This window comes from Streptomyces sp. NBC_01013 (assembly GCF_045162765.1).
In the GTDB taxonomy this organism is placed as follows: domain Bacteria; phylum Actinomycetota; class Actinomycetes; order Streptomycetales; family Streptomycetaceae; genus Streptomyces.
Window position 1 is genome coordinate 6,481,778 of record NZ_CP108687.1, and the last position, 114,544, is coordinate 6,596,321.

104 protein-coding genes, 3 rRNA genes and 1 riboswitch (1 of these 108 only partly in view) are annotated in these 114,544 nt (G+C 70.7%); of the genes, 59 read left to right on the forward strand and 48 right to left on the reverse strand.

The genetic code is table 11. From position 1 onward, the window contains the following. Positions 1–824 carry the 3' portion of an arabinogalactan endo-beta-1,4-galactanase gene (locus OG538_RS28220; protein ID WP_406098232.1) on the forward strand. 745 nt of this gene lie to the left of the window's left edge, so only the last 824 of its 1,569 coding nucleotides appear in the window; its start codon lies beyond the left edge, outside the window; the stop codon is at positions 822–824. Positions 825–834: 10 nt separating this feature from the next. Here the strand turns inward: OG538_RS28220 and OG538_RS28225 are convergent, their stop codons facing one another. The 7 genes from OG538_RS28225 to OG538_RS28255 all read right to left on the reverse strand — a co-directional run bounded on the left by OG538_RS28225 (position 835) and on the right by OG538_RS28255 (position 7,768). Next, on the reverse strand, positions 835–1,860 hold the full coding sequence (locus OG538_RS28225; RefSeq protein ID WP_406098234.1) for a VOC family protein: 1,026 nt from the start codon (positions 1,858–1,860) through the stop codon (positions 835–837). A 181-nt stretch (positions 1,861–2,041) separates the two neighbouring features. Continuing rightward, the gene (locus OG538_RS28230) at positions 2,042–2,833 is read right to left on the reverse strand and encodes a hypothetical protein (RefSeq protein ID WP_406098235.1); all 792 of its coding nucleotides are present in this window, start codon (positions 2,831–2,833) and stop codon (positions 2,042–2,044) included. Between the two features lie 236 nt (positions 2,834–3,069). Beyond that, a complete protein-coding gene (gene thpD / locus OG538_RS28235; RefSeq protein WP_406098238.1) occupies positions 3,070–3,963 on the reverse strand; it encodes an ectoine hydroxylase in 894 nt (297 codons plus the stop codon). Between the two features lie 6 nt (positions 3,964–3,969). Then, positions 3,970–4,368, reverse strand: a complete 399-nt coding sequence (locus OG538_RS28240; RefSeq protein ID WP_351003160.1) for an ectoine synthase — start codon at positions 4,366–4,368, stop codon at positions 3,970–3,972. Positions 4,369–4,430: 62 nt separating this feature from the next. Continuing rightward, positions 4,431–5,687: a diaminobutyrate--2-oxoglutarate transaminase gene (ectB, locus tag OG538_RS28245; protein ID WP_406100344.1), complete on the reverse strand. Its 1,257-nt coding sequence runs from the start codon at positions 5,685–5,687 to the stop codon at positions 4,431–4,433. A gap of 124 nt (positions 5,688–5,811) precedes the next feature. Beyond that, complete coding sequence (gene ectA, locus OG538_RS28250; RefSeq protein ID WP_406098240.1) at positions 5,812–6,342, reverse strand: diaminobutyrate acetyltransferase; 531 nt, start codon at positions 6,340–6,342, stop codon at positions 5,812–5,814. A 319-nt stretch (positions 6,343–6,661) separates the two neighbouring features. Next, complete coding sequence (locus OG538_RS28255) at positions 6,662–7,768, reverse strand: pyridoxal-phosphate-dependent aminotransferase family protein (protein ID WP_406098242.1); 1,107 nt, start codon at positions 7,766–7,768, stop codon at positions 6,662–6,664. 158 nt (positions 7,769–7,926) lie between these two features. Here OG538_RS28255 and OG538_RS28260 point away from each other — a divergent pair, with 158 nt between their 5' ends. Both OG538_RS28260 and OG538_RS28265 read left to right on the forward strand, forming a co-directional pair. After that, the gene (locus OG538_RS28260; RefSeq protein WP_406098244.1) at positions 7,927–9,027 is read left to right on the forward strand and encodes an amidohydrolase family protein; all 1,101 of its coding nucleotides are present in this window, start codon (positions 7,927–7,929) and stop codon (positions 9,025–9,027) included. 352 nt (positions 9,028–9,379) lie between these two features. Further along, complete coding sequence (locus OG538_RS28265) at positions 9,380–10,609, forward strand: SCO1860 family LAETG-anchored protein (protein WP_406098246.1); 1,230 nt, start codon at positions 9,380–9,382, stop codon at positions 10,607–10,609. Between the two features lie 144 nt (positions 10,610–10,753). On the opposite strand, the gene cobC is transcribed toward OG538_RS28265, so the two are convergent. From cobC to cobM, 5 genes are read right to left on the reverse strand one after another with little or no spacing between them, the layout of a single operon-like run. Next, entirely contained in the window at positions 10,754–11,848 is a 1,095-nt protein-coding gene (gene cobC / locus OG538_RS28270; protein ID WP_406098248.1) for an Rv2231c family pyridoxal phosphate-dependent protein CobC, read from the reverse strand. After that, positions 11,832–12,743 (reverse strand): sirohydrochlorin chelatase, encoded by a 912-nt coding sequence (locus OG538_RS28275; protein ID WP_406098250.1) that lies wholly within the window; start codon positions 12,741–12,743, stop codon positions 11,832–11,834. The genes cobC and OG538_RS28275 overlap by 17 nt, the downstream gene beginning before the upstream one ends. Before the next feature lie 50 nt (positions 12,744–12,793). Continuing rightward, complete coding sequence (cobJ, locus tag OG538_RS28280) at positions 12,794–14,518, reverse strand: precorrin-3B C(17)-methyltransferase (RefSeq protein WP_406098252.1); 1,725 nt, start codon at positions 14,516–14,518, stop codon at positions 12,794–12,796. Continuing rightward, positions 14,515–15,771 carry a precorrin-6y C5,15-methyltransferase (decarboxylating) subunit CbiE gene (gene cbiE / locus OG538_RS28285; protein ID WP_406098254.1) on the reverse strand — a complete coding sequence of 419 codons (1,257 nt, stop codon included), beginning with the start codon at positions 15,769–15,771 and terminating at the stop codon, positions 14,515–14,517. Before cbiE ends, cobJ begins: the two co-directional genes overlap by 4 nt. Beyond that, positions 15,768–16,616: a precorrin-4 C(11)-methyltransferase gene (cobM, locus tag OG538_RS28290; RefSeq protein ID WP_406098256.1), complete on the reverse strand. Its 849-nt coding sequence runs from the start codon at positions 16,614–16,616 to the stop codon at positions 15,768–15,770. Before cobM ends, cbiE begins: the two co-directional genes overlap by 4 nt. A gap of 90 nt (positions 16,617–16,706) precedes the next feature. Here cobM and OG538_RS28295 point away from each other — a divergent pair, with 90 nt between their 5' ends. After that, complete coding sequence (locus OG538_RS28295; RefSeq protein WP_406098258.1) at positions 16,707–17,429, forward strand: ZIP family metal transporter; 723 nt, start codon at positions 16,707–16,709, stop codon at positions 17,427–17,429. A 5-nt stretch (positions 17,430–17,434) separates the two neighbouring features. On the opposite strand, the gene cobI is transcribed toward OG538_RS28295, so the two are convergent. The 9 genes from cobI to OG538_RS28340 form a co-directional block, all read right to left on the reverse strand. Further along, on the reverse strand, positions 17,435–18,163 hold the full coding sequence (cobI, locus tag OG538_RS28300) for a precorrin-2 C(20)-methyltransferase (RefSeq protein WP_406098260.1): 729 nt from the start codon (positions 18,161–18,163) through the stop codon (positions 17,435–17,437). Further along, positions 18,160–19,593 carry a cobyrinate a,c-diamide synthase gene (locus OG538_RS28305; RefSeq protein ID WP_406098262.1) on the reverse strand — a complete coding sequence of 478 codons (1,434 nt, stop codon included), beginning with the start codon at positions 19,591–19,593 and terminating at the stop codon, positions 18,160–18,162. Before OG538_RS28305 ends, cobI begins: the two co-directional genes overlap by 4 nt. After that, positions 19,587–20,186: a cob(I)yrinic acid a,c-diamide adenosyltransferase gene (gene cobO, locus OG538_RS28310; protein ID WP_389063604.1), complete on the reverse strand. Its 600-nt coding sequence runs from the start codon at positions 20,184–20,186 to the stop codon at positions 19,587–19,589. Before cobO ends, OG538_RS28305 begins: the two co-directional genes overlap by 7 nt. Next, positions 20,186–22,204, reverse strand: a complete 2,019-nt coding sequence (locus OG538_RS28315) for a putative cobaltochelatase (RefSeq protein WP_406098264.1) — start codon at positions 22,202–22,204, stop codon at positions 20,186–20,188. Before OG538_RS28315 ends, cobO begins: the two co-directional genes overlap by 1 nt. 106 nt (positions 22,205–22,310) lie before the next feature. After that, positions 22,311–25,961 carry a cobaltochelatase subunit CobN gene (cobN, locus tag OG538_RS28320; RefSeq protein ID WP_406100345.1) on the reverse strand — a complete coding sequence of 1,217 codons (3,651 nt, stop codon included), beginning with the start codon at positions 25,959–25,961 and terminating at the stop codon, positions 22,311–22,313. 20 nt (positions 25,962–25,981) lie between these two features. Continuing rightward, entirely contained in the window at positions 25,982–27,523 is a 1,542-nt protein-coding gene (locus OG538_RS28325) for a cobyric acid synthase (protein WP_406098266.1), read from the reverse strand. Beyond that, the gene (locus OG538_RS28330; protein WP_406098268.1) at positions 27,520–28,548 is read right to left on the reverse strand and encodes a cobalamin biosynthesis protein; all 1,029 of its coding nucleotides are present in this window, start codon (positions 28,546–28,548) and stop codon (positions 27,520–27,522) included. Before OG538_RS28330 ends, OG538_RS28325 begins: the two co-directional genes overlap by 4 nt. A gap of 143 nt (positions 28,549–28,691) precedes the next feature. Then, a riboswitch (cobalamin riboswitch) is annotated at positions 28,692–28,825 on the reverse strand. A gap of 315 nt (positions 28,826–29,140) precedes the next feature. Beyond that, positions 29,141–29,374, reverse strand: coding sequence for a hypothetical protein (locus tag OG538_RS28335; protein WP_406098270.1), 234 nt, complete (start codon positions 29,372–29,374; stop codon positions 29,141–29,143). A 25-nt stretch (positions 29,375–29,399) separates the two neighbouring features. Further along, entirely contained in the window at positions 29,400–30,662 is a 1,263-nt protein-coding gene (locus OG538_RS28340; protein ID WP_406098272.1) for an anion permease, read from the reverse strand. Positions 30,663–30,898: 236 nt separating this feature from the next. On the opposite strand from OG538_RS28340, the gene OG538_RS28345 reads away from it, so the two are divergent. The 3 genes from OG538_RS28345 to OG538_RS28355 all read left to right on the forward strand — a co-directional run bounded on the left by OG538_RS28345 (position 30,899) and on the right by OG538_RS28355 (position 34,517). After that, a complete protein-coding gene (locus OG538_RS28345; RefSeq protein WP_406098274.1) occupies positions 30,899–31,567 on the forward strand; it encodes a class II aldolase/adducin family protein in 669 nt (222 codons plus the stop codon). 326 nt (positions 31,568–31,893) lie between these two features. Beyond that, entirely contained in the window at positions 31,894–33,021 is a 1,128-nt protein-coding gene (locus tag OG538_RS28350) for an alpha/beta hydrolase (RefSeq protein WP_406098276.1), read from the forward strand. A 185-nt stretch (positions 33,022–33,206) separates the two neighbouring features. Beyond that, a complete protein-coding gene (locus OG538_RS28355) occupies positions 33,207–34,517 on the forward strand; it encodes a hypothetical protein (RefSeq protein ID WP_406100346.1) in 1,311 nt (436 codons plus the stop codon). 127 nt (positions 34,518–34,644) lie between these two features. On the opposite strand, the gene OG538_RS28360 is transcribed toward OG538_RS28355, so the two are convergent. Together OG538_RS28360 and OG538_RS28365 are read right to left on the reverse strand one after the other, a co-directional pair. After that, complete coding sequence (locus OG538_RS28360) at positions 34,645–35,058, reverse strand: VOC family protein (RefSeq protein WP_406098278.1); 414 nt, start codon at positions 35,056–35,058, stop codon at positions 34,645–34,647. 120 nt (positions 35,059–35,178) lie between these two features. After that, positions 35,179–36,069: a neutral zinc metallopeptidase gene (locus OG538_RS28365; protein ID WP_406098280.1), complete on the reverse strand. Its 891-nt coding sequence runs from the start codon at positions 36,067–36,069 to the stop codon at positions 35,179–35,181. 285 nt (positions 36,070–36,354) lie between these two features. Here OG538_RS28365 and OG538_RS28370 point away from each other — a divergent pair, with 285 nt between their 5' ends. The 3 genes from OG538_RS28370 (at position 36,355) to OG538_RS28380 (ending at position 39,679) form a co-directional block, all read left to right on the forward strand. Next, the gene (locus tag OG538_RS28370) at positions 36,355–37,953 is read left to right on the forward strand and encodes an ABC-F family ATP-binding cassette domain-containing protein (RefSeq protein WP_406098282.1); all 1,599 of its coding nucleotides are present in this window, start codon (positions 36,355–36,357) and stop codon (positions 37,951–37,953) included. Positions 37,954–38,354: 401 nt separating this feature from the next. Then, on the forward strand, positions 38,355–38,576 hold the full coding sequence (locus OG538_RS28375; RefSeq protein ID WP_018518904.1) for a helix-turn-helix domain-containing protein: 222 nt from the start codon (positions 38,355–38,357) through the stop codon (positions 38,574–38,576). Positions 38,577–38,887: 311 nt separating this feature from the next. Next, positions 38,888–39,679, forward strand: coding sequence for an enoyl-CoA hydratase/isomerase family protein (locus OG538_RS28380; RefSeq protein ID WP_406098284.1), 792 nt, complete (start codon positions 38,888–38,890; stop codon positions 39,677–39,679). A gap of 51 nt (positions 39,680–39,730) precedes the next feature. Here the strand turns inward: OG538_RS28380 and OG538_RS28385 are convergent, their stop codons facing one another. Beyond that, positions 39,731–40,459: a hypothetical protein gene (locus tag OG538_RS28385; protein WP_406098286.1), complete on the reverse strand. Its 729-nt coding sequence runs from the start codon at positions 40,457–40,459 to the stop codon at positions 39,731–39,733. Positions 40,460–40,551: 92 nt separating this feature from the next. Here OG538_RS28385 and OG538_RS28390 point away from each other — a divergent pair, with 92 nt between their 5' ends. The 5 genes from OG538_RS28390 to amaP are packed head-to-tail and all read left to right on the forward strand — an operon-like array spanning position 40,552 to position 42,894. Continuing rightward, positions 40,552–41,046, forward strand: a complete 495-nt coding sequence (locus OG538_RS28390) for an Asp23/Gls24 family envelope stress response protein (protein WP_406098288.1) — start codon at positions 40,552–40,554, stop codon at positions 41,044–41,046. A 30-nt stretch (positions 41,047–41,076) separates the two neighbouring features. Then, positions 41,077–41,268, forward strand: a complete 192-nt coding sequence (locus OG538_RS28395; RefSeq protein WP_136330255.1) for a hypothetical protein — start codon at positions 41,077–41,079, stop codon at positions 41,266–41,268. Continuing rightward, entirely contained in the window at positions 41,265–41,627 is a 363-nt protein-coding gene (locus OG538_RS28400) for an Asp23/Gls24 family envelope stress response protein (RefSeq protein WP_406098290.1), read from the forward strand. The genes OG538_RS28395 and OG538_RS28400 overlap by 4 nt, the downstream gene beginning before the upstream one ends. Beyond that, a complete protein-coding gene (locus OG538_RS28405; protein ID WP_406098292.1) occupies positions 41,624–42,310 on the forward strand; it encodes a DUF6286 domain-containing protein in 687 nt (228 codons plus the stop codon). The genes OG538_RS28400 and OG538_RS28405 overlap by 4 nt, the downstream gene beginning before the upstream one ends. Beyond that, positions 42,307–42,894, forward strand: coding sequence for an alkaline shock response membrane anchor protein AmaP (gene amaP, locus OG538_RS28410; RefSeq protein ID WP_406098294.1), 588 nt, complete (start codon positions 42,307–42,309; stop codon positions 42,892–42,894). The genes OG538_RS28405 and amaP overlap by 4 nt, the downstream gene beginning before the upstream one ends. A gap of 78 nt (positions 42,895–42,972) precedes the next feature. Here amaP and OG538_RS28415 read toward each other — a convergent pair whose 3' ends face one another. The 6 genes from OG538_RS28415 to OG538_RS28440 form a co-directional block, all read right to left on the reverse strand. Beyond that, on the reverse strand, positions 42,973–43,728 hold the full coding sequence (locus OG538_RS28415) for an SDR family oxidoreductase (RefSeq protein ID WP_406098296.1): 756 nt from the start codon (positions 43,726–43,728) through the stop codon (positions 42,973–42,975). A 5-nt stretch (positions 43,729–43,733) separates the two neighbouring features. Then, positions 43,734–45,545 (reverse strand): glycoside hydrolase family 15 protein, encoded by a 1,812-nt coding sequence (locus OG538_RS28420; protein WP_406098298.1) that lies wholly within the window; start codon positions 45,543–45,545, stop codon positions 43,734–43,736. Between the two features lie 94 nt (positions 45,546–45,639). Continuing rightward, positions 45,640–46,443 carry an SURF1 family protein gene (locus tag OG538_RS28425; protein ID WP_406100348.1) on the reverse strand — a complete coding sequence of 268 codons (804 nt, stop codon included), beginning with the start codon at positions 46,441–46,443 and terminating at the stop codon, positions 45,640–45,642. Positions 46,444–46,514: 71 nt separating this feature from the next. Beyond that, positions 46,515–46,748, reverse strand: a complete 234-nt coding sequence (locus OG538_RS28430; RefSeq protein WP_073735263.1) for a hypothetical protein — start codon at positions 46,746–46,748, stop codon at positions 46,515–46,517. A 64-nt stretch (positions 46,749–46,812) separates the two neighbouring features. After that, on the reverse strand, positions 46,813–47,817 hold the full coding sequence (locus OG538_RS28435; RefSeq protein ID WP_406098301.1) for a DEDDh family exonuclease: 1,005 nt from the start codon (positions 47,815–47,817) through the stop codon (positions 46,813–46,815). A 37-nt stretch (positions 47,818–47,854) separates the two neighbouring features. After that, positions 47,855–48,490, reverse strand: a complete 636-nt coding sequence (locus tag OG538_RS28440) for a TetR/AcrR family transcriptional regulator (RefSeq protein ID WP_406098303.1) — start codon at positions 48,488–48,490, stop codon at positions 47,855–47,857. Positions 48,491–48,601: 111 nt separating this feature from the next. Between OG538_RS28440 and OG538_RS28445 the strand changes: the two genes are divergently transcribed. From OG538_RS28445 to OG538_RS28480, 8 genes are all read left to right on the forward strand, one after another. After that, positions 48,602–49,402 (forward strand): acetoacetate decarboxylase family protein, encoded by an 801-nt coding sequence (locus OG538_RS28445; RefSeq protein WP_406098305.1) that lies wholly within the window; start codon positions 48,602–48,604, stop codon positions 49,400–49,402. Then, positions 49,399–50,283 (forward strand): SDR family NAD(P)-dependent oxidoreductase, encoded by an 885-nt coding sequence (locus OG538_RS28450; RefSeq protein WP_406098307.1) that lies wholly within the window; start codon positions 49,399–49,401, stop codon positions 50,281–50,283. Before OG538_RS28445 ends, OG538_RS28450 begins: the two co-directional genes overlap by 4 nt. Before the next feature lie 25 nt (positions 50,284–50,308). Further along, positions 50,309–51,586: an amidohydrolase family protein gene (locus OG538_RS28455; protein WP_406098309.1), complete on the forward strand. Its 1,278-nt coding sequence runs from the start codon at positions 50,309–50,311 to the stop codon at positions 51,584–51,586. After that, positions 51,586–52,809, forward strand: coding sequence for an amidohydrolase family protein (locus tag OG538_RS28460; protein WP_406098310.1), 1,224 nt, complete (start codon positions 51,586–51,588; stop codon positions 52,807–52,809). The genes OG538_RS28455 and OG538_RS28460 overlap by 1 nt, the downstream gene beginning before the upstream one ends. 25 nt (positions 52,810–52,834) lie before the next feature. After that, complete coding sequence (locus OG538_RS28465; RefSeq protein ID WP_406098311.1) at positions 52,835–53,548, forward strand: VIT family protein; 714 nt, start codon at positions 52,835–52,837, stop codon at positions 53,546–53,548. Positions 53,549–53,661: 113 nt separating this feature from the next. Beyond that, entirely contained in the window at positions 53,662–54,555 is an 894-nt protein-coding gene (locus OG538_RS28470; RefSeq protein WP_406098312.1) for a sterol desaturase family protein, read from the forward strand. Next, positions 54,552–55,241, forward strand: a complete 690-nt coding sequence (locus tag OG538_RS28475) for a lysoplasmalogenase (protein WP_406098313.1) — start codon at positions 54,552–54,554, stop codon at positions 55,239–55,241. Before OG538_RS28470 ends, OG538_RS28475 begins: the two co-directional genes overlap by 4 nt. A 21-nt stretch (positions 55,242–55,262) precedes the next feature. After that, positions 55,263–56,306, forward strand: a complete 1,044-nt coding sequence (locus OG538_RS28480; RefSeq protein WP_406098314.1) for a zinc-dependent alcohol dehydrogenase family protein — start codon at positions 55,263–55,265, stop codon at positions 56,304–56,306. On the opposite strand, the gene OG538_RS28485 is transcribed toward OG538_RS28480, so the two are convergent. Both OG538_RS28485 and OG538_RS28490 read right to left on the reverse strand, forming a co-directional pair. Next, on the reverse strand, positions 56,296–57,717 hold the full coding sequence (locus OG538_RS28485; protein ID WP_406098315.1) for a CoA transferase: 1,422 nt from the start codon (positions 57,715–57,717) through the stop codon (positions 56,296–56,298). The two genes, OG538_RS28480 and OG538_RS28485, sit on opposite strands and share 11 nt — an antisense overlap. A gap of 124 nt (positions 57,718–57,841) precedes the next feature. Continuing rightward, positions 57,842–59,377, reverse strand: a complete 1,536-nt coding sequence (locus OG538_RS28490; protein ID WP_406098316.1) for a S8 family peptidase — start codon at positions 59,375–59,377, stop codon at positions 57,842–57,844. Between the two features lie 291 nt (positions 59,378–59,668). Between OG538_RS28490 and OG538_RS28495 the strand changes: the two genes are divergently transcribed. From OG538_RS28495 to moaA, 3 genes are all read left to right on the forward strand, one after another. Then, positions 59,669–60,034 carry a DUF485 domain-containing protein gene (locus OG538_RS28495; protein ID WP_406098317.1) on the forward strand — a complete coding sequence of 122 codons (366 nt, stop codon included), beginning with the start codon at positions 59,669–59,671 and terminating at the stop codon, positions 60,032–60,034. Then, the gene (locus OG538_RS28500) at positions 60,031–61,671 is read left to right on the forward strand and encodes a cation acetate symporter (RefSeq protein WP_406098318.1); all 1,641 of its coding nucleotides are present in this window, start codon (positions 60,031–60,033) and stop codon (positions 61,669–61,671) included. Before OG538_RS28495 ends, OG538_RS28500 begins: the two co-directional genes overlap by 4 nt. Before the next feature lie 194 nt (positions 61,672–61,865). Next, positions 61,866–62,855: a GTP 3',8-cyclase MoaA gene (gene moaA, locus OG538_RS28505; protein ID WP_406098319.1), complete on the forward strand. Its 990-nt coding sequence runs from the start codon at positions 61,866–61,868 to the stop codon at positions 62,853–62,855. Positions 62,856–62,867: 12 nt separating this feature from the next. Here moaA and OG538_RS28510 read toward each other — a convergent pair whose 3' ends face one another. Beyond that, positions 62,868–63,128: a hypothetical protein gene (locus OG538_RS28510; RefSeq protein WP_406098320.1), complete on the reverse strand. Its 261-nt coding sequence runs from the start codon at positions 63,126–63,128 to the stop codon at positions 62,868–62,870. Between the two features lie 221 nt (positions 63,129–63,349). Beyond that, positions 63,350–63,727 carry a DUF3099 domain-containing protein gene (locus tag OG538_RS28515; RefSeq protein ID WP_406098321.1) on the reverse strand — a complete coding sequence of 126 codons (378 nt, stop codon included), beginning with the start codon at positions 63,725–63,727 and terminating at the stop codon, positions 63,350–63,352. Positions 63,728–63,968: 241 nt separating this feature from the next. On the opposite strand from OG538_RS28515, the gene OG538_RS28520 reads away from it, so the two are divergent. Further along, positions 63,969–64,244 (forward strand): GlsB/YeaQ/YmgE family stress response membrane protein, encoded by a 276-nt coding sequence (locus tag OG538_RS28520; protein ID WP_356322510.1) that lies wholly within the window; start codon positions 63,969–63,971, stop codon positions 64,242–64,244. 85 nt (positions 64,245–64,329) lie between these two features. Here the strand turns inward: OG538_RS28520 and tyrS are convergent, their stop codons facing one another. The 3 genes from tyrS to OG538_RS28535 form a co-directional block, all read right to left on the reverse strand. Next, positions 64,330–65,598: a tyrosine--tRNA ligase gene (tyrS, locus tag OG538_RS28525; protein WP_406098322.1), complete on the reverse strand. Its 1,269-nt coding sequence runs from the start codon at positions 65,596–65,598 to the stop codon at positions 64,330–64,332. 55 nt (positions 65,599–65,653) lie between these two features. Then, a complete protein-coding gene (locus tag OG538_RS28530) occupies positions 65,654–67,048 on the reverse strand; it encodes a metallopeptidase TldD-related protein (protein ID WP_406098323.1) in 1,395 nt (464 codons plus the stop codon). An 82-nt stretch (positions 67,049–67,130) separates the two neighbouring features. Beyond that, complete coding sequence (locus OG538_RS28535) at positions 67,131–68,654, reverse strand: TldD/PmbA family protein (protein ID WP_406098324.1); 1,524 nt, start codon at positions 68,652–68,654, stop codon at positions 67,131–67,133. 325 nt (positions 68,655–68,979) lie between these two features. On the opposite strand from OG538_RS28535, the gene fabG reads away from it, so the two are divergent. From fabG to OG538_RS28550, 3 genes are all read left to right on the forward strand, one after another. Continuing rightward, positions 68,980–69,699, forward strand: coding sequence for a 3-oxoacyl-[acyl-carrier-protein] reductase (gene fabG, locus OG538_RS28540; protein WP_406098325.1), 720 nt, complete (start codon positions 68,980–68,982; stop codon positions 69,697–69,699). A 5-nt stretch (positions 69,700–69,704) separates the two neighbouring features. Then, positions 69,705–70,472 carry an enoyl-ACP reductase FabI gene (fabI, locus tag OG538_RS28545; protein WP_406098326.1) on the forward strand — a complete coding sequence of 256 codons (768 nt, stop codon included), beginning with the start codon at positions 69,705–69,707 and terminating at the stop codon, positions 70,470–70,472. 326 nt (positions 70,473–70,798) lie between these two features. Further along, entirely contained in the window at positions 70,799–71,188 is a 390-nt protein-coding gene (locus OG538_RS28550) for a hypothetical protein (RefSeq protein ID WP_406098327.1), read from the forward strand. Positions 71,189–71,220: 32 nt separating this feature from the next. Here OG538_RS28550 and OG538_RS28555 read toward each other — a convergent pair whose 3' ends face one another. Next, positions 71,221–71,895 carry a FadR/GntR family transcriptional regulator gene (locus OG538_RS28555; RefSeq protein ID WP_406098328.1) on the reverse strand — a complete coding sequence of 225 codons (675 nt, stop codon included), beginning with the start codon at positions 71,893–71,895 and terminating at the stop codon, positions 71,221–71,223. Between the two features lie 121 nt (positions 71,896–72,016). Here OG538_RS28555 and OG538_RS28560 point away from each other — a divergent pair, with 121 nt between their 5' ends. From OG538_RS28560 to OG538_RS28575, 4 genes are all read left to right on the forward strand, one after another. Then, positions 72,017–73,303 (forward strand): CynX/NimT family MFS transporter, encoded by a 1,287-nt coding sequence (locus tag OG538_RS28560; protein ID WP_406098329.1) that lies wholly within the window; start codon positions 72,017–72,019, stop codon positions 73,301–73,303. 26 nt (positions 73,304–73,329) lie between these two features. Continuing rightward, positions 73,330–73,440: an SGM_5486 family transporter-associated protein gene (locus OG538_RS28565; RefSeq protein ID WP_326740547.1), complete on the forward strand. Its 111-nt coding sequence runs from the start codon at positions 73,330–73,332 to the stop codon at positions 73,438–73,440. A 148-nt stretch (positions 73,441–73,588) separates the two neighbouring features. After that, complete coding sequence (locus tag OG538_RS28570; RefSeq protein ID WP_406098330.1) at positions 73,589–73,786, forward strand: hypothetical protein; 198 nt, start codon at positions 73,589–73,591, stop codon at positions 73,784–73,786. Between the two features lie 74 nt (positions 73,787–73,860). Then, a complete protein-coding gene (locus OG538_RS28575) occupies positions 73,861–74,379 on the forward strand; it encodes a SixA phosphatase family protein (protein WP_406098331.1) in 519 nt (172 codons plus the stop codon). A gap of 84 nt (positions 74,380–74,463) precedes the next feature. Here OG538_RS28575 and serB read toward each other — a convergent pair whose 3' ends face one another. Then, on the reverse strand, positions 74,464–75,720 hold the full coding sequence (gene serB / locus OG538_RS28580) for a phosphoserine phosphatase SerB (RefSeq protein ID WP_406098332.1): 1,257 nt from the start codon (positions 75,718–75,720) through the stop codon (positions 74,464–74,466). Between the two features lie 284 nt (positions 75,721–76,004). Between serB and OG538_RS28585 the strand changes: the two genes are divergently transcribed. Beyond that, positions 76,005–78,554 carry an FHA domain-containing protein gene (locus OG538_RS28585; protein ID WP_406098333.1) on the forward strand — a complete coding sequence of 850 codons (2,550 nt, stop codon included), beginning with the start codon at positions 76,005–76,007 and terminating at the stop codon, positions 78,552–78,554. Positions 78,555–78,638: 84 nt separating this feature from the next. On the opposite strand, the gene OG538_RS28590 is transcribed toward OG538_RS28585, so the two are convergent. Further along, positions 78,639–79,394, reverse strand: a complete 756-nt coding sequence (locus tag OG538_RS28590) for a transglycosylase SLT domain-containing protein (RefSeq protein ID WP_406098334.1) — start codon at positions 79,392–79,394, stop codon at positions 78,639–78,641. A gap of 460 nt (positions 79,395–79,854) precedes the next feature. Here OG538_RS28590 and OG538_RS28595 point away from each other — a divergent pair, with 460 nt between their 5' ends. The 3 genes from OG538_RS28595 (at position 79,855) to OG538_RS28605 (ending at position 82,038) form a co-directional block, all read left to right on the forward strand. Continuing rightward, positions 79,855–81,000 carry a GAF domain-containing sensor histidine kinase gene (locus OG538_RS28595; protein ID WP_406098335.1) on the forward strand — a complete coding sequence of 382 codons (1,146 nt, stop codon included), beginning with the start codon at positions 79,855–79,857 and terminating at the stop codon, positions 80,998–81,000. Then, on the forward strand, positions 80,993–81,637 hold the full coding sequence (locus OG538_RS28600) for a response regulator (RefSeq protein WP_406098336.1): 645 nt from the start codon (positions 80,993–80,995) through the stop codon (positions 81,635–81,637). Before OG538_RS28595 ends, OG538_RS28600 begins: the two co-directional genes overlap by 8 nt. 149 nt (positions 81,638–81,786) lie before the next feature. Next, the gene (locus OG538_RS28605; protein ID WP_219572718.1) at positions 81,787–82,038 is read left to right on the forward strand and encodes a chaplin family protein; all 252 of its coding nucleotides are present in this window, start codon (positions 81,787–81,789) and stop codon (positions 82,036–82,038) included. Between the two features lie 80 nt (positions 82,039–82,118). Here the strand turns inward: OG538_RS28605 and OG538_RS28610 are convergent, their stop codons facing one another. Continuing rightward, positions 82,119–82,898, reverse strand: coding sequence for a hypothetical protein (locus OG538_RS28610; protein ID WP_406098337.1), 780 nt, complete (start codon positions 82,896–82,898; stop codon positions 82,119–82,121). Between the two features lie 360 nt (positions 82,899–83,258). On the opposite strand from OG538_RS28610, the gene OG538_RS28615 reads away from it, so the two are divergent. The 4 genes from OG538_RS28615 to OG538_RS28630 all read left to right on the forward strand — a co-directional run bounded on the left by OG538_RS28615 (position 83,259) and on the right by OG538_RS28630 (position 86,481). Beyond that, entirely contained in the window at positions 83,259–84,056 is a 798-nt protein-coding gene (locus OG538_RS28615) for an ABC transporter ATP-binding protein (protein ID WP_406098338.1), read from the forward strand. 79 nt (positions 84,057–84,135) lie between these two features. Next, positions 84,136–84,564 (forward strand): NfeD family protein, encoded by a 429-nt coding sequence (locus OG538_RS28620; RefSeq protein WP_326735417.1) that lies wholly within the window; start codon positions 84,136–84,138, stop codon positions 84,562–84,564. Between the two features lie 153 nt (positions 84,565–84,717). Further along, positions 84,718–85,650, forward strand: a complete 933-nt coding sequence (locus OG538_RS28625) for an SPFH domain-containing protein (RefSeq protein ID WP_359145277.1) — start codon at positions 84,718–84,720, stop codon at positions 85,648–85,650. A 63-nt stretch (positions 85,651–85,713) separates the two neighbouring features. Beyond that, positions 85,714–86,481 (forward strand): sulfite exporter TauE/SafE family protein, encoded by a 768-nt coding sequence (locus OG538_RS28630; protein ID WP_406098339.1) that lies wholly within the window; start codon positions 85,714–85,716, stop codon positions 86,479–86,481. 61 nt (positions 86,482–86,542) lie between these two features. Here OG538_RS28630 and OG538_RS28635 read toward each other — a convergent pair whose 3' ends face one another. The 3 genes from OG538_RS28635 to OG538_RS28645 all read right to left on the reverse strand — a co-directional run bounded on the left by OG538_RS28635 (position 86,543) and on the right by OG538_RS28645 (position 88,573). Beyond that, the gene (locus OG538_RS28635; RefSeq protein ID WP_148016021.1) at positions 86,543–87,049 is read right to left on the reverse strand and encodes an HNH endonuclease; all 507 of its coding nucleotides are present in this window, start codon (positions 87,047–87,049) and stop codon (positions 86,543–86,545) included. Between the two features lie 147 nt (positions 87,050–87,196). Next, entirely contained in the window at positions 87,197–87,736 is a 540-nt protein-coding gene (locus tag OG538_RS28640; protein ID WP_406098340.1) for a YbhB/YbcL family Raf kinase inhibitor-like protein, read from the reverse strand. A 54-nt stretch (positions 87,737–87,790) separates the two neighbouring features. Further along, positions 87,791–88,573 carry a sporulation protein gene (locus tag OG538_RS28645; protein ID WP_326663804.1) on the reverse strand — a complete coding sequence of 261 codons (783 nt, stop codon included), beginning with the start codon at positions 88,571–88,573 and terminating at the stop codon, positions 87,791–87,793. A 73-nt stretch (positions 88,574–88,646) separates the two neighbouring features. On the opposite strand from OG538_RS28645, the gene OG538_RS28650 reads away from it, so the two are divergent. The 7 genes from OG538_RS28650 to OG538_RS28680 all read left to right on the forward strand — a co-directional run bounded on the left by OG538_RS28650 (position 88,647) and on the right by OG538_RS28680 (position 98,141). Next, on the forward strand, positions 88,647–88,943 hold the full coding sequence (locus OG538_RS28650; RefSeq protein WP_406098341.1) for a hypothetical protein: 297 nt from the start codon (positions 88,647–88,649) through the stop codon (positions 88,941–88,943). Next, a complete protein-coding gene (locus OG538_RS28655) occupies positions 88,940–89,551 on the forward strand; it encodes a DNA-3-methyladenine glycosylase (protein ID WP_406098342.1) in 612 nt (203 codons plus the stop codon). Before OG538_RS28650 ends, OG538_RS28655 begins: the two co-directional genes overlap by 4 nt. Positions 89,552–90,522: 971 nt before the next feature. Further along, positions 90,523–92,047, forward strand: a 16S ribosomal RNA gene (locus OG538_RS28660). A gap of 309 nt (positions 92,048–92,356) precedes the next feature. After that, positions 92,357–95,481 (forward strand): 23S ribosomal RNA (locus OG538_RS28665). 112 nt (positions 95,482–95,593) lie between these two features. Further along, positions 95,594–95,710 (forward strand): 5S ribosomal RNA (gene rrf / locus OG538_RS28670). Together the 16S, 23S and 5S rRNA genes form the textbook arrangement of a ribosomal RNA operon. A gap of 359 nt (positions 95,711–96,069) precedes the next feature. Next, positions 96,070–97,413: a hypothetical protein gene (locus OG538_RS28675; protein WP_406098343.1), complete on the forward strand. Its 1,344-nt coding sequence runs from the start codon at positions 96,070–96,072 to the stop codon at positions 97,411–97,413. Then, a complete protein-coding gene (locus OG538_RS28680) occupies positions 97,413–98,141 on the forward strand; it encodes a tetratricopeptide repeat protein (RefSeq protein WP_406098344.1) in 729 nt (242 codons plus the stop codon). The genes OG538_RS28675 and OG538_RS28680 overlap by 1 nt, the downstream gene beginning before the upstream one ends. A gap of 57 nt (positions 98,142–98,198) precedes the next feature. Here the strand turns inward: OG538_RS28680 and OG538_RS28685 are convergent, their stop codons facing one another. After that, positions 98,199–99,476, reverse strand: coding sequence for a DUF1015 family protein (locus OG538_RS28685; protein ID WP_406098345.1), 1,278 nt, complete (start codon positions 99,474–99,476; stop codon positions 98,199–98,201). A gap of 71 nt (positions 99,477–99,547) precedes the next feature. On the opposite strand from OG538_RS28685, the gene OG538_RS28690 reads away from it, so the two are divergent. The 4 genes from OG538_RS28690 (at position 99,548) to OG538_RS28705 (ending at position 104,054) form a co-directional block, all read left to right on the forward strand. Continuing rightward, positions 99,548–100,576: an HAD-IIA family hydrolase gene (locus tag OG538_RS28690; RefSeq protein ID WP_406098346.1), complete on the forward strand. Its 1,029-nt coding sequence runs from the start codon at positions 99,548–99,550 to the stop codon at positions 100,574–100,576. Positions 100,577–101,107: 531 nt separating this feature from the next. After that, complete coding sequence (locus OG538_RS28695; protein WP_406100350.1) at positions 101,108–102,067, forward strand: FecCD family ABC transporter permease; 960 nt, start codon at positions 101,108–101,110, stop codon at positions 102,065–102,067. 89 nt (positions 102,068–102,156) lie between these two features. After that, a complete protein-coding gene (locus tag OG538_RS28700) occupies positions 102,157–103,146 on the forward strand; it encodes a FecCD family ABC transporter permease (RefSeq protein WP_406100352.1) in 990 nt (329 codons plus the stop codon). Between the two features lie 92 nt (positions 103,147–103,238). After that, on the forward strand, positions 103,239–104,054 hold the full coding sequence (locus tag OG538_RS28705; RefSeq protein WP_406098347.1) for an ABC transporter ATP-binding protein: 816 nt from the start codon (positions 103,239–103,241) through the stop codon (positions 104,052–104,054). Positions 104,055–104,143: 89 nt separating this feature from the next. Here OG538_RS28705 and OG538_RS28710 read toward each other — a convergent pair whose 3' ends face one another. Further along, positions 104,144–104,491 carry an SCP2 sterol-binding domain-containing protein gene (locus OG538_RS28710; protein ID WP_327711810.1) on the reverse strand — a complete coding sequence of 116 codons (348 nt, stop codon included), beginning with the start codon at positions 104,489–104,491 and terminating at the stop codon, positions 104,144–104,146. A 43-nt stretch (positions 104,492–104,534) separates the two neighbouring features. On the opposite strand from OG538_RS28710, the gene OG538_RS28715 reads away from it, so the two are divergent. The 5 genes from OG538_RS28715 (at position 104,535) to OG538_RS28735 (ending at position 109,725) form a co-directional block, all read left to right on the forward strand. Next, a complete protein-coding gene (locus OG538_RS28715; RefSeq protein ID WP_406098348.1) occupies positions 104,535–104,876 on the forward strand; it encodes a hypothetical protein in 342 nt (113 codons plus the stop codon). 7 nt (positions 104,877–104,883) lie between these two features. Then, complete coding sequence (locus tag OG538_RS28720; RefSeq protein ID WP_406098349.1) at positions 104,884–105,699, forward strand: TlyA family RNA methyltransferase; 816 nt, start codon at positions 104,884–104,886, stop codon at positions 105,697–105,699. Beyond that, positions 105,696–106,601 (forward strand): NAD kinase, encoded by a 906-nt coding sequence (locus OG538_RS28725; RefSeq protein WP_406098350.1) that lies wholly within the window; start codon positions 105,696–105,698, stop codon positions 106,599–106,601. The genes OG538_RS28720 and OG538_RS28725 overlap by 4 nt, the downstream gene beginning before the upstream one ends. Positions 106,602–106,684: 83 nt before the next feature. Continuing rightward, positions 106,685–108,430: a DNA repair protein RecN gene (gene recN / locus OG538_RS28730; RefSeq protein ID WP_406098351.1), complete on the forward strand. Its 1,746-nt coding sequence runs from the start codon at positions 106,685–106,687 to the stop codon at positions 108,428–108,430. 218 nt (positions 108,431–108,648) lie between these two features. Further along, on the forward strand, positions 108,649–109,725 hold the full coding sequence (locus tag OG538_RS28735) for a glycosyltransferase family 4 protein (protein WP_406098352.1): 1,077 nt from the start codon (positions 108,649–108,651) through the stop codon (positions 109,723–109,725). 63 nt (positions 109,726–109,788) lie between these two features. Here OG538_RS28735 and OG538_RS28740 read toward each other — a convergent pair whose 3' ends face one another. Beyond that, entirely contained in the window at positions 109,789–111,414 is a 1,626-nt protein-coding gene (locus tag OG538_RS28740; RefSeq protein WP_406098353.1) for a PucR family transcriptional regulator, read from the reverse strand. Between the two features lie 177 nt (positions 111,415–111,591). Here OG538_RS28740 and OG538_RS28745 point away from each other — a divergent pair, with 177 nt between their 5' ends. Further along, entirely contained in the window at positions 111,592–112,506 is a 915-nt protein-coding gene (locus OG538_RS28745; RefSeq protein ID WP_406098354.1) for a sulfurtransferase, read from the forward strand. 44 nt (positions 112,507–112,550) lie between these two features. On the opposite strand, the gene OG538_RS28750 is transcribed toward OG538_RS28745, so the two are convergent. After that, on the reverse strand, positions 112,551–114,353 hold the full coding sequence (locus OG538_RS28750; RefSeq protein ID WP_406100354.1) for a glycoside hydrolase family 15 protein: 1,803 nt from the start codon (positions 114,351–114,353) through the stop codon (positions 112,551–112,553). Positions 114,354–114,544 lie beyond the last annotated feature (191 nt).

The window sequence follows — 114,544 nt, forward strand, 5'->3', positions numbered from 1 at the left end:
CCAAGGGCCTCGGGATGAAGACCCTCATCGACTTCCACTACTCCGATGCCTGGGCGGACCCGGGCAAGCAGAACAAGCCCGCCGCCTGGGCCGGCCACGGCTACGCCCAGCTGAAGAGGGACGTCTACGACCACACGTACGACGTGCTCAACGCGCTGAAGGCACAGGGCACCACCGCCGACATGGTCCAGATAGGCAACGAGACCAACGCCGGAATGCTCTGGCCCGAAGGGTCGACCGACGACTGGCCCCAGCTCGCCGGACTGCTCACCTCCGGCGCGAACGCGGCGAAGGCCGTCTCCTCCGGTACGAGGGTGGCGCTGCACCTGGCCAAGGGCGGCGACAACGCCGGCACCCGCTGGTGGTTCGACAACGCCGTGGCGCACGGCGTGCCCTTCGACGTCATCGCGCTCTCGTACTACGGGTACTGGCACGGACCGCTCAACGACCTCCAGACCAACCTCGACGACGCCGCCTCCCGGTACGGAAAGCCGGTGATGATCGCCGAGACGGCCTACGCCCACACCCTGGCCGACGCCGACGGCCTGGAGAACAACATCGCCACCGCGGACCAGCTCGTCAGCGGCTACCCGGCCACCCCGGCAGGTCAGGCGGCCAACCTCCGCGACGTGATGAACGTCGTCGAGGCCGTCCCCGGCGGCCGGGGCCTCGGCGCCGTGTACTGGGAGCCGGCCTGGACCGCCGTCAACGGCAGCGGCTGGGACCCGGCCGACCCCGCCTCCGGCAACGCCTGGGAGAACCAGGCGCTGTTCGGATACGACACGAAGCTGCTCCCGGCGGCGTCCTGGTTCTCCCACCGGTAGTCGTCCGGGACTACGGCTGCGGGGTCTCCTCCAACGGGGCCCCGTGCCACTTCCACGACGTCACGCGCTCGCGGCCCGGCAGATCCGCGCGGCCGGTGGACCAGAGCAGGACGGTCCACCGGTCCTCGTCGGCCGGGGCGTCGGGGAAGAGCCGGGCCAGCACTCGGTCGCACAGGTCCCGGGGCGGGGACCAGGAGAGCGACAGACCGGCAGCGACGTCGTGCGTGTGCACGAGGGTCTCCACGATGCCCATCGCGGCGAAGCCCTCCGGGTCGGAGACTCCGTAGGAGTGGAAGGAGCGGACACCGGGTGAGGCCGTCCGCACCATCGCGGCCAGGAGGGCGCCGCTCGCCTCCAGGGTCTGGAGCAGCCCGGCGATTCCCGCCTCCGGGTCCGCGAAGATCGCGTTCCAGGGGCCGCCCTCGCGTTCGGGAGCCCAGCGATAGGGCACATCGTTCTCCAACGAGGGCTTGCGCGGGCCGAGTTGAACGGCGTAGGCGAAGAGGTCGTCGCTCAGGTGCTCCACGGTCTCCCAGCAGTCCCAGGTGAGCGTCCCCGCGGGGATGTGCCAGTCCTCGGCCGGTGACTCCGTGAGCGTGTCCACGGCCAGCCGTACCGCGGCCGTCACATCGTCCGCGGTGACCGGCATCCTCGTCCCGGTCAGCCGCGCCCGCTCGCGCGCACTGCACTCCACGCAGAACTCGTTGCCCTCCGGATCCGCGAGGGTCGCCCAGCCCCGCCCATTGGGTTTGCGGTGGTCGGCGACCAGGGTGGCGCCGAGTGCGAGCAGCCGCTCGACCTCCTCGTCGCGGGTGCGGTCGTCCGGCTGGATGTCGAAGTGGATGCGGTTCTTGACGCTCTTGGGCTCGGGCACGGTGATGAACAGCAGGGCGGCGCCGGGGCTCTCGACCAGCGCCTCGGGGTCGCCGGGGAAGTCGTCGTCGGCGAGGGAAACACCCAGCACCTCGGCCCAGAACGTGGCGAGTTCGTAGGCGTCTGCGCAGTCGACGGTGACGTGGTGTACGTGTGAAGTCATGTGGTCACTGTCTCCGCTGACCCGCCCGCAGGTCCAACGAGTTGAGACGTCGGGGCGCAGCCGCGTCGATCCGGAACCCGTTGCGCACCTGCTCGAAACGGGTCCGCCGTCGATCGCGTACTCAAGTGCCGTCAGCCCTGCCCGAGATCGGCCGGGAGCCGGCCCGCGGCCCGTGGCTCGGTCATTCCCTCTCCTCCCGGCTGTACAGCCGTCGCTTCCTCCCCTCCTTCGCCGGTCCCCAGTAGTCGGCATATTCCTTGTCGTCGACCATGCCGGAAACCCGGAAGATACCGACGCCCCGACTGGGATCATTCACTTCGAGAGAGCGTTGACTGCCCTTTTTGTCAAGGTAATCCACCTTCAGGTGGTATTCGACGTACTCTTTGCCCCGGAGTTTCGACTCCACCGCCATGACGAAACCCTCTCCCGCCTTGAGGACCTGTGACTGACGGGTGAAGTAGGGCTTTCCGTTCTGGGTGAACCGGGGGTACCGGTTGTCCAGGTTCAGCTGGACCGGGACGGTGTCCGACGCGATGCCGCCCAGGGGCTCGATCATCGTGGTGTCGATCGCGTCGGAGCGGCGCGTGACCACGGGGACGATGTCCACCACCCGGACCGGGGAGGCCGATACATTGGTGACGGCGACCTTGTACGCGGTTGTGCTGATCGAGGTGGCCTTGATCTTCCGGAGCAGGCGGTCCCAGGCCTCCGGCGACGTCGCTCCATGGATCAGCATGGCTTTGTCCGCGGCACTGGTCACGCGCTGCTCCGAAACCAGGAACGAGCCGCCCTCTTCCGGTATGACCACCACTTTGACCGGTACCGCAGGCTCCGTGTGCGGTGCTGCCGAAGCCGCAGGCTTCCTATCGTCCGACAGCACGTCGGCGACGATGCCCTGAATCGATGAGCCCAGGCCGGTGATGAAGCTCACGATCACGGCGGATACGCCGGCCAGGACCGATGCGGCGATCACCGTGCGTGCTGAATTCCGGTCGGCCTCCGGCCTTCCCTCGGCTCGACGCCGTTCGGATACCCGCCGAAGGTGTTCACGCTGACTGGTTCGTCGCACCATGCTGCCCCCGCCGTCGGAAAACTCTTGATCCTAACGCGGTTCGCGAGGGCGGCACCTGGATTCTGTGGAGGGCGGAGCCCATGGCGAAGGGGCGGGACACAGTGCTGCGTCCCGCCCCAACCAGCCTCCGTACGGGCCTACTTCACCGGGGTGAAGTCGCGCGCCCCGATGAACTCCGGGCGCCGGATCGGAGCCGCGAAGGGCTCCTGCGCCGTGTTCTCCACGCTGTTGAACACGATGAAGACGTTGCTGCGCGGGTACGGGGTGATGTTGTCGCCCGACCCGTGCATCGCGTTGCAGTCGAACCAGGTCGCCGAACCGGCCTTGCCCGTGAAGAGCTTGATGCCGTGCCGGTCGGCCATCTTCGTCAGCGCCTCGTCGGACGGGGTTCCGGCGTCCTGCATCTGCAGGGACTTCTTGTAGTTGTCCTTCGGCGTCTCGCCCGCACAACCGAGGAACGACTTGTGCGAACCGGGCATGATCATCAACCCGCCGTTGGTGTCGTAGTTCTCGGTCAGCGCGATCGAGACCGAAACGGTCCGCATGTTCGGCAGACCGTCCTCGGCGTGCCAGGTCTCGAAGTCCGAGTGCCAGTAGAAGCCCGAGGCCCCGAAGCCGGGCTTCACGTTGATCCGCGACTGGTGGACGTACACGTCCGAACCGAGGATCTGCCGGGCCCGGCCCACCACGCGCTCGTCGCTGACGAGCCGGGCGAAGACCTCGCTGATCCGGTGGACCTCGAAGACCGACCGTACGGAGTCCGACTGCGGCTCGATGATGGAGCGTTCGTCGGCGCGCACCGCCGGATCGGCGATCAGCCGCTCCAGCTCGGCGTGGTAGCCGGCCACCTCGTCCGGGGTGATCAGCTGGTCGACGGTGAGGAAGCCGTCGCGTTCGAAGCCCTGGAGCTCCTTGGCGGCGACCGGACCCGGTGCGCCCGGCGCGGACCAGATGACCGGGTCCTGGCGGGGAGTGGTCATCTCGGCGGCGCCGCGCGACGGATACAGGTCGGCGCGTACTTCAGTGGTCATGGTGGTTCAGCCCTCCTCGGTCAGCAGCGGGTAGACGCCGTTCTCGTCGTGCTCCTCCCGTCCGGTGACGGGCGGGTTGAAGACACAGACACAGCGGAAGTCCGTCTTCGGACGCATGGTGTGGTGCTCATGGCCGTTGAGCAGGTACATCGTGCCGGGAGTGATCCAGTGTTTCTCGCCGGTCTCGTCATTGGTGAGTTCGGCCTCGCCCTCGACGCACAGGACCGCCTCGATGTGGTTGGCGTACCACATCGACGTCTCGGTACCCGCGTACATCGTGGTCTCGTGGAGGGAGAAGCCCACCTTCTCCTGGGCGAGCAGGATGCGCTTGCTCTCCCAGGTGCCGGAGGCGGCCTTCACATGCCGGTCGGTGTTCTCGATGTCACTGAACGATCGGACGATCACGGTGGGGCAGTGCCTTTCTCTCTACGGTGCTTCTCATCGGGCCCGCCCGGGGCGGCCCCGGGTCAGGCGGTCTCGCGGACGCAGCGGGCCAGCGTGCGCAGGCCCTCGTCCAGCTCCTCGGGGGTGATGGTCAGCGGCGGAAGCAGCTTCACGACCTCGCTCTGCGGGCCGGAGGTCTCCAGCAGCAGCCCCAGCTCGAACGCGCGGGCGCAGACGGCCGACGCGCGAGCAGGGTCGTTGAACTCCAGGCCCCACACCAGTCCGCGGCCGCGGAACTGCGCGCTGTCGTGCTCGCCGCAGATGGCCAGCAGCGCGCTCTCGACCTGCTCGCCGCGGGCCAGCGTCTGCTTCTCCATCTGGCCGTCGGACCAGTAGGCGTCGAGCGCGGCGGCCGCGGTGACGAACGCCGGGTTGTTGCCCCGGAAGGTGCCGTTGTGCTCGCCCGGCTCCCAGATGTCCAGCTCGGGCTTGAACAGGCACAGGGCCATGGGCAGGCCGTAGCCGCTGATGGACTTCGACAGCGTCACGATGTCCGGCGTGACGCCGGACTCCTCGAAGGAGAAGAAGCCGCCGGTGCGGCCGCAGCCCATCTGGATGTCGTCGACGATCAGCAGCATGTCCTGGCGGTGGCACAGCTCCTGGAGCGCGCGCAGCCACTCGGCGCGGGCGACGTTGATGCCGCCCTCGCCCTGGACGGTCTCCACGATCACGGCGGCGGGCTTGTTGAGCCCGGAACCCTGATCCTCGAGGAGCCGCTCGAACCAGAGGAAGTCGGGGACCTGGCCGTCGAAGTAGTTGTCGAACGGCATCGGTGTGCCGTGTACCAGGGGAATGCCGGCCCCGGCCCGCTTGAACGCGTTGCCGGTGACGGCGAGCGAGCCGAGCGACATGCCGTGGAAGGCGTTGGTGAACGAGACCACCGACTCGCGGCCCTTGACCTTGCGGGCCAGTTTCAGCGCCGACTCGACCGCGTTGGTGCCGGTCGGGCCGGGGAACATCACCTTGTACGGCAGGTCGCGGGGCCTCAGGATCACGTCCCGGAACGTCTCGAGGAAGGCGCGTTTGGCGGTGGTCGCCATGTCGAGGCCGTGCGTGATGCCGTCGCGCTCGATGTAGTCGATCAGCGCGCGCTTCAGCACCGGGTTGTTGTGACCGTAGTTGAGCGAGCCGGCCCCGGCGAAGAAGTCGAGGTACGAGTGGCCGTCCTCATCGGTCAGCCGGGCGCCCTGCGCACGGTCGAAGACGGCGGGCCAGCCGCGGCAGTAGCTCCGGACCTCGGACTCCAGGGTCTCGAAGACGCTCAGATCAGGGGGAGTCATGCCGTAGGTCTGTCGGTTGAGGGCGGACGGAGTGATGGTCACAGCGGGTCTCCTGCGTGAGGGGGGTGTGACGAGCGGCGGTCAAGGTGACTACGACGGGCGGCACCCGCCGGAAAGGGCCTGCTCAGGCGTGGAACGGGCCGATGCTGTAGAGCACTTCCGGCAGATGGGTGTCCTCGGGGAACAGGCCGCCGTCGAAGAGCACCTCGCGCTCCAGTGCCACGTCGTGGCGCTGCGCGTAGGAGGTGAAGAGGCGGTCCGATGCCTTGTTGTCCGGGGTGATGGTCGTCTCGACCGAGGCCAGCCCCTGCTCGCCGGCGACGCGGGCGGTCAGGGCGTCCAGCAGCTTCGCTGCCAGGCCGGTGCCCCGATGGCCGTGGTCGACGGCCACCTGCCAGACGACGAGCGTCTCGGGGCGGTCGGGCCTGATGTACCCCGTCACGAAGGCGACCGGGGCGCCGGTCTCGTCGCGGGCGACCACGGAGGTCGCCGCGAAGTCACGGCACCACAGCAGGTAGCTGTACGAGGAGTTGAGGTCCAGGACCTCGGAGTCGCGGGCAATACGCCAGATCGCGGCTCCGTCCTCCACTCGCGGGGTGTCGATGGTGATGAATTCGCTTCGGGCACGTGCAAAATCTGCTGGTGCGGCGGTCATGCGAATTGAATTTACCCAGCAAATTTCTAAATTGCATCGGGCAAGGGGGTTGGGTGGAGCCATTCCCTGTGTTATCACGCGAGCGCGCGCACCGGCGCGAAATCGCTACGCTTTCTTCCGATTTGGGTGGCATTTATCCGGCATAACGCCCCCGCTGTGGAGTCGGTCACAAGGTCGTAACTCTCACGGGACGCAACCGAATTGTGGAGATCGCGCCCTCCGGAAACTGGGGTGTTTAGCCTTCGGGAAACCGGGCAGAAGAATGCGGGGAGCTGCTCTGGATAAGGCGGCTCCCCGCATTTATTGATTACGTCGGAATTCAGGCGCTGGGCCAGGTTTCCGAAACGGCCTTCCGGGCAGCCTCCAGATCGACCTGCCGGCCGGTATCGGCCAGCGCCGCCCCCAGAGCCGCGAGCGAGGACAGCACCGCGCCCCGCGTCGCATCCACCCCGTAGTGATTGACCCGGATCATCTCCTTGGACAGTGCCCCGCCCCCCGCGATCAACGGCAGCGACGGGTCGGCCGCCAACGCCTGTGCGACCAGCCCCGCGGCGTCCACGCCGTCCGGCGTCCGCAGCGTGGTCGCCACCGGGGCGGCGTCCCCTGCCGCGTGCACGTACGGCGCCAGGCCGCCGCCCAGGGCCACCGCGCCGGCCCGGGTGGCCGCGGCCGCGGCGGCGTGACGGGCCATCAGCGCGTCCAGACCCTCCGCCTCGATCCGCTCCACGCAGGCCTCCAGGGCCAGCATCTCCAGCTGGGCCGGGGCATGCAGCAGGGTCCGGCGGCCGCCGTCGATCCAGCGCTCCTTCCAGTCCAGCAGGGAGAGGTAGGACCGGCGCGGAGCCTGGGTGTTGGCGGCGATCCGCTCCCAGGCACGTGCGCTCACCGACACCGCGGACACTCCGGCCGGACCGCCCATCGCCTTCTGTGCCCCGATCACGCACAGGTCCACACCCCACGCGTCCGGCAGCAGCGGCTCGGCGCCCACCGAGGCGACGGCGTCCAGCATGAACAGTGCCCCGTGCGCCCGGACGACCTCGCCGATCTCCGCCACCGGGTTGGTGTTTCCCGTGGCGGCCTCCGCATGCACCAGGGACACGAAGTCGATCTCCGGGTGGGCGGCCAGCGCCTCGGCGACCTGGCCGGCGGTCACGGCCGTGTGGAACGGCACCGCCAGATCGATGACCTCGGCGCCGCAGTCGCGCAGCCAGTTGCCGAACGTCTGCCCGTACGGCCCCGTGACGACGTTCAGCGCCGTCGAACCGGGCCGGGCGCCGCCCCTGATGCAGCCTTCGAGGGGGAGCAGCGCCTCGCCCTGCATGATGACGACGTCCTGCTCGGTGGCGAGGAGACCCGCCACCCGCCGCTCGATCGCCGCGAAGTGCGCGGCGGTGAGAGGGGTCAGGTCGAGGAAGGGGTGCGTCACGGTGGTGCTCTCTTCGGGATCGGGTCGGTGTGCGGACCGGCCTGCGGGCCGGGCCTGCTCCGAGAGTACCGAGCCCCCCTCCGGCGGCCCGGACCCGTCCACCGGGCCGGGCCGGACAGGGCGCGGCGTCCGGCACGGCGCCTCGTACAGTGCTGTTCATGAGTGATCACGAGGCGTCGCGGGTGCTGCATGTGAAGGGGCGGGTGCTCGTTGGCCCCGACGAGGTCAGGGACGAGCTCTGGGCCGTGGGCGGACGGGTCACGTACGAGCGTCCCGCCGGCGCGGACGACGCGCTCGTCGTCACCGGCTGGGCCCTGCCGGGACTGGTCGACGCCCACTGCCACGTCGGGCTCGACCACCACGGCGCCGTCGACACGGCGACCACGGAGAAGCAGGCCCTCGACGACCGGGAGGCCGGCGCGCTGCTCCTGCGGGACGCGGGCTCGCCCGCCGACACGCGGTGGATCGACGACCGCGAGGACCTCCCGAAGATCATCAGGGCCGGCCGTCACATCGCCAGGACCCGGCGGTACACCAGGAACTACGCGTACGAGATCGAGCCGGACGAGCTGGTGGCGTACGTGGCGCAGGAGGCGCGCCGCGGGGACGGCTGGGTGAAGCTGGTCGGCGACTGGATCGACCGCGAGGTGGGCGACCTGACCGCCTGCTGGCCGCGCGATGCCGTCGCCGCGGCGATCGCCGAGGCCCACCGGCTGGGCGCCCGGGTCACCGCCCACTGCTTCGCCGAGGACTCGCTGCGCGACCTCGTCGAGTCCGGGATCGACTGCATCGAGCACGCGACGGGGCTGACCGAGGAGACCATCCCGCTCTTCGCCGAGCGCGGGGTGGCGATCGTCCCCACCCTGGTCAACATCGCGACCTTCCCCTCGCTCGCGCGGGGCGGCGACGCCAAGTACCCCCGCTGGTCCGCCCATATGCGCCGGCTGCACGAGCGCCGTTACGACACCGTGCGCGCCGCGTACGACGCGGGGGTGCCGGTGTTCGTCGGCACCGACGCCGGCGGGGTGCTCGCCCACGGTCTGGTGGCGGACGAGGTTGCGGAGCTCGTCAAGGCGGGCATCCCCGCCCTGGAGGCACTGTCCGCGACGACATGGGCCGCCCGTGCGTGGCTCGGCAGGCCGGGGCTGGAGGAGGGGGCGCCGGCCGACCTGGTCGTGTACGACGAGGACCCGCGGGCGGACGTGCGCGTGCTGGCGGCCCCGCGCCGGATCGTCCTGAACGGGCGCGTGATCGGCTGAGCCGGGTGTCCTCGGCCCGGCGGGCCTGTCCCCGTTCCGGATGCGCCGTGTTGACTGGCAGTTACCCGGAGCGAACCCCGCTCGTTGAATGACTTCCGCGCGCTACGGGTTGCGGCCCGGCCGTGCCCGCCGTTGCCGGTGAAACGGGGTGAACGGGTGAACTCGAGGAACGTACGTGCCGGAATAATCGAATACAAGCACGAAAACCCCCCTTTGGGGTGAACTCACGTCAGGTGTCTGCCAGTTCACCCTCTGTGCGTAAAGATTCACGGAGTCGAGGCCACCGGTGCCCGCGATGTCCCCCATTGGACGGCGCCGGCGGCTCCATGTCTCTTGTGGGGGTTCCACCATCTTGAACAGCAACACCTTCCGCCTCGCCGCCCTGGCGGTCGCTGCCGCTCCGGTCGCCCTGCTGGCCGCCGTCCCGGCGCAGGCCACCACCGCGACCGCCGCCACGACCACCGGCGGCGGGAAGGCGAGCGCGGTCGTCCTCCGCACCGCACTCGACGTCTCGCTTCTCAACAAGACGATCGATGTGCCGCTCAAGGCCACGCTCAACGAGGTGCAGGCGCCGCGGAGCGCCGAGAAGACCGCGCTCAGCGTGAAGCTCGACGGAGTGGAGGGCGGACATCCGGTCCGCGTGCTGCGCGCCGATGTGGCCACGGCGAAGGCGACCGTCCGCAAGCACCGTGCCGAGGGCTACACCAACGTGGTGAGGGCGCGGCTGCACCTGCCCGGTCTCCCGCTGCTCTCGCTGGTCGAGGTCGAGCAGGTCACCTCCAGGGCGGTCTGCGAGGTCGGGCACAAGCCGGTCGCCGAGTCGAACGTGCTGGGGCATGTGAAGGTCCTCGGCAAGCGCGTCACCCTCACCGCCGCAGGCACCACGCAGATCGAGGTGAAGGGGGTCGGCAAGGTGACGCTCGACCTGTCGAAGACGAGCACCACCTCGCGCACCGCGGCCGCGGTGGCGCTCCAGCTGAAGGTCTCGGTCAACCCGCTCGACCTGAACGTCGCCGACGTGAAGGGCGAGGTCACCCTCGCCGAAGCCACCTGTGAGACGCCGAGGGCGGGCGGCGGCGATCACAACGGCGGTGGTGACAACGGGGGTGGTCACAACGGCGGTGGTGACAACGGCGGTGGTGACAACGGCGGTGGTGACAACGGCGGTGGTGACTATGGTGGCGGTCACAACGGCGGTGGTGACAACGGCGGTGGTGACAACGGCGGTGGTGACAACGGTGGCGGTCACAACGGTGGCGGTCACAACGGGGGCTCGACGGACGGTGGGTCCACCGACGGCGGTTCGAGTGACGGCGGCTCCACGGACGGCGGATCCGGCACCGCGGGTTCCACAGGGGGTTCCACTGCCGGTTCCACAGGGGGTTCCACGGCCGGCTCCACCGGCGGCGACGTGAAGCCCCAGACGGGCACCGGTCACGCACCCCAGGCCACTGACACGGGCGCCGACCTCGCCGAGACGGGCAGCAGCTCCGCCACGCCGTACGTCGCCGGTGGTGCCGCCCTTCTGCTGGCGGTCGGTGCCGGTGCGACGGTCGTGGCCCGGCGGCGTGCGCAGGACTGACGCCCGGCGGGACGAGCCACAGCCCGAGGGGGCGGCCGGGGGGCCGTAGGGGGACGGGGGTGGGGAGCGGTGTTCCGTATGCGGAGCACCGCTCCCCGCTCGGTACGTGTTCTGCTTCGGCCCGTTGGCCGGGCCCGGCAGGGTTCAGCGGCTCACCGCGGACAGCGCCTGGAGGGCCTGGTCGAACGCCTGCAGGAAGCGGTTGGTCGTCGTGCGGTCCCGTACCGCCAGCCGCAGCCAGTCGTCGCCGAGCCCCGGAAACGTATCGCCGCGCCGGGCCGCGAAGCCCAGCATCCGCAACCGCTCACGTATCTCCGCCGCCCGCTCCAGCCGGACCAGCACGAACGGACCCTGCGCCGGCTCCACCACCCGTATCTCGGTGAACTCCCTCAGACCCGCAACCAGATGGCAGCGGTCCACCGCGATCCGGTCCGCTGCCGCGGCCGCCTCGGCCAGCGCCCGCGGCTCCACACACGCCTCGGCCGCCGCCAGAGCCGGGGACGACACCGGCCACAAGGGCTGCGCCTCCTCCAGCGCGCGAACGGTCTCCGGCGCCGCCGTCACATAACCGATCCGCAGTCCGGCGAGCCCCCACGTCTTGGTGAGACTGCGCAGGACCACGAGTCCCGGGATGTCCGTACGGCCGCACAACGCCTCGCGCTCGCCCGGCACCGCGTCCATGAACGCCTCGTCGACCACCAACGTCCGGCCGGGACGCGCCAGTCGCTCCAGCTCGGCCGCGGTGTGCAGCACGGACGTCGGGTTGGTCGGATTCCCGACCACCACCAGATCCGCGTCGGCCGGCACGGCAGCCGGGTCCAGGCGGAAATCGTCCCCCGCCCGCAGCAGCACCCGTCCCACGTCGTGCCCGGCCGCGCGCAGCGCCGCCTCCGGCTCGGTGAACTGCGGATGCACCACGACCGGCCGCCGGGCCGGCAGCGCGCGTGCGATCAGCACGAACGCCTCCGCCGCGCCCGCCGTCAACAGGAGCCGCTCCGGCGGCAACCCGTGCCGGGCGGCGACCGCGGCGCGCGCCGCGCGTCCGTCCGGGTAGGCGGCGAGCGTGCCCAGGGACGCGGCTATCCGCTCCTTCAACCAGACCGGTGGGGTCCCGGCCCGTACGTTGACGGCGAGATCGGTCAGATCCCGTCCCCGTCCCCGTACCTCCGCGTCACCGTGATGACGCAGGTCGTGCGCGCCCGCGCCTGTGGCGTCGGGACTCTCAATGGGAGTGTGCATGACCGCCATGGTGGGGGTGGTGGTGATGGCCGTCGTCGTCAGGGTGGAAGTGCGGCTGCTGCGGCAGTCCCACCTTGTCCTCGAAGCCCGGCAGTGCGATCCGGTACACGCAAGAGTCGCAGTTCATCCGCAGATCGCCCTTGACGGCCTCCCGGTAGCGCTCCATGACCAGATCGAGCAGTTCCTCCGCGGCACCGATCACTTCGGCCGGCCGGACGTCCAGCTCGGGGTGGGCGGCGGCCCACTCCGTGGTCTGATGACGCACACGGTCCGGCAGGATGCCGGTGAAGAGGAAGTACGGCAGAACGACTATGCGCCCCGCACCCAGCTTCACGCAACGGTCGAGACCGGACGGCACATCAGGGGCGGCCAGCGACACGAAAGCCGTCTCCACCCCCGCGTAGCCCCGGCCCTCCCAGAACAGCCGCGCCGCCTTGTACACCTCGGCGTTGGCGTCCGGGTCGGTCGAACCGCGCCCCACCAGAAGGATCGTCACCTCGGACCGGTCCGTGTCGCCCAGCACCTCCTCGACCCGCCGCTCCAGGACCTTGAGCAGCGCCGGGTGCGGGCCCAGCGGGCGCCCGTACGTGTACGAGATGCCCGGGTGGCGCTCCTTCTCGCGGGTCAGCGCCGCCGGAATGTCGCCCTTGGCGTGCCCGGCCGACACCAGCATCAGAGGCACGGCCGCGAAGTGCTTCACGCCCTGCTCGACGAGATCGGTCACCGCGTCGCCGAGCGGCGGCGGCGACAGTTCGATGAAGCCGCCCGCGACGGGCAACTGCGGGTTACGGGCGCCGAGTTCGGCAACGAACTCACGGAAGGCGGCGGCCCCGCCCTCGTCCCGGGTGCCGTGGCCGGCGATGAGCAGTGCGGGCTGGGCGGACGGGGTGTTCACAAGATCTCCTCGGTGTTCCTGGGGGGTGGGGTGCGGGGCGGCGGCCCGGTTCACGGCGCCGCGTCCGGTGCCGGTGCGGCCGTGGCGGACTGCCAGCGGTAGCCGCGTGGGGTGACCATGCGCCCCGCGATCTCACGGGTGGCCGTGTTGCCGACGGTGACGACGGTCATCATGTCGACGGTCGCCGGGTCCAGTGCCGTCAGCGACGTCACCCGGCTGGACTCGTCGGGCCGGGAGGCATTGCGTACGACGCCCACCGGAGTGGCCGGGTCCCGGTGTTCGGACAGGATCGACAGGGCCTTCGGGAGCTGCCAGTCGCGGCCCCGGCTGCGCGGGTTGTAGAACGTCACGATGATGTCGGCCTCGGCCGCGGCCCGTACCCGGCGCTCGATGACCTCCCACGGCGTGTGCAGGTCGGAGAGGCTGATCGAGACGTGGTCATGGCCCAGCGGGGCGCCCAGGATCGCGGCCGCCGCCAGTGCGGCCGTCACCCCCGGCACACCCACCACATCGATGTCGGCGCCCGCCTCCGCCAGCGCCGGGGAGGCCATCGCGTACACACCCGCGTCACCGCTGCCGATCAGCGCCACCGCATGGCCCTTGCGGGCCTCGGCGACCGCCGTGCGGGCCCGCTCCTCCTCGGCCCCGAGCCCCGACTCCAGAACCGTCGTACCCGGCCGCAGCAGATCCCGGATCTGGTCGACGTACTGATCGAGTCCGACCAGTACCGACGCCCGCCGCAGCTCGTCACGGGCCCGCGGCGTCAGCAGGTCGCGCGCCCCGGGCCCGAGCCCCACCACGGCGAGCCGCCCGCGCGGCGCCCGGCGCACCACCGCACAGGTGGCCATCGCCGCGCGTCCCTCGGGCGCCGACTTCCGCTTCGGTACGAGGAGTTCGCCGCCCTCCGCAAGCGCCGCGGCCTCCGCCACCGAGGGCGTGCCGACGGCGGCGAGCGGTGCGTCGGACGGATGGGGCACCTCGATCCGGGCCAGCTGCTCGGCGGGGTACGTCCGCAGCGGCACGCCCAACTCGGCGGCGGCCGCCACGATCCCCGGCTCCCCGGCCTTCGCGTCGACGGTCACCAGCTCCGCGACGCTCAGCGCCGAAAGCCCGGCCTGCGCCAGCGCGTCCCGGATCAGCCCGAGCACTTCGCCGACGGACGCGTCCCTGGACGCGCCGACCCCGACCACCAGCGAGGGCGGCCGCAACACGGCCTCCCGGGAACCGAGTTCCACGGCCCGGTCGCTGAGACGCAGCACCGCGGCACCCGTGCGTCGCGGACCCACGTTCGGCGGTAGCGCGGGCAACGGCCACACCGTGTCCGCCCGAAGCGCCACCGGCGCACCGTCCAGCATCGCCCGCGACACCCCCGCGACATCCCCCTCCACGGGGAGCCCCAGCATGTCGAGGCCGGGCACGCCCGCCGCGTCCGTCGCCGTCGTCACCACCGGCGCCGCACCCAGCACCTCACCGACCGCCACCGCAAGGGCGTTCGCCCCGCCGCCGTGCCCGCCGAGCAACGCCACCGCATGGCGTCCCGCCTCGTCGACACAGACGACACCGGGATCGGCCGACTTGTCCGCGAGCAGCGGGGCGACGAGGCGCACCACGGCCCCCGTCGCCAGGAAACAGACCAGCTGCTCGCACTCGGCGAACGCCCGCCGCACGGCCTCGCGCACCGGGCCGTCGTAGACCACGGCACGGCCGGGCCAGGCCGCGGCCAGCCGGTCACGGGCGACGGCGCCCGCCGCCGTCGCGGAGATCAGGCCGATCACTGGGTTGCTCCTTCACTTGCACCGGCCGTGGGGCGGACGCCCCACAGCAGAAAGACCGGATTGGCCGCAGCGAGCCGGGTCACGTCACCGGGCAGCGGTGCCAGTCGCGAGGACTGCAGCAGCACACCCTCGGGCACGAACCCGGCCGCGGCCAGCACCGACCGCACCGGGCCCACCCGGTCCAGGGCCGCCACCGCGACCACCACGGCACGCCGCGCCCGCCGGGCGCACGCCGTCACGATCGCCGGCAGCTCACGCCCGCCGCCCCCGATGAACACCGCGTCGGGGTCCGCCAGATCGGACAGCACCGTGGGCGCGGCACCGTGCACCGCTCGCACGTACACCCCGTGCGATGCCGCGTTCGCCCGGATCCGCTCGACCCCGTCCACCGTCTTCTCGACGGCCACGGCGGCAGCGCCGAGCCGTGCGCACTCCACCGCGACTGATCCGGAACCGGCACCGATGTCCCACACCAGATCACCCGTGCGCGGCCCGAGCCGGGCCAGTGCCAGCGCCCGCACCTCGAACTTGGTGATCATCGAGTCACGGTGCTCGAACTCCGCCTCGTCCAGGGCCCAGCCGGCCGGCCCGGCGGCCGGACCCGCCATCGTCCTCACCGGCGAGAGCGCCCGTGACTCGTCCAGGCACAGCACCACACTCACCGGATCCGGCCACTGGCGGCCCGCCGCCTCCGCGGGCGTCAGTCGCTCGACGCGTTCGTGCTCAGGGTCGCCGAGCGCCGTCGCGACGACGAGGGTCCGTTCCTGGCTCCCGTACAGCAGTCCTGCCGCCAGCTCCGCAGGCCCGGCCCCCGGCCCCGTCAGCACCGCGACCTTCGGGTGTGCCAAGCACACGTTCACCGCGGTCCGCGGATCCCGCCCGTGCGCGCTGACGACGACCGCGTCGTCCCACGGCAGGCCCAGCCGGGCGAACGCCACCGCGATCGACGGCGCCCCCGGCCGCACATCGAGCGCCGCGGGCCCGAACCGCTCCGCCAGCGCCCGCACGATCCCGAAGAACCCCGGATCACCGGAAGCCAGCACCACCACCCGCGTCCCGTCCTCGGCCAGGTGCTTGCCGATCCGGTCCAGAGCCGGAGCCAGCGGCCCCAGCACCACCCGGCCCGCACCCGCCGGCAGCGCGGCGCCGTCCAGGTGGCGCCGGGCCCCGACCACCAGAGTGGCCCCGGCCAGGGCCTCCACCGCCTCGGCGGCGAGCGGCGCCCCCGTCCCCGCACCGAAGACCCGGATCACGAGCCGGACCGCTGGGCGCGCAGCTCGGCCCGCGCGGCCCTGTCGGCCTTGCGGTATCCGTGGAAGTGCCCCGGGTGGTACAGGTGCGACCTGGTTCCCGACGCCGACAGGGCCGGCCCGACCAGGAACAGCGTGTGCTTCCAGAGCTTGTGCTCCTTGACCGTCGCCTCCAGCGTCTCGATCGTGCAGTGCAGGATGAGCTCCTCCGGCCACGTCGCCTGGTACGCGATCACCACCGGAGTCGAGGTCGGATAGCCGCCCTCCAGCAGCTCCTGCGTCAGCTGACCGGACCGGGCCGCCGACAGGAACAGCGCCATCGTCGTGCCGTGCCGGGCGAACTCCCGGACCTCCTCACCGGGCGGCATCGGCGTCTTGCCGCCGCCGAGCCGCGTCAGGATCACCGACTGAGCCACCTCGGGGATCGTCAGCTCGCGCTGCACGACCGCGGCGACCGCCGAGAACGACGACACGCCGGGCACGATCTCGACCGCGACCCCCAGCTCGCCGCACCGGTCGACCTGCTCCTGGGTGCCGCCCCACAGCGCCGGGTCACCGGAGTGGATCCGGGCCACCTTCAGGCCCTCGTCGGCCGCTCGCCCGTACACGGCGACCACCTCTTCGAGGGACATCTGCGCGGAGTCCAGGATCTCGGCACCCTCCCGGGCGTGGTCCAGGACCTCCGCCTGCACGAGGCTCGCCGCCCAGATCACGATGTCGGCGTCCGCGATGGCCCGCGCCGCCCGGAAGGTCAGCAGATCGGCGGCGCCGGGCCCGGCACCGACGAACGTCACGGTGCCGCGGGTGGGCGCGGCGACTGCGCCGGCTGCGTCGACTGCTTCGGACATGGGACGGTCCTTTCAGGACAGAGAACAACGGGACATGACGGGGGGCGCCCGAAGATGCGGGCACCGGGGTCAATCGGCTAGCAAGAGCCCATGGCGGTGTTCGTCGCGCTCGGCGCGTTCCTGATGACCCTGGTCGGCGGCTGGGTCGCCCAGCGCGTCACCGACCGCCGCCACCTGGTGCTCGGATTCGCCGGCGGACTGATGCTCGGAGTCGTCGGCCTCGACCTGCTGCCGGAGGCCGTCGAAGCCGCGGGCGGCCTCGTGTTCGGCGTACCGGCGGCCCTGCTGCTGTTCGTGGGCGGCTTCCTCTTCGCGCACCTGGTGGAGCGTCTGCTCGCGGTACGCCAGGCAGCACACGGCGCGAGCGAGGAACGGGTGCCCCAGGTCGGACTGACGGCGGCGGCCGCCATGATCCTGCACAGCCTGATGGACGGAGTGGCGCTCGGCGCGGCCTTCCAGGTCGGCGGCGGCATGGGAGCGGCCGTCGCCCTCGCCGTCATCACCCACGACTTCGCGGACGGCTTCAACACCTACACGATCACCAGCCTGTACGGGAACGCCCGCCGCAAGGCCCTGACGATGCTGTACGCGGACGCGGCCGCGCCCGTCGTCGGCGCGGCGACGACGCTCGTGTTCACCCTTCCGGAGGAACTCCTCGGCGGCTATCTCGGCTTCTTCGGCGGCGCGCTGCTCTACCTCGCGGCAGCCGAGATCCTGCCCGAGGCGCACCACGACCACCCGGCCCGCTCCACCCTGCTGTGCACGGTGGCCGGAGTGGGCTTCATCTGGCTGGTGGTGGGCCTCGCGCAGTGAGCGCCTCACAGCTTGCCGCCCCGCCCGCCGCCGCGCGGCGCGGGCGCGATCAGCGTGGAGAGGTACGGCAACGGGCCGTCGGCCAGCTCCGCCGCCGGCCGGATCGACTCCTCCGGCAGCCCGAGCGCCGAACCCCACACCGCGTCCTCGGTGCGACCCGTCTCGCGCAGCGCGGTGGCGACCTCCTCGGCCAGCCGTCCGAACTTGTACGCGACGACCGTCCCGGGCCCCTTCAGGGCCTCCCGCAGCACGCTCGCCCCGGCGGTCACCGGCACCAGTGTCAGCGGCTCGGTGCCTTCGGTCAGCACCGCCCCGCTGCGCGCGGCCAGATCCTGCATCGCCGTGATCCCCGGCACCGTCACCACGGCCGTGCCCGGCAGCAGCTCCCCGATCGTGTGCGCGAGATAGGTGAACGTCGAGTACACATTCGGATCACCGATGGTCGCGAACGCCACCGAACCGTGCGTACGCAGCAGCTCAGCGACCCGCGCGCCCGCCGCGTCCCAGGCAGCCTCCCGGCGCGCCCGGTCCGTTCGCTCGTTGAGCGCGAACACGACCCGCACGATCTTCTCGGACCCCACGTAGTGCAGCACGGTCGCTTCGGCGCGCCCCTGCTCGCCGGTGTCCATCACGGGCACCACGACGACGGCGGCGTCCCGCAGCGCGTTCACGCCCTTGACGGTCACCAGCTCCGGATCACCGGGCCCGACCCCGACCCCGACCAGTGTGTTCATCCCTTGCACCTCTCCACGAATCGGCGGGCAGCACCGGGTGCCGAAGCCCCGTGCGTATGCAGATAACTCGCGTGCACGCCCTGCTGCACGAACCCCTCCACCCGCCGCTCCGGCTGGTGCATGCCCCAGGCCGGCGCGTCCCCGGCGCCGGGCTCCAGCACCGTGCGGTGGAACTCGTGCCCGCGCATCCGCGTCCCCGTGGCGGCGAGGACACTGTCGGAGAGCGCTACGGCGTCCCGGTACCCGAGCGTCAGCCGCTCCGACATCCGCGCCTCGGCGTCCAGCACCCCGCACATCGGCAGCCCGTCCAGCGACCGCGACAGATACAACAGCCCCGCGCATTCGGCGGCCACCGGCGCCCCGGAGGCGGCCAGTTCGGCGACGGCCTTGCGCAACGGCTCGTTGGCCGACAGCTCGTGGCCGTACACCTCGGGGAACCCGCCCCCGATGACGAGGCCGCGTGTCCCCTCGGGCAGCGCCTCGTCCCCGAGCGGATCGAACGGCACGACGGTGGCCCCGGCAGCGGCGAGCAGCTCACCGTGCTCGGCGTAGGAGAAGGTGAAGGCTGCCCCGGAGGCGAGGGCGACGACGGGACCCCTCTTCTTCAGCCCCTCCGGTGTGGAAGCCGCGGAGTCCGGGGCGGGGCCCCGGTCGCGGGAAGCGGCGGGCAGGGGAAGAGACCCGCCGCAGGTCTCCACGGCCTCGGCCGCGCTCCACGCACCCGCACCCAGCTCCGGTGCGGACCGGGCCAACGCCAACAACCCCTCCAGATCACAGCCGGCCACGACCTGCGCCCTCATCGCCGCGACACCGGCCACCGCATCGCCCCGCCGCTCAGCCACCGGCACCAGCCCCAGATGCCGCGACGGGACCGCCACCTGCGCGGCCCGCCGCAGCACCCCGAGCACGGGCACCCCGGACTCGTCCAAGGCCTCCCGCAACAGGGCTTCGTGCCGGTCCGAGCCGACCTTGTTCAGGATCACGCCGCCGATCCGCACCTGTGTGTCCCACGAGGCGAAGCCGTGCACCAGCGCGGCCACGGACCGGGACTGCGACGACGCGTCCACGACCAGCACCACCGGCGCCCGCAACAACTTCGCCACCTGAGCGGTGGACGCGAGCTCGCCCTGCCCCGCCGCCCCGTCGTACAGCCCCATCACCCCCTCGACGACCGCGAGGCCGCATCCCCGCGCACCGTGCGCGAACAGCGGAGCGATCAGCTCCGGCCCGCACATGTACGCGTCGAGATTGCGCCCCGGCCGCCCGGTGGCGAGGGCGTGGTAGCCCGGATCGATGTAGTCGGGGCCCACCTTGTGCCCGGACACGGCGAGCCCCCGCCCGGCGAAGGCGGCCATCAGGCCCGTCGCGACGGTGGTCTTGCCGCTGCCGGACGACGGCGCGGCGATGACCAGGCGCGGCACGTTCACCACTCGATGCCCCTCTGGCCCTTCTGCCCGGCGTCCATCGGGTGCTTGACCTTCGACATGTCGGTCACCAGATCCGCCGCCTCCACGAGCGCGGCGGGCGCGTTGCGCCCGGTGATCACCACGTGCTGGTTGCCCGGCCGCTGACGCAGCACCTCGACCACCTCGTCGGTGTCGACCCACCCCCAGTGCATCGGATAGGCGAACTCGTCGAGGACGTACAGCCGGTACGTCTCGGCGGCCAGATCGCGCTTGACCTGCTCCCAGCCCTCGCGGGCCGCCGCCTCGTTGTCCAGCTGCTGATCGCGCTGGACCCAGGACCAGCCCTCGCCCATCTTGTGCCAGGCGACGGACCCGCCCTCGCCGCTCGCGCCGAGGACCTTCAGCGCGTTCTCCTCGCCGACCTTCCACTTCGCCGACTTCACGAACTGGAAGACCCCGATGGGCCACCCCTGATTCCAGGCGCGCAGGGCGAGCCCGAAGGCCGCCGTCGACTTTCCCTTGCCGATGCCGGTGTGCACCACCAGCAGCGGCCGGTTGCGCCGCTGGCGGGTGGTGAGCCCGTCGTCCGGCACGCTGACCGGCTGTCCCTGTGGCATTACGCGGCCCTCCCGCTGTAGCCCTGAACGTCCTTGACCAGCCCGGCGATCGAATCGGCCCGCAACTCGTCGAGGGTGACGGCGGTGCCGCCCAGCTCGCCGGCGAGGCTCACCGCGAGCCCGAGCCGTACCGGACCCGACTCGCAGTCCACGACGACGGACGCCGTGCCCTCGACCTCGTGCAGCCGCGCCGCTCGCGCGGCCAGCGCCACCGGCTCCGGCCCCCCGGTCGCCCGCCCGTCGGTCACCACGACGAGCAACGGCCGCCGTGAGGGATCGCGCAGCCGCTCCACCCGCAGCACGTCATGGGCCTTCAGCAGCCCGGCGGCCACCGGCGTGCGCCCACCGGTCGGCAGCATCTCCAGCCGGGCGGCGGCCGCGTCCACCGACGACGTCGGCGGCAGCACCACCTCGGCGTCCTTGCCCCGGAAGGTGATCAGCCCGACCTTGTCGCGTCGCTGGTAGGCATCCATCAGCAGCGACAGAACGGCCCCCTTCACAGCGGTCATCCGCTGCCGGGCGGCCATCGACCCCGACGCGTCCACGACGAACAGCACGAGGTTTCCCTCACGCCCCTCGCGCACCGCTTGCCGCAGATCGTCCCGGCGCACCACCAGACCCCGGCCCGACCGGCCCCGCGCACGCTGATGCGGAGCGGCGGCCTGCACGGTCGCCGCCAGATGCAGTTTGGTCAGCGCCCCCTGCGGCCGCCGCGCACCGGTCGTCCGCCCGTGCTCGGTACGGGCCCGGGACCGCCGCCCCGCCGCGCCCTCGCCCAGACCCGGCACGCTCAGCACCTTCGTACGAAACGGCTCACCCGCCCGTACGGGCTGCTGCTCGCCACCGCCGGAGGACTGTCCCTGGCCCGGCTCCCCGCCCTGCTCGGGCACGGACTGCGCGGGCGTGTCGTCGGCCCTGCCATCGGACGGCGGCGGTGTGCCGGGCCCGTCCCCCTGTGGCGGCAGGCCGCCGCCGTCCGGGCCGTCCGGGTCCGGATCGTCACCCTCGCCGCTGTTCTGCTCCAGCGTGTCGTCGAGCTTGTCCTCGTCGAGTCCCGGCGCGTCGAACGGATTGCGCCGACGCCGGTGGGGGAGCGCGAGCAGGGCAGCCTGACGCACGTCCTCGGCCAGCACGTCGGTACGCCCCGCCCAGGCGGCCAGCGCCGTGGCGGTCCTGGCCATCACGATGTCGGCCCGCATCCCGTCGACCTCGAAGGCAGCGCAGGTGGCGGCGATCTGGCGCAACGCGCCGTCGCCGAGGCGCACGTGGGGGAGCAGCTCGCGCGCGGCCACGATCCGGGCCCGCAAGGCGCCTTCCTCGCCGGCCCACTGGGCGGCGAAGCCCGAAGGATCGTCGTCGTAGGCGAGCCTGCGCCGCACCACCTCGACCCGCAGATCGGTCTCACGGGAGGCGGCGACCTCGACAGTCAGCCCGAACCGGTCGAGGAGCTGAGGCCGGAGCTCCCCCTCCTCGGGGTTCATCGTCCCGACGAGCAGGAAGCGGGCGGCATGCCGTACGGAGACGCCTTCGCGCTCCACGTACGAGGCACCCATGGCCGCGGCGTCCAGCAGCAGGTCCACGAGGTGGTCGTGGAGGAGATTGACCTCGTCGACGTACAGGATCCCGCGATGCGCGTCGGCGAGCAGCCCCGGCTCGAAGGCCTTCACTCCCTCGGCGAGCGCCCGCTCGATGTCGAGCGCCCCGACGAGCCGGTCCTCGGAGGCGCCGACGGGCAGCTCGACCGTCCGCGCCGCCCGCGACACGCCGGACCCCGCCTCGTGGGGCCCGTCCGGACACGCCGGATCGGGGGAGTCCGGGGCGCAGGAGAACCGGCAGCCGGGGACGACGGACACCTCGGGCATGAGCGCGGCCAGCGCGCGCACGGCGGTGGACTTGGCGGTGCCCTTCTCGCCGCGTACGAGGACGCCGCCCACGGCAGGGCTGACAGCGTTGAGCAGCAGCCCGAGCCGGAGGTCGTCCTGCCCGACGATGGCGGTGAAGGGGTACGGCGTACTCACGAGGCCTCCTTGGGGGTGGCGGGTTCCAGCAGCTCCGGCGGGCCTTGCGGACCCTGCGGCGACCGGGGAGCGGGGGATCGGGGGCGGAGGCCGCGGTCGGGTGCGCTCACGCGTCCCCCTCCAGTTCGCCCTCGAGCTCCAGATACGTCGCCCGCAGCCGCTCCAGCGTCCGCGCGTCCGGCTCCGCCCAGAGGCCCCGCTCGGCCGCCTCCAGCAGACGCTCCGAAATCCCGTGCAGAGCCCAGGGGTTGGACTTCTGCATGAACTCCCGGTTCTCCGGGTCGAAGACGTACTCCGCCGACAACTTCTCGTACATCCAGTCGTCGACCACGCCGGCCGTCGCGTCGTACCCGAACAGGTAGTCCACGGTCGCGGCCATCTCGAAGGCACCCTTGTATCCGTGCCGCCGCATGGCCGCCATCCAGCGCGGGTTCACGACCCGGGCGCGGAACACCCGGTGCGTCTCCTCGCCCAGCGTCCGCGTCTTCACCTGGTCCGGCGTCGCCGAATCCCCCACGTACGCCTCGGGCGACTCCCCGGTCAGATGCCGCACCATGGCGACCATGCCGCCGTGGTACTGGAAGTAGTCGTCGGCATCGACCAGGTCGTGTTCCCTGGTATCGACGTTCTTCGCCGCCACCGCGATGCGCCGGAACGCCGTCTCCATGTCCCCGCGCGCCGCCCGGCCCTCCAGCCCGCGTCCGTACGCGTAACCGCCCCAGACCGCGTACACCTCGGCCAGGTCCGCATCCGACCGCCAGTTGCGGGCGTCGATCAGCGGCAGCAGCCCTGCCCCGTACGCGCCCGGCTTCGAGCCGAAGATGCGTGCCGTGGCCCGGCGGCGGTCGCCGTGCTCCGCCGTGTCCTCGTCGGCGTGCGCCCGTACGTAGTTGGCGTCGGCCGGCTCGTCCAGCTCCGCCACCGCCCTGACCGCGTCGTCGATCAGGCCCACCACGTGCGGGAACGCGTCGCGGAAGAAGCCGGAGATCCGGACCGTCACGTCGATGCGCGGCCGGCCCAGCTCGCTGACCGGCACCACCTCGAAGCCGGTGACCCGGCGCGAGGCGTCGTCCCACACCGGGCGGCAGCCGAGCAGCGCAAGGATCTCGGCGATGTCGTCGCCCTGGGTGCGCATGGCGGACGTGCCCCACACGGTCAGCCCGACGGACTTCGGGTAGTCGCCCGTGTCGGCCAGGTACCGGGCGATGAGCGAGTCGGCGAGCGACTGGCCGACCTCCCACGACAGCCGGGACGGAATCGCCTTCGGGTCGACGGAGTAGAAGTTACGGCCGGTCGGCAGCACGTTGACGAGCCCGCGCGTCGGCGAACCGGAAGGCCCCGCCGGGACGAAGCCGCCCTCCAGCGCCAGCAGGATGTGATCGATCTCGTCCGTGGTCCGTGCCAGTCGCGGCACGACCTCCTCGCAGGCGAAGCCCAGGACGGCGACGGCGTCCGGGAGTTCGAAGCCCAGCACCTCCCGTACGAGACCGGCCGCGGCGCTCACGTCCCAGCCGCGCGCCTCCATGCCCTCCGCGAGCCGGCGGCACAACTGCTCCAGCAGATCGATCGCGTCCGCGCCCGTCCGGGCCGGGCCGTCCACCAGCTCGCTCAGCTCGGCCGGCACCTTCACGGCGGCCCCGGGCTCGCCCAGCAGCTCCTTCTCGCTGAGCCCGAAGTGCTCGGCGACGGCCGCCCGCAGACCCGGCAGCGCGTTTGCCGTACCACCCCACACCTGCGAGGCGCGCAGCACCGCCAGGACCAGGTTGACCCGCGCCTCGCCGGCCGGGCCACCGCCCAGGACGTGCAGACCGTCGCGGATCTGGACGTCCTTGATCTCGCAGAGGTAGCCGTCGATGTGCATGACGAACGAGTCGAAGTCGTCGTCGCCCGGCTGCTCGTCGACATGCAGGTCGTGGTGCAGCTCCGCGGCCTTGACCAGCGTCCAGATCTGCGCCCGCACCGTAGGTGCCTTCGTCGGGTCCAGATCGCTGACCAGCGCGTACTCGTCGAGCAGCTGCTCCAGCTTCGCCAGGTCGCCGTAGGTGTCGGCACGCGCCATGGGCGGCACCAGGTGGTCGACCACCGTGGCGTGACCGCGGCGCTTTGCCTGGGTGCCCTCGCCCGGGTCGTTGACGATGAACGGGTAGATCAGCGGCAGTTCGCCGAGTACCGCGTCCGGGCCGCAGCCGGCGGACAGGCCGAGGCCCTTGCCGGGCAGCCACTCCATCGTGCCGTGCTTGCCCATGTGGACGACGGCGTCCGCGCCGAACGTGTTCTCCAGCCAGCGGTACGTCGCCAGGTAGTGGTGCGAGGGCGGCATGTCAGGGTCGTGGTAGATCGCGATCGGGTTCTCGCCGAAGCCGCGCGGCGGCTGGATCAGCACCACCACGTTCCCGAACTGGAGCGAGGCGAGGACGATGTCGTCCCCGTCCACGTACAGCGAGCCCGGCGGCTCGCCCCAGTGCTCCAGCATCGAGTCGCGCAGCCCGGGCTCCAGCTTCGCGAACCACTCCCGGTAGTCGGCCAGCGGCACCCGCGCGGGCGCCGCGGCGAGCTGCTCCTCGGTCAGCCACTCCACGTCGTGGCCACCGGCGTTGATGAGGCGGTGGATCAGCTCGTCGCCGTTGTCCGGGTGTTCCGCGACCCCGTATCCGGCGTCGCGCAGGGCGTCCAGGACCCGTACCGCGGAGGCGGGCGTGTCCAGGCCGACCGCGTTGCCGACGCGGGAGTGCTTGGTGGGGTAGGCGGTGAAGACCAGGGCGAGCTTCTTCTCCGCGTTGGCCTTGTGCCTGAGGACGGCGTGGCGCACGGCGATCCCGGCGACGCGGGCGGCCCGCTCGGGGTCGGCGCGGTACACCGGAACCCCGTCCGGGCCCTGCTCCTTGAAGGAGAAAGGCACGGTGATCAGGCGGCCGTCGAATTCGGGGATGGCGACCTGCATCGCCGCGTCCATGGGGGCCAGCGCCGCGTCCGACGCCTCCCAGGCGGCGCGTGAGGAGGTGAGGCAGAGCCCTTGCAGGACCGGCACGTTCAGATCGGCGAGCGCGCCGATGTCCCAGGCCTCGTCGTCGCCCCCGGCGGACGCGTCCGACGCGCGGGTTCCGCCGGCCGCGAGCACCGTGGCGACCAGGGCGTCGGCCCGGCCGAGGAGCTCGTACAGCCCGGCGTCCGCGCCGCGCAGCGAACCGCAGTACACGGGAAGGGCGTTGGCGCCGCGCGCCTCGATCGCGTCGCACAGCACGTCGACGAACGAGGTGTTGCCGGAGAGATGGTGCGCCCGGTAGAAGAGCACGCCGACGGTCGGGCGGCCCTCGGTGAACGCACGGCTGCCGTGCAGGCCCCACTCGGGCATCTTCTGCGGTTCGGCGAAGCCGTGCCCGGTCAGCAGGACGGTGTCGGAGAGGAAGCGGGCCAGTTCGACGAGGTTTCCCGGGCCACCCTCCACCAGATAGCGCAGCGCCTCGGCGACGACGCCGGCCGGTGCGGACGATTCGGCCATCAGCTCCGCGTCCGGCACCGTCTCACCGCCGAGCAGCACGGTCGGGATACCGGACGTCCTCAGGACGGCGAGGCCGTCCTCCCAGGCGCGCTTGCCGCCCAGGAGGCGGACCACGGCGACCGAGGAGCCCTCGATCAGCGCGGGCAGTTCGTCCTGGGCGTCGATGCGGGCCGGGTTGCCGATCCGGTAGGGCGCGCCCGAGGCACGGGCGGCGAGGAGGTCGGTGTCGGCGGTGGACAGCAGCAGCACGGTGCTCAGCGGGGCGGTCAGTGAGGCGTTCATGCGCGTGCTCCAGGTGCTCCGGGGGCGATGAAGGGAAGTCCTGCCGGTGCGCCCGACTCGATGAGTCGCCACAGCGCATCGGTGTCCGCGTGTTCTTCGATCAGGTCGCCGAGGCGGTCGAGCTGTTCCTCCCGCAGCCCGGCGAAACAGGTGTCGGGGGCGGGCACGAAGCGGCGGCCGGCGGCCTTCGCGACCTCGGTCAGGAAGCGGCGGCGGAAGGTGTCGCTCTCCAGCGAGCCGTGCCAGTGGGTGCCCCACACGGCGCCGGACCGGCAGCCGTCCAGGTGCCCGCCCCGCCCGTCGGTGAGGAACGGCTCGCCGCCGCGCACATCCGCGACGCCGTGGTGGATCTCGTACCCCTCGACCGGGGCGCCGAGTGCCTCGCCGACCGGCCGGGCGAGGGTCTTCTCGCGGTCGAACCGGATGCGTACGGGCAGCAGTCCGAGCCCGTCGACCGTTCCCGCCCGCGATTCCACGTCGTCCTCGATGCGTTCGCCGAGGATCTGGTAGCCGCCGCAGACGCCGAGCACCGGGCGGCCCTCGGCGGCCCGCCGCAGCAGCGCGTCGGCGAGCCCGCGCTCGCGCAGCCAGGCGAGAGCCTTCACGGTGCCGCGGGTCCCGGGCACGATGACGAGGTCGGCGTCGGCGAGCTCCTCGGCGCGGTCCACGAAGCGCACGACGACGCCCGGCTCGGCTGCGAGCGCGTCCACGTCGGTGAAGTTGGACATCAGCGGCACGGCGCACACCGCGACGCGCAGGATGTCCTCGCCGTGCGGCGGTGCGAGCACCGACTCGCGCACGGTGCCGCGCAGCGATACCCGCAGACCGTCCTCCTCGTCGATGCCGAGGCCGTGGGCGAACGGCAGCACCCCGTACGTCGGACGTCCCGTCAGATCGCGCAGCATGTCCAGACCGGGCTCCAGCAGCGAGACGTCGCCACGGAACTTGTTGACCAGATAGCCGGCGATCAGCGCCTGGTCCTCCGCCGAGAGCAGCGCCGTCGTACCGAAGAAGGAGGCGAAGACCCCGCCGCGGTCGATGTCGCCGACGACCACCACCGGGAAGCGTGCCGCCCGCGCGATGCCCATGTTCACGATGTCCGTACGCCGCAGATTGATCTCGGCCGGACTGCCCGCCCCCTCACAGATCACTGCGTCATACGTGCCCCGAAGCTGCTCCAGGCAGTCCACGACGGTCGACAGGAGCGACTCCTGCCGGCCGCCGTGGTAGCCGCGGGCGCTCATCTCGCCGACCGGACGCCCCATCAGGACGACCTGGCTGGAGCGGTCGCTGCCGGGCTTGAGCAGTACCGGGTTCATCAGGGCGGTCGGCTCCACCCGGGCGGCCTGGGCCTGCATGGCCTGGGCGCGGCCGATCTCGGCGCCCTCGCGGGTGACGAAGGAGTTGAGCGACATGTTCTGCGCCTTGAACGGCGCCACCTTGACGCCGCGGCGCACCAGCCAGCGGCAGATACCCGCCGTGACGACGCTCTTGCCCGCGTCCGAGGTGGTCCCGGCGACCAGCAGTCCGCCGCTCATGTCGGTCTCCGTCCTGAGAGTCGAGGTGCTGCGGTGCGAGGTGATGCGGGCCGAGGGCCGGTGATCCCTCGCGCGGTGATCCGTCGTGCCACGGCCCCGGCGCCCAGCCGGGCCGCCACGCTCACGCCGAGGGCGAGTGCGCTCACCCGGCGCGACAGCCGTACGGCCCGTTCGATGTCCGCGGGCTCCACCGCGCGGCCCGTCTCCCCGTTGAGGACGGGGCGGTGTTCGACCCGGCCGCCGTAGGCGAGCGTTCCACCGAGCCGCACGCCGAGCGCGCCCGCGAACGAGGCCTCCACCGGGCCCGCGTTGGGGCTGGGGTGCTTGGCCGCGTCCGCTCGCCAGGCACGGACCGCTCGCCGTGGCCGCCCCCCGGCGGTCACGGCGAGCAGGGCCGTCAGCCGGGCACCCGGCCAGCCCGCGAGGTCGTCGAGGCGGGCCGAGGCCCAGCCGTAACGCCGGTAGCGGGGCGACTTGTGGCCGACCATCGCGTCGAGCGTGTTGGCGGCCCGGAACCCGACGAGCCCGGGGACCCCGCCCAGCGCACCCCACACCAGCGCGCCGACCACGGCGTCCGACGTGTTCTCGGCGACGGACTCCACGACGGCCCTGGCGATCTGAGGGCCGTCCAGGGACTGCGGGTCGCGGCCGCACAGATGCGGCAGCCGCTCCCGGGCCAGGTCGAGGTCCCCGGCGGTCAGGGCATCGCCGATGGACCGGGCCTCGCGGCCCAGTGACGTACCGCCGACGACGGACCAGGTGGTGGCGGCGGTCAGGGCGACGGACGCGGCGGGGTGGCGGCGCAGCCCATGGGCGGCCAGGGCAGCACCCGCGGCGGCGCCTCCGGCACAGACCAGGGTGTGGAGTGCGCCCCACCCGCGGTGGTCACGCCACAGACGGCGCTCGACGCCTGCCGCGGCCCGCCCGAAGGCGGCGACCGGGTGGCCCCTGCGGGGATCACCGAGCAGCAGATCGCCGATCAGACCGGCCGTGGCGCCGTACGCGAAGATGCGATCGGCACGCACGGTTCAGCCGGCCGTTGCGCCTCGAAGGACCTTCGTACAGGCAGGTGCTGGCAGGAGCAGCACGGATTCGGACGCACGGCAGCCGGGCATGGCGATATGTCCTCACTCAGGGTCCGCGCCCTGGTTCGACGTGACGGCGACGAGAGTCTCCTGGCTTCCGGATCCGCAGTTCCCCCGGGCCTTCCAGTCCACTTGCGTGGACCGTGACTTCCAGTGGTGGGGGACTGCTCCCCGGTGACAGTGGCGGGACCGCGCCGGATTCGCACCGGCTTCCTCTGCTGTCGCCGTAATGGCTCGGGCAGTCCACCACGCTCTGCGAACGCCCGTCAACTTGCCGTTGACCTGCGGCGGTGCAGTGTGCTGAGACGCACATCGGGCCGGACGCGCACGAGGTGCGTCCGGCCCGATACGGGTGGGAGTGGTGGGCTCAGAGGCGTCCGGGTGACCGCTTACCGGGCGGCCATGCCCCGAAACGCACGCTTCCGGCGTGGTCGTCGGTCACCGACGCTTCGCGTCGGCTCCCTCCTCAGCCTTGGAACAGCAACGAACCGGGCCGCGTCCGCCACCCGATCCGAAGCCGTCCGACAGCCTCTCAGGCGACGATCAGATAGATGCCGTAGGCCACGGCAGCTGCACACAGTCCGAAGCAGAGGTACGCGCCGGCGCGGGCCAGCACGAGCGACCCGCCCGCCGAGCCGCCCTGTGCGGCAGGCTCCGGCTGCTTGGAGAGACCGACGATGCCGAGGGTGAAGAGCCCCACGAGTGCGACGGTGGCGACGAGGGAGACGCCGAAGACGGTGCCGAGGGCTGCCCAGTCGATGTTCATGTGGATGTGTCCTTACCGGAGGCTCTTAGACCGTGGCGGGTCGGGCCGGGTCGGTGACCGGTCCGACCGGGGCCGGGATGGTGGCCATGAGGTCGTGGGTCTGGGCAGCAGCGGTGGGCGGCGGGCTGACGGCCGCGATGGCGGTGGTGACGACGCCCGCGGGCTCGGCGTCCTCACCGGCCGGGGCGACGTCGCCGTGCCCGACGGGCTTGCGGCGGGAGAGCACCCAGATCGCACCGGAGCCCGCGATCAGCAGCGCCGCGACGACCACGACACCCCAGGTGCCCTGCTTGGTGAGGAACTCCGCGCCCGCACCGACCAGCCCGGCGGCCGGGAGGGTCAGGCCCCAGGCGACGAACATCCGGGTGGCGGTGGACCAGCGGACCACACCCCCCTTGCGCCCCAGGCCCGCACCCATGACGGCACCTGAGCACGACTGGGTGGTGGAGAGGGAGAAGCCGAGGTGCGAGGAGGCCAGGATGACGGTGGCCGCACTGGTCTGGGCGGCGAAGCCCTGCGGCGGCTTCAGCTCCGTCAGGCCGCTGCCCATGGTGCGGATGATGCGCCAGCCGCCCAGGTAGGTGCCGAGTGCGATGGCGAGGCCGGCGCACACGATGACCCAGACCGGCGGGTTGGAGCCGGGGGAGAGGACGCCACCGGTGACCAGGGCGAGCGTGATGATGCCCATGGTCTTCTGCGCGTCGTTGGTGCCGTGGGCGAGCGATACGAGCCCGGCCGAGGCGATCTGGCCGGCGCGGTATCCCTTCGCCGTGGCCTTCTCCTGGGCGCCGCCCGTGGCCTTCCCGCCGATGCGGTACGTCAGCTTGGTGGCCAGGAGTGCGGCGACACCGGCGACGACCGGCGCGGCGACCGCGGGGAGCAGCACCTTGGTGACGACGGTGCCGCCGTCGACGGAGGACCAGCCCGCGGACATCACCGCGGCGCCGATCAGGCCGCCGAACAGTGCGTGGGAGGAGCTGGACGGCAGGCCGACCAGCCAGGTCAGGAGATTCCACAGGATGGCGCCGACGAGCGCCGCGAAGATGACCTCGGTTCTGAGCCCGTCTTCATTGATGATCCCGCCGGAGATCGTCTTGGCGACCTCCACCGACAGGAACGCGCCGACGAGGTTGAGAGCGGCGGACATGGCCACCGCTGTCTTGGGTTTGAGTGCGCCGGTCGAGATGGTGGTGGCCATCGCGTTGGCGGTGTCGTGGAAACCGTTCGTGAAATCGAACACTAGAGCTGTCACGATCACAATCGCGAGCAGCAGCGTGATGTGTTCCATTTACCCAGGCAATCGTTCGACGTCAGTGGCAAGTGGACCGTAGGCAATCTGGGTGAACGGAAGATGAACTGAGCAGGGCGTTGCGGTGACCCCAACCGGAGTGCCGTTGCCCTTTTCGTCCGCCGCGTGACGGCGGAGTTCAGGCACGGGCCGGTCTGGGCCCGGAATCCGGGGCCCGGGCGGACGTTCGCGGCAGGGGCGGCAAGGGGTCGCTCATCCGTTGAAAGGATCTTCGTATGAGCGACGAGTGGCGAGAATCGATCGAACGGGCCTGGGGCGGAGTCGTCTCCACTGCCCGCAGGACGGCCTCCGAAGGGCTGGTCGTGGGGACGTCGGGCAACGTCTCCGCCCGGGTCGGATCGACCGTGCTGGTCACCCCGAGCGGAGTGCCGTACGACCGGCTCCGCCCGGAGGACCTGACAGGCGTCGATCTGGAGGGCAACCAGGTCCTCGGCACGATGGCCCCCACCAGCGAACTGCCGCTCCATCTCGCGGTGTACCGGAACACCGACGCCGCCGCCGTCGTGCACACCCACGCGGTGCACGCCACGGCCGTCTCCACCCTGGTCGCCGAGGTGCCGTCGGTCCACTACGCCGCGGCGATGCTGGGCGGCCCCGTACGGGTCGCCGCCTATGCCCGCTACGGCACGGACGAACTGGCCGCGAACATGCTCACGGCTCTGCGCGACCGCACCGGCTGCCTGCTGGGCAACCACGGGACCGTCACCTACGGCGCCACGCTCGACGAGGCGTACGACCGCACCGCCCAGCTCGAATGGCTGTGCCGCCTCTGGCTCGCCGCGAGCTCCGTACCGGGCCGCACCCCGGCGCTGCTCACGCCGGAGCAGCTGGGTGACGTCGGGGAAGCACTGAAGGGGTACGGGCAGCCGCGCCAGGACCGGTGAGGGGCCGGCTGTGTGTCCGTGTCCCTCGCGGCCGGCGGTGAGGGGGTATGGGTCCTGCGCGGCTCGGCGGTGGGCCGGCTGTGTGTCCGTGTCCCCCGTGGCCCGGCGGTGAGGGGGCGCGGGTCCTGTGCGGCTCGGCGGTGGGCCGGCGCGGGTCCTGCGCGGCCCGGCCGCGGGCGGCCCGCCGTCCTCCGCGATCCGCCGTGAGCCGGTGGGAGTCCTCCGCGTCCCGGCCGGGACGCGTCAGACCCCTTCTGCCGTCCGGCCGGCTCACCGGACGGCCCCGCCCACTGGCCGTGGCCGGCGAAGCCCGTGACACTGAAGCGGTGCGCCCCGCTACAGCAACGGCAGCTGCCGTCACCACGATCCTCGGCGTCGGCGCGGCAGCGGTCGCGGCCGGCCGGTACGCAGGCGATGTCGCCCTCAAGGCGCCGCCCGGACGCCCTCTACCCGCCGACCGCCGACTGACCGTCCATGCGACGGCGGCCGGGCAGGTCGCTCTGACCCGGTCCTTCACCTCACTCCGTCCCGGGACCTACGGGCTGGTGGGCGATGACGTCCACGCGGTCGTGGGGCCCGTGATCGAGCAGGCCCACCAGGCCCCCGACACCGTCGTGCGCCGACTGGAACGCGTGAACCGCGGCACCCTGAGCCCCGGCGCCAAGGTGCGCATCACGCCGGAGCTCCACTGCGGCGACCCGGCCACATCCCTCGGCCTCGCCTTCCGGGATGTGGAGATCCCCGGCGAACTCGGCGGCCTGCCCGCCTGGTTCGTGCCGGGCCCGCGCGACACCTGGGTCATCGCCGCGCACGGCCTCGGCACCACCCGGGAACACGCGCTGAACGTGACGGGCTTCCTGCACGGGCAGCAGCTGCCCGTGCTCGACCTCGCCTACCGCGGCGACCCCGGAGCCCCCCGCTCTCCGGACGGCCTCGCCCACCTCGGTGAGTCCGAATGGCGGGACCTGGATGCGGCCATCCGCTTCGCCGTGCGCTACGGCGCCGAACAGGTCGTGCTGTACGGCTGGTCCACCGGCGCCTCGATGGCCCTCCACGCGTGCGTCAACTCCGCGCTGCGGGACCGGATCTGCGGTCTGGTCCTCGATTCGCCGGTGCTGGACTGGCAAGCCACCCTGCGCGCCCTGGCCGCTGCCCACGGTGTCCCCGCCGCCCTGCTGCCCCTCGCCGTACGGGCCGCGCAGGGAAAGACCGGGCTGCACGGAGCCCGGCTCCTGGACGCCTCGCTGCCCCGGACCCTGCACGTTCCGACGCTGATCTTCCACGGCCCCGACGACACCCTGGCCCCCTGGCGGCCGACCCGGGAGCTCGCCGCCCGCCGTCCCGACCTCATCGCCCTGCACGCCGTACCCCAGGCTCCGCATGCGGCGATGTGGAATGCCGACCCGGTCCGCTACGAAGAGACGTTGCGACGCTTCCTCACGCCCCTGATGTGAGCGGATGTGAGGCTTGGGAGGATTGGTCCCGGCCGAAGCCGGCCCGCCCCGAGACCGGTGATCCGGGTTCCGTTTGGGCTTTCGGGCCGTCAGGGGCAAGACTGCTCCCCGTGACGTCCCGTACCCCGCGCGACTCCAGGCTGCGACTTGTCCGCCCGCGACCCCTCGCCACCGCTCGCAAGGCCGTGACCACCCGGCGCACCAGGCCGGCTCCCCGCCCGCCCGAGGGCACCCCGCCCCGGGTGGAGCTGGCCCGCCAGGCCAGGACCGTTCTCGCCGACGCTGTACGGATCGCCCGCTGGGCGGCCGACGGCGCGAGCCCCGGTGCGCCTCCACTCGCCGTCCAGGCCCTTGAACGGGCTGCGACGGCGCTGGAGTTGTCCCCGGCTCAGGTGCGCTCCGGCTGGGACCGGGCCCGGCTCGCCGGACTCGTGGAGCTGCACGGCGAGACCGCACGGCCCGGCTGGCGGCTCCGCGCCTGGGACCGCGACGACTCCGCCGTGCTCCGCGGCTGGGTGGCGCTCTTCGACGCCTGGTCGCTCGTCCACCCCGCGCCCCAGGGCATCGAGTCCACCGCGGTCGCCGAGGCCGTCGAGGCCGTGCCCCAGGTGCTCTCCCTCCTTCAGCTCTCGGCGGGGCCGGTCACGGTGCCCGCCCTCCTGGACCTGCTCGGGCAGCGCGTGGCGGAACTGCACGAGGAACGCTGCGAGGTGCCCTACGGGCCCCAGCCGCTGCCCGCCCCCGCCGAGGCGGCCCCCACCGCCCACCCCGCGGACCTGGTCGCCCTCCTGCTCGACTGGGCCCTGGAGGGGCTGGCCGCCGTCGGCGCGCTCACCCTCGGGCCCGGGACCGCCACCCTGACCCCGCTCGGCAACTGGGCGGTCTGGGTCAAGCTGGAGCAGATCTGCGTCGCCGCCCAGAGCCCGGCCGGGAACATCGAGCAGTCCGCCGCCGACATGCTGCTCGGCTGCGCCCGCCTCACCCCCGGGCCGGCCCGTGCCGAATACCGCGCCTGGCTGGCCGCCCGCCCCGTCGTCAGCGCCGTCGCCGAACTGCTCGGTGTGGCCCGGGGCGAGGATGCGCTGCTGCGCGGGCTCGCCTTCGAGGCGCTCCGCGTCGTCGGCGCGCCCGCCGAGCCCGAGGTGCGCGCGGTCGTCTCCGACCCGTCACTGCGCCCCTACGCGCTGCTCTGGCTCGCGGAGTACGACGGAGCCGACCCCGAGGACGCGCAGGAAGTGCTCAGCCGCGAGGAGGCCACCTGGCTCTGGGTGGACACCGCGGCGGCCGTCGCGGATCACGGCGAGACGGGACTGCTGGTCCGCCACCTCGACTCGGCCGTGCAGGGCACCGTCCCTGCGCTGCTGGACGAGGTACGGGCCGTGGGCCACCCGCGCACCGTCCAGGTGCTGGTGGCCCTGGCTGCCGCGCACCCCGACCCGGCGCTCGCCAAGGCGGTCCGCAAGGCGGCGTTCCAGGTGCACACCGGCGGGTCCTGAACCGGCCCGGCCCGCCCCGCTGCCCGGCGGCCTCCTGCCCGGGTGGCGGGACGTCGGGCGGCCGGCGGGGCGTCGGGCCGGCGGGGCGCCCGCCCCGGTCCCGTCGTCGCCCGGCGCCGGCGGCCGCTCAGCCCGCCGATCCCGGGGCGTACGTCCCGAAGCTCCACACGTTGCCCTCCGCGTCCCGCGCCATGTAGTCCCGGGAGCCGTAGTCCTGGTCGGTGGGCGCCATGAGGATCTCCACCCCGTGTTCCACGGCCCGGGCATGGTGGGCGTCGACGTCGTCGACCACCACGTAGACGCCGGCCGGCCCCGCCCCCTGCATCGCTTTGGCGAAGAGGCCCTCGCGGCCCCTGGAACCGAGCATCACCCTGCCGTTACCGCAGGAGAGCTCGGCGTGCATCACCGTGCCGTCCTCGCCCTCGTACACCGCTTCCTCGGTGAAGCCCAGGCCCTGGGTCAGCGTCTTGATCGCGGCCTTCGCATCGTCGTACAGGATCGTCGGACAGACCGTCGGAACGCCTGCTGTCGCTTCTGCCATCGTGCTCATTCCCTTCGCACGCCCAACCGGGCCCCGGTGGCCCTTGTGTGATCTGCGTCTCAGTCTTGCACCCGGCACCGACAACGCCCTGCGCGAGCCGGGCCCTGCCGTACGCGCGGCTCAGCGGAAGGTGTCGCAGGCGGCCATGTCCCCGCTGCGGAAGCCGGTGCTGAACCACTGCCGGCGCTGTGCGGCCGAGCCGTGCGTCCAGGACTCCGGGGCCACCCGGCCCTGGAACTTCTCCTGGACGCGGTCGTCCCCGACCGAGGCGGCCGCGTCGAGTCCGTCCCGGATGTCCGCGCGGGTGAGCTCGGTGATCAGCGGCCGGCCGGTCGACCCGTCGGGCGTGGTCGTCGCGTGGTGCGCCCAGACCCCGGCGTAGCAGTCCGCCTGGAGTTCCACCTTCACCGCGTTGCTGTTCTCGCCGGTCCGTCCGTCCTGCGAGCGGGCCAGTGTTCCCATCTGGTCCTGCACGTGGTGTCCGTACTCGTGCGCGACGACGTAGGCCTCGGCGAACGGTCCGCCGCTCGACCCGAACGTGGTCCGCAGTTCGTCGAAGAAGCCCAGGTCCAGGTAGACCTGCCGGTCGCCCGGGCAGTAGAACGGCCCCACGGCCGAGGTCGCCGGCCCGCAGGCCGTGCCGACCCGGTCGGTGAACAGGACCGTGCGGGCGCTGCCGTACGTGGCGTCGCGCCGCTGGAACTCCTGGCCCCAGTAGTCCTGCACGCTGTTGACCACCGCGACCGTGCGGCAGTCGTCCTTGGTGTTGGCGTCCCGGCCGGTCCGGCAGTTCTGCTCGACCTGCGCGGCCGAGGAGGCGGTCGCGGTCGTGCCCGAGTCGCCGGAGGAGAGCCCGAGCTGATCGGGGCCGACCCCGAAGAGCAGCCCCAGGATCAGCGCGATGACCCCGGCGATCCCGCCGCCCACGGTGGCCCTGCCGCCCGGGATGCGGCTGCCGCGCGTGTCCCGGACCTCGGACGGGTCCAGATCGGCGTGGTCGTCGAACTGCATGGCACCTCCCCTGCTCCGCTTGCGGCTGCCCGACGACCACCGCCATGCGCCGAGTATCGGATAATTCACACCGCAATGCCCGTTTACGTGCACGTGGGGGAGTGGGCCGGGTGCGCTGGGCGAGCTCGGGGCAACTGCGGTGGGAGCGGGCGGAAGAGTGGTTGGACACCGCCAGTAGACTGGTTCTCATGGCAATTCTCCTTGTGCGTGTGCGTGAGTAACGGCGTCGAGTCGTGAATCGCTAGCCGTTCCTCCGCCGTCCATACCGCTCTGGAGTTTTTCCCCGTGATCACCGCTTCCGGCATCGAGCTGCGCGCCGGCGCCCGCATGCTTATCGAAAACGCCTCGTTCCGTATCGCCAAGGGCGACCGCATCGGCCTCGTCGGCCGCAACGGGGCGGGCAAGACGACCCTCACCAAGTGCCTCGCCGGCGAGGGAACCCCGGCGGCCGGCACCATCACCCGCTCCGGCGAGGTGGGCTACCTGCCGCAGGACCCGCGCACCGGCGACCTCGACGTGCTCGCCCGGGACCGCATCCTGTCCGCCCGTGGCCTCGACGAGATCCTGCGCAAGATGCGGGAGAACGAGGAGCGGATGGCGAACGGCAAGGGCGCCACCCGCGAGAAGGCCATGAAGAAGTACGAGCGCCTGGAGACGGAGTTCCTGACCAAGGGCGGCTACGCGGCCGAGGCCGAGGCGGCCACCATCGCCGCGGCCCTCAGCCTGCCCGACCGGGTGCTCGCCCAGCCGCTGCACACGCTCTCCGGTGGTCAGCGCCGCCGTGTCGAGCTGGCCCGGATCCTCTTCTCCGACGCCGACACCCTGCTCCTCGACGAGCCCACGAACCACCTGGACGCGGACTCGATCGTCTGGCTGCGCGACTACCTCAAGAGCTACCGCGGCGGCTTCATCGTGATCTCCCACGATGTCGAGCTGGTCGAGACGGTTGTCAACAAGGTCTTCTACCTGGACGCCAACCGCTCGCAGATCGACGTCTACAACATGGGCTGGAAGCTCTACCAGCAGCAGCGCGAGGCTGATGAGAAGCGCCGCAAGCGGGAGCGCCAGAACGCCGAGAAGAAGGCCGCGACCCTCAACGCCCAGGCCGACAAGATGCGCGCCAAGGCCACCAAGACCGTGGCCGCGCAGAACATGGCCAAGCGCGCCGACCGGCTGCTCTCCGGCCTGGAGGCCGTTCGGGTATCCGACAAGGTGGCCAAGCTGCGCTTCCCCGACCCCTCGCCGTGCGGCAAGACCCCGCTGATGGCGGAGGGCCTCTCCAAGTCCTACGGGTCGCTGGAGATCTTCACCGACGTCGACCTCGCGATCGACAAGGGCTCGCGGGTCGTCATCCTCGGCCTCAACGGTGCGGGCAAGACGACCCTGCTCCGGCTGCTCGGCGGCGCGGAGAAGCCGGACACCGGCGACATCATCGAGGGCCACGGGCTGAAGCTCGGCTACTACGCCCAGGAGCACGAGACCCTCGACCCGAACCGCACCGTCCTGGAGAACATGCGTTCCGCGGCGCCGGACCTCGACCTCGTCGCGGTCCGCAAGACGCTCGGTTCGTTCCTCTTCTCCGGGGACGACGTGGACAAGCCCGCCGGGGTGCTCTCCGGCGGTGAGAAGACCCGGCTAGCCCTGGCGACGCTGGTGGTCTCCTCGGCCAACGTGCTCCTGCTCGACGAGCCCACCAACAACCTCGACCCGGCCAGCCGCGAGGAGATCCTCGGCGCGCTGCGTACGTACAAGGGCGCCGTCGTCCTCGTCACCCACGACGAGGGCGCGGTCGAGGCGCTCCAGCCGGAGCGGATCATCCTGCTGCCCGACGGCGTCGAGGACCTGTGGGGTGCGGACTACCGGGACCTGGTCTCGCTGGCCTGACCGCCTCGGCCCGGGCGCCGGGGTGAACTCCGGCGCCCGGGCCTCGCGCGGCGGCCGCACTCGGGCCGCCGCGGCCCGCTGATCCACTCGCACTGGATCATTCGGCCTACGCGTGATCCATCATCTGCGTGAGGACGTCTCGTACCTCGGCGCGCCACCCGGCAACTACCTGCCGGGTGCACGCATGAGAGGCCTCGACCCCAGTGCGGCCCTGACCTGGCCGTTCCTTCGGCGCGACTCCCCTGCTGACTCCGCCAGCCTGCGGAATGTCTGATTCCGGTCGTGTCGGTGCCTTCCCTCGGTGCCGATCCGCTCGTACGGACCTTGCCGAATGGGTGGCCAGGACGGCCCCGAGGGGTGATCATGAGAGTCCAGAGCGCACTTCCCACGAGGAGGCACGGGTGGCCGAGACTCTGAAGAAGGGCAGCCGGGTAACCGGCGCCGCGCGCGACAAGCTCGCGGCAGACCTGAAGAAGAAGTACGACTCCGGTGCAAGCATCCGGGCGTTGGCCGAAGAAACCGGCCGCTCCTACGGATTCGTCCACCGGATGCTCAGCGAGTCCGGAGTGACGCTGCGGGGACGCGGCGGAGCGACACGAGGCAAGAAGGCCGCGACGGCCTAGAGGCGGTCGGTGAGCTCGGATCGGAGCGCGGACGCGTTCCGGTGCGTGCGATTCAAGGCGGAGGAGGGAACCAACGCGCAGCGTTGGCGACCTACGACAACGCCGGGAGCGTGCGTGCCGGGGTGCGGCCGCCGGTAAGAGGTCACCCGGCAGTCTCTGGGGCCGTCCGCGGGTCGGGGCAGATCGCTGGACCTGTCCCGGGGCTCACCGGTTTCGGCGGTGACCACCCGGTCGATCGTGCGGTCGACCGGGTGGTTACTGTTCAGTCACTTAGCTCCATGTGCTGACTGAACCCGATCCGGAGGCGCTCCATGACCTCGCTCGACACTGTGCTCGACAAGGACGGCGTACGACTCACCGTCGACGACGCGGTTGCCACGGTGACCCTCACCAATCCGGCCAAGCGCAACGCTCAGTCCCCCGCTCTGTGGCGGGCGTTGACAGAGGCCGGACGGGCCCTGCCCGGCAGTGTGCGGGTCGTCGTGCTGCGTGGCGAAGGTGTGTCCTTCTCCGCCGGACTCGACCGCCAGGCCTTCACCCCCGAGGGGTTCGACGGTGAGCCGTCGTTCCTGGACATGGGGCGCGGGCCGGAGGCCGAGCTCGACGCGGTCATCGCCGAGTACCAGGAGGCGTTCACCTGGTGGCGCCGCAACGACATCGTCTCGATCGCGGCTGTCCAGGGGCATGCCATCGGCGCGGGCTTCCAGCTCGCCCTCGCCTGCGACCTGCGGATCGTCGCCCAGGACGTTCAGTTCGCCATGCGCGAGACCAGCCTCGGACTGGTCCCCGACCTCACCGGCACGCACCCCCTGGTGCACCTGGTGGGGTACGCACGCGCGCTCGAAATCTGCGCCACCGGCCGCTTCGTGTACGCCGACGAGGCGGAGCGCACCGGCCTGGCCAACCTCGTGGTGCCCGCCGCGGAGCTCGAAGGCGCTGCCCGCGATCTGGCCGGCGCGCTGATCGCCGCCCCGCGCGACGCCGTCATCGAGACCAAGGCCCTGCTGAGCGGCGCCGTCTCGAGTACGTACGAGGAACAGCGCGCCGCCGAGCGTGCCGCGCAGGGCCGTCGGCTGCGTGACCTCTCGGGCACGGCCGACTGACCTCACCCCGAATCCGGGCCCCAGGTGCACCGCCCGGGGCCCGGAGCCGTCTCAGCCCGTCGGCGGGACCTGCGCCCCCGGCTCCTCCGTGACCGCCGTCACCAGTACCGCGACCGACGGATGCCCGTCCACCGCCTGTGTCACCGATGCCCGCACCGCGCGGACCACGTCCAGCGCCCGGTGACCGCCGTCCGTCGCCAACTCGATCCGTACGTGGTCCTCGTCCGTGTGCACGGACGGGCCCAGCGCGCGCGTCAGCGTCGCGACCCCCGTCACCCCGGCGGCCGCACGGCCCGCCGCACCTTCCGGCTCTGCCGGGAGCACCTCGGCGGAGGGGGGTCCGGTCCGGTCCGGCGCGGTGTCCGAGTGGAGCAACTGCGTCACCCGGACATCGACTTCGTCGACCACCAGGCCCAGCCGCTGAGCGGCGGCCGTCAGCAGTGCCGCCCGCAGTGCCGCGGCGGCGGCGGGCAGGGGCTGGTGCGTCGTTGCGGCCATGCTGGCCTCCATCCGCAGTGGGCCGGGTGGCAGAGCGCTCGGGGGTGGCGTCACCTGCGGGGCGGGTGCGGTCCCGGCATCGGCCACGTCGATCCGCAACTCCAGGAGCACGGGCCCGGGCCGCCCGCCCACGGCCCGGCGCAGCACGGTGACCGCGGCACGTTCCGAGATCCATGCGCCGTCCGCCGGGCCGCCCAGTGGGAGAAGCCGGCCCAGGCCGAGCCGTTGCCGAACCGCGGCCGTCCATCCTTGGGCCCTCTGTGAGCCGTCAGCCGTCGTCATTGCTCCACCCTGCCGCATCCACGGCGCGAGACCGGGCAAGCGCACTTAATGTGGGCAAGGAAGTCCAATCTGCCCCGAAGGGAAGAACGGCGATGACCGAGACCCCACAGCGGAACCGGCCCGAGAACCCCGACAAGGAATCGACGGGTGGCGACAGCAGGAGCAACTCGCTGACCAAGCGCGGCGGAGGAGACCCCGCCACCCGCGGCCGTACGACGATCGCCGACGGCGTGGTCGAGAAGATCGCCGGAATGGCGGCACGTGACGTGGTCGGCGTGCACGCGATGGGAAGCGGACTCTCGCGGACGTTCGGCGCGGTGCGCGACCGCGTGCCCGGCGGTTCCAAGTCCGTCACCCGGGGTGTGAAGGCCGAGGTCGGAGAGTCCCAGACGGCTCTGGACCTGGAGATCGTCGTGGACTACGGCGTGTCGATCGCCGATGTCGCCCGCGATGTACGGGAGAACGTTGTCGCGGCCGTTGAACGGATGACGGGACTCGAAGTCGTCGAGGTCAACATCGCGGTGAGCGATGTGAAGCTGCCCGACGAGGACGACGACACCGACCAGCCCGAGCCACGTCTCCAGTAGTCCTCCCGTCAAGGCAGTTGAGGAGCGCAGATGAGCATGGCTGTGGTCGGCATGGTGGCCGGCATGGCGCTCGGGTTCGCCGGGTACTTCGGCGGGTTCGGGGCCTTCCTGCTGGTGGCCGCACTGGGGGCGATCGGCTTCATCGCCGGTCGCTTCCTCGACGGTGACCTGGAGCCCGGCGACTTCTTCCGGAGTCGCGATCGCGGCGACCGACGGCGGTGACGGGGTTGCCGGGGGCGGGCGGCCGGGTCGCCGCCGCAGAGCGCGGGGAGACCCGGATCGCCGACCGGGTCGTCGCGAAGATCGCCGCGCAGGCGGCGAAGGAGGCGGTCGACGAGCCCGCCAAGGACGCCGCTTCGCCGCGGGCCACGGTCACGGTCCACCGTGACACCGCCCGCGTACGGGTGAGTCTGGAGCTCGGATATCCCAGTGACCTCGGGCGCCAGTGCGGTGCCGTGCGTCGCCGGGTCGCCGAGCGGGTAGAGGCGTTGGCGGGGATGGAGGTGCCCGAAGTGGCCGTACAGGTCGAGCGCCTGCACCCCTCAGGAGCGAGCCTCGCGGCGCAGGGGAGGATCCGATGACCGAGGAGCGGAACCCGGAACACGGTACGCAGCGTCCGCCCACCACCCGATCGGCCGAGCACGGGGACGTGCTCGCACTCGACCAGTCGGCGTCGTCCGCGGCGTACGACCCGGTCCCGGCCAAGGAACGGAGCGAGGGCGGAGCGAGCCGCTTCTGGTCCGCCCGCCGCATCCCCGCGGGCATCACCGCCGTGGTGATCCTGGGCGGCGCCGGGCTGCTCCTCTACGACGTCGCCGCGGTCCGCGCCGACCACCCGGCGATGCAGTGGCGCCGCTCCCTGGCCGACGAACTGGCCGAGCGCCGGCTGGACGACGTCTGGGTGCTGACGGGCGCCTCGATCGCGGCGGCGGTCGGCCTGTGGCTGATCGTCCTCGCGCTCACGCCGGGCCTGCGTGATCTGCTGCCGATGCACCGCGACCGTCCGGACGTGCGGGCGGCCCTCGACCGGACCGCGGCGGCCATGGTCCTGCGCGACCGGGCCGTGGAGGTCTCCGGGGTGCAGTCGGTCCGGGTCCGGATGGGCCGCCGCAAGGTGGGGGTGCGGGCCGTCTCACACTTCCGTGAACTCGACGACGTGCGGGCCGATCTGGACACCGCGCTGTCCACCGGCATCAGGGAACTCGGACTGGCCAGGCAACCGAGCCTGTCCGTCCATGTCCGCCGTCCGGCGAAGAAGGGGTGAGCGGCGTGCTCAGGACCGTGAACCGGGTACTGCTCGGCCTGGCCGGACTGGTGCTGGTCTGTGTGGGCGGCGGGGTGCTGGCCGCGGCGCTCGGCCTCTCCGTGCCGTCGTGGTGGCCCTGGTACGGCAAGCACGACGTACTGCTCAGTGACGCGGACCGGGACCGCTGGCGCTCCGAGGGCTGGTGGTGGCCGGTCGTGATCGCGGTCCTCGCGGTCCTGGTGGTGCTCGCCCTGTGGTGGCTGCTGGCCCAGCTGCGCCGCGCGCGCCTCGGCGAGGTGCTCGTGGACAGTGGTGACGGCGAGGGCGCGCTGCTGCGCGGCCGAGCCCTGGAGGGAGTGCTCGCGGAAGAGGCGGGCTCCCTGGACGGAGTGGCCCGCGCCCAGGTCGTCCTGACCGGCAGGCGCAGCGCGCCGCAGGCCAGGATCCGGCTGCTGATGGAGCCGCACGCCGCACCCCACGAGGCGCTGGGCCGGCTGACCGACGAGGCGCTGGCCCATGCCCGGGACTCGGCGGGGCTGGACCGGCTGCCGGCCGAGGTGCGGTTGAAGGCGGTCAAGCACCGGGCCGAGCGGGTGAGCTGACGGGCACCCACGACGGACCAGGGCCGGACGATCGGAATCGTCCGGCCTCCGGTTTGCGCGCTGCGGTGGGTGACCTGCTCAGAAGCTGCGCCGGGACCCGCCGTCGACCGGCACCATGATGCCCGTCAGATACGACGCGGCGGGCGAGAGCAGGAAGGCGGCCGTCCGGCCGAACTCCTCCGGAGTGCCGTAGCGGCGCAGCGGGATGGACGCCTCGTTGGCGGCGCGCGAGGCCGCCGCGTCACCGGACAGCGCGTCCAGTTCGCGTACCCGGTCGGTGTCGATCCGAGCCGGCAGCACGCCCACCACCCGGATGCCCCGCGGGCCGAGCTCGTCGGCCAGCGACTTGGCGAAGCCCGCCAGACCGGGTCGCAGTCCGTTGGAGATGGTCAGCCCGGAGATCGGCTCGTGGACGGAGCCGGAGAGCACGAAGCCGATGACCCCGCCCTTGCCGAGCGCCGCGGCCGCCGCCCGGGCCAGGCGCACCGCGCCCAGGAACACCGATTCGAAGGCCGACTGCCACTGGGCGTCGGTGTTGTCCGCGGCGGAGCCCGGCGCCGGGCCGCCGACGCTGATGAGGATGCCGTCGAGCCGGCCGAACCCTTCCTGCGCGGCCTCCACCAGCCGCTGTGCCGCGCTCGGGTCGGCGTTGTCGGCGGCGAGCCCGACCGCGTCCGGGCCCATCTCGTCGGCGGCCTCCCGGACGCTCTTCTCGTCGCGGCCGGTGATGATCACCTTCGCGCCGTCGGCGACCAGCGCGCGTGCCGTGGCGTTGCCCAGCCCCCGGGTCGCTCCGGTGACGATGTACACACGGTCCTTCAGTCCAAGATCCATGGCCCCTATCCTGCCGTGTCACCCCGAGCCGCGTCCTCGACGGTCTGTGCCTCGGCCAGGGCCACCGCCGTGCCGACCAGCCCGATGTGGCTGAAGGCCTGCGGGAAGTTGCCGAGCTGACGCATGCCGACGGTGTCGTACTCCTCGGCAAGCAGCCCCACGTCGTTGCGCAGCGCCAGCAGTTGTTCGAAGAGTTCGGTGGCCTCGTCGGTGCGGCCGGTCATCCGCAACGCGTCCGCCAGCCAGAACGAGCAGGCCAGGAACGCACCCTCGCTGCCCGGGAGCCCGTCGACCGTGGTGCCGTCGGTGCTGTAGCGGCGCACCAGCCCGTCGCTGCCCAGCTCGTCGCGGACGGCGTCCACCGTCCCGATCACGCGAGGGTCGTCCGGCGGCAGGAACCCGGTCCGGGGGATCAGCAGCGTCGCGGCGTCCAGCTCCCGCGACCCGTACGACTGGGTGAAGGTGTTGCGCACCGGGTCGTACCCCTTCTCGCACACCTCCCGGTGCACGGCGTCCCGCATCGCCCGCCAGCGGTCCGCGTCGCCCGGCAGCGAGGGGTTCTCCTCCAGACTGCGCACCGCGCGGTCGGCCGCCACCCAGGCCATCACCTTGGAGTGCACGAAGTGGCGGCGCCGGCCGCGGATCTCCCACAGCCCCTCGTCCGGTTCGCGCCAGGTGGACTCCAGGAAGCCGAGCAGGCTGAGCTGGAGGCTCCAGGCGTGCGGGGCGTCGTCCAGACCCGCCGCCCGGGCCAGCCGGAGCGAGTCGATGACCTCCCCGTACACATCGAGCTGGCGCTGGCGTACGGCGGCGTTGCCGATCCGGACGGGGGCGGAGTTCTCGTAGCCGCGCAGCCACGGCAACTCCGCCTCGGGCAGTCTGCGCTCGCCCGCGAGCCCGTACATGATCTGCAGGTCGGCCGGATCGCCGGCGACCGCGCGCAGCAGCCAGTCCCGCCACGCGGCGGCCTCCTCCAGATACCCGGCCGAGGTCAGCGCGCCGAGCGTGAGGGTGGAGTCGCGCAGCCAGCAGAAGCGGTAGTCCCAGTTCCGTACGCCGCCGATGTCCTCCGGCAACGAGGTGGTGGGGGCCGCCACGATGCCGCCGGTCGGACCGAAGGTAAGCGCCTTGAGGGTGATCAGCGAACGGATCACGGCTTCCCGGTACGGCCCCTCATACTTGCATCGGGCGGACCACTCGGCCCAGTCGGACAGGGTGTTCTCCAGCGCCTCGTACGGGTCGACGAGATCGGGGCGCGGCGAGTGCGAAGGATGCCAGGTCAGGACGAAGGCCACCTGTTCACCCGCGGAGACACTGAACGAGGAGCATGTGGAGAACTGCTGCCCCCAGGTCTTGACGGGCGGTTCGCTGCGCAGCCAGGCGGAGTCCGGGCCCGCGACCGCCACCCGGTGGCCCTGTGATCGGCGCATCCACGGCACGACGGAGCCGAAGTCGAAGCGCAGCCGGATCACCGACGCCATGTCGACGGTGCCGCTGATGCCTTCGACGATCCGCATCACATCGGGCTCGTGGTCGCGCTGAGGCATGAAGTCGATGACCTTGACGGTGCCGGTGCGGGTCTCCCAGAACGTCTCCAGGACGAGGGAGTCACCGGCGTAGGCACGGCGTGTGCAGGTGTCCGCGCCCTTCGGGGCGATGCGCCAGTGGCCGTTCTCCTCGTCGCCGAGCAGCGCGGCGAAGCAGGCGCCCGAGTCGAAGCGGGGCAGACAGAGCCAGTCGACAGAACCGTTCCTGCCGACGAGGGCGGCTGTCTGGAGATCGCCGATGAGGGCGTAGTCCTCGATGCGTGGGGTCACGTTCTGGCGTGTTCCCGAACCTCGCCCCCGTTAAGCAGCCAGGGCGGCAGGAGAGGCGGGAGTCACCCCCGCGGACGCCGATGCGGACGGACCGTCAGGCCTTCGCCGGCTCCGGCTCCGCCGCATCGGCCTGTGCGGTGGCCTCGGCCGCCGCCGCCACCCGGTCCCGCTTCTCCCGGCGGGCCAGCACCACGTAGCCGACCGGGACGCCCGCGGCGAACAGCCACCACTGCACGGCGTACGCCATGTGCGGGCCGATGGAGCTGTCGTCGGGAGCCTCGATCAGTTCGGGGCTGTCGCCCTTCGGCTCCGGCCCGGTCTGCTCGATGTAGCCGCCGAGCACCGGCCGGGAGAGGAGCTTCGCCTGCTGGGCGCTGTTGATCAGCATCACCTGGCGGTCCGGCAGATCCGAGATGTCCTTGATGCCGCTGCTGCCCGTCGTCTCGTCCGCCTTGAGCCGCCCGGTGACGGTCACCTCGCCCTTGGGCACGGCCGGTACGTCGGGGAAGGCGTGCTGGTCGGCGGCGGACGGGACCCAGCCGCGGTTGATCATGACCGTGCCGCCGCCCCTGAGGTCGAACGGGATCAGCACGTGGACGCCGATGCTGCCGTCGGTGGCGGTCCTGCGCCGGACGACGACCTCGTGCTCCTCGTCGTACGTCCCGGTGGCCGTCACCGCACGCCAGTAGTCGGAGCGCGGAACGATGTGCCCGGGGGAGGTGAGCCCGGCGACCGGCACGGGCTTCGCCTTGAGGTTGCGCGAGATCAGGGCGTTCTGCGCGACCTTGTGCTCATGCCGGTGAAGCTGCCAGAAGCCCAGCTCGACCATCGTCGGAATCAGGACGAGGGTGATGAGGGCGAGAATCAGCCACTGCCGGGTCAACAGGAAGCGGTACACCCCATGACGGTACAACTGCGTCATGGGGTGCATTGCGGAGGGGGTGGGGGCAGGGGCGTGGCGCGCGGTGCTCAGACTTTGTCGATGATGCCCACCTTCCCCTCCGCGCGGGCGCAGTGGCCGCCGCAGAACCAGTGGCCGTCGACCTCGACGCCCTGGCCGATGACCTGGACCCGGCAGTGCTCACAGATGGGCGCCATGCGGTGAATGGCGCAGGAGAAGCAGTCGAAGACGTGAATCGCGCCCTGCGCGTGCACTTCGAAGGACATCCCGTAGTCGTTTCCGCATACCTCGCAACGTGCCATGCGCCACAGGGTGGGACGCCGGGGCGGCGGCGGGCGAGCGGCGGGTGGGCGAGTCGCCCCCGGTTCACTCCGATGACGGCGTCGGCCCCGGGATCTTCGCCGCCGCGGCGACGTCCCGCAGAAGATGGGTGAAGGCGCTCTCCTCGAGGATCGGCGTACCGAACGACTTCGCCTTCACCGTCTTCGACGTCGCCGCGTCCGGGTCGTTGGTGACGAGCAGGCTCGTCAGCCGGGAGACGCTCGTCGCCACGTGCAGCCCCGCCTCCACGGCCCGGTCCTCCAGGAGTTCGCGGTCGATCGAGGTGTCCCCGGAGAACGCCACCCGCATGCCCTGCATGAGAGGTTTGTCCTTCTCGTACCGTCCCGGATTCGGATACGGGCAAGCGGGGCGCTTGCGTGAGGGACGCCAGCTGTTCTGCGCCCCGTACGAGGGCTGGTAGCCGATCCGCGGGGTGACGGGGGAGTCCGACCACTCGGTCAGCGGCCGGCACTCCAGCAGCGGCAGCCGCATCCCGCCCCGGGCCGCCGCGTGCAGACTCGGGCGGAACGCCTCGGCGAGCACCCGGGCGTCGTCCAGCGCGTGGTGCGCGCGTTCCTGCACCACGCCGAAGTGCGCGGCCAGCGACTCCAGCTTGTGGTTGGGCAGCGGCAACCGCAGTTCCTTGGAGAGCGCGATGGTGCACAGCCGCTGCTGGACGGGGGCGATGACCGCGGCCCGGGCGTACTCCCGGGCCAGCATCGACCAGTCGAAGGCGGCGTTGTGTGCGACGAGCACGCGGTCGGCGAGCCGCTCGGAGAGCTGGGCTGCGACCTCGGGGAACAGCGGGGCGCCCTCCAGGACATCGCTCGTCAGTCCGTGGATCCAGACGGGGCCGGGATCGCGCTCCGGGTTGACGAGGGTGTACCAGTGGTCCTCGACGTTGCCCTGGGCGTCCAGGCGGTAGACGGCGGCGGAGATTATCCGGTCGTCCCGTGCGAGTCCGGTGGTCTCCACGTCGACGACCGCGTACCCCTGTGGGTAGGCGGTCGGCCACGGTGCTGCGGTCTGGCGGTCGTCGAGCATGGTCACAGAGAATACGGGCCGCCACCGACAGTTCCCTATTCGGTCACCGCTCCCGGGCGGGCGGACCGGCCAGCAGCCCGTCCACCAGGGCCTGTACGGATGTGACGAACAGCCGGTCCTGGTCGACCGGCCGGGCCAGCGCCCTGGCCAGTGCCGGGTCGCCGCCGGCGGCCGACGCGCTCCACAGATCGCCCTCGGCCGGTGACTGGACGGGGGACCGCTCCCGGTTGCGCTCGACGAGGAGGAAGCCGACGGTGTGGAACTGCACCGCCCGCACCGCGGCGGCCGCGCGGGCGCCGCGCAGCCCGGCGGCGTGCACCTCGTGGACGAGCGCCTGCTGGGCCGGCAGGAACATGCGTTCCGTCAGTCCCCGTTCGTGGACCATCGCGATCAGGTGGGGCCGGGCGCGCAGCTCCCGGCGGAGCCCGTGGGCCACGGAGACGATGCGGGTGACGGGGGTACGGCCGGTGGGCCGCAAGGTGCCCATCTCCTGGACGGTGCGCTCGACGAGGGCGTCCAGCAGTGACTCGCGGTTGCCGACGTGCCAGTAGATCGAGGTGACGGCGGTGCCCAGCTCGGCGGCCAGCTTGCGCATGGTGAGGGCCTGCGGACCGTGCTGCCGCACGAGCCCGGCAGCAGTCGCGAGGATCTCCTCGCGGGTCAGCGACGAACGTGCCACCACTCCTCCAGGTGCTGAACTCCGTTACACGCACGGCTATTTACCCTTCGCGAGCTCCGGTGTAACTGTGTTACAGAACCCGGCACGGACAACCGAGAAGGGTGGCACCGCATGGCACGTGTACGGTACGGCGCGCGCACCGAGGCCGAGATCACGGCGGCCCGCGAGGCCCGCTCCCGGCTTCCCGACATCTGGTCCACCGGCGTCACCGCCGTCTGGGAGAGCGACCCGGACGCGGTGGCCGCCGTCCTCCCCCCGCCCCTGAAACCCTCCGCGCGCCCGCTCGTCCGGGCGAGCATCAGCAAGGTCGACCTGACCGGCTACCCCCTCGGCGCGGGCTCCGTCGCCGTCGCCGCCGTCCACGACGGGCACGAGGGCTGGTACCCGCTGGTCATGCCGATGACCCACGAGCGGGCCCTGACGGGCGGCCGCGAGGTGTTCGGCGAGCCGAAGAAGCTCGGCGAGGTGAGCGTGGAGCGCGAAGGGCTCGTCGTACGCGCCTCGCTCGCCCGCCACGGCATCCACTTCATCGAGATCCGCGGCGCGGTCGGGGAATCGCTCCCGCTCCCCGCACCGGCCACCAAGCTCGACTTCTACTTCAAGTTCCTGCCCGCCGCGGACGGCGAGGGCTTCGACTCCGACCCCGTCCTGATCCACTGCACCCGTCACGAGAAGGTCCGCCGGCTGGAGCGGATCACCGGCGACGTGGTGCTGCGCGAGTCCGTGTACGACCCCGTCGCCGACCTTCCCGTACTCCGCGTCCTCGACCTCACCATCGGCGAGAAGACCAGCGACCAGCAGGGCCGGGCCGTGGAACGGGTGAGCGCCGCCGCGCTGCTGCCGTACATCCACCAGCGCTACGACGACCCGCAGCAGATACACGACGGGCCGCCGCGAGGGAGTGTCCGATGAGGCTTCAGGAGGGGCAGGTCGCCGTCGTCACCGGCGCCGCGAGCGGCATCGGACTCGCGATGGCCCGGAGGTTCGCGGCCGAGGGGCTGAAGGTCGTGCTCGCCGACGTGGAGGAGGGCGCACTCGCCAAGGCCGCCGGTGAACTGCGCCGCGAGGGTGCGCAGGTGCTGGGCGCCGTCGTCGACGTCAGCGAGCGCGACTCCGTCACCGCTCTCGCCGAAACCGCGTACGACACCTTCGGCGCCGTGCACGTGCTGTGCAACAACGCCGGCGTCGGCTCAGGAGCCGAGGGCCGGATGTGGGAGCACGACCCGAACGACTGGAAGTGGGCCTTCGCCGTCAACGTGTGGGGCGTCTTCCACGGCATCCAGGCCTTCCTGCCGCGCATGCTGGCGGACGGTGCCCCCGGACACGTCGTCAACACCTCGTCCGGCGACGGCGGGATCGCACCCCTGCCCACCGCGTCCGTGTACGCGGTCACCAAGTCCGCCGTCGTCACCATGACCGAGTCGCTGTACGCGCACCTGAGGGCGCAGGGTGCCCCGGTCGGCGCCTCGGTCCTCTTCCCCGGCCCGCACATGCTGCGCACCGGACTGTGGGAGTCGCACCGCAACCGGCCCGAGCGCTACGCCAAGGAGCGCCCGCGCCGCACCCCGTACCGCAGCCTCGACCAGTGGGAGACCGCCATGAGGTCGGCGGGCCACGAGGTGGAGTTCACCCCCGTGGAGGACGTCGCCGGGACCGTCGTGGACGGGATACGCGCCGACCGCTTCTGGATGCTGCCCGACAGCGAGCACAGCGACCGTCAGATCCGCGCCAGGTCGCAGTCGATGCTGGACCGGGCCAACCCGTCGTACCTGGAGAGTTTCGTACTCGACTGAGGCCCTACGTCCTCTGGAGTGAGCAATGACCGACGACCCGTACCTGATCATCTCCTCCGACTGCCACGCCGGGCTGCCCACCGAGGAGTACCGGCCCTACCTCGACCGCCGCTTCCACCGTGAGTTCGACGACTTCCTGGCCGGCCGGGACCGTCGTCGCGAGGAGATGACCCGCCTCGGCGTACGCAACGAGGCCTTCGCGGACAAGTGGTTCCACGACAACGAGGAAGGACTCAGGGGCGGGTGGGACGCGGCGCAGCGTCTCAAGGAGCTCGACGGTGACGGCGTGGCGGCCGAGGTCGTCTTCCCCGACGCGGACGCCGTCGACAGCCGCACCGCCGCCCCCTTCGGAGTCGGCCTGGGCCTCTCCGGCGACCAGGACCCGGAGCTGGGCATGGCCGGTGCGCAGGCCCACAACCGCTGGCTCGCCGACTTCGTCTCGCAGCACCCCGAACGCCACTGCGGCGTCGCCCTGCTGCCCGTCACCGGCGAGGTCGGCCGGGTGGTCGCCGAGATCCACCGGGCGAAGGAGTCCGGTCTCGGCGCCCTCATGATCCCCTCCATGTGGGTGGACAAGGCGCCCTACCACGACCGCCGTTACGACCCCGTGTGGGCGGCCGCCGCCGAGACGGGCATGCCCGTCGTCACCCATTCCGGCGCGGCGCCCCGCCACGAGTACGGCGACCATCTCGGCATCTACGTCTCCGAGGTCACCTGGTGGCCCTCCCGACCGCTCTGGTTCCTCCTCTGGTCGGGCGCCTTCGAACGACACCCCGGGCTGAGGTTCGGCGTCGCCGAGTCCGGCTGCTGGTGGCTGCCCAACCTCCTGTGGTTCATGGACCGGCTCTACCTCGGCGCCCACGGCGGCAAGAAACTGTCCCCGTTCGCCGAACTGAAGCGCCCGCCGCACGAGTACCTCGACCGGCAGGTGTTCATCTGCGCCACGAACACCAAACGCCGCGAGCTCGCCCAGCGGTACGAGATCGGCGTCGGCAACATCCTGTGGGGCAGCGACTTCCCCCACCCCGAGGGCACCTGGCCGAAGACCGCCACCTGGCTGCGCGACACCTTCCACGACATCCCGGTCGCCGAGACGCGCCTGATGCTGGGCCTCGCCGCCGCCGAGGTCTTCGGTTTCGACACGGACAAGCTCGCCCCGCTGGCCGCGCGCATCGGCCCCACCCCCGCCGACCTGGGCCAGAGCCCGGACCAGAGCGCGGTCGAGGCCTCCTGGGCCCGTTCGCGCGACGTCGGCCGGCACTGGCTGACCGACCACGACTTCCCGGTCCTGGGGGTGTCGTGATGGACCGCTACACCGTCATCTCCGCCGACTGCCACGCCGGCGCCGACCTCCTGGACTACCGGCCGTACCTGGAGTCGAAGCACCACGACGACTTCGACGCCTGGGCCGCGACCTACGTCAACCCGTACGAGGACCTGGTCGCCGACACCGCCGACCGGAACTGGAACTCGGACCGCCGCCTCGCCGAACTGGAGGCCGACGGCATCGTCGCGGAGGTCGTCTTCCCCAACACCATCCCGCCCTTCTTCCCCTCCGCCTCCCTGATGGCCCCAGCGCCCTCCCGGCAGGAGTACGAACAGCGCTGGGCGGGGCTGCGCGCCCACAACCGCTGGCTCGCCGACTTCTGCGCCGCCGCACCGGGCCGCCGCGCGGGCGTCGCGCAGATCCTCCTCAACGATCCGGCCGAGGCGGCCCGCGAGGTCCGCCGCACCCGGGAGGCCGGCCTGACCGGTGGCATCCTGCTGCCCGGCGCCCCGCCGGGCAGCGGCATCCCGGAGCTCCACTCCCCGGTGTACGACCCGCTGTGGGCGGTCTGCGCGGAGCTGGACGTACCCGTCAACCACCACGGCGGCTCCGCCTCCCCGCCGCTCGGCGACGAACCGGCGGCCCGCGCCGTATTCATGGTGGAGACCACGTGGTTCTCGCACCGCGCACTGTGGCACCTCATCTTCGGGGGTGCCTTCCGCCGCCACCCCGCACTGAAGCTGGTCCTCACCGAACAGGGCTCGGGGTGGATCCCGGGCATCGTGGAGATGCTCGACTACTACCACGGCCGGCTCGTCGCGGCGGCCTCCCGGGCGGCGACCGCCGAGTCCAAGTTCGGTGCCGGGCTCGCCGCTTCGATGGGCGCGCCGCCCAGCGAGGTCTGGCGCGACAACTGCTACGTCGGAGCGAGTTTCATGCGACCGCACGAGGTGCCCCTGCGGGACCGTATCGGCCTCGACAAGATCATGTGGGGCAGCGACTACCCGCACGACGAGGGCACCGCCCCGTACTCACGGGAGGGCCTGCGGATCGCGTACGCCGGCCTGCCGCCCGCGGAGATCGCGGCCATGACCGGCGGGAACGCGGCGCGCGTCTACGGGTTCGACCTGCGGGCCCTGGACCGTGTCGCGGCCCTCGTCGGCCCGACCGTCGAGGAGATCGCCGAACCCCTGAAGGAGGTCCCGGCGGACGCGACCAGCCCCGCGTTCGCACCAGGTGGGTCAGTACGCGTCTGGTGACGCCGTGAGGTGAGACCATCCCCGGGTGACGTATACCCAGGGGCACCACGAACCGCACGGCAACGGCCTGGGCGCGCGGCTGAACTGGCTGCGCGCCGCGGTCCTCGGGGCCAACGACGGCGTGGTCTCCACCGCGGGCCTCGTCGTCGGCGTCGCCGGGGCCACCGGTGACCGCGGCACCCTGCTGACGGCGGGCCTGGCCGGGCTGCTGGCCGGGTCCATGTCGATGGCGGCGGGCGAGTACGTGTCGGTCTCCACCCAGCGCGATTCGGAGAAGGCCGCACTGGCGACGGAGAAGCGTGAGCTCCAGGAGACCCCGGAGGCGGAACTCGCCGAACTCACCGGACTGCTGGAGGGCAAGGGGCTCAGCCGGAAGGTGGCCCGGGAGGCCGCCGTGCAGCTCACCGAACGCGACGCGCTGCGCGCCCACGCAGAGGTTGAGCTGGGCATCGACCCGGACGCCCTGACGAACCCGTGGCACGCGGCCGGCGCCAGCTTCCTCGCCTTCACCGTGGGCGCGCTGCTGCCGCTGCTGGCGATCGTGCTGCCGCCCTCGTCGCTGCGGCTGCTGGTCACCGTGCTGTCGGTTCTTGCCGCGCTGGCTCTGACGGGCTGGTGGAGCGCCCGGCTGGGCGACGCGGCCCCGGCCCCGGCGGTGCTGCGCAACATGGGCGGGGGAGCGGTGGCGATGGCCGTGACGTACGTGGCGGGGGAGTTGCTGGGGGCGGCGGGCGTTTAGGAGCAGACACCCGCTGTTGGCAGAAGGTGCCAAAGGCTGCTGACAAGTTTTCTCGCATACTTGTTGGTAACAACGTCTAGTCCGGGGCCGACCTGCCGCTCTACGGTGCAGGCATGCCGACGAACCTGCCCGATGTAGTGCTCTGGTCCATACCGGCCTTCGTCCTGCTCACCGTTCTGGAGATGGCGCTCCACCACTTCCACCCGGATGAGGAAGCCGCCGGTTACGAGGCGAAGGACGCCACCACCAGCATCACCATGGGGCTGGGCAGCCTGGCCTTCGACCTGCTGTGGAAAGTGCCCATCGTCGCGATCTACACCGCGGTGTACGAACTGACCCCGCTCCGCGTCCCCCTGCTGTGGTGGACCGTCCCGCTCATGCTGCTGGGGCAGGACTTCTTCTACTACTGGTCCCACCGCGGGCACCACGTCATCCGGATCCTGTGGGCCTGCCACGTGGTCCACCACTCCAGCCGGAAGTTCAACCTCTCCACCGCACTGCGCCAGCCCTGGACCTCGCTGACCGTCTGGCCGTTCTACCTCCCGCTGGTCGCGTGCGGCGTCCACCCGGCGGCGCTGGCCTTCTGCTCGTCCGTCAACCTCGTCTACCAGTTCTGGGTGCACACCGAGCGGGTCGGCAAGCTGCCCCGGCCCTTCGAGTACGTACTGAACACCCCCTCCCACCATCGCGTGCACCACGCCTCGCAGGGCGGCTACCTCGACCGGAACTTCGGCGGCATCCTGATCGTGTGGGACCGGTGGTTCGGGTCCTTCACCCCGGAGACGGAGCGCCCCGTGTTCGGGCTCACCAAGAACATCGACACGTTCAACCCGCTGCGGGTCGCCACCCACGAGTACGCAGCCATCGCCCGGGACGTGCGTGCGGCCGGCAGCTGGAGCGAGCGGGCCGGGCGGGTCTTCCGCGGGCCCGGCTGGCAGCCGGCCACGGTCGGGGCGGGCAGGGGCAAGGCCTCCGTGGCCGCCCCCGCACAGGAGCGCACCGGATGAGCGCCGACCGGCTCCCGGACCGGCGCGAACGTCTCGTACGCCTCCTGCTCATCGCCTTCCTCGTCGCGTGCGTCGCCGATCTCGTCGGGGTCCTCGCCGACAGCCGGCCCCTCCACTTCGCCGCCAAACCGCTGCTGATGCCGCTGCTCGCCGCGTACGCCGCGGCCCGGCGGGGCCCCCGGCTGCTGATCGCCGCTCTGCTGTGCGGGTGGATCGGAGACGTCTTCCTGCTGGCCGACGCCGACCTCGCCTTCCTCGTCGGGATGGGCGGCTTCGCCGCAGGACACGTCTGCTACCTGCGGCTCTTCGGAAGGGCCCGCGGCGCCCTGCTGCCCCGCATCGGGTACGCGGTCGTGCTCACCGTCTTCGTCGTCCTGATCTGGGACGGGCTGCCGGCCGGTCTGCGGGTCCCGATGGCGGGCTACAGCCTGCTGCTGACCGCCATGGCCTACCGCTCCGGCGTCCTCGGCCGGTACGCGGCCGCCGGTGGCGCGCTGTTCCTGCTCTCCGACGCGCTGATCGCCACCGGTATCGCCGACTGGCCGCAGCTGCCCGCACCCGGCTTCTGGGTCATGCTCACCTACGTGGCCGCGCAGCTCCTGCTGACCCTGGGCGTCCTCGCCCCGGGGGCGAAAGGGGCCGGGGGGATCTTCGGGGCGTACCGTGAGCGGAGTATCAGCATCTGAGATCAGCAAGGACCCCCACGCATGCGCGCCACCGTCATCCACGCCCCTCACGACATCCGCGTGCAGGAGGTTCCGGACCCGGTGATCCAGCAGCCCACCGATGTGGTGCTGCGGGTCCTGCGGGCCTGTATCTGCGGCAGCGACCTGTGGGCCTACCGCGGTGAGTCCGCCCGGCAGCCCGGCCAGCGGATCGGCCACGAGTTCCTGGGCATCGTCGAGGAGGCCGGTTCCGGGGTCAACGGCTTCGCCGTCGGCGACCTCGTCGTCGCCCCCTTCGTCTGGTCCGACGGTACGTGTGCCTACTGCGCCGAGGGGCTGACCACCTCCTGCCCACAGGGCGGATTCTGGGGCTCGGTCGGCTCCGACGGCGGGCAGGGCGAGGCCGTACGCGTCCCGTTCGCCGACGGCACGCTGGTCAAGCTCCCCGCCGCCGCGGCCTCGGACGATCACCTGCTCACCGCGCTCCTGGCCCTCTCCGACGTCCTCGGCACCGGCCACCACGCCGCCGTCGGCGCCGGTGTGCGGCCCGGCTCCACGGTCGCCGTCGTCGGTGACGGGGCCGTCGGCCTGTGCGGCGTCATGGCCGCCAAGCGCCTCGGCGCCGAGCGGATCATCGCGCTGGGCCGCCACCGGGCGCGCACCGACATCGCCCGCGACTTCGGTGCCACCGACATCGTCGCCGAGCGCGGCGACGCGGCCGTCGCCGCGGTGCGGGAACTCCTCGGCGGCGAGGGCGCCCAGGCGGTCATCGAGGCCGTCGGCACCGAGCAGTCGATGCGTACCGCCGTCGGCATCACGCGCGACGGCGGCTCCATCGGCTACGTCGGCGTGCCGCACGGCAGCGGCACCGGACTGGACCTCGGCGTCATGTTCGACCGCAACATCGCCCTGCGCGGCGGTGTCGCCCCCGTCCGCACGTACATCCCGGAACTGCTCCCCGACGTCCTGTCCGGCACCATCGACCCCTCGCCCGTCTTCGACCTGGAGATCGGCCTCGACGAGGTACCGGCCGGCTACAGGGCGATGGACGAGCGCACGGCGCTGAAGGTCCTCATCAAGCCGTGAGCCACGCGGCCGCGTCCGCTCCCAGGTGGCCCGGCGGACGCGACCAGCCGGCGGGCGCACCGTCGAAGGCGACCGGCGGCAGCGCGTGGCGCAGGAGTCCCAGCGGGCTGCCGGTCTCGGTGAGCCACTTCTCCGGGTCGTACGTGCCGTCCTGCGCCGCCCGGTCCTGCGGTGCCGGGATCTCGTCGGTCAGCCAGGCGGCGGTGCGGGCGAGCGAGAGCGTGGCCAGCCGCGAGCCGCCCTCGTCGTGCTGCTCGGTCAGTGCCCGCAGTACGGCCCCGGCCAGCAGATAGCCCGTGCCGTGGTCCAGTGCCTGGGCGGGCAGCGCTCCCGGCGGGCCTTCGTACGCTCCCGGCCCGGCCTCGGTCACCGCGATGCCGGTGGCGACCTGCACCAGGCTGTCGAAACCGCGCCGCCGGCCCCACGGGCCGTGCCCCCAGGCCGACAGCCTGCCGATCACCAGGCCCGGCCTGCGCGAGGCCAGGGACTCCGGTGTCAGCCCCAGCCGCTCCAGCGCGCCGGGCCGGTATCCGGTGACGACCACGTCCGCCCCGGCCAGCAGCTCGTCGAAGACACCGCGGCCGGCAGCGCTCGTCAGGTCGATGCTCACCGACCTCTTCCCGAACCCCGTGTCGCTGTGCGCGTCCTGGCTCTCCGGGAGCTGCGGGGCGTCGACGCGCAGCACGTCCGCGCCGAGCAGCGCGAGCGTACGGGTGGCCACCGGCCCCGCGAGGACCCGGGAGAGGTCCAGGACGCGCAGCCCGGCAGCGGGCCGCAGCGGTGTGCCGGTGAGCGGAGCGGTCCGGCGCACCGGAGCGGTGCCGAGCCGCTCCCGCTCCACCAGCGGCACGTCGCGTAGTGCGAGGCGGCGCGGGTCGGCGGCCCATTCCCCGGGTGTCCTGGCGGCGACGGCCAGGCCGCCCGCCGCGTACACCGTCTCCTCGATCTCGGCCCCGTGGCGCCCCGCGAAGGACGCGGCCGCGGCATCGACGGCCACGTCGTCGGCGGTGTCCGCGGGCAGTCCCAGCGTGCCCAGCAACCGGGCCCGGTGGTGCGGGTAGTTGGCGTGGGTACGGACCCAGCCGTCGGCCGTGCGCCAGAACCGGGACAGCGGCGCGAAATTGGCCGGGGCGCGGCCGTCGACACGCAGATGGCGCTCGCTGACGAACGCGGTGGCCACCGCCCCGTCGTCGATCGGGACACGGGGTACGGGTCCGCCGGTGCGACGGGCCGCGAGCTCGGCGGCGGCCAGGGAACAGACCGCGACAGCGGCGCGGGCCAGCTCCCGTACGGGCAGCCGGGAGGGCAGCAGCCCGGCCGGTCCCGAGGTCCCGATACGGCCGAGAAGCGCGGGGGCACCGCCGAGAGCGGCCCAGGCCTGCTCGGTGGCGGAGGTGGCGGCAGACGTCATCCCAGCACTATGGCACCGAGCGCCAATCACGGGGTGGGAGCCGCCCGGCGGGAGCCGGGACACGGTCCCCGTACCCCGGCCGGTGCGGGGGCCGGACCGTCCCAGCCCCCGCACCGGCCGGCCGTCACCAGCGCACGGCGTCCAGCGCGTCCACCACTCCGGCTCCGTAGAAGCCGTTGCGGTTCTTGCCGCCCTCGCACACCGCGTCGACCTCGCCGTCGCCGTCGATGTCGTACGGGTCACCGCACGCCGTGGCGTCGGCCTCGACCGTCAGCAGCGCCTTGACCACGGCCGCCGACGCGTGGGGGTGCGTCGACTTGATCAGGGCCACGACCCCCGCGACGTGCGGGGAGGCCATCGACGTACCGGCCTTGTAGCCGTACCTGCCACCCGGCAGGGTGGAGAGGATCAGACCGCTCGTCGCGGGCGGTGCGGGGGTCTGGTAGACCGTCGAGTCGCCGCCCGGCGCCGCCACGTCGATGACGCCGTTCCCGTAGTTCGAGTACGAGGCCTTCAGCCCCTTGGCCCCCGTCGCCGAGACCGTCACGACACCCGGCAGCATCGTCGGTATGTCGAGGCACACCTTCGGGTCGATGGTCCGGGGCACCGGCGTGGTGTCGTTGGGGCTGGACGCGTCCTCGATCGTGTCGGCCGCCAGGTCCTCGGCCGAGTTGCCGGCCGCGGCGACGTTGACCGTGCCCTTGCGCTCGGCGTACCGGGTGGCCCGGGCGACGGCCTCGACCAGCGCACCCTGGTCCGCGTCGTCCTTGCAGTTGTACATCCACGGGTCGGTGTAATAGCTGTTGTTGGTGACGTCCGCGCCATGGTCGGCCGCCCACATGAAGCCGCAGACGACGGCCTCGGTGTAGAAGAAGCCGTCGGGGTTGCCCACCTTGATCCCGGAGATCTTCACACCCGGCGCGACCCCCGTCACCCCGATGCCGTTCTTCGCGGCGGCGATCGTGCCCGCGACGTGCGTACCGTGATCGCTCTCACCGGCCGCCGGCCGCCAGGCGCCGTCCGTGGTGTCCGGGGCCCCGGACACACAGTTCGCCGAGCCGGAGCGGTCGAAGTTCGGGGCGAGGTCCGGATGGGTGTCGTCGACACCCGTGTCGATGACCGCGACCGTGACCTTCGAGCTGCCCAGCGACTTCTCGTGCGCCTTGTCCGCCTTGATGGCCGGCAGGTCCCACTGCAACGGCTCCAGCGGATCCTGGCCCGCGGTCGCCTGCGCGGCCGCGGTCCGCTCCTGCTGCGCCGTCAGCGGCTGCTCGACCCCGATGTCCTTCGTGGCCTGCGGGACGATCGGATTGGTACGGGTGGCGCCCGCCGAGTCGACGCCCTTGACACGGCGCATCGACTGGGCGAACTGAGGGTTCTGCGAGTGGGCGACGATGACCCCGATCCGGTCGTAGGAGGTCACCACCGTGCCGCCGGCCCGTTCGATCGCCTTGCGCACCTGCTTGACGGTGCCGGGACCGCTGCGGGTGTTGATCACGTACGACAGCTTCGGACCGTCCGTCGACACCACCGCCGAGGGCGTGTCAGCCACCGGGGCGGCGGAGGCGGTACCCGTCGGCAGGAAGCCGAGCGAAGCGGTGAGGGCCAATCCGACGGGCAACGTCAGTGCGCGCTTCCGTCCGGATCCCAGATGAGCCATGGGGTCTCCACTTCATCCGTGTCAGTCGACCGGACACGGGCTGTGTCCAGTCGCGTACATGACGAGTGAAGCTATCGCTGATCATCCCCGCTCATCAATGAGTTCGAGAGATCCGGTTCCCACCGGGACGTCCGATGGGGTGACGCGGAGAAGGCGGAAACCGCGGTGAACCGCTTCGCTGCGCGCTGCGTGCCGTTGTCAGGGGAGGCGCACCATCACTCCCCGATATCGAGGTCCCCAGTGAAATCCACCGTCCCCACCACCACCGCACCCGCGTCGCGAGGAGATTCCGTGGCTACCGATGCACCGCCGCCCGAGGGCAGTACGGAGACCGGCCCCGCCCAGCCCACGACCGAGGCGTTCGTCGCGGAGCAGGAGAGCCAGGAATTCGGTGAACTCCGCCGCTCCTACCGCTCGTTCGCCTTCCCGCTGACCATCGCCTTCGTCCTCTGGTACCTGCTGTACGTGCTGCTCTCCAACTACGCCGGCGGCTTCATGGGCACCAAGGTGTACAGCAACTTCAACGTGGCCTTCGTCTTCGGCCTCGCCCAGTTCCTCACCACCTTCCTCATCGCCTGGTTCTACTCGCGGTACGCCAACGCGAAGCTCGACCCGAAGTCCGAGGCCATCAAGTCCCGTATGGAGGCCGACGCATGAGCGCCGCGTACCACTCCCACACCGTCGTGACGCTCGCCGCATCGTCCACCAGCGAGCACCGGCCGCTGATCATCTCGCTCTTCGCCGTCTTCGTCGCCGCGACCCTCGGCATCACCGTCTGGGCCGGCCGTCAGACCAAGAGCGCCTCCGACTTCTACGCGGGCGGGCGCCAGTTCACCGCCTTCCAGAACGGCCTGGCGGTCTCCGGCGACTACATGTCCGCCGCGTCGTTCCTCGGCATCGCCGGAGCCATCGCCCTCTTCGGCTACGACGGCTTCCTTTACTCGATCGGCTTCCTCGTCGCCTGGCTGGTGGCGCTGCTGCTGGTCGCCGAACCGCTGCGCAACTCCGGCCGCTACACCATGGGCGACGTCCTCGCCTACCGGATGCGCCAGCGCCCGGTCCGTACCGCCGCGGGCGTTTCCACCATCGTCGTCTCGATCTTCTACCTGCTCGCGCAGATGGCAGGAGCGGGAGTTCTGGTCTCGCTGCTCCTCGGGATCACCAGTGATGCCGGAAAGATCCTCATCGTTGCGCTGGTCGGCGTACTGATGATCGTGTACGTCACCATCGGCGGCATGAAGGGGACCACCTGGGTGCAGATGGTCAAGGCCGTGCTCCTCATCGCGGGCGCCATCCTGATGACCCTCATGGTGCTGTGGAAGTTCGACTTCAACGTCTCCGACCTGCTGGGCACCGCCGCCGAGAAGAGCGGCCACGGTGCGTCGTTCCTGGAGCCCGGACTCAAGTACGGCGCCACGGGCACCTCGAAGCTGGACTTCCTCTCCCTCGGCATCGCCCTGGTGCTCGGCACCGCCGGCCTGCCGCACATCCTGATCCGCTTCTACACGGTGCCGACCGCCAAGGCGGCCCGTAAGTCGGTCAACTGGGCCATCGGCATCATCGGCGCCTTCTACCTGATGACGATCGCGCTCGGCTTCGGTGCCGCGGCCCTCATCGGCCCGGAAGAGATCAAGGCGAAGAACCCGGCAGGCAACGCGGCGGCCCCGCAGCTCGCCGAGTACCTCGGCGGGGTCGGCAGCACCGGCGGAGCCGTCATGCTCGCCGTGATCTCCGCCGTCGCCTTCGCCACCATCCTCGCCGTCGTCGCGGGACTCACCCTCGCCTCCTCGTCCTCCTTCGCCCACGACATCTACGCCAACGTCATCCGCAAGGGAAAGGCCACCGAGAAGGAGGAGATGAAGGCAGCCCGCTGGGCCACCGTCTTCATCGGCGCCGCCGCGATCGTCCTGGGCGCCTTCGCCCGCGACATGAACGTCGCCGGTCTGGTGGCACTCGCCTTCGCCGTCGCCGCCTCGGCCAACCTGCCGACGCTCCTCTACAGCCTCTTCTGGAAGCGGTTCACCACCCAGGGCGCGCTGTGGTCGATCTACGGCGGCCTCGCCTCCTCGGTGATCCTGGTGCTGTTCTCGCCGGTCGTGTCCGGGAACGCGAAGACCTCGATGTTCAAGGGCGTCGACTTCGCCTGGTTCCCGCTGGAGAACCCGGGCCTCATCTCCATCCCGCTGGGCTTCCTGCTCGGCTGGATCGGCTCCCTGCTGTCCAAGGAGGAGCCTGACAAGGGCAAGTACGCCGAGCTGGAGGTCAAGTCCCTCACCGGCATCGGCGCCCACTGAGAGCACGAGTTCACACACGTTCACACAGGAGAGCGGCACCCACGCCCTCCATCGGCACGGCCGCGTCGTACAGTCCTACGACGCGGCCGCGCCGTTCCTCGTGCCAAACGGGCCCCTCCGTTGTCACAGGTCTCGCGTAGTCTCGGAAGAGTCAGATACCGCAACCGGGAAGTCGCCGGGGGAGGGGGCCCACCATGCTCATCGACACATACGACCGGGTCGCCACCGACCTGCGTGTCTCTCTCACCGACCGCTGCAATCTGCGCTGCACCTACTGCATGCCCGAAGAGGGCCTGCAGTGGCTTGCCAAGCCCGACCTGCTGAGTGACGACGAGATCGTCCGGCTCGTCCGCATCGCCGTCACGCAGCTCGGCATCACCGAGGTCCGCTTCACCGGCGGAGAGCCGCTGCTGCGCCCCGGGCTCGTCTCCATCGTCGAACAGTGCGCCGCTCTGACACCCCGCCCCAGGATGTCGCTCACGACCAACGGCATCGGGCTCAAGCGGACCGCTGCCGCGCTCAAGGCCGCGGGCCTGGACAGGGTCAACGTCTCCCTGGACACCCTGCGCCCCGAGGTCTTCAAGACCCTCACCCGCCGCGATCGCCACCACGACGTCCTGGCCGGACTCGAAGCCGCCCGCGACGCCGGCCTCACGCCCGTCAAGGTCAACACCGTCCTGATGCCGGGACTCAACGACGACGAGGCGCCCGACCTGCTCGCCTGGGCCGTGGACAACGCCTACGAGCTCCGCTTCATCGAGCAGATGCCGCTCGACGCCCAGCACGGCTGGAAGCGCGACGGCATGATCACGGCAGGCGACATCCTCCAGTCACTGCGTACCCGCTTCGCCCTCACCGCCGAGGAGGACGGCGAGCGCGGTTCCGCCCCCGCCGAGCGCTGGCTCGTGGACGGAGGACCCCACCGGGTGGGCGTCATCGCCTCGGTCACCCGGCCGTTCTGCCGCGCCTGCGACCGCACCAGGCTCACCGCCGACGGACAGGTGCGCACCTGCCTGTTCGCCCGCGAGGAGACCGACCTGCGCGGGGCCCTGCGCTCCGAGGCACCGGACGAGGAGATCGCCCGGCTCTGGAAGCTCGCCATGTGGGGCAAGAAGGCCGGCTCGGGCCTCGACGACCCGTCGTTCCTCCAGCCGGACCGCCCGATGTCGGCCATCGGCGGGTAGCGCCGTAAGCCGCTACGCGGGCGGTGAGTCCTGCGACTCCCAGTCGGCCAGCGTCACCACGTCCTTCAGGAAGCCCCGCACCCCGAGGAACGACGAGAGATGCTCCCGGTGCTCGTCACAGGCCAGCCAGGTCTTGCGGCGCTCCGGAGTGTGCAGCTTCGGGTTGTTCCAGGCCAGCACCCATACGGCATCGGCACGGCAACCCTTGGCCGAGCAGACGGGGGCGGTGGCGGCAGCGCTCGCCGTATCGGGACCGGATCCGGGGAAGTTCACGGACTCAACCCTAAGGGCTGACCAGGACGGCGAACCCTGCGGCATCTCCCCGCCGGAGAAATGGCGACGCCGAGCAGCCACGGGGGGAGCTGCCCGGCGTCGGTCCGTCGCTCCGACGGGGGATGCGGAGCGCTCACGAAGTATGTCACGCACACCGGGGTGCGGTGCACTGGAACTTCATGATTGATCTGAGCTTTTCTTGAGCTTGGGCCGCCCCGGGCTCACCCGTGTCCGTTCGGGTCCGGGCTTCGGAAAACGCGTCCGGATTCCGGACCCGGCTCCGCCGGACCGGCCGCGGGCGCGGCACCCAGAACGGGCCGCGTGGCCGCCGGCACGAAGGTCGAGGGAAGCGACGGGCTGTTTTCCCGGCCCGCGTTGGCGATGACCACCGCGACGTACGGGAGGAGAACCCCCAGCGCGAGCGCCACGATCGCCACATGGCGCTCCACGTTCCACAGGACCGCGGCCGCGACCACCGAGACCGTCCGCACGGACATCGAGATCACATAGCGCCGCTGTCGGCCGCGCACATCCTCCGCGAGCCCCTGCCGCGCCCCCGTGATCCGGAAGACCTCCGCGCCGCTCTGCTTCCCCAACACGTTCCACCACCCTTCCCCGAGCTCATACGAACTGGGGGAGACTCTCCGCTCCTGCGCCGGACGCTCCCCGGACCGGACCGGATCCCACGGTACGCCCGGCTTCCCGCCGGTACGAGGCCGGGGCGCGCCGGATGTGTGCACTCCGCCGCCCCTCGCACGTACGGACCTGCCCGACATGCGGCGTACCGGGCCGAGGCCGAGACTGGGCCGTGCGCGACACCGCGTCGCACGAGGAGGCGACATGAGCTGGTTGTGGGCAATCATCGTGGGCCTGGTGCTCGGTCTGATCGCGAAGGCGATCCTGCCGGGGAAGCAGGAGATCCCACTGTGGCTGACGGTCATCTTCGGCATGATCGGCAGCATCCTCGGCAATGCTGTCGCCACCTGGATCGGCGTCAACGACACCAAGGGCATCGACTGGACGCGCCATGTGCTCCAGCTGATCGGAGCCGTGGTGGTGGTCGGTGTCGGTGACATGCTCTGGGCCTCCATCCGGGGTACCAGGCAGAAGACCTGACCCGCGAAGACCTGACCCGCACACGGGACAGCACGACGGCGGGGCACCCATGATGGGTGCCCCGCCGTCGTGCTGCGGCTACGGCTCAGCCGGCCGTGACCTCGATCGCCGCCAGGTTCTTCTTGCCCCGGCGCAGCACCAGCCAGCGCCCGTGCAGCAGTTCCTCGCGGCCCGGTGCGGCCTCGCCGTCGACGGCCTTCACGTTGTTCACGTAGGCGCCGCCCTCCTTGACCGTGCGCCGGGCACCCGACTTGCTCGGCGCCAGACCGACCTCGACCAGCAGGTCGACCAGCGGACCGAGCTCGGTGACCTGCGCGTGCGGCACTTCGGAGAGCGCGGCGCCGAGCGTCGCCTCGTCCAGTCCGCCGAGCTCGCCCTGACCGAACAGCGCCTTCGAAGCGGCGATGACCGCGGCGCACTGCTCCGCGCCGTGCACCAGCGTCGTCAGCTCCTCGGCCAGCGCGCGCTGCGCCGCCCTCGCCTGGGGCCGCTCCTCGGTGACCTTCTCCAGCTCCTCCAGTTCGGCGGGGCTCAGGAAGCTGAGGATGCGCATGTAGCGGGAGATGTCGCGGTCGTCCACGTTCAGCCAGAACTGGTAGAACGCGTACGGCGTGGTCATCTCCGGGTCGAGCCAGACGGCGCCGCTCTCGGACTTGCCGAACTTGGTGCCGTCCGCCTTCGTCATCAGCGGGGTCGCCAGCGCGTGGACCTCGGCGCCCGGCTCCAGGCGGTGGATCAGGTCGAGGCCCGCGGTGAGGTTGCCCCACTGGTCACTGCCGCCCTGCTGGAGGGTGCAGCCGTGGCGCCGGTACAGCTCCAGGAAGTCCATGCTCTGGAGCAGCTGGTAGCTGAACTCGGTGTAGCTGATGCCCTCGTCGGACTCCAGTCGCCGGGCGATGGACTCCTTGGTGAGCATCTTGTTGACCCGGAAGTGCTTGCCGATGTCCCGCAGGAACTCGATCGCGGACATGCCCGCGGTCCAGTCCAGGTTGTTCACCATGACCGCGGCGTTCTCGCCCTCGAAGGACAGGAACGGCTCGATCTGGGACCGCAGCCGCGCCACCCAGGCGGCGATCGTCTCCGGGTCGTTCAGCGTGCGCTCGGCGGTCGGCCGCGGGTCACCGATCTGGCCGGTGGCCCCGCCCACCAGGGCGAGCGGCCGCAGACCGGCCTGCTGGAGCCGGCGCATCGTGAGCACCTGCACCAGATGGCCGACGTGCAGACTCGCCGCGGTGGGGTCGTAGCCGCAATAGAACGTGACCGGGCCGTCCGCGAGAGCCTTGCGCAGTGCGTCCTCGTCAGTGGACTGGGCGAACAGCCCGCGCCACTTCAGCTCGTCGACGATGTCCGTCACGGTTCCGGTGCTCCTCGTGATGTATGGGGATGATGACCCGCTCAGTCTAGGCGGGTCACACGCCCGCACTCACCGAGCTCATGTTGAAGTCCGGGATGCGCAGCGCGGGCATCGCGGCCCTGGTGAACCAGTCGGCCCACTCACGCGGCAGCGTCCTCTCCGTGCGGCCCGCCTCGGTGGCCCGCGACAACAGGTCCACGGGGGACTCGTTGAAGCGGAAGTTGTTCACCTCGCCCACGACCTCGCCGCCCTCCACGAGATACACCCCGTCACGGGTCAGTCCGGTCAGCAGCAGCGTCGCCGGGTCGACCTCCCGGATGTACCACATGCAGGTCAGCAGCAGGCCCCGGCCGGTGGTCGCCGCGACCATGTCGTCCAGGGACTGCTCACCCCCGCCCTCCAGCAGGAGGTTGTCGATCGCCGGGGCGAGCGGCAGTCCGGTCCGGCCGGCCGTGTGCCGGGTCGTCGTCAGCCGGTCGAGCCGGCCGTCCTTGATCCAGTCGGTCCGGCCCAGCGGCAGCCCGTTGTCGAAGACCGACGCGCCGTCCCCGGAGGAGTGCGCGATGACGAACGGCGCGGATTCGAGCCCCGGCGCGTTCGGGTCGCTGTGCAGGGTCAGTGGCAACGGTGACAGGGTCTCGCCGAGACGGGTCCCGCCACCCGGCTTCGAGAACACGGTCCGGCCCTCGACGGCGTCCCGGGCGGTCGCCGACCACAGCTGGTAGATCAGCAGGTCGGCGACGGCGGTCGGCGGCAGCAGCGTCTCGTACCGCCCGGCGGGCAGATCGATCCGGCGCTCTGCCCAGACCAGCCGCTGTGCCAGCTCCGTATCCATCTCGGCCGGGTCGACGTCCTTGAAGTCGCGGGTCGAGCGCCCCGCCCAGGCCGAACGGGTCCGGTCGGGCGACTTGGCGTTCAGCTCCAGCGTCCCGTTCGGCTGGTCGTGGCGCAGCCGCAGCCCCGTGGACGTCCCCAGATACGTCGAGGTCATCTCGTGGTTGGCGAAGCCGTACAGCTCACGGCCCCCGGAGCGGGCCCGGGCGAAAGCGTCCCCGAGCGCGGGGGCGAACGCGGCGAACACGTCCGGTCCCGTCTCCGCGGGCGCGTCCGTGAAGTCGGGGGAGTCCGCCACCCCGGTGACCAGCGGCTGCGCATCCTCGGCCGGGCCGGCCCCGCGTGCGGCGGCCTCGGCGGCCCGCACCAACGGTTCCAGATCGGCCGCGGTGACGGCCGACCGGGACACGACACCCGAGGCGGCACCCTCGGACCCGTCGACGGTGGCGATGACGGTCAGGGTGCGTCCCCGGACCACCCCGTTCGTGGTGAGCGCGTTGCCCGCCCAGCGCAGATTCGCCGACGACTCCTCGTCGGCGATGACCACACAGCCGTCGGCGGTGGACAGTTCGAGTGCGCGCTCGACGATCTCGTGCGGCTTGCTGACGCGGCTCATCGTCCGGCCTCCTGCGTCGTATTGAGACTGTGCCTTCCCGGGGGGCGACCCCCGGACCCCCGGCCGGTTCCGTGGATGCTGCTCATCGTCCGGCCTCCTGCGTCGTATTGAGGATGTTCACGCCTCGGAAGAGGGCGGAGGGACAGCCGTGCGAGACGGCCGCGACCTGTCCCGGCTGGGCCTTGCCGCAGTTGAAGGCGCCGCCCAGGACGTACGTCTGCGGGCCGCCGGCCTTCTCCATCGAGCCCCAGAAGTCCGTCGTCGTCGCCTGGTAGGCGACGTCGCGCAGCTGCCCGGCCAGCCTGCCGTTCTCGATCCGGAAGAAGCGCTGTCCGGTGAACTGGAAGTTGTACCGCTGCATGTCGATGGACCAGGACCGGTCGCCGACCACATAGATCCCGCGCTCCACCCCGCCGATCAGGTCCTCCGTGGAGAGCCCGCCCGGATCCGGCTGCAACGACACGTTCGCCATGCGCTGTACGGGGACGCGCCCCGCCGAGTCCGCGTACGCGCAGCCGTTGGACCGGCCCAGACCCGTCAGCTTCGCGATCCGGCGGTCCAGCTGGTAGCCCACCAGAGTGCCGTCCTTGATCAGGTCCCAGGACTGCGCCTCGACGCCCTCGTCGTCGTACCCGATCGTCGCGAGCCCGTGCTCGGCCGTGCGGTCGCCCGTCACGTTCATCACCGGGGAGCCGTACGCGAGCTTGCCCAGCTGGTCGAAGGTGGCGAACGAGGTCCCGGCGTACGCCGCCTCGTACCCCAGGGCGCGGTCCAGCTCGGTGGCGTGGCCGATCGACTCATGGATGGTCAGCCACAGATTGGAGGGGTCGACCACCAGGTCGTACGACCCCGCCTCGACGCTCGGAGCCCGCATCTTCTCGGCGAGCAGCCCGGGGATGCTCTCCAGCTCCGCGTCCCAGTCCCAGCCGGTCCCGGTCAGGTACTCCCAGCCGCGTCCCACCGGCGGCGCGATCGTGCGCATCGAGTCGAACTCACCGGTCGTCGCGTCCACGGCGACCGCGGTGAACTGCGGATGCAGCCGCACCCGCTGCTGGGTGGTGACGGTGCCCGCCGTGTCCGCGTAGAACTTGTTCTCGTGAACGGTCGTCAGGGAGGCGTCCACATGTGCGACGCCCTTCGCCCCCAGGAGCCGGCCGCTCCATTCGGCGAGCAGGCCCGCCTTCTCCTCGGCCGGTACGCCGAAGGGGTCGACGTCGTACGCCGACACCCAGCTCCGTTCCCCGTGCACCGGCTCGTCGGCGAGCTCGACCCTCTCGTCCGACCCCGCCGCCGCGATCACCTTCGCCGACAGCTTCGCCATGGCGACGGCCTGCGAGGCCACCTTCGCCGCGGCGTCCATCGTCAGGTCCACCCCGGAGGCGAACCCCCACGCCCCGCCGTGCACCACCCGCACCGCGTACCCGAGATCGGTGGTGTCCGACGATCCGGCGGGCCGGGCGTCCCGCAGCCGCCAGGTGGCGCTGCGCACCCGCTCCAGGCGGAAGTCCGCATGCACCGCCCCCAGGGCCCGCGCGCGGGCGAGCGCCGCGTCGGCCAGGGCCCGTAGCGGAAGGGCCAGGAACGACTGATCTACCTCATGGGGCACGGGGCCTTCCCTTCTCCACCTCTGCGCAATGTCTCCGCAGTGAATCACGCGCACCCGGGCCGCCGGGGGCGCTGGCTCGATCCCGCCCTCGGCGGCAGTCGCCGGGTACGGGAAGCCGGGACCGCCCCCTCCGGCAGGTCCACCCACGGGATCATTCCGCGCCGCGACTGCGATCGCGCCCGGACGGCCGGGAGGCCCGGCCGGTCGGTCACTGTAGGAATCCCACAGTGACCGGGGGAAGGCGCTGTCAGGGGCCGATTCCTCGTGGAGCGGGAGGTACCGATAGGTTTTCGAGGTACCAGACCGCTATCGAAAGGGTGATCCGTTGAGCCGCTCGGTTCTCGTCACCGGAGGAAACCGGGGCATCGGCCTCGCCATCGCCCGCGCTTTCGCCGACAACGGCGACAAGGTCGCGATCACCTACCGTTCCGGCGAGCCGCCCGTGGCGCTCACCGAGGCCGGTGTTCTCGCGGTCCGGTGCGACATCACCGATGCCGAGCAGGTGGAGCAGGCCTACAAGGAGATCGAGGAGAAGCACGGCAACGTGGAGGTGCTGGTCGCCAACGCCGGTATCACCAAGGACCAGTTGCTGATGCGGATGTCCGAGGACGACTTCACGTCCGTACTCGACACCAACCTCACCGGCACCTTCCGGGTCGTCAAGCGCGCCAACCGCGGCATGCTGCGCGCCAAGAAGGGCCGCGTCGTCCTCATCTCCTCCGTCGTCGGTCTCCTCGGCTCGGCGGGACAGGCCAACTACGCCGCGTCCAAGGCCGGTCTGGTCGGCTTCGCCAGGTCTCTGGCGCGCGAGCTCGGTTCGCGCAACATCACCTTCAACGTCGTCGCGCCCGGCTTCGTCGACACCGACATGACGCAGGTGCTCACCGAGGAGCAGCGCAAGGGCATCGTGGCCCAGGTGCCGCTCGGCCGCTACGCGCAGCCCGGGGAGATCGCCGCCGCGGTGCGCTTCCTCGCCTCCGACGACGCGTCGTACATCACTGGAGCCGTCATCCCCGTTGACGGCGGATTGGGCATGGGTCACTGATCACCATGAGCGGAATTCTCGACGGCAAGCGCATCCTCATCACCGGGGTGCTGATGGAGTCGTCCATCGCGTTCCACACCGCCAAGGTGGCCCAGGAGCAGGGCGCGGAGATCATCCTGACCGCCTTCCCGCGGCCCACGCTGACGGAGCGCATCGCGCGGAAGCTGCCCAAGCCGGCCAAGGTCATCGAGCTGGACGTGACCAACGCCGAGCACCTGGACCGGCTCGCCGGCCTGGTGAAGGACGAGCTGGGCTCGCTCGACGGGGTCGTCCACTCCATCGGGTTCGCCCCGCAGGACGCCCTCGGCGGCAACTTCCTCAACACCCCGTTCGAGTCGGTCGCCACGGCGATGCACGTCTCGGCGTTCTCGCTGAAGTCGCTCGCCATGGCGTGCAAGCCGCTGATGAGCGACGGAGGTTCGATCGTCGGACTCACCTTCGACGCCCAGTTCGCCTGGCCGCAGTACGACTGGATGGGCCCGACCAAGGCCGCGCTGGAGGCCACCTCCCGCTACCTCGCCCGCGACCTGGGCAAGGAGGGCCTGCGCTGCAACCTGGTGTCCGCCGGACCGCTCGGCTCGATGGCCGCCAAGTCCATCCCGGGCTTCAGTGACCTCGCCGAGGTGTGGAACACGCGTTCCCCGCTGGCGTGGGACATGTCCGACCCGGAGCCGGCCGGCCGTGCCATCGTCGCGCTGCTCTCGGACTTCTTCCCGAAGACGACGGGTGAGATCATCCACGTCGACGGTGGCGTGCACATGATCGGCGCCTGACCGCTCCGCACCACTCCGGCCGCGCACCGCCTCTCCCGAGGCGGTGCGCGGCCGTTTTCCTTGCCCCGCCCGGCCTCTCGGCGCTCAGGTCGAAAAGCTGGTCGATCCACCGCAGAATGTGGAGGAACCGGACTTCTGGTCAGGCTGAAGCCTGTCCGGCGGATCAGGGTCGGATGGGGCGCGGCGACCGGTGCGGTGCACCGCGAGACGTCGGGGTGTCCTCATCGCGGAGGTGTCAGGGCGTACGGGCAGCGGCGAGGTGCCGTGTGCCCGGGCGTCGTGGCCCGGCCTCGATCTGCCGACAGGCCCGAGGGGAGGAGATCGCTGTGCGCGGCACTCGTCACCGAACCCGAACCCTGCTGGCGGCCTCCGCACTCGTCGCCGGGCTGTTCGTGCCCGTCGGCCTGTACGTGGCCGAGCACGTCAGAGCCGCGGGCGCGTCCGAGCCGTCCGCGCCCGAGCCCGAACCCTCCGGCGCCGAATGCCGTACGTCGGTGAAGGGCTCCCGGGTCGTCGCCTACTGCCACAACCCGTACCCCTCGACCGACCGCGTCCAGCTGCACACCGAATGCACCCGCTGGTGGGACATCGACGCCGACTCCAAGCCGGTCTCCGTCGGCCCGGGCCGGACCGTACGGCTGGACGACCGCTGCTGGAAAGAGGTCCGCTCCGCCTGGGTCACCCACGCCGGCGAGAAGAGTGGGGAGAGCCCCTGAGGGCTGTCCCGCGATTCCTTGTGGATCAGCCCTCAGGCCGGGTCCACCAGGCAGCTCAGCGCGTGGCTCGCGGCCTCCGCCGCCGCCGTCTCCGCGTCGCCGGCCCGGATCGCCTCGACCAGCCGGCTGTGGTCCATGTGGTTCTCCGGCCGCAGCTCGTGGCCGATGTCGTCCCGCAGGTAATCCTTCAGCAGATCGCCCAGGTCGGCGTACAGGCCGGTCAGCACCTCGTTGTGCGAGGCGGCGACCACGGCCAGGTGCAGCGTGGCGTCCGCTGCCACGAACGCCTCGGCGTCGCCCGCGGCCCAGGTCTCCTCGCGCCGCCGCATGAGCGCGTCCAGCTGCTTCAGGTCCCGGTCGGTGCGCCGCGCGGCGGCGAGGCGCGCCGCCGACGACTCCAGCGTCGAGCGGAGCTCGGCCACATGGCGCGGATCGGCGGACGCGAACCTGCGGTGCATCACCCCCGCCAGCTCGCTCACCGCCACCACGTAGGTGCCCGAGCCCTGCCGGATGTCCAGCAACCCGTTGTGCGCGAGCGCGCGCACCGCCTCGCGGACGGTGTTACGGGCGACCCCCAGCTGCTCGACCAGCTCGGGTTCGGTGGGGATGCGTGAACCCACGGGCCACTCGCCCGACGTGATCTGGTTCCTCAGCTGGGCAATCACCTGGTCGGCGAGTGCCGAACGCCGCGGGGACGTCAGCGCCATGGTGCTCCTTGCTCGGGTGTGCGGAGGAGTGGCGGGCCGGCCACCCCGCCGTCTCGCGGAGGTATCCGAATCTTCTCAGAGGATTGGACAAGCAATCATCCCATGATTCTATGATGGCCCCATGCATGACGACGAAACCCCTCCCCGCACCCTGACCCGGACCCTTGGTACCGCAGCACCGGCGGCCTCCCGCGTCGAGGTGCCCGCACAGGGCACCGGCCCCGCACCCTGGGTGTTCCGCCTGGTCGCCGTCGGGCTCGTCCTCGCCGCGCTCAACCTCCGCCCGGCCATCACCAGCCTCGGCGCCCTCCTCGTGGAGGTGCGCGACGGGCTGCACATGAGCGGCAGCGTCGCCGGGGTCCTCACCTCCGTGCCGCCGCTCTGCTTCGCGGTCTTCGGTGTCATGGCGCCCCGCCTGGCCCGCCGCTTCGGACCGGGCGCGGTCGTCTGCGCGGGCATGGTCGCCATCACCGCGGGGCTGGTGATCAGGCCCCTCGTCGGTGGTACGGCCGGCTTCCTCGCCGCGAGCGCGCTCGCCCTGATGGGCATCGCCGTCAGCAACGTCCTGATGCCGGTGATCGTCAAGCGCTGGTTCCCGGACCGCGTCGGCTCCATGACCGGCCTCTACTCCATGGCCCTGGCCCTCGGTACCTCGCTGGCCGCGGCCGTGACCGTACCCATGACCGAGGCGATGGGCGGCAGTTGGAAGGCCGGCCTCGGCGTCTGGGCCGCCCTCGCCGCCGTCGCGATCCTGCCCTGGATCCCACTGGTACGGGACCGCGTCGGCGACACCGGGCAGTCCGCGGCCCACCGGCCGAAGGTCCCCGCACTCCGGATCACCCGCAGCCGCACCGCCTGGGCCCTCGCCTGCTTCTTCGGCCTCCAGGCCACCGCCGCCTACATCACCATGGGGTGGATGCCGCAGATCTTCCGCGACGCCGGCGTCTCGGCCGGAACGGCGGGTGTCCTGCTCGCCCTCACCATGGCCATGGGCGTGCCGCTCGCCTTCGTCATCCCGAGGGTCGCCGCCCGGATGAGGAACCAGGGGCCGATCGTCGTCCTCCTCGGCGCATGCGGCCTCATCGGCTACGCGGGCCTCTACCTCGCCCCCTCCGGCGGTGCCTGGGTCTGGGCGCTGCTCCTGGGCATCTCGAACTGCGCCTTCCCGCTCGCCCTCACCATGATCGGCATGCGCTCGCGCAGCGGCGCCGGAGTGGTCAGGCTGTCCGCCTTCGCCCAGTCCACCGGCTACCTGATCTCGATCCCCGGCCCGCTCCTGGTGGGCGTCCTCTACCAGCACAGCGGTGGATGGGGGCTGCCGATCGCGCTCATGGCGGCCCTGATGGTGCCGCAGATGGTGGCGGGCATCCTGGCCGGCCGGGACCGGACGATCGAGGACGAATGCTGAGATGCGAGACTGGAGCCATGTCTCCTGTGCTCGATCCGAATCCCCAGAACGGTCAGAAGAAGCTGCTCCTCGTCTTCGGGACGATGCTGCTGATCACGGTCGTCGTCGGCATCATCGCCTCCATCGCCTCCCCCTGACGCGCGGCTCCCGGTGTGAGGGTGGGGCTGGCCCCACCATCCCTTAGGGGGCCAGGGTCAGGGTGAAGTGGGTGGGTCACCGGATGGGAGCGGCGCCCACCGATCCGTAGGTTCTGGGTATCGGAATCCAGCACCCACGGAGGCGGACATGCCGACCCGTACGCACACCCGCTCGGCCACGGCCGGCGTCGAGGTCCGGCTGCCGTGGTGGGCCGTCGCGCTGCCCGCCGTGGCCTTCGGCGCCCTGCTGCTGCTGATCGCCGGACCGGGCCAGGCACACGCCGCCACGGGCGATCCCGCGGTGGGCCGCTTGCTGGGGCGGATCGTGGAGCTGCTGACCCGCTGATGCCCGGAAGCCTGGGCGGGCGAGCCCTCCAACACCCTGCGCCAGGTGGCACATTTCATGCGAAGCTGAGGTGTATGAGCGTCGATACACCTCGCAAAATCGTCCTTCTCAGGCATGCAAAGGCGGAATGGTCGCAGGACTCCGACCATGAGCGGCCGCTCGCGGAGCGCGGCCGCAAGGACGCCCCCGTGGCGGGCCGCAAGCTCGCCGACTCCGGGATCGTCTTCGACCTGGCCCTCTGCTCGACCGCGGCCAGGACGCGCGAGACGTGGAAGCTGGCCGTGCACGAGATGCCGGAGCGCCCCAGGACCGTGTACGAGGAGAGGCTCTACGAGGCCTCTCTCGGTGAGCTGATCGCCCTGATCAACGAGACCCCCGACGAGGTCCGCGATCTGCTCGTGATCGGCCACAACCCGGGCATGCATGCCGTCGCCGACGCCCTGGCGGGCTCGGCGCAGGGCGACACCCTGGCCCGGATGAGCCACGGCGCGTTCCCGACCTCCGCCTTCGCAGTGGTCGAGATCCCCGGCACCTGGAAGAGTGTGGAGCACGGAGTCGGCAAGCTCGTCGAGTACTGGACGCCGAACGACTGACCGCCCCGGCTCACGGCAGGGCCCGGGTGCGCACGCTCAGGCGTGCGCACCCGGGCCCTGTGTACGTGCCGGGCGCGTGCGTCCCTATTCGACGAGGCCGTCGACGGCCTCGACCTCCTCGCGGGTGATGCCGAGCAGATAGAGGACGGTGTCCAGGAACGGCACGTTCACCGCGGTGTGCGCGGCCTCGCGGACCACCGGCTTGGCGTTGAAGGCGACCCCGAGCCCCGCGGTGTTCAGCATGTCCAGGTCGTTCGCGCCGTCACCGATCGCCACTGTCTGTGCCAGCGGCACCCCGGCCTCCGCCGCGAAGCTGCGCAGCAGCCGGGCCTTGCCCGCCCGGTCGACGATGTCTCCGGTCACCCTGCCGGTGAGCTTTCCGTCGACGACCTCCAGAGTGTTGGCGGAGGCGAAGTCGAGCCCCAGCCGCTCCTTCAGATCGTCCGTCACCTGCGTGAACCCGCCCGACACGACGCCCACTTGGTAGCCGAGCCGCTTCAGCGTACGGATCAGGGTGCGGGCACCCGGCGTCAGCCGGACGTCGGCGCGCACCTTCTCCACCACCGACACGTCGAGCCCCGCCAGCAGCGCCACCCGGGCGTGCAGCGACTGCTCGAAGTCGAGCTCACCGCGCATCGCCTGCTCGGTCACCGCCGCGACCTCGGCCTCGCAGCCGGCGTGGGCCGCGAAGAGCTCGATGACCTCGTCCTGGATGAGCGTCGAGTCGACATCCATCACGACGAGCCGCTGCGCCCGGCGGCTCAGCCCGGCGGAGACGACCGCCACGTCGACGCCGATCCCGGCGGCCTCGACGGCCAGCGCGGTGCGCAGCACCTCGGTCCCGGTGCCGGACACCGCGAACTCGACGGCGGTGACCGGATACTTCGCGAGCCGGAAGATGCGGTCGATGTTCCCGCCGGTCGAGGTGATCCTGGCCGCTATGGCGGCGGTCGACTCCGCGGTGAGCGGGTGCCCGAGCACCGTCACATGGGAACGGCCGTCGCCGCGCGGGCGGTTGTCGCCCGTACCGGAGATGATCTCGGCCTGCAGCTTCAGGGACTCGGCCCAGCTGTGCACGGTGGCCCGGAGGTCACCCTCGGTGGTCCCGCCCGCGGTCGGCGCGGTGACCAGCGCGCACAGGACGATGCGGCCACGGGTGACGACCTGCTCGATGTCCACGACATCGACCGAGTAGGCGGCGAGGGTGTCGAAGAGTCCGGCGGTGATCCCGGGCCGGTCCTTCCCGAAGATCTTCACGAGAAGGGTGGGCGTGTCCGCGTCCCGACGTGACTCAGGAGGCTCAGGAGACAGGAAGGGCTGAGGGGGCTGAGATGCGCTCATGGTGCTCCTACCGTATCGGTCCGCGGTACACCCCCGACGGCCCGTCCCGAGGACCGGACAGCCCGCACCGCGCCCCTGATTCCCCTGTTCGTCATCGGCTGCCCTGCGGCACCACCATTTGTCGCGGTAGGGGGCCGTTCGCGCCAAGTCGTTCGCAACGGTGCGGTCTCGGTTCGGTCAACCTCCCGCCCGGCTTTCGCATCGGCGACTGCTCCTGGAATAGTTCCCCACGATGTTCAGCATCCCTAGACTCCCTGCAACGGGGGTAATTCGGGGGACAACTAGTGGGGCGCGGAGTGCCGGAACTCGTACTGGAATTGAATGGCAGGACCTGGACGCTCGATCCGTCCAGGTCGTACACCCTCGGACGTGATCCGCAGGGCGACATGACGATCGACGACGCCAGAGTGTCGTGGCGGCACGCCACGATCAGCTGGAGCGGCCGCAGTTGGTTCATCGAGGACCACGGGAGCACCAACGGCACATACGTGCAGGGCCAGCGGATCCACCAGATGGAGATCGGGCCCGGCTCCACCGTGAACCTGGGCAACGCCACCGACGGCCCTCGGCTGAGCCTCAGCGGCGCCGGTGTGTACAGCGGGCAGGCCGCCGCGGGTGCCCAGGCCCCCGCCCAGCAGCCGCAGCAGGCCCCGCACCAGCCACCGCACCAAGCTCCGCAGCAGGGGGGACCGGGCGGGCAGCAGCCGCCGGCCCAGCAGCAGGCCTGGCCGCAGCAGCCCCATGTGCCTCAGCAGCAGGGCATGGCAGCGGCACCCCACGGCGGCGGCCCCGGCGGCGCGGCGGGGGCGCCGCCGATGTACGGCGACCGGAGCCCCACCACGTTCCACCAGCTGGCCCTCGGCCGGGTGATGCGGATCGGCCGTGCGCTGGAGAACGAGCTGGTCGTCTCCGACCTCCAGGTCTCGCGCCACCACGCCGAATTCCACGCGACGCCCGACGGCCGTTTCGAGATCCGCGATCTCGGATCCCACAACGGCACGTACGTCAACGGCCAGCCGCTCTCGAAGTCCGGCTCCGCCCTCATCGGCCCGAACGACATCGTCGGCGTCGGTCACTCGACCTTCCGGCTGGTCGGCGACCGGCTGGAGGAGTTCGTCGACACCGGTGAGGTCTCCTTCGCCGCCCGCCACCTCACGGTGACGGTCGACGGTGGCAAGCAGATCCTCAAGGACGTCTCGTTCGGTGTCCCGGAGAAGTCGCTGATCGGAGTCATCGGCCCGTCCGGTTCCGGAAAGTCCACCCTGCTCAAGGCGCTCACCGGCTACCGGCCCGCCAACCAGGGCGACGTCCTCTACGACAACCGGAACCTCTACAAGCAGTTCGCCGAGCTGCGCCAGCGCATCGGCCTGGTCCCGCAGGACGACATCCTTCACAAGGAACTGACCGTCACCCGGGCACTCAAGTACGCCGCCAAGCTCCGCTTCCCCGCGGACACCACGGAGGCCGAGCGCCAGGCCCGGATCCACGAGGTCCTCGCCGAGCTCAAGCTCGACATCCACAAGGACAAGAAGGTCACCTCGCTCTCCGGTGGCCAGCGCAAGCGCGTCTCCGTCGCCCTGGAGCTGCTGACCAAGCCGTCGCTGATCTTCCTGGACGAGCCGACCTCCGGCCTCGACCCGGGCATGGACCGCGATGTCATGCAGCTGCTGCGCGGCCTGGCCGACGACGGCCGTACCGTCCTGGTCGTCACGCACTCGGTCGCCGAGCTGGCCATCTGCGACAAGCTCCTGGTGATGGCGCCCGGCGGTTCCGTCGCCTACTTCGGCCCGCCGGAGGAAGCGCTCAACTTCTTCGGCTACAGCACCTGGGCCGATGTCTTCTCCGCGTTCGAGAACTACCGCGACTACGACTGGTCGGGCCGCTGGCGCGGCTCGCAGCACTACCAGATGTACGCCGCGGACATCGACGCCGTCGCCGCACAGCCCGTGCACATGCCGCCGCACCAGCAGATGCGCCCGCCGAAGCCGCAGGGCTGGATGACCCAGCTGTGGACGCTGATGCGCCGCTACGTCTCGGTGATCGCGTCCGACAAGGGCTTCATGGGCCTGATGGTGATCCTGCCCGCGGTGCTCGGCATCGTCAGCGTGGTCATCCCCGCCGACTTCGGCCTCGCCCCGCCGAAGCCGCCGTCCCGGTTCAACGGCGACGCCGGCACGATCATGCTGATCCTGGTGATCGGCATGACCTTCTCCGCCGCGGCCAACTCCGTACGTGAACTGATCAAGGAACGCGTCATCTACGAACGGGAACGGGCGACCGGCCTCTCCCGCTCGGCCTACCTGATGTCCAAGGTGATCGTGCTCGGCGTGATCACGGCCATCCAGGGCGTCATCATCTGCGGCATCGGCTTCGCCACCCGCGATCTGCCCGCCGAGGGCCTGATCATGCCGCCGGCCGTCGAGCTCTGCGTGACGATCATCGCGCTCGGCTTCACCTCGATGATGTTCGGCCTGGTGATCTCCTCGCTGGTCAAGACCTCCGAGAAGACCATGCCGCTGCTGGTCATGTTCGCGATCGTCCAGGTCGTCTTCACCGGCATCCTCTTCCAGGTCTACGGATCGCCCGGCCTGGAGCAGTTCGCCTGGCTGATGCCGTCCCGCTGGGCCATCGCGGGCGCGGGCTCCACGCTCGACCTCGCCCACCTCATGCCGCCGTGGGACCAGAAGAACCCCACGGACCTGGACCCGCTGTGGGAGCACACGGCCGGCCAGTGGGGGATGAACGTCGCGGTGCTGCTGTTCCTCGGCATCATCTGCGGGTTCGCGGTCGCGCGGCTGCTGCGCCGCCACGAGCCCGAGGTCATGCGCAAGTAGCAGGGCCGGCCCTCTGGGCACGGCAGGACGCCGAAGGGCGGCGCCCCCGCGGGGGTGCCGCCCTTCGGCATGGTCCGGAACGGATCAGTACGCGCTGTTGACGTTGTCGATCGAGCCGTACTTGTCGGCGGCGTAGTTGGCCGACGCGGTGATGTTGGCGACCGGGTCGTACTGGGTGTGGGGGGTACCGCCGACGTGGTAGGCGTCGAACGTCGGCTTGATGATCTGCAGCAGACCGATCGAGGGGACACCGTTGATGGCGTTGATGTCCCAGTCGTTGATGGCGTTCGGGTTGCCGCTGGACTCACGGATGATGTTGCGGTGCAGCCCGTCGTAGGTGCCCGGGATGCCCTTGGCCTTCATGATGGCGAGGGACTCCTTGATCCAGCCGTCCAGGTTGTTCCCGTACACGTGGGTACGGGCCTCGGAGCGGCTGGCGGCGTGCGAGCGGCGCTCGGCGGCGGCCTTCTTGGCCTTCCACTTCGCGGCGGCCTTCGCCTTGGCCTTCTTGGCGTCGGCCTTGGCGACCGCGTCGACCTTCGCCTTCACGGCGGCGGCCTTCTTGGCCTTCGCGGCGTCGATGGCCTTGACCATCTGCTCGGCGGAGGAGTGCTGCTCGATGAGGCTGGCCTGGATGGTCTTGGCCTGCGGGGCACCGGCGGCGGACCCGAAGACGACGGGCGATGCGGAGAGTGCCTGAGGCTCGGTCTCGGCCTCGGCGTTACCCGGCACCAGGGACAAGGAGAGGGCAGCGGCGGCGACGGCGGAGATGCCGGCGACGGAGAGCTTCTGGGTCTTGTTCAGGCGGCGGAAACGGCCGGGAATGCTGGACGCGGTCATATCAGGCGTACCTCTTCGAATCGCGGAAGGCCCTCACGGAGGACGAAGACGGGAGGCGACTTCGCTTCTCCGTCGGGGACGAGTGCAATTGTTAGCGGCCGCAAAATGCCGTGGCAAAGGTGTGACGTACGAAGCCGGGTAGTGGAACACGAGGGCGTTGGAAGCCCCGGATCCGCCCCCATGAGCACCCAAATCGCCCTTATCGCTCCACTAAGTGCGTTCGTAAGTGACGTGGGTCCTATGCGCGGCCTCACATCGAAGGGGCAGCGAGCTCACCATCCGTTGCTCAAGCAATGCGGACTGTGAGGTTCCGGTTGACGGAACTGCCGGTCCGGGCTGCCCGGCCGCAGTCCCGGGCCCCACGGGAAAGCGGCTCGGAGCATGGTCCTAGTCCTGCGGTCCCGTCATGGGCCGCCCTCGGGCGGATACGGGGCGAGGGGCCCGCCGGTACCGTGAGGCCATGAGCCATCGCCCACCCTCGGGCCTCGCCGCGGTGAGTGCCGCGCTGCTCGCCATGAGCCGGCACCTCGAAACGCGGGACGTCCTGAAGACGATCGTCGCGTCGGCCCGCGAGCTCCTCGACGCCGAGTACGCGGCCCTCGGGGTCCCCGACGACCACGGTGGCTTCGCCCAGTTCGTCGTCGACGGTGTCAGCGACGAACAGTGGAAGGCCATCGGCCCCCTGCCACGTCAGCACGGCATCCTCGCCGCGATGCTCCACGAGGCGAAGCCCGAGCGCCTGGCCGACGTACGCAAGGACCCGCGCTTCGAGGGATGGCCGGACGCCCACCCCGACATGTCCGATTTCCTCGGACTGCCGATCAGGGACGGCGACGACACCATCGGCGCCCTGTTCCTCGCCAACAAGCGCTGTCCGAAGCCCGAGGGCACCTGCGGATTCACCGCCGAGGACGAGGAACTCCTGGCGATCCTCGCCCAGCACGCCGCGATCGCCCTCACGAACGCCCGACTCTACGAGCGCAGCCGCGAGCTGACCATCGCCGAGGAACGCTCCCGCCTCGCCCACGAGCTGCACGACGCGGTCAGCCAGAAGCTCTTCTCCCTCCGGCTCACCGCCCAGGCCGCCGCCGCCCTGGTCGACCGCGACCCGGCCCGTGCCAAGGGAGAGCTCCAGCAGGTCGCCGCCCTGGCGGCGGAGGCCGTCGACGAGCTGCGGGCCGCCGTCGTCGAGCTGCGCCCCGCGGGCCTCGACGAGGACGGCCTCATCGCCACCCTCCGTACCCAGATCCAGGTCCTGGACCGCGCCCACACCGCCCGGGTCACCTTCGGGAGCGTGGGCGTACGCGCCTTGCCGGCCGCCCATGAGGAAGCGCTGCTCCGGGTCTCCCAGGAGGCCCTGCACAACGCCTTGCGCCACTCGGGCGCCGGGCACGTCGAGGTCGCCCTCACCCGCCGCGACGGCACCACGGTGCTGCGGATCACCGACGACGGCCGCGGCTTCGAACCGGCGGCCACCCGCCGGGCGGGCAGGCACCTGGGTCTCGTCTCGATGCGGGACCGCGCCGACGGCGTCGGCGGCAGACTCACCGTTGAATCGGCGCCCGGCAGGGGCACCACGATCGAGATGGAGGTGCCCGGTGGCTGACAGGCGCATCAGGGTGCTGCTGGTCGACGACCACCAGGTGGTCCGCCGCGGCCTGCGTACGTTCCTGGAGATCCAGGACGACATAGAGGTCGTCGGCGAGGCGGCCGACGGAGCCGAAGGGGTGGCCAGGACGGAGGAGCTGCGCCCCGACGTGGTGCTGATGGACATCAAGATGCCGGGCACCGACGGCATAGAGGCCCTGCGCAGGCTGCGCGAGCTGGAGAACCCCGCCAAGGTCCTGATCGTCACCAGCTTCACCGAGCAGCGCACCGTCGTCCCCGCCCTGCGCGCCGGTGCCTCCGGTTATGTGTACAAGGACGTCGACCCGGACGCGCTGGCCGGTGCCATCCGCTCGGTGTACGCGGGCCACGTCCTGCTCCAGCCGGAGGTGGCGGGTGCGCTGCTGGCCCAGGACGACCCGGGCACGGGTACGGGCCGGGGGACCACCCTCACCGAACGGGAGCGGGAGGTTCTCGGCCTGATCGCCGACGGCCGGTCGAACCGGGAGATCGCACGGGCCCTGGTGCTCTCCGAGAAGACCGTCAAGACACACGTCTCGAACATCCTGATGAAGCTGGACCTCTCCGATCGCACCCAGGCGGCCATCTGGGCCGTCCGGCACGGGGCAGCGGGCTGAACGGGCGGCCGGAAGAGCGCGTCACCCTCCGGCCCGGGTTTCACACTCCCGTGTGTACGTCACCCGAACGGCGCATCCTCTTTCGGTCAGGGGCGTTCTCCATGACGTGCTGCGGCGGCCGGCCGCAGCGACGCGAGGAGGATCCTGAAGTGAAGAACCTGAAGAAGGCTGCCGCCGTCACCATGATCGCCGGCGGCATCATCGCCGCCGGTGCCGGTGCGGCCTCCGCCACCGGTCACAGCGGTGCCGGAGCCCACGGTGTCGCGGCCCACTCCCCGGGTGTGGCCAGCGGCAACCTCGTCCAGGTCCCGGTCCACGTCCCGGTGAACGTGGTCGGCAACACCGTCAACGTGATCGGCCTGCTCAACCCGGCCTTCGGCAACTTCGGCCTGAACGGCTGACCTGCCGCACTCACGGCGATGCCGCCGGCCGGTCCCGCAGGGGACCGCTCGGCGGCATCACGGCGTCCGGCCCTCGGCGCCTATCGCGCCCGTTCCTCCACATACGCGTTGTACGCGGCCACCTGCGCCCGCCGGGCCACCCGCTCCACCGGCCGCAGCGCCTCCCCCCGCGCCGCCATCTCGGACGCGCTCACCGCACCGCCGTGCCCGTTCTCGTACGCCACCGAGACCAGCAGCCCCACGCGCTGGGCCAGCTCGAGCACCCGCACAGCCCGCGGCGGATACCCCGGGGCGAGCACCTCGCGCCCCCGCTCCGCCCGCGCCCGGTACGCGTCCACCGCCGCTTCGGCCACCGGTCCCGACCCGGCCACGTCGAGTCGCGACAACAGCGCCGTCGCGTCCCGCAGCGCCTCGGCGAGCTCCCGCTCCGCCTCGCCCAGCGACGGCACATCCGCCGGCGGCGCCTCGCGCACCTCCAGGCACCGCCACACCACCTCGACGTGGAGATCCCCGGCGGGCCCCGCCTCCCGCACCTCGGGCACCAGCCCGTACGGCGCACCGAAGGTGACGACGGCCTCCTCGGCCTCCAGCGCCCGGGCGTTGAAATCAGCCGGTCCGCTGAGGCCCAGCGGGTGCCCGGGGACCGGCAGCGCGACCCGGAAGCCCGTCACCCCCAGCCCGCGCAGCCGCCCCAGGGCGAGAGTGAGACCGACCGGCCCCGCCTCACCCGGCAGTCCCTCGACGCGGTGCACCGCGTCCTCCCCGACAATGGCGAGCGCCGCGTCGTCGGGCGACACGAGTCCTGCCAGCAGCGCGTTGCCCCAAGCGGCCAGCAGCCCTGAGCGTGGTTCCGAAAGCATGGCGACAGCCTAGGGGCTGTCCCGTGATCCCCGGCAGACGCACGACGCCGGCTACGGCACCCCCACGTGCTGTCGGCACGTCCGAGCACACCAGCACGCGGACGTCCCTTCGCCCTGCACCGCACCGCGTCCGACGCCGCGCGCCGATCCACCAGGAATCGCGGGACAGCCCTCGGGGACGTACCCGGGCCCCGCCCCCACCCTCCCCGGCCCCGGCCCCGCTCGAGGGGAGAGGGTGCGGCAACCGCACGACGACGGGCCCAGCGCCTGAAGCGCCCGCGCGGTGGCGTAGGTTTTCCCTGGGAGCTGTGCCTACAGGCACGCGACGATCTCGAGACTGCATGGGGAGACAACGCGCTCATGAGCGATGTACTGGAGCTGGTGGACGTATCCGTGGTCCGCGACGGACGCGCTCTGGTGGACGATGTCTCCTGGTCGGTCAAGGAGGGGGAGCGCTGGGTCATCCTCGGCCCGAACGGCGCCGGCAAGACCACCCTCCTCAACATCGCGTCCAGCTACCTCTTCCCCACCAAGGGAAGCGCCACGGTCCTCGGTGAGCAGCTCGGCGGCGTCGGTACCGACGTCTTCGACCTGCGTCCCCGCATCGGCATCGCGGGCGTCGCCATGGCCGAGAAGCTGCCCAGGCGCCAGACGGTTCTGCAGACGGTGCTCACCGCCGCGTACGGCATGACCGCCACCTGGAACGAGAACTACGACAAGGTCGACGAGGACCGCGCCCGCGCCTTCCTCGACCGGCTCGGCATGACCGAATACCTCGACCGCAAGTTCGGCACCCTGTCCGAGGGTGAGCGCAAGCGCACCCTGATCGCCCGCGCCATGATGACCGACCCCGAGCTGCTGCTCCTGGACGAGCCGGCCGCCGGTCTCGACCTCGGCGGCCGCGAGGACCTGGTCCGCCGCCTCGGCCGGCTGGCCCGCGACCCGTACGCGCCCTCCATGATCATGGTGACCCACCACGTCGAGGAGATCGCCCCCGGCTTCACCCACGTACTGATGATCCGCCAGGGCAAGGTACTCGCCGCCGGTCCCATGGAGACCGAGCTCAGCTCCCGCAACCTCTCCCTCTGCTTCGGTCTGCCGCTCGTCGTCGAGCACCACGGAGACCGCTACACCGCCCGCGGACTGCCCCTCGGCTGAGGGGCGTTGCCCGCCCCGACGCCGGACCCGACCGCTCGCGCCCTGTCCGCGGAGGCACCCTCGGTCCTACGATGACCACGTGGACATCGACGCATGGGTGTGGTGGCTGATCGGCGCGGTGGGACTGGGCATCCCCCTCGTCCTGACCGCGATGCCCGAGTTCGGCATGTTCGCCGTCGGAGCGATCGCCGCGGCGGTGGTCGCGGCCCTCGGCGGCGGAATCGTGGCCCAGGTCCTGGTGTTCGTCATCGTCTCGGTGGCACTGATCGCCGTGGTCCGCCCGATCGCCAACAGGCATCGCGCGGACCGGCCCCGACTCGCCACCGGCATCGACGCACTGAAGGGCCGTCAGGCGGTCGTCCTGGAACGGGTCGACGGCAGCGGCGGCCGGATCAAGCTGGCCGGGGAGATCTGGTCGGCCCGCGCCCTCGACGCGGAGCTCAGCTTCGAACCGGGCCAACAGGTCGATGTCGTCGACATCGACGGGGCTACGGCCGTCGTCATGTGACCGAACAGGCCCCACAGCAGCGCCCGTTCTGCGAGACTCGATGTCGATCATCATGGAAACCGGACCGGCAGGACAACCGACCTGACCCACGGCCCATACGATCTCGACCTCGCTCATCGCGATCCGTCGGCAACCGAAGGGCACGAGAAAACGATGCAACCGATCATCATCGTCCTGATCATTCTGGTGGTGCTCGTCTTCATCGCTCTGATCAAGACGATCCAGGTCATCCCACAGGCCAGCGCCGCCATCGTGGAACGTTTCGGCCGGTACACCCGCACCCTCAACGCAGGCCTGAACATCGTCGTCCCGTTCATCGACTCGATCCGCAACCGGATCGACCTCCGGGAACAGGTCGTCCCCTTCCCGCCCCAGCCGGTGATCACCCAGGACAACCTGGTCGTCAACATCGACACGGTCATCTACTACCAGGTGACCGACGCCAGGGCGGCGACGTACGAGGTCGCCAGCTACATCCAGGCCATCGAGCAGCTCACCGTCACCACGCTCCGCAACATCATCGGCGGCATGGACCTGGAGCGGACCCTGACCTCCCGCGAGGAGATCAACGCCGCGCTGCGCGGAGTCCTCGACGAGGCCACCGGCAAGTGGGGCATCCGCGTCAACCGCGTCGAGCTGAAGGCGATCGAGCCGCCGACCTCCATCCAGGACTCGATGGAGAAGCAGATGCGCGCCGACCGTGACAAGCGCGCCGCGATCCTCCAGGCCGAAGGTACGCGCCAGTCGGCGATCCTCACCGCGGAGGGCGAGAAGCAGTCCGCGATCCTGCGCGCCGAGGGTGAGGCCAAGGCGGCCGCCCTGCGCGCGGAGGGCGAGGCCCAGGCCGTCCGTACCGTCTTCGAGGCGATCCACGCCGGCGACCCGGACCAGAAGCTCCTCTCGTACCAGTACCTCCAGATGCTCCCCAAGATCGCCGAGGGTGACGCCAACAAGCTGTGGATCGTGCCCAGCGAGATCGGTGACGCTCTCAAGGGCCTCAGTGGAGCCTTCGGGAACCTCGGCACGGGTATGCCCGGCTTCGACACCGGCGGGAAGCAGCGCCGCGAGGAGCCCCCGGTCGACTGACGTGTACACCCCCTCGTGCATGATCAGTGCACCAAGCACCGATCAGGCACGGGGGGATTCGGTATGACCATCTGGGAGATGCTCGCGGTCTTCGTCGCGGGCGTCAGCGCGGGCGCGATCAACACGATCGTCGGCTCGGGAACGCTGATCACCTTTCCGGTGCTGCTCGCCACCGGCCTGCCCCCGGTCACCGCCACCGTCTCCAACGCGCTCGGTCTGATCCCCGGCTCCATCAGCGGTGCCATCGGCTATCGCAAAGAACTCCAAGGACAGCGCCGACGCGTCCTCAAGCTCGCCGTCGGCGCCATGATCGGCGGTCTCACCGGCGCGACCCTGCTGCTGGCACTGCCCTCCACGGCATTCGAGACCATCGTCCCGGTCCTGGTCGCCCTGGCTCTCGTCCTGGTCATCCTGCAACCACGCATCAGCAAAGCCGTCCAGCGCCGGCGTGAGCACACCGGCACCACCGCCCGCCCCGACGGCGGCCCGCTCCTCTTCGTCGGACTGATGCTCGCCAGCGTCTACGGGGGCTACTTCACCGCCGCCCAGGGGATCATCTACCTCTCCCTCATGGGCATGCTGCTCGACGACACCATGCAGCGACTCAACGCCGTGAAGAACGTCCTCGCAGCGGTCGTCAACAGCATCGCCGCACTCTTCTTCCTCTTCGTCGCGGAATTCGACTGGACGGCCGTCGTGCTGATCGCCGTCGGCTCCGCGCTCGGCGGCCAGATAGGCGCCAAGATCGGCCGTCGGCTCAGCCCCACTCTGCTGCGCGCCCTCATCGTCACCGTCGGCACGGTCGCCATCGTCCAGCTGGTCCTGCGCTGATGCGACGAAGCCCACCTCCTCACGAAGGCGGGCCTCCCCTACGTCACCGGGTGTACGCCGTCTACGCCGCGGACTGCGCCAGCCACTCCGGCAGCGCCGACCTGTCACCCGCTCCCAGCGCCAGCAGCATCGCGTCCGCCGGCGAAGGCACGAACGGCTGCCTCAGCAGCGGCATCCCCGCCTGCTCCGGCGTACGCGCCGCCTTGCGGTGGTTGTCCTCGGCACAGGAGGCCACCGTGTTGAGCCAGGTGTCCTGACCACCCTGGGCCCGCGGCACCACGTGGTCGACGGTGCTTGCCCGCCGCCCGCAGTACGCGCACCGGTGCTGGTCCCGGATCAGCACACCCCTTCTGGACCACGGGGCCTGTCTTCGGAACGGCACCCGTACGTACCGGCAGAGCCTGATCACCCGGGGGACCGGAATGTCAACGGCGGCACCGCGCATACGGAGATCGGGGTGCGACTGCTCGACGACGGCCTTGTCCTGAAGGATCAGCACCACCGCACGGTTCAGCGTCACCGTCGACAGCGGCTCGAAGCTCGCGTTCAGCACCAGTGTGTCCCGCATTTCGCCCACCTCCCGTGTGCCGCCCGCCCCCTGGCAGGCCCGGATCAACTCTGGCCGGGCAGGCCGTGATGGACAACGCAATAAAAAATGCCCTGCCCTGATCTCTCCAAGACCAGGGCAGGGCAAACAGCGGTGGAACCTTTTGCTCTACTCGCTCCCGGCGGGCTCCGCGTACTCACCGATCAGCTGGGCACGGCCCAGCGTGTGGAACCGCAGGTTGAAACCGACCACGGCGGGAGACGCGTCACTGTCGGGACCGAGCTTCTCGCTGTCCACCGCGTACACGGTGAAGACATAGCGGTGGCTCTCGCCGGCCGGCGGGGCGGCGCCGCCGAAGTCCTTCGACCCGTAGTCGTTACGGGCCTGTACGGCACCCGCAGGCAGACCCTCGAACGCCCCGCTGCCCGCGCCCGCCGGCAGCTCCGTGACCGAGGCCGGGATGTCGAAGACCACCCAGTGCCAGAACCCGCTGCCCGTCGGGGCGTCCGGGTCGAAGCACGTCACGGCGAAACTCTTCGTCCCCGCCGGGAAGCCCTCCCACCGCAGCTGCGGAGAGGTGTTCCCCGCCGCGTAGACCTGTGCGTCCGCAAGCACGGCTCCCGGGGCCAGGTCCTCGCTCACCACGGTGAACGGGGGGACCTCGGGATGGAAGTCATGCGGAAGCGGGGCCCTCTTCGGTTCGGTCACGTCGCCACCTCTCCTGATCGGTTCATCTTTCGGGTCTGCCCCCCCGGAAAGACCCTAGAGCCAGTTGCGCTGCCCGCCGACCTGCGCCAGCCACTGGTTCAGGTATGCCGTCCAGTCGGTCCCCTGGAAGTCGTTCAGACCCACCTTGAACGCTCGGTAGGAGTCGCTGCCCTCGCTGAAGAGCCCCGGCTTCTTGTCCATCTCCAGGACGACGTCCATCTCGCGGTCGTCCGCGACGAACGTGAGCTCGACCTGGTTCAGCCCGCGGTACTGCGACGGCGGGAAGAACTCGATCTCCTGGTAGAACGGCAGCCGCTGACGCGTGCCGCGGATGTGGCCGCGCTCCATGTCCGCACTGCGGAAACCGAAGCCCAGCTGCCCGAAGGCGTCCAGGATGGCCTGCTGAGCCGGCAGCGGGTGCACGTTGATCGGGTCCAGGTCGCCCGAGTCCAGCGCCCGCGCGATCTCCAGCTCCGTGGTCACCCCGATGTTCATTCCGTGCAGGTGCTGACCCGCGAACATCGTGATCGGCGTCTCCCAGGGGATCTCGAGCCCGAACGGCACGACGTGTACCGCACCGGCCCGCACCTCGAACGCGCCGCCGAGACGCAGCTTGGTGAACTCGATGTCCTGCTTGGTCTCCTGGTCCTGGCCCTCGACCTCGACCCGGGCCTGCAGGCCGACGGAGAGCCCCTCGACCTGCTGGTCCACGGACCCGCCCTGGATCCGCACCTCGCCCTGAACGACCCCACCCGGTACGACGTTGAGCTCGGTCAGCTCCGTCTCCACCGAGGCGCCACCGGCACCCATGCTCGCGAGCAGCCGCTTGAAGCCCATGTTTTCTCCTCCTTGGTCCTGACCCCTACATACGCGCCATGACCGTAGCCGGTTCCCGGTAACCTCGAACCTCATGATCGATGGCACGGACCGTACGCCGCTGACGCGGGAGTCCTCCGACCGCCCCGTGCTGGCGGAGACTCCGGATCTTCCGGGCCGCGACCGGGTAAGCAGCCCGCCTGACGACCGGATCGGGGCGCGCCCCACCGAGGTGGAGGCATACGCGGGAAGGACCGCCCCCGCTTCCCGTACGTACGACCGCGGCCCGACGCGGCGCGACATCGCCGGATGGCGCAACAGCGCCGGATACGGACGCCCCGGCCACGGGCACGTCTCCCTCCCCGACGGCACGGCAGGACGAGCAGCATGAACACCGTCGATCTCGCTCGTCCCGCCGAAGAAGTCGCGCCCGAGCTGCTCGGTGCCATCCTCACCCACAAGGCCCCCGAGGGAACCGTGAGCATGAGGATCACGGAGACCGAGGCCTACTCGGGTGCGGCCGACCCCGCGTCCCACGCCTACCGGGGCAGGACACTCCGGAACGCCGTCATGTTCGGGCCCGCGGGATACCTGTACGTCTACCGGTCCCACGGTCTCCACTGGTGCGCCAACATCGTCACCGGGCAGGACGGCATCGCCTCCGCTGTCCTCATCCGGGCAGGCAGGGTCATCGAAGGGGAAGACCTGGCACGCGAGCGGCGAGGGAGCAAGGTCGAAACTCCACGTCTGGGGCGGGGTCCGGGCAACTTCTGCCAAGCGCTCGGCATCACGGCTGCCCACGACGGCGCAGCCCTGCTGACAGGCGCCCCGGTCACGCTGTCCGAGGGTGAGCCAGTGCCCGCCGAACTCATCCGGGTCGGCCCCCGGGTGGGCGTGAGCAAGGCCCACGACTGGGAGCACCGCTTCTACCTCGCCGGTGACTCGACAGTCTCGGCGTACCGGCTGAGCCCGAGAGCCAAGCCGTCCGCCGGAGCCTGAACTGCCGTGGGCCCGTCGCGCGGATCGCCCCCACTCCGAGCGCACGCGACCGGGTCCAAGCCCTTGGGGGCCGGCGACCTCCGAACGGGAGCCGCCCTCGTCTCCCAACGTCGATTCCCGGCCCGCGACGACTCAGAACCGGCCAAAGGAACGGCCCGCCTCGCAACGGCCCCGAGATCGGCCGGTCCCTTCGGCGGAACCGACACCATCGCCCACGCGGGTGCGTTCCGTTTCCCACGGCACGGCACCCGCCACCTCGTGACCAGGCGCGCAGCGATCCATGCACGGGAGTCGGCGGTACCGGAGCCGTGCGTCCGTGGTGCTGCCGGACCGCCGGGACGCAAGGGTGCGCCCGTGCCTCATGCACGCACCACGCCATCGGCCAACTTGACTCGCTCATCGGGGGCACCTAATGTAGTCCGGGCCGCTTGAGACGGGTACGGCCTTTGGTTCGGTCCTTCGGATCGCACACCAAGCAACTCCAAGCGGCCAACCACTACCTACGATTCACCCTTGAGGGTGCGAATTTTGGCGTGCCGAAATTCGCTTCCATGACTCGATTATGAGTTGCCGAGGTAATCGGCTAACGTAGTGAACACGCCGAAAGGGAAAGCGCGAAAGCGAATTCCTGGAAAGCGAACCCGCTTCGACCGGGAATCGGACACGAAAGAGTCTGATAGAGTCGGAAACGCAAGACCGAAGGGAAGCGCCCGGAGGAAAGCCCCAGAAAATGTTCTGAGGGTGAGTACAAAGGAAGCGTCCGTTCCTTGAGAACTCAACAGCGTGCCAAAAGTCAACGCCAGATATGTTGATACCCCGACCTGCTTCGGCAGGTTCGAGGTTCCTTTGAAAAGTCCTAACAGGTCTCTGGCCTGGTAGGCAATGCACACAGCGAGGACATAGTGGATGACCGGTCATATTCCGACCTGGTTGTTCCGCTCTCGTGGTGTCCACCCGATTACGGGAAAACATTCACGGAGAGTTTGATCCTGGCTCAGGACGAACGCTGGCGGCGTGCTTAACACATGCAAGTCGAACGATGAAGCCTTTCGGGGTGGATTAGTGGCGAACGGGTGAGTAACACGTGGGCAATCTGCCCTTCACTCTGGGACAAGCCCTGGAAACGGGGTCTAATACCGGATAACACTTTCCCTCTCATGGGGGAAGGTTAAAAGCTCCGGCGGTGAAGGATGAGCCCGCGGCCTATCAGCTAGTTGGTGGGGTAATGGCCTACCAAGGCGACGACGGGTAGCCGGCCTGAGAGGGCGACCGGCCACACTGGGACTGAGACACGGCCCAGACTCCTACGGGAGGCAGCAGTGGGGAATATTGCACAATGGGCGAAAGCCTGATGCAGCGACGCCGCGTGAGGGATGACGGCCTTCGGGTTGTAAACCTCTTTCAGCAGGGAAGAAGCGAAAGTGACGGTACCTGCAGAAGAAGCGCCGGCTAACTACGTGCCAGCAGCCGCGGTAATACGTAGGGCGCAAGCGTTGTCCGGAATTATTGGGCGTAAAGAGCTCGTAGGCGGCTTGTTGCGTCGGTTGTGAAAGCCCGGGGCTTAACCCCGGGTCTGCAGTCGATACGGGCAGGCTAGAGTGTGGTAGGGGAGATCGGAATTCCTGGTGTAGCGGTGAAATGCGCAGATATCAGGAGGAACACCGGTGGCGAAGGCGGATCTCTGGGCCATTACTGACGCTGAGGAGCGAAAGCGTGGGGAGCGAACAGGATTAGATACCCTGGTAGTCCACGCCGTAAACGTTGGGAACTAGGTGTTGGCGACATTCCACGTCGTCGGTGCCGCAGCTAACGCATTAAGTTCCCCGCCTGGGGAGTACGGCCGCAAGGCTAAAACTCAAAGGAATTGACGGGGGCCCGCACAAGCAGCGGAGCATGTGGCTTAATTCGACGCAACGCGAAGAACCTTACCAAGGCTTGACATATACCGGAAAGCATCAGAGATGGTGCCCCCTTGTGGTCGGTATACAGGTGGTGCATGGCTGTCGTCAGCTCGTGTCGTGAGATGTTGGGTTAAGTCCCGCAACGAGCGCAACCCTTGTTCTGTGTTGCCAGCATGCCCTTCGGGGTGATGGGGACTCACAGGAGACTGCCGGGGTCAACTCGGAGGAAGGTGGGGACGACGTCAAGTCATCATGCCCCTTATGTCTTGGGCTGCACACGTGCTACAATGGCCGGTACAATGAGCTGCGATGCCGCGAGGCGGAGCGAATCTCAAAAAGCCGGTCTCAGTTCGGATTGGGGTCTGCAACTCGACCCCATGAAGTCGGAGTTGCTAGTAATCGCAGATCAGCATTGCTGCGGTGAATACGTTCCCGGGCCTTGTACACACCGCCCGTCACGTCACGAAAGTCGGTAACACCCGAAGCCGGTGGCCCAACCCCTTGTGGGAGGGAGCTGTCGAAGGTGGGACTGGCGATTGGGACGAAGTCGTAACAAGGTAGCCGTACCGGAAGGTGCGGCTGGATCACCTCCTTTCTAAGGAGCACTTCTTACCGAGTCCGCTCGGTCAGAGGCCAGTACACCGGCGAATGTTCGGTGCTGGTTGCTCATGGGTGGAACGTTGACTATTCAGTACCTGGTGGTTCAGCCGGGTCGTAAGTACTGCTCTTCGGAGCGTGGAAAACGAACCGATTGAATTCCGGGTACTGGGCGCGCTGTTGGGTGTCTGAAGGTATGGCCGCAAGGCTGCCTTCAAACGCCGGCCCCAGTGAACTCGCCTGTAAGGGCGGGGTGATGGGTGGCTGGTCGTTGCTTGAGAACTGCACAGTGGACGCGAGCATCTGTGGCCAAGTTTTTAAGGGCGCACGGTGGATGCCTTGGCACCAGGAACCGATGAAGGACGTGGGAGGCCACGATAGGCCCCGGGGAGCTGTCAACCAAGCTTTGATCCGGGGGTGTCCGAATGGGGAAACCCGGCAGTCGTCATGGGCTGTCACCCGCTGCTGAACACATAGGCAGTGTGGAGGGAACGAGGGGAAGTGAAACATCTCAGTACCCTCAGGAAGAGAAAACAACCGTGATTCCGGGAGTAGTGGCGAGCGAAACTGGATCAGGCCAAACCGTATGCGTGTGATACCCGGCAGGGGTTGCGCATGCGGGGTTGTGGGATCTCTTTTTCACGGTCTGCCGGCCGTGAGACGAGTCAGAAACCGTTGATGTAGGCGAAGGACATGCGAAAGGTCCGGCGTAGAGGGTAAGACCCCCGTAGCTGAAACATTAACGGCTCGTTTAAGAGACACCCAAGTAGCACGGGGCCCGAGAAATCCCGTGTGAATCTGGCGGGACCACCCGTTAAGCCTAAATATTCCCTGGTGACCGATAGCGGATAGTACCGTGAGGGAATGGTGAAAAGTACCGCGGGAGCGGAGTGAAATAGTACCTGAAACCGTGTGCCTACAAGCCGTGGGAGCGTCGCTGTGTGTGCTTGCACATGCAGTCGTGACTGCGTGCCTTTTGAAGAATGAGCCTGCGAGTTTGCGGTGTGTTGCGAGGTTAACCCGTGTGGGGAAGCCGTAGCGAAAGCGAGTCCGAATAGGGCGATTTAGTAGCGCGCTCAAGACCCGAAGCGGAGTGATCTAGCCATGGGCAGGTTGAAGCGGAGGTAAGACTTCGTGGAGGACCGAACCCACCAGGGTTGAAAACCTGGGGGATGACCTGTGGTTAGGGGTGAAAGGCCAATCAAACTCCGTGATAGCTGGTTCTCCCCGAAATGCATTTAGGTGCAGCGTCGTGTGTTTCTTGCCGGAGGTAGAGCACTGGATAGGCGATGGGCCCTACCGGGTTACTGACCTTAGCCAAACTCCGAATGCCGGTAAGTGAGAGCACGGCAGTGAGACTGTGGGGGATAAGCTCCATGGTCGAGAGGGAAACAGCCCAGAGCATCGACTAAGGCCCCTAAGCGTACGCTAAGTGGGAAAGGATGTGGAGTCGCAGAGACAACCAGGAGGTTGGCTTAGAAGCAGCCACCCTTGAAAGAGTGCGTAATAGCTCACTGGTCAAGTGATTCCGCGCCGACAATGTAGCGGGGCTCAAGCGTACCGCCGAAGTCGTGTCATTCACACATATAGGGCCAACGCCTGTGTGGATGGGTAGGGGAGCGTCGTGTGCCGGGTGAAGCAGCCGCGGAAGCGAGTTGTGGACGGTTCACGAGTGAGAATGCAGGCATGAGTAGCGATACACACGTGAGAAACGTGTGCGCCGATTGACTAAGGGTTCCTGGGTCAAGCTGATCTGCCCAGGGTAAGTCGGGACCTAAGGCGAGGCCGACAGGCGTAGTCGATGGACAACCGGTTGATATTCCGGTACCCGCTTTGAAACGCCCAATACTGAATCAGGCGATGCTAAGTCCGTGAAGCCGGCCCGATCTCTTCGGAGTTGAGGGTAGTGGTGGAGCCGACGAACCAGACTTGTACTAGGTAAGCGATGGGGTGACGCAGGAAGGTAGTCCAGCCCGGGCGGTGGTAGTCCCGGGGTAAGGGTGTAGGCCGTGTGGTAGGTAAATCCGTCACACGTTAAGGCTGAGACCTGATGCCGAGCCGATTGTGGTGAAGTGGATGATCCTATGCTGTCGAGAAAAGCCTCTAGCGAGTTTCATGGCGGCCCGTACCCTAAACCGACTCAGGTGGTCAGGTAGAGAATACCGAGGCGTTCGGGTGAACTATGGTTAAGGAACTCGGCAAAATGCCCCCGTAACTTCGGGAGAAGGGGGGCCATCACTGGTGAGGGAACTTGCTTCCTGAGCTGGGGGTGGCCGCAGAGACCAGCGAGAAGCGACTGTTTACTAAAAACACAGGTCCGTGCGAAGCCGTAAGGCGATGTATACGGACTGACGCCTGCCCGGTGCTGGAACGTTAAGGGGACCGGTTAGCTGACTTTCGGGTCGGCGAAGCTGAGAACTTAAGCGCCAGTAAACGGCGGTGGTAACTATAACCATCCTAAGGTAGCGAAATTCCTTGTCGGGTAAGTTCCGACCTGCACGAATGGCGTAACGACTTCTCGACTGTCTCAACCATAGGCCCGGTGAAATTGCACTACGAGTAAAGATGCTCGTTTCGCGCAGCAGGACGGAAAGACCCCGGGACCTTTACTATAGTTTGATATTGGTGTTCGGTTCGGCTTGTGTAGGATAGGTGGGAGACTTTGAAGCGGCCACGCCAGTGGTTGTGGAGTCGTCGTTGAAATACCACTCTGGTCGTGCTGGATGTCTAACCTGGGTCCGTGATCCGGATCAGGGACAGTGTCTGATGGGTAGTTTAACTGGGGCGGTTGCCTCCTAAAGAGTAACGGAGGCGCCCAAAGGTTCCCTCAGCCTGGTTGGCAATCAGGTGTTGAGTGTAAGTGCACAAGGGAGCTTGACTGTGAGACCGACGGGTCGAGCAGGGACGAAAGTCGGGACTAGTGATCCGGCAGTGGCTTGTGGAAGCGCTGTCGCTCAACGGATAAAAGGTACCCCGGGGATAACAGGCTGATCTTCCCCAAGAGTCCATATCGACGGGATGGTTTGGCACCTCGATGTCGGCTCGTCGCATCCTGGGGCTGGAGTCGGTCCCAAGGGTTGGGCTGTTCGCCCATTAAAGCGGTACGCGAGCTGGGTTTAGAACGTCGTGAGACAGTTCGGTCCCTATCCGCTGTGCGCGTAGGAATATTGAGAAGGGCTGTCCCTAGTACGAGAGGACCGGGACGGACGAACCTCTGGTGTGCCAGTTGTCCTGCCAAGGGCATGGCTGGTTGGCTACGTTCGGAAAGGATAACCGCTGAAAGCATCTAAGCGGGAAGCCTGCTTCGAGATGAGTATTCCCACCCTCTTGAAGGGTTAAGGCTCCCAGTAGACGACTGGGTTGATAGGCCAGATGTGGAAGCCCGGTAACGGGTGGAGCTGACTGGTACTAATAGGCCGAGGGCTTGTCCTCAGTTGCTCGCGTCCACTGTGTTGTTCCCGGGTTGCGAACAGTTATCGCACCGGTTGAACAGCTTCACTAACTTAATTGAAAAGTGTGCTTGTTCGCTAGAACCCGATAGGGTTTCGGTGGTCATTGCGTTAGGGAAACGCCCGGTTACATTCCGAACCCGGAAGCTAAGCCTTTCAGCGCCGATGGTACTGCAGGGGGGACCCTGTGGGAGAGTAGGACGCCGCCGAACAATCTTTGAAGGACCCTTGGTCCCAGCGTTCAACGCTGGGACCAAGGGTCCTTTTTGTTTTCCGAAGCGCGTCGGGTGTCCGGCTGCGCAAGAATGTCTGTAGTACCCGATGACAGGAGCACCACCGATGTCCACCAACTCTCCCGACGATCGTTCGGAGCGCGAGCCGCGTCGCCGGGACGGCGGTGACCGGGGCGGCTTCAGCGGCGGTCGTGACGACCGGTCAGGCGGCCCGCGCCGGGACAACGACCGCGGCGGGAACCGTCGTGACGACAGCCGGCCCACGTCCAGTGGTGGCGGGTTCCGTCGCGACGACAGCCGGCCCAGCAGCGGGGGCGGCGGCTTCCGTCGCGACGACCGTGACAACCGGGATCGCGCGCCGCGTCGTGACGACAGCCGTGGTGGTTCGTCCGGTGGTGGGTTCCGTCGTGACGACAGCCGTGGTGGTTCGTCCGGTGGTGGGTTCCGTCGTGACGACAGCCGTGGTGGCTCGTCCGGTGGTGGGTTCCGTCGTGACGACAGCCGTGGTGGCTCGTCCGGTGGTGGCTTCCGTCGCGATGATCGGGCTCCGCGTCGGGACGATGACCGTGGTGGGCGTCCGAGTGGTGGGTTCGAGCGTCGTGACGACCGGCCGCGTGGCCCGCGTCGCGATGACGACACCCGCAGCGGTGGCTTCCGTCGTGACGACAGCCGAGGCGGCAGCTCGTCCGGTGGCGGCTTCCGCCGCGACGACAACCGTGGCGGCTCGTCCGGTGGTGGGTTCCGTCGTGACGACAACCGTGGCGGCTCGTCCGGTGGTGGGTTCCGTCGTGACGACCGGGCTCCGCGTCGTGATGACGACCGTGGTGGTTCGTCCGGTGGTGGGTTCCGTCGTGACGACAGCCGTGGTGGTTCGTCCGGTGGTGGGTTCCGTCGTGACGACAGCCGTGGTGGCTCCTCCGGCGGTGGGTTCCGCCGCGATGATCGGGCTCCGCGTCGTGATGACGACCGTGGCGGTTCGTCCGGTGGTGGGTTCCGTCGTGACGACAGCCGTGGTGGTTCGTCCGGTGGTGGGTTCCGTCGTGACGACAGCCGTGGTGGTTCGTCCGGTGCTGGGTTCCGTCGCGATGATCGGGCTCCGCGTCGTGATGACGACCGTGGTGGCTCCTCCGGTGGTGGCTTCCGTCGCGATGATCGGGCTCCGCGTCGGGACGATGACCGTGGTGGGCGTCCGAGTGGTGGGTTCGAGCGTCGTGACGACCGGCCGCGTGGCCCGCGTCGCGATGACGACACCCGCAGCGGTGGCTTCCGTCGTGACGACAGCCGAGGCGGCGGCTCGTCCGGTGGTGGGTTCCGTCGTGACGACAGCCGTGGTGGCTCGTCCGGTGGTGGGTTCCGTCGTGACGACAGCCGTGGTGGTTCGTCCGGTGGTGGGTTCCGTCGTGACGACAGCCGTGGTGGTTCGTCCGGTGGTGGGTTCCGTCGTGACGACAGCCGTGGTGGCTCGTCCGGTGGTGGGTTCCGCCGCGACGACAGCCGAGGCGGTTCCTCCGGCGGCTTCCGCGGACAGCGGGACGACCGGGACAGGGGCGGCTACCGCGGGCGTGACGACCGGGGCGGTTACGAGCGACGGGACGACCGGGACCGTGAGCCCATCAAGCGGCTTCCGATTCCTGACGACGTCACGGGTCACGAGATCGACAAGGACGTCCGTCAGGAGCTGATGAGCCTCCCGAAGACGCTGGCCGAGGACGTGGCCAGGAACCTGGTCATGGTGGCCCGCCTCATCGACGAGGATCCCGAGCAGGCGTACGCCTACTCGCGCATCGCCCTGCGACTTGCCTCGCGTGTGGCCGCGGTGCGGGAGGCTGCCGGCTTCGCTGCCTACGCGACCCAGAAGTACGCCGAGGCCCTGGCAGAGTTCCGGGCGTCCCGACGGATGACAGGTTCCGTGGAGCTGTGGCCCGTCATGGCCGACTGTGAGCGCGGACTCGGGCGCCCCGAGCGGGCCATGGCCATGGCAGGTGAGCCCGAGGTTCAGAAGCTGGACAAGGCCGGACAGGTCGAGATGCGTCTGGTGGCTGCCGGGGCCCGCAGGGACATGGGGCAGATCGACGCCGCCATCGTGACGCTTCAGAGCTCCGAGCTCGCGTCCAGCGCCGTGCACCCGTGGACGCCGCGTCTGCGTTACGCGTACGCGGACGCGCTGCTGGCGGCGGGACGCGAGGACGAGGCGCGTGAGTGGTTCGGGAAGGCCCTGGAGGCCGACAAGGACGGCTCGACGGATGCGTCGGACCGTCTGGCCGAGCTGGACGGTGTGGAGTTCGTCGACGCCCTTGGTGACGACGATGACGCCGCCCCCGCAGGCGTCGAGACGCCGACCGTGGCGGATGCGGACGCCGACCTCGACGATGAGGACGACGACGAGGACGACGGTCCCGTCAAGGCGTAACGCATAGGAAGAGGGCGGCACCCGGTGGGTGCCGCCCTCTTCTGCGTTCGGGAGGGATCAGCCGAGCGTGAGGCTGCGCAGGACCAGCCCGGTGGCCGGCTTGGGGCCGAAGGAGGTCGACTTGCGCGGCATGGTGACGCCCTGCCGGGCCAGGTCCCGTACGACTTCCTCGCGGACCGGATGCATCAGCACCGCTGTGGAACCGCGGCGCTCGGCCTGTTCGACGGCGGCCGCCGTGTCGTGGATGTAGGCGATGCGGGCCGGGTCGTCAGGGATCCGCCAGACATGGTCGAGCAGAACCGAGTGCAGGACTGTCGCGTCGAGGGTGCGCCAGGCGGCCGGCCGGTCCGCGGGGACGGTACGGGCCAGCAGGGCCTCGTCCGGACGGTCGACCAGATGGAAGCCGCCGTCGCCCGCGAGCAGGAAGGCGTTGCCCTCGGCCGCAGCCTCGGCCAGCACGTCCAGGGCGTGGGGGAGCGGGCCCTCGACGGAGCGGACGCGGAACAGACCGTCCAGCGAGGCGAGCGCGTCGGCGACGGGCAGCCCGTGCAGCAGGCGGTGAATGGAGCGGACCCGGAGGGGGTATCGGGCCGTGTCGACGAGCAGAACCAGGCCGAAGTCCCAGGGGCCGGGGGTGGTGTGCTCCCGCTGGAGCCGGAGGTAGGTGGCCCAGCGGTGATGGCCGTCGGCGATCAGAGCCTGGCGACCGGCCAGATCCGTTTCGATCTCCGCCCGGTCGGCCGGATCGGTGACCGCCCACAGCCGGTGGCTGTAGCCGTCCTCAGTGGTGGTGGAGAGCAGCGGCGCGCGGTGGACGGTCCGTTCGATGACCGCGGTCGCGCCCGTCGTGCCGTCGGCGCTGCGATAGGTCAGCAGCAAGGGTTCCAGATGTGCCGCGGTGGTCCGCATCAGATCGGCGCGGTCCTCGACGACATGGGCCATCACGTCCTCGTGCGGGAGCACGATGCCGTCGGCGGGTTCCGAGAGCGCCAGGGCGCCGATGACTCCGCGCTGGAGGATGTCGCTGTTGCGTTGCTCGTACACGTACAGCGTCGGTTCGGGGTCCGGGGCCAGGACCCCCTCGGCCAGCCAGCGGCTCAGGGTCGCGGCCGCCTGTTCGTGCCGGGCCGCCGCGGAGTCGGCCTGGGGCAGGATCAGGCGCACGATGTTGTGCGGATCCGCCGATTCCAGGTGGTGCAGCCCGTCGGGGCGTACGACGACGTCGTACGGAGGCGAGGTCACCGCGGCGAGACTGCCGACCTGTTCGGGGACGTAGCGCAGTCCACGGAACGGAATCAGACGCAGTCCCTGGTCCGCCGGGCCTCGTGTGTTCATTTCCGCATCGTATGCGCGGTTCGGCTATGCGCGATGATCGGGGGAGACGCAGGCAATGAGGAGCGCGGGATATGAGTCAGGCGAGCAGGACCAGGCCGAGCGGGAGCAGCACCGCGCTGAACGAGGCGTACGACACGGCGCTGCTCGATCTCGACGGGGTGGTGTACGCGGGCGGACAGGCGATCGACCATGCCGTCGACGCCCTCGGCACCGCGCGGGAGGGCGGGATGCACCTGGCGTACGTCACCAACAACGCGCTGCGGACCCCGGCCGCGGTGGCGGAACATCTGACCGAGCTGGGGGTGCCGGCCGAGGCCGCCGATGTCATCACGTCGGCGCAGGCCGTGGCGCGGCTGGTGGCCGACCAGCTGCCGGCCGGAGCGCGGGTGCTCCTCATCGGTGGCGAGGGGCTGCGGGTGGCGCTGCGTGAACGAGGGCTGGAGCCGGTGGAGTCGGCGGACGACGACCCGGTCGCCGTGGTGCAGGGGTACGGGGGGCCCGACATGACGTGGGGACGCTTCGCCGAAGCCTCGTACGCGATCAACCGCGGACTGCCGTGGTTCGCGTCCAACACGGATCTGACGATTCCGAGCGCGCGGGGGATCGCACCGGGCAACGGAGCGGCCGTGGAGGTCGTGCGGATCGCCACCGGGGCCGAGCCGCAGGTGGCGGGGAAGCCGTTGCCGCCGATGCACCGCGAGACGGTGCTGCGGACAGGGGCCGAGCGGCCGCTGGTGGTCGGTGACCGCCTCGACACGGACATCGAGGGGGCGTTCAACGGGGGTGTGGACTCGTTGCTGGTGCTCACCGGGGTGACGGACGCGGCGCAACTGGTGGCCGCGGTACCCGAGCACCGGCCGACGTATGTGGACGCCGACCTGCGCGGTCTGCTGACCGGTCAGCCCGAGGTGACGCGGACGGACGAGGCGTACGCCTGCGGTGGCTGGACAGCCTCCGTACGCGGCGAGGCACTCGTGTTGGACGGTGACGGGGACGCGATCGACGGTCTGCGGGCGCTGTGCGCGGCCGCGTGGTCGCACGCCGGGGACGGCTCGTGCGCGCTGGACGCAGGGAAGGCCGTCGCCAGGCTCGGGCTGTAGCGGCGCTGCGGCTCGACGGGGGCAGCGTGTTCGGCACCACGAGCATCGCTCTGCCCACCGGGTCGGCCGGCAGCACCTCGTCCTCCGGTGGACCGCCCGGGGGACGGGAGCCGTGGTGACCGGCCCGCGCAGTGGTGCCTACGAGCCGGGGACTGCCCGGGGAGGGCTCGGACTCCAGATGCCCTGCCTGCGGGCGTACTTGGGTGACAAGGGCGTGGCGCCGGAGGAGCTGTGCTTCGGCAACGCGGGAATGATCATGGGCGAGCCGGTCCCGCCCTGGCCCGGTGCCGTTCGGCGGCTGCGCACTCGCCGGCCGCGACGCGGGCGGAGGTGGTCGCGGCGGCCTCCTGAAGCGGCGTCGGCGAGTGGTGGAGCCCGGGTGCGGGAGGCCGGGATCAGTCAACAGCAGGGTAGGCTAACCTAACTGGCGTGTTCGTTGAGAGTCCCCCGGAACCGAGTGCAGGCCCGATAGCCGCACCGGACAGTCTCGCGCCCCCCAGGCGTCATGCGGTGCGCGCCGCCGGGCTCCTGGTGGCGTCGGCCGCGCTGGTGCTTGTGTGCCTGGCGAGTATCGCGATCGGCGCCAAAGGGCTGCCGCTCGCCGACGTGTGGCACGGCCTGTTCCACTACGCGGGGAGTGGCGACGACGTCCTCGTCCGCCAGGTGCGGATTCCGCGGACCGTGCTCGGACTGATCGTCGGCGCCGCGCTCGGGCTCGCCGGGGCCGTGATGCAGGCGCTGACCCGCAACCCACTGGCCGAGCCCGGGCTGCTGGGTGTCAACGCGGGTGCGTCGGCGGCGGTCGTCTCCGCCATCAGCTTCTTCGGCGTCACCTCGCTGACGGGCTACGTCTGGTTCGCCTTCGCCGGTGCCGCGATCGTCTCGGTCGCCGTGTACCTGCTCGGCGGCAGCCGGTCCGCCAACCCTGTCCGGCTCGCGCTGGCCGGAACGGCCGTCACGGCCGCGCTGTACGGCTACGTCAACGCCGTGCAGCTGCTGGATTCGGCGGCGCTGGACCGGCTGCGGTTCTGGACCGTGGGCTCGCTGGCCTCCGCGAACATGGAGACCGTAGGCAAGGTGTGGCCCTTCATCGCCCTCGGCGTGCTGCTCACGCTGCTCATCGCGAGGCCGCTCAACGCACTGGAAATGGGCGACGACACGGCGCGGGCGCTCGGCGCCCATCTGACCAGGACCCGGGTCCTGGCGATGCTCGCGGTCACTCTGCTGTGCGGCGCCGCGACGGCCGCGTGCGGGCCGGTCGTCTTCATCGGGCTGATGATCCCGCACCTGGTGCGCTCGATCACCGGCCCCGACATGCGATGGATCCTGCCGTACGCGGCCGTGCTCTCCCCGGTGCTCCTGCTCGGCGCGGACGTGGTGGGCCGGGTCGTCGCCCGTCCGTCCGAACTGCAGGTCGGCATCGTCACCGCGCTGATCGGCGGGCCCGTCTTCATCCACCTCGTACGACGCAAGAGGATGTCCCAGCTGTGAAGGCCACCCAGGAGGAGACGCCGCCGGAAGTCACGGGAACGGCTCGGTCCGTGCGGGCCGTGCGGACGGCCGGCGGGTACTCGTTCCGGATGAACGTCCGGGCCTCCCTCGTCATCCTGCTGCTCGCCGCCGTGGCGGCGGGCACGGCCGTCGTCCTGATCGGCAGCGGCGACTTCTCGATGACTCCGCGCGAGGTCGTCACGACCCTCCTCGGGCACGGCACCTTCCAGCAGGAGTTCATCGTCACGGACCTGCGCCTGCCGCGCGTGCTGGTCGGACTCCTCGTCGGGGCGGCGCTCGGTGCCGGCGGCGCGGTCTTCCAGACCATCTCGCGCAACCCGCTCGGCAGCCCCGACGTGCTCGGCTTCGGCCAGGGCGCGACCGTGGGGGCGCTCACCGTGATCGTCCTCTTCCAGGGCGGTGCGGCGGCGGTCGCGGGCGGCGCGGTGGCCGGCGGTCTGCTGACCGGGGTCGCCGTCTACCTGCTGGCGTGGAAGCGCGGGGTCCACGGATTCCGGCTCGTCCTGGTGGGGATCGGTGCCGCGGCCATGCTCACCGCCGCGACCCAGTACCTGATCACGAAGGCCAACCTGGTCGACGCGACCCGGGCCGTCGTCTGGATGACCGGCTCGCTCGACGGCCGGGACTGGGCGCAGGTCCGGCCCCTGCTCGTGGTCTGCGCCGTGCTGCTCCCGCTGGTGTTCGCCCACGGGCCCGCGCTGCGGGTGATGGAGATGGGCGACGACGCCGCGTACGCGCTCGGGGTACGGGTCGAACGCACCCGGCTCGTCCTGATGGGCTCCGCCGTGCTGCTCGTCGCCGTCGCCACGGCCGCCGCGGGGCCGATCGCGTTCGTCTCGCTGAGTGCCCCTCAGCTCGCCCGCCGGCTCACCCGCTCCACCGGCCCCAACCTGGTGGCCGCGACCTTCATGGGGGCGGCGCTCCTCCTCGTCGCCGACTGGGTCTCACTGGAGGCCTTCGGCGACCGGCAGCTGCCCGTCGGTGTCGTCACCGGGGTACTGGGCGGCTGCTACCTGCTGTGGCTCCTGGTGTCCGAGCGCAGGGCCGGCCGCATATGAAGGCCGGAGCACGGGGCGCGGAGCGGGCCGACACCGGTCCCGCCCGCCGTCCGCTCACCGAAACCGATCCGACCCACCCCCGGAGTACGACCATGCAGCGCCTCACCGCGGACTCGGTGACCCTCGGCTACGACCAGCGGGTCATCGCGGAGAACCTCTCGGTCGAGATCCCCGACCACTCGTTCACCGTGATCGTCGGCCCCAACGCCTGCGGGAAGTCGACGCTGCTGCGGGCGCTCTCCCGGATGCTGAAGCCGGCCCACGGCCGGGTGCTGCTGGACGGGGAATCCATTCACGGCCTGCCGGCGAAGAAGGTCGCCAGGACCCTCGGGCTCCTGCCGCAGTCCTCCATCGCGCCGGAGGGCATCACGGTGGCGGATCTCGTGGCCCGGGGGCGGTACCCGCATCAGGGACTGCTGCGTCAGTGGTCACCCGAGGACGAACGCATTGTCGAGGAATCGATGGCGTCGACGGGTGTCGCTGCGCTGGGTGATCGCTATGTCGATGAATTGTCAGGTGGTCAGCGTCAGCGGGTCTGGATCGCGATGGCGCTCGCGCAGCAGACGCCCCTGCTGCTGCTCGACGAGCCGACCACGTACCTCGACATCCAGCACCAGATCGACGTGCTCGACCTGTGCGCGGAACTCCACGAGACGCAGGGACGCACGCTGGTGGCGGTCCTGCACGATCTGAACCATGCCGCGCGGTACGCCACCCACCTCGTCGCGATGCGGGAGGGCGAGATCATCGCGGAGGGCGCACCGGGGGAGATCGTCACCGCGGAGCTGGTGGAGCGGGTGTTCGGGCTGCGGTGCCAGGTGATCCCCGATCCGGAGACGGGGACGCCGCTGGTGGTTCCGGCCGCACGGGTGCGCGCTCCGCGGGCGCCGGTGGCCGGGGGCGCGTGACCTGCGGTCACGCCCTGCCCTCGACCGCCCGACGGGCTCGATTCGGCCGGGCGGGCTCGATCCGGCGCCGCCCGGTACGTAACGGACCGTTACAGCAGCGATCTGAGCTTCAGCAGGTCGCGGAAGCCGGCTTCCAGACGGACCCGGCCCGAGCCCCATGCCTTGGCGAAGTTCAGCTCGCCGTCCACCATCGCCACCAGATCGTCCCCGGTCATCGCGAGCCGGATCTCGGCCTTCTCCCGGGGTGGGCCCTCGACCGTGTCAAGGACCTGGATCCGGCCTCCGGCGAGGCGTCCGGTGAACGTCACGTCGAGGTCCTTGATGTGGCAGCTGAGCGAACGGTCGAGCGCCGCCGCGCCGCGCACATCGCCGTCGGCCCCTGCGAGGTTGTCGGAAAGTCTGTCGAGTGCGCTGCGGCACTCTGTCATGGTCGCCATCGTGACCGACGGTACCGCAGCCCTTCGCGGTAGCGTTTCCCGCATGAGCGACTCGACGCCGGGGCCGGACACGGCCGCCGGAACCGCGCCCGGGGAGATGCCGCAGGACGTACCGCAGGAACCGTCCCCCGCCGGGGCGCACGAGCCCGCCGGCCCGGCGCCCCTCGGTGTCGTACGCACGCCCACGGGCCACGCCGAGGTGGACGCGCGGCTGGAGCGTCTGGCCGATGCGGACCACCTCACGGCGGACGGACACGTCGAGGTGTACGAGGATGTACACCGTGGCCTGCGCGCATCGCTGACCGCGCTGGACGCCGGGCCCGCCCCCGCGCCGGTACCCGCCCCGACACCCTCGTACAACAACTCGTACAACAACAGGAGCTGAACCGAACGTGGCAGGAGTGGCCCGTCGCCGCCTCGACGCCGAGCTGGTACGCCGAAAGCTCGCACGCTCACGCGAGCATGCCAGCCAGCTGATCGCCGCAGGACGGGTGACCGTCGGCGGCAACACCGCGACCAAACCGGCCACCCAGGTCGAGACGAGTGCCGCCCTCGTCGTCACCAAGGACGACAGTGACCCCGAGTACGTCTCGCGGGGCGGCCACAAGCTGGCGGGCGCCCTCACCGCCTTCGTCCCCCTCGGGCTGACGGTGGAGGGACGGCGGGCACTGGACGCCGGGGCGTCGACCGGTGGGTTCACCGATGTGCTGCTGCGGGCCGGAGCGGCCCGCGTCGTGGCCGTGGACGTCGGTTACGGGCAGCTCGCCTGGTCGCTCCAGTCCGATGAACGCGTCACCGTCAAGGACCGTACCAACGTGCGGGAGCTGACGCTGGACGCGATCGACGGCGAGGCGGTGGACCTGGTGGTGGGCGATCTGTCGTTCATCCCGCTCGGGCTCGTGCTGCCCGCCCTGGCACGCTGCACCGCCCCCGGCGCGGACCTGGTCCTCATGGTCAAGCCGCAGTTCGAGGTCGGCAAGGAGCGCCTGGGCAGCGGTGGTGTGGTGCGCAGTCCCGAACTGCGCGCCGAAGCGGTGCGGGAGGTGGCCCGGCGGGCCTGGGCACTCGGCCTGGGTGTCCGGGGTGTGACGGCGAGCCCGCTGCCAGGGCCGTCGGGGAACGTCGAGTACTTTCTGTGGCTGCGGGCCGGAGCACCGGAGCTGGATCCCGCAGATGTCGACCGTGCAGTGGCGGAGGGGCCTCGTTGACGACGAATGCGGCACGAACAGTTTTTCTCTTGGCACACACCGGCCGTCCGGCCGCGATCCGCAGTGCCGAGCTCGTCGTCCAGGGGCTGCTCCGCAGCGGCCTGGGCGTGCGGGTCCTGGCGACGGAGGCGGCCGATCTTCCGCTGCCGCCGTCCGTCGGGACGGTCACCGACGCCACACCCGAGGCGTTGAACGGCTGTGAGCTCCTGATCGTGCTGGGCGGCGACGGGACGCTGCTGCGGGGTGCGGAGCTCTCGCGCGCCTCCGGGGTCCCGATGCTGGGCGTCAACCTCGGCCGGGTGGGCTTCCTCGCCGAGGCCGAACGCGACGACCTCGACAAGGTCGTCGACCGGGTCGTCACCCGCGCGTACACCGTCGAGGAGCGCATGACGATCGACGTCCTCGTGCACAGCAACGGCGATGTCATCCACACCGACTGGGCGCTCAACGAGGCGGCCGTGCAGAAGGTGTCGCCCGAGCGGATGCTGGAGGTCGTGCTGGAGATCGACGGCCGGCCGGTGACCGGGTTCGGCTGTGACGGGATCGTGTGCGCGACGCCGACCGGCTCGACCGCGTACGCCTTCTCGGCCGGCGGGCCCGTCGTCTGGCCCGAGGTCGAGGCACTCCTGATGGTCCCGATCAGTGCCCACGCGCTGTTCGCCAAGCCACTGGTCACCTCGCCGACCTCGGTGCTCGCCGTCGAGGTCCAGCCGCACACCCCGCACGGGGTCCTGTGGTGCGACGGGCGCAGGACGGTGGAGCTGCCCGCGGGCGCGCGCGTCGAGGTGCGACGTGGCGCCGTGCCCGTCCGGCTCGCGCGGCTGCACCAGGCGTCGTTCACGGACCGGCTGGTCGCCAAGTTCGCACTGCCGGTCTCGGGGTGGCGGGGCGCGCCGCACTGACCCCCTGGCGGGCTCCCGCGGCGGCGGATCCGACGACCCGACCCCGGCCCGTGTGCGCGCGGGCCGCGAAACCTCGTATGGTCATGTCCGTGTTGGAGGAGATGCGGATACGGTCGCTCGGAGTCATCGACGACGCGGTGGTGGAACTGTCACCCGGTTTCACCGCGGTGACCGGTGAGACCGGCGCGGGCAAGACCATGGTCGTCACCAGCCTGGGGCTGCTGCTCGGCGGACGCGCCGATCCCGCCCTGGTGCGGATCGGTGCCAAGGCCGCGGTCGTCGAGGGCCGGATCACGGTGACCGAGGGCGACGCTGCGGCGTTGCGGGCCGAGGAGGCCGGGGCCGAGATCGAGGACGGTGCGCTGCTCATCAGCCGTACCGTTTCCGCGGAAGGGCGCTCCCGGGCCCATCTCGGCGGCAGATCCGTGCCGGTGGGAGTGCTGGCCGAACTCGCTGACGAACTCGTCGCCGTGCACGGCCAGACGGACCAGCAGGGACTGCTCAAGCCGGCCCGGCAGCGGCAGGCCCTGGACCGGTACGCGGGCGACGGCGTCGCCGTGCCCCACGCCACGTATGCGAAGGCCTACAAGCGGCTGCGCGAGGTGGCCGCCGACCTCGACGAGCTGACCACGCGCGCCCGTGAGCGGGCCCAGGAAGCCGATCTGCTGCGTTTCGGGCTGAACGAGATCGCCGCGGTCGAACCACTGCCCGGCGAGGACACCGAGCTCGCCGGCGAGGCGCAGCGCCTGGGCCACGCCGACGCGCTCGCCTCCGCCGCCGCCCTCGCGCACACCGCGCTGGCCGGCAACCCCGAGGACCAGGAGGCCGTCGACGCGACGACCGTCGTCGCGGCCGCTCGCCAGGCACTGGACGGGGTACGCGCACACGACCCGGCACTCGCCGCACTCGCCGACCGGGTCGGCGAGATCTCCATCCTGCTCGCCGACGTCGCGGGTGAACTGTCCGGGTACGCCGACCAGCTGGATTCCGATCCGCTGCGGCTCGCCGCGGTCGAGGAGCGGCGTGCCGCGCTCACCGCCCTCACCCGCAAGTACGGCCAGGACATCAGTGCTGTTCTGGCCTGGGCCGAGGACGGGGCGGCCCGGCTGACCGAGCTGGAGGGCGACGACGACCGGATCGGCGAACTGACCGCGGAGCGGGACGCACTGCGCGCCCAACTCTCCGGCCTGGGCCAGGCGTTGACCGATGCCCGAACAGCGGCTGCGGCGCTCTTCGCCGAAGCGGTGACCGAGGAACTGGCCTCCCTCGCCATGCCCCACGCCCGAGTCTCCTTCGACATCCGGCAGACCGAGGCGGCGGACGAGGCGTCCGGCATCGAGATCGACGGACGAAACGTGGCCTACGGCCCGTCCGGCGCCGACGAGGTCGAACTCCTGCTGGCCCCGCACCCCGGCGCCCAGCCCCGTCCGATCGCCAAGGGCGCGTCGGGCGGTGAGCTGTCCCGGGTGATGCTCGCCGTCGAGGTGGTCTTCGCCGGTTCGGACCCCGTCCCCACCTACCTCTTCGACGAGGTCGACGCGGGTGTCGGCGGTAAGGCCGCCGTCGAGGTCGGCCGGCGACTGGCGAAGCTCGCGAAGTCGGCGCAGGTCGTGGTCGTCACCCACCTGCCCCAGGTGGCCGCGTTCGCCGACCGGCAGCTGCTCGTCGAGAAGACGGTGGACGGCTCCGTGACCAGGAGCGGCGTCACGGTCCTGGAGGGCGAGGACCGGGTACGGGAGCTGTCCCGGATGCTCGCCGGACAGGAGGACTCCGAGACGGCCCGTGCGCACGCGGAGGAACTGCTGGCCACGGCACGGGCCGACGGCTAGGGCCTCGCGGGGGCGGTCCCGACGTCCGGGGCCGCTTCCGATCTCTCGCGGATTTCACTCGTGCGGGTGGTGCGCCACGCCCGGTTTGTTGCGGTCCGCACCGGCGTACCGGGTCGGTCGTGCCGGAACGTGCGTACGGACTGGCATCCTTGGCGGTGTACATACGGTCGCGGGTGAGGCCGTTACCCCCGACTCGGGATCCCCGGGAGCCATTCAACGTGTCACAGCTGCGTACGGTCCAAGTGCTGGGCGGCGGCAGTGCGGGCAGCAGCGCCCATGTCGGTTCGCTGGCCGCCGGACTGGTCGCGCGAGGTGTGCAGGTCACCGTCTGCGCTCCGGCCGGACTGGATCACGCGTACGCGTTCTCCGCGACGGGGGCCCGGTACACGGCCGTGCCGCGGCGCAGTGACCCCGCCGCCGTCGCCGCGCTGCGGGCCGCCTGCGCGGGTGCCGACATCGTTCACGCGCACGGAGTGCATGCCGCGGTCCGGGCCGCTCTGGCGCTCGGCGGCCGTCAGATCCCGCTGGTCGTCACCTGGCATGTCCGGGCCCACGCCGAGGGGGCGCGCCGACGGATGCTCCACCTGCTGGAGCGAAGAGCCGTCCGAGCGGCCTCGGTTGTGCTCGGGGCGTCGTCGGACCTGGTCGACCGGGCCCGGCGCCGTGGCGCGCGTGACGCCCGGCTCGCGCCCGTGGCCCTTCCCGTGCCGTGTCTCCCCGTGCCGGCGCCCGACGGCAAGGTGCGGGCCGAACTCGGCGCGGTCGAAAGACCGTTGATCATGGCGGTGGGCAGCCTCGTGCCCCATCACGGATACGGCACCCTGCTCGACGCGGCACGGATGTGGCGCCGCCTCGACCCCGTCCCCCTGCTCGTCATCGCCGGCGAAGGGCGGGAGCGGGCGGCGCTGCGGCGCCGGATCAAGGCCGAGGACCTGCCGGTCTCGCTGATCGGCAGCCGCACCGACATTCCCGAACTCCTGGCCGCCGCCGACCTGGTGGTGCTGCCCAGCCGCTGGGAGGCGCGTCCGGTGCTGGCCCAGGAGGCCTTGCGGATCGGCGTGCCGCTGGTCGCCACCGCGGTCGGCGGAGTGCCCGATCTCGTGGGTGAAGCGGCGGAGCTCGTGCCGTACGCCAACCCGGAGGCGCTCGCCCGTGCCGTGGCCCGGCTGCTCGGCGATCCGGCGGAACGCGAGCGGCTGGCAGCCGCCGGTCTCCAGCAGGCGGCGAGTTGGCCGACCGAGGACGAAACGGTCGCTCAAGTCCTCAGCGTGTACGACGAGTTGACCAACCGCTGAGGGTTGCGCCAGGAATTGCGGGACAGTCCTCAGGGGTGGCTGCCACCCGCTGGGGCCGAGGTCTCACGTCGCGTGGCGGCGGGCGCGCAGGGCCAGGCTCAGAGCCAGGACGGCCTGTGGGTCGTCCAGATCGGTGCCGAGCAGTTCACCGATGCGGGCCAGCCGGTTGTAGAGCGTCTGACGGTTCAGATGCAGTTCGCGCGCCGTCTCCGCCTTGCGGCCCGCATGGGCCAGATACGTCTCCAGCGTGGGAAGCAGCGGCGGACGCGAGGTCCGGTCGTGATCGCGCAGCGCGCCGATGGCCCGCTCGACGAACGCCGCGAGGTCAGGATGGTCCCGCAGGCGCCACAGCAGCAGGTCGATGTCGAGCCGGCGGGCGTCGTACCAGGGCCGGTCGTCAAGCCCCTGCGCCGCCGTCGCCGTCTCCGCCGCGTGCCGCAGCCCCGCACCGGCCGCTGCCCAGCCGCCCGCAACCCCGACCACCACGACAGGGGGATGGGACCCCGCCCTTTCCAGACCGGCCCGCTCCACCCCGGCCCGCAGCGCCGCCGCCACCCGGTCGGCCACCGCCGTACGCTCCGTCTCCGTCCGCAGCCCCAGAAGCAGAGGCACCCGGCCCTCCACCGGCCGCACTCCGAGCAGCACCGGCACCCCCACCGAGGACAGCTCCTCCAGGACCGCGCGCGCCAGCAACGCCCAGTTCCCGGAGGGGGAGAGCTCCGGGGCCAGCCGCATCACCACGGGCAGCAGCGGCATCTCGCCCGGCTTGAAGCCCAGCACGCGGGCCTGCGCGGGCGCGTCCTCGGGGGTGATGCGGCCCTCCGCGAGATCAGTGAGGAAGTCGCCCCGGCCACGTGCCGCGAGCTCCTCCTCCTGGCGGGCCTGCATCAGGACCACCGCCAGAATGCCCGCCGCCCGCTCCGCCGCCATCCGGTGCACCGGCACCAGCGGCCCGTCCACCGCCAGCAGGACCAGCCTGGCGCGTACCGACCCCGCCCCCGGTCCGCCGCCCGGAACATCCACCAGCACAGCACCGACGGGCGGCGACTCGCGGGCCGCCCGGCCGCCGCGCATCCCGTCCCACACCTGGAGCGGATCCGCGGAGACCGGGCCCGACTCCGTGCCCGCCGCGTACAGCAGCTGGCCGTCCGCCGTCTCCAGGAAGACCGGGTTGGCCGTGAAATCCGCCAGGATGCCGAGCACCTGGGGCACCCCGCCACCGCCGAGCAGCGCCTGGGTGCAGCGCCGATGAACCTCCTCGGCCTGTTGCAGGAGCGCGTAGTGACCGTTGACGATCTCGGTGTGGATCTCCTCCGTCACCGTCACGAACGGCACCTCGCGGTGCAGCTGGACCAGGGGCAGCCCGGCCGTGCGGGCGGCGTCCACGATCGAGGACGGCAATCTGCTGAAGCGCGGACCGAGCTCCACCACGAGTGCGGCGATACCGCGGTCGGCGAGCCGTCGGACGAACGCGCGCTGCTCGGCGGGACGGGTGCCGAGCCCCAGGCCGGTGGTGAGGAGCAGCTCACCGCCCTTGAGCAGCGACGCGATGTTGGGGACCTCGCCGGCGTGCACCCAGCGCACGGTGCGGCCGAGGCGGTCGGCGCCGGTCACCACCTCGGGGAGGCCGCTGCGCAGCCCCGGCAGCTCAAGGGCTCGCTGCACGGTGATGCCGCCCTGGGTCTCCACTTGGCTCTGGCCTCGCGTTTCGCTTCGGTCGGTCCGGACACTCGCACGGTCGCGGTGGTCCTGGTCAGGAAGGTACCGGCCCCGGGCGCCGGAGGCTTCGCCGGGGCGGCACGCCGTTGACAGGGGCGGCGGCCGCTGCGATCTTGAAAATCCTGTACCGGACGAGGGGGAGGAACCATGGGCGACGATGCGCCGCCGTACGGGGAGCGGGCCGGTGGGGTGGCCGGAGCGGGCGTGCCGCCCGAGGACGCCCTGCCCGGCCCACTGGTCGGCCCCGACTGGCTCGCCGGGCGGCTCGGCTCTCCGGGGCTGCTGGTGCTCGACGCCTCCGTCGGCGCACACCGGGGTTCCCCGCGGAGGATCGTGGGAGCACGTGCGTTCGACATCGACGGGGCGCTCTCCGACCACACGGGGCCTCTGCCCCACACGATGCCCGACGCCGCCCGGTTCACCGACGAGCTGCGCACTCTGGGTCTCCACGACGGCGACACGGTCTTGGTCTACGACGCGGTGGGCATCTACTCCAGTGCCCGGGCCTGGTGGATGCTCCGGGCGATGGGCTTCGACCGCGTCGCGGTGCTCGACGGTGGCCTGCCCGGGTGGGCGGCCGCCGGACTGCCGACGGAGGACGGAGCGCCCGCCGCCCCCGCGGAACGCGGTGACTTCACGGCCGCGCCGCGTGCCGGACTGCTCGTCGGCGCCGACGAGGTGGCGGCCGCCCTGTCCGATCCGGCATCCGCCGTCTTCGACGCCCGGTCCCGGGAACGCTTTCGCGGTACGGCCCCCGAGCCGCGCGCGGGCCTGCGCGGCGGCCATATGCCCGGGGCCGTCAACCTGCCCTTCCCCGAGATCCAGCACGAGGGCCGGATGCGCCCGGCGGCGGAACTGCGCGCCGCGTTCTCCGCTCCGGCGCAGGGCCGGGAACGGTTGGTCTTCAGTTGCGGGTCCGGGGTCACCGCCTGCGTCCTGGCGCTGGGCGCCGCACTGGCCGGGTACCGCGACCTGGCGGTCTACGACGGTTCCTGGAGCGAGTGGGGGCTGCCTTCGGAGCGCCGTCCGGTCGTCGCGGACCGGGCGGCGGAGGCCGGCTGACGACGCTGTCGCGGTGGGCCGCCCGGCCCACCGCGACAGCGTCGTCAGCCCACGTACGCCCCGCTCGCCGTCAGCCGCAGCGCCGTGTCGATCAGCGGCACGTGGCTGAACGCCTGCGGGAAGTTGCCCACCTGGCGCTGCAGTCGCGCGTCCCACTCCTCGGCCAGCAGGCCCAGGTCGTTGCGCAGGGACAGCAGGCGCTCGAAGAGCTGGCGGGCCTCGTCGACGCGGCCGATCATCGCCAGGTCGTCCGCCAGCCAGAAGGAGCACGCCAGGAAGGCGCCCTCGTCGCCCTCCAGGCCGTCCACGCCCGCGTTCTCGCCCGAGGTGGGGTAGCGCAGCACGAAGCCGTCCTCGGTGGACAGCTCCCGCTGGATCGCCTCGATCGTGCCGATGACCCGCTTGTCGTCGGGCGGCAGGAACCCCATCTGCGGGATCAGCAGGAGGGAGGCGTCCAGCTCCTTCGACCCGTAGGACTGGGTGAAGGTGTTGCGCTCCTTGTCGTAGCCCCGCTCGCAGACGTCGCGGTGGATGTCGTCGCGCAGCTCGCGCCACTTCTCCAGCGGCCCGTCCGTGTCGCCGGACTCGATCAGCTTGATCGTCCGGTCGACCGCGACCCAGGCCATGACCTTGGAGTGCACGAAGTGGCGGCGCGGACCGCGGACCTCCCAGATGCCCTCGTCCGGTTCGTCCCAGTGGTTCTCCAGGTACTCGATCAGCTTGAGCTGGAGGCCGGTCGCGTAGTCGTTGCGGGTCAGCCCCGTCATGTGTGCGAGGTGCAGTGCCTCGGTGACCTCACCGTACACATCCAGCTGGAGCTGGCCCGCGGCGCCGTTGCCGACCCGGACCGGGCCGGAGTTCTCGTAACCGGGCAGCCACTCCAGTTCGGCCTCGCCCAGCTCCCGCTCGCCCGCGATGCCGTACATGATCTGGAGGTTCTCGGGGTCCCCCGCCACGGCCCGCAGCAGCCACTCGCGCCAGGCACGGGCCTCCTCGCGGTAGCCCGTGCGCAGCAGGGAGGAGAGGGTGATCGCGGCGTCGCGGAGCCAGGTGTAGCGGTAGTCCCAGTTGCGGGAGCCGCCGATGTCCTCCGGCAGGGAGGTGGTCGGCGCGGCGACGATGCCGCCGGTCGGCGCGTACGTCAGGGCCTTCAGGGTGATCAGCGAGCGGACCACGGCCTCGCGGTAGGGGCCGTGGTAGGTGCACTGCTCGACCCACTCGCGCCAGAAGTCCGTGGTGGCCTCCAGCGAGCCCTCCGGGTCCGGGAGCGCGGGCGGCTCGCGGTGCGAGGGCTGCCAGCTGATGGTGAACGCGATCCGGTCACCCGGGGCGACGGTGAAGTCGGAGTACGTCGTCAGGTTCTCGCCGTACGTCTCCGCAGGGGTGTCGTACCAGACCGAGTCGGGGCCCGCGACGGCGACCGTACGGCCGTCGACCTTGTGCACCCACGGGGTGACGCGCCCGTAGCTGAACCGCATTCTCAGCTCCGAGCGCATCGGCACCCGGCCGCTGATTCCCTCCACGATCCGGATCAGTTGCGGCGCGCCGTCGCGCGGCGGCATGAAGTCGGTCACCCTGACCGTGCCGCGCGGCGTGTCCCATTCCGATTCCAGGATCAGTGAGTCCCCGCGGTAGCGGCGACGGTCCGCCGACGGCGGTTCCGCGCCCTCCGCGCGGGCCGGTCCCAGGCGCCAGAAGCCGTGCTCCTCGGTACCCAGTAGTCCCGCGAATACGGCGTGTGAGTCGAAGCGGGGAAGGCACAGCCAGTCGGCTGTGCCGTCCCGGCAGACCAGGGCGGCGGTCTGCATGTCTCCGATGAGTGCGTAATCCTCGATGCGCCCGGCCACGTGCATCTCCAGTCGAACGGCCATGTCGCCCCGTAGGGCGCTTACTGCGGGTCAAGAGGTCGTTGCAAGGGGTTGATGTGGGGGAACCTGCGAGTTCATACCTCGCCCCGAGCGAGTGTCCGAGCAGGATACGACGCACCCGGGTGATCCGCGCGACGCTCTTGACAACCGAGGTGAGCCGAACGGGTGGG

What these genes read in the sequence shown, in the direction of transcription:
- OG538_RS28335 (WP_406098270.1), bottom strand. Translation starts at nt 29,374, where the DNA reads ATGAACATCGACTGGGCAGCCCTCGGCACCGTCTTCGGCGTCTCCCTC.
- OG538_RS28430 (WP_073735263.1), bottom strand. Translation starts at nt 46,748, where the DNA reads ATGGCACGTTGCGAGGTATGCGGAAACGACTACGGGATGTCCTTCGAA.
- OG538_RS28645 (WP_326663804.1), bottom strand. Translation starts at nt 88,573, where the DNA reads ATGGGCTTCAAGCGGCTGCTCGCGAGCATGGGTGCCGGTGGCGCCTCG.
- OG538_RS28500 (WP_406098318.1), top strand. Translation starts at nt 60,031, where the DNA reads ATGAGCGCCGCGTACCACTCCCACACCGTCGTGACGCTCGCCGCATCG.
- OG538_RS28260 (WP_406098244.1), top strand. Translation starts at nt 7,927, where the DNA reads ATGAGTGATCACGAGGCGTCGCGGGTGCTGCATGTGAAGGGGCGGGTG.
- OG538_RS28555 (WP_406098328.1), bottom strand. Translation starts at nt 71,895, where the DNA reads ATGGCGCTGACGTCCCCGCGGCGTTCGGCACTCGCCGACCAGGTGATT.
- OG538_RS28475 (WP_406098313.1), top strand. Translation starts at nt 54,552, where the DNA reads ATGAGCGCCGACCGGCTCCCGGACCGGCGCGAACGTCTCGTACGCCTC.
- OG538_RS28570 (WP_406098330.1), top strand. Translation starts at nt 73,589, where the DNA reads ATGCCGACCCGTACGCACACCCGCTCGGCCACGGCCGGCGTCGAGGTC.
- OG538_RS28745 (WP_406098354.1), top strand. Translation starts at nt 111,592, where the DNA reads ATGGGCGACGATGCGCCGCCGTACGGGGAGCGGGCCGGTGGGGTGGCC.
- recN (WP_406098351.1), top strand. Translation starts at nt 106,685, where the DNA reads ATGTCCGTGTTGGAGGAGATGCGGATACGGTCGCTCGGAGTCATCGAC.
- OG538_RS28710 (WP_327711810.1), bottom strand. Translation starts at nt 104,491, where the DNA reads ATGGCGACCATGACAGAGTGCCGCAGCGCACTCGACAGACTTTCCGAC.
- moaA (WP_406098319.1), top strand. Translation starts at nt 61,866, where the DNA reads ATGCTCATCGACACATACGACCGGGTCGCCACCGACCTGCGTGTCTCT.
- OG538_RS28325 (WP_406098266.1), bottom strand. Translation starts at nt 27,523, where the DNA reads ATGAGCGGCGGACTGCTGGTCGCCGGGACCACCTCGGACGCGGGCAAG.
- OG538_RS28365 (WP_406098280.1), bottom strand. Translation starts at nt 36,069, where the DNA reads ATGCAGTTCGACGACCACGCCGATCTGGACCCGTCCGAGGTCCGGGAC.
- serB (WP_406098332.1), bottom strand. Translation starts at nt 75,720, where the DNA reads ATGAGCGCATCTCAGCCCCCTCAGCCCTTCCTGTCTCCTGAGCCTCCT.
- OG538_RS28530 (WP_406098323.1), bottom strand. Translation starts at nt 67,048, where the DNA reads ATGAGCCGCGTCAGCAAGCCGCACGAGATCGTCGAGCGCGCACTCGAA.
- OG538_RS28635 (WP_148016021.1), bottom strand. Translation starts at nt 87,049, where the DNA reads ATGCGGGACACACTGGTGCTGAACGCGAGCTTCGAGCCGCTGTCGACG.
- thpD (WP_406098238.1), bottom strand. Translation starts at nt 3,963, where the DNA reads ATGACCACTGAAGTACGCGCCGACCTGTATCCGTCGCGCGGCGCCGCC.
- cobM (WP_406098256.1), bottom strand. Translation starts at nt 16,616, where the DNA reads ATGTCCGAAGCAGTCGACGCAGCCGGCGCAGTCGCCGCGCCCACCCGC.
- OG538_RS28490 (WP_406098316.1), bottom strand. Translation starts at nt 59,377, where the DNA reads ATGGCTCATCTGGGATCCGGACGGAAGCGCGCACTGACGTTGCCCGTC.
- OG538_RS28655 (WP_406098342.1), top strand. Translation starts at nt 88,940, where the DNA reads ATGAACACCGTCGATCTCGCTCGTCCCGCCGAAGAAGTCGCGCCCGAG.
- cobO (WP_389063604.1), bottom strand. Translation starts at nt 20,186, where the DNA reads ATGCCACAGGGACAGCCGGTCAGCGTGCCGGACGACGGGCTCACCACC.
- OG538_RS28685 (WP_406098345.1), bottom strand. Translation starts at nt 99,476, where the DNA reads ATGAACACACGAGGCCCGGCGGACCAGGGACTGCGTCTGATTCCGTTC.
- OG538_RS28690 (WP_406098346.1), top strand. Translation starts at nt 99,548, where the DNA reads ATGAGTCAGGCGAGCAGGACCAGGCCGAGCGGGAGCAGCACCGCGCTG.
- cobC (WP_406098248.1), bottom strand. Translation starts at nt 11,848, where the DNA reads ATGCACACTCCCATTGAGAGTCCCGACGCCACAGGCGCGGGCGCGCAC.
- OG538_RS28345 (WP_406098274.1), top strand. Translation starts at nt 30,899, where the DNA reads ATGAGCGACGAGTGGCGAGAATCGATCGAACGGGCCTGGGGCGGAGTC.
- OG538_RS28610 (WP_406098337.1), bottom strand. Translation starts at nt 82,898, where the DNA reads ATGCTTTCGGAACCACGCTCAGGGCTGCTGGCCGCTTGGGGCAACGCG.
- OG538_RS28560 (WP_406098329.1), top strand. Translation starts at nt 72,017, where the DNA reads ATGCATGACGACGAAACCCCTCCCCGCACCCTGACCCGGACCCTTGGT.
- OG538_RS28385 (WP_406098286.1), bottom strand. Translation starts at nt 40,459, where the DNA reads ATGACGACGGCTGACGGCTCACAGAGGGCCCAAGGATGGACGGCCGCG.
- OG538_RS28625 (WP_359145277.1), top strand. Translation starts at nt 84,718, where the DNA reads ATGCAACCGATCATCATCGTCCTGATCATTCTGGTGGTGCTCGTCTTC.
- OG538_RS28615 (WP_406098338.1), top strand. Translation starts at nt 83,259, where the DNA reads ATGAGCGATGTACTGGAGCTGGTGGACGTATCCGTGGTCCGCGACGGA.
- OG538_RS28415 (WP_406098296.1), bottom strand. Translation starts at nt 43,728, where the DNA reads ATGGATCTTGGACTGAAGGACCGTGTGTACATCGTCACCGGAGCGACC.
- OG538_RS28445 (WP_406098305.1), top strand. Translation starts at nt 48,602, where the DNA reads ATGGCACGTGTACGGTACGGCGCGCGCACCGAGGCCGAGATCACGGCG.
- OG538_RS28485 (WP_406098315.1), bottom strand. Translation starts at nt 57,717, where the DNA reads ATGACGTCTGCCGCCACCTCCGCCACCGAGCAGGCCTGGGCCGCTCTC.
- OG538_RS28340 (WP_406098272.1), bottom strand. Translation starts at nt 30,662, where the DNA reads ATGGAACACATCACGCTGCTGCTCGCGATTGTGATCGTGACAGCTCTA.
- OG538_RS28715 (WP_406098348.1), top strand. Translation starts at nt 104,535, where the DNA reads ATGAGCGACTCGACGCCGGGGCCGGACACGGCCGCCGGAACCGCGCCC.
- ectB (WP_406100344.1), bottom strand. Translation starts at nt 5,687, where the DNA reads ATGACTCCCCCTGATCTGAGCGTCTTCGAGACCCTGGAGTCCGAGGTC.
- OG538_RS28700 (WP_406100352.1), top strand. Translation starts at nt 102,157, where the DNA reads ATGAACGTCCGGGCCTCCCTCGTCATCCTGCTGCTCGCCGCCGTGGCG.
- OG538_RS28470 (WP_406098312.1), top strand. Translation starts at nt 53,662, where the DNA reads ATGCCGACGAACCTGCCCGATGTAGTGCTCTGGTCCATACCGGCCTTC.
- OG538_RS28295 (WP_406098258.1), top strand. Translation starts at nt 16,707, where the DNA reads ATGGCGGTGTTCGTCGCGCTCGGCGCGTTCCTGATGACCCTGGTCGGC.
- OG538_RS28705 (WP_406098347.1), top strand. Translation starts at nt 103,239, where the DNA reads ATGCAGCGCCTCACCGCGGACTCGGTGACCCTCGGCTACGACCAGCGG.
- OG538_RS28590 (WP_406098334.1), bottom strand. Translation starts at nt 79,394, where the DNA reads ATGACCGCGTCCAGCATTCCCGGCCGTTTCCGCCGCCTGAACAAGACC.
- OG538_RS28455 (WP_406098309.1), top strand. Translation starts at nt 50,309, where the DNA reads ATGACCGACGACCCGTACCTGATCATCTCCTCCGACTGCCACGCCGGG.
- fabI (WP_406098326.1), top strand. Translation starts at nt 69,705, where the DNA reads ATGAGCGGAATTCTCGACGGCAAGCGCATCCTCATCACCGGGGTGCTG.
- OG538_RS28450 (WP_406098307.1), top strand. Translation starts at nt 49,399, where the DNA reads ATGAGGCTTCAGGAGGGGCAGGTCGCCGTCGTCACCGGCGCCGCGAGC.
- OG538_RS28575 (WP_406098331.1), top strand. Translation starts at nt 73,861, where the DNA reads ATGAGCGTCGATACACCTCGCAAAATCGTCCTTCTCAGGCATGCAAAG.
- OG538_RS28395 (WP_136330255.1), top strand. Translation starts at nt 41,077, where the DNA reads ATGAGCATGGCTGTGGTCGGCATGGTGGCCGGCATGGCGCTCGGGTTC.
- OG538_RS28380 (WP_406098284.1), top strand. Translation starts at nt 38,888, where the DNA reads ATGACCTCGCTCGACACTGTGCTCGACAAGGACGGCGTACGACTCACC.
- OG538_RS28680 (WP_406098344.1), top strand. Translation starts at nt 97,413, where the DNA reads ATGAGCCTCCCGAAGACGCTGGCCGAGGACGTGGCCAGGAACCTGGTC.
- OG538_RS28360 (WP_406098278.1), bottom strand. Translation starts at nt 35,058, where the DNA reads ATGGCAGAAGCGACAGCAGGCGTTCCGACGGTCTGTCCGACGATCCTG.
- OG538_RS28630 (WP_406098339.1), top strand. Translation starts at nt 85,714, where the DNA reads ATGACCATCTGGGAGATGCTCGCGGTCTTCGTCGCGGGCGTCAGCGCG.
- OG538_RS28480 (WP_406098314.1), top strand. Translation starts at nt 55,263, where the DNA reads ATGCGCGCCACCGTCATCCACGCCCCTCACGACATCCGCGTGCAGGAG.
- OG538_RS28650 (WP_406098341.1), top strand. Translation starts at nt 88,647, where the DNA reads ATGATCGATGGCACGGACCGTACGCCGCTGACGCGGGAGTCCTCCGAC.
- OG538_RS28595 (WP_406098335.1), top strand. Translation starts at nt 79,855, where the DNA reads ATGAGCCATCGCCCACCCTCGGGCCTCGCCGCGGTGAGTGCCGCGCTG.
- OG538_RS28460 (WP_406098310.1), top strand. Translation starts at nt 51,586, where the DNA reads ATGGACCGCTACACCGTCATCTCCGCCGACTGCCACGCCGGCGCCGAC.
- cobI (WP_406098260.1), bottom strand. Translation starts at nt 18,163, where the DNA reads ATGAACACACTGGTCGGGGTCGGGGTCGGGCCCGGTGATCCGGAGCTG.
- OG538_RS28390 (WP_406098288.1), top strand. Translation starts at nt 40,552, where the DNA reads ATGACCGAGACCCCACAGCGGAACCGGCCCGAGAACCCCGACAAGGAA.
- OG538_RS28405 (WP_406098292.1), top strand. Translation starts at nt 41,624, where the DNA reads ATGACCGAGGAGCGGAACCCGGAACACGGTACGCAGCGTCCGCCCACC.
- OG538_RS28225 (WP_406098234.1), bottom strand. Translation starts at nt 1,860, where the DNA reads ATGACTTCACACGTACACCACGTCACCGTCGACTGCGCAGACGCCTAC.
- ectA (WP_406098240.1), bottom strand. Translation starts at nt 6,342, where the DNA reads ATGACCGCCGCACCAGCAGATTTTGCACGTGCCCGAAGCGAATTCATC.
- OG538_RS28520 (WP_356322510.1), top strand. Translation starts at nt 63,969, where the DNA reads ATGAGCTGGTTGTGGGCAATCATCGTGGGCCTGGTGCTCGGTCTGATC.